At 41.9% G+C, this 115343-nt stretch carries 101 protein-coding genes, 1 tRNA gene, 3 pseudogenes and 1 CRISPR repeat array (1 of these 106 running past the window's edge); of the genes and pseudogenes, 52 read left to right on the top strand and 53 right to left on the bottom strand.

From position 1 onward, the window contains the following. Nucleotides 1-832, top strand: the 3' end of a protein-coding gene (locus NLP_RS08395) for a response regulator (RefSeq protein ID WP_104906001.1). The gene continues 2810 nt to the left of window position 1, outside the view; 832 of the gene's 3642 nt are visible here — the last part of the coding sequence; its start codon lies beyond the left edge, outside the window; it ends in the stop codon at nucleotides 830-832. 276 nt (nucleotides 833-1108) lie between these two features. Here NLP_RS08395 and NLP_RS08390 read toward each other — a convergent pair whose 3' ends face one another. Further along, the gene (locus tag NLP_RS08390) at nucleotides 1109-1804 is read right to left on the bottom strand and encodes a Uma2 family endonuclease (RefSeq protein ID WP_104906000.1); all 696 of its coding nucleotides are present in this window, start codon (nucleotides 1802-1804) and stop codon (nucleotides 1109-1111) included. A gap of 227 nt (nucleotides 1805-2031) precedes the next feature. Beyond that, a complete protein-coding gene (locus NLP_RS08385) occupies nucleotides 2032-3048 on the bottom strand; it encodes a ribose-phosphate pyrophosphokinase (RefSeq protein WP_104905999.1) in 1017 nt (338 codons plus the stop codon). A 995-nt stretch (nucleotides 3049-4043) separates the two neighbouring features. Here NLP_RS08385 and NLP_RS08380 point away from each other — a divergent pair. Together NLP_RS08380 and bioD are read left to right on the top strand one after the other, a co-directional pair. Beyond that, complete coding sequence (locus NLP_RS08380) at nucleotides 4044-5792, top strand: serine/threonine-protein kinase (RefSeq protein WP_104905998.1); 1749 nt, start codon at nucleotides 4044-4046, stop codon at nucleotides 5790-5792. Further along, entirely contained in the window at nucleotides 5792-6487 is a 696-nt protein-coding gene (gene bioD / locus NLP_RS08375) for a dethiobiotin synthase (protein WP_104905997.1), read from the top strand. Before NLP_RS08380 ends, bioD begins: the two co-directional genes overlap by 1 nt. 223 nt (nucleotides 6488-6710) lie before the next feature. Here bioD and NLP_RS08370 read toward each other — a convergent pair whose 3' ends face one another. Then, nucleotides 6711-7607 (bottom strand): ATP adenylyltransferase family protein, encoded by an 897-nt coding sequence (locus tag NLP_RS08370; protein ID WP_104905996.1) that lies wholly within the window; start codon nucleotides 7605-7607, stop codon nucleotides 6711-6713. A gap of 178 nt (nucleotides 7608-7785) precedes the next feature. Here NLP_RS08370 and NLP_RS08365 point away from each other — a divergent pair, with 178 nt between their 5' ends. Both NLP_RS08365 and NLP_RS08360 read left to right on the top strand, forming a co-directional pair. Then, nucleotides 7786-9042, top strand: coding sequence for an HhoA/HhoB/HtrA family serine endopeptidase (locus tag NLP_RS08365; protein ID WP_104905995.1), 1257 nt, complete (start codon nucleotides 7786-7788; stop codon nucleotides 9040-9042). 355 nt (nucleotides 9043-9397) lie between these two features. Next, nucleotides 9398-9649, top strand: coding sequence for a hypothetical protein (locus NLP_RS08360; protein WP_104905994.1), 252 nt, complete (start codon nucleotides 9398-9400; stop codon nucleotides 9647-9649). 351 nt (nucleotides 9650-10000) lie between these two features. Here NLP_RS08360 and aroF read toward each other — a convergent pair whose 3' ends face one another. The 7 genes from aroF to ldpA all read right to left on the bottom strand — a co-directional run bounded on the left by aroF (nucleotide 10001) and on the right by ldpA (nucleotide 18776). Then, nucleotides 10001-11059 (bottom strand): 3-deoxy-7-phosphoheptulonate synthase, encoded by a 1059-nt coding sequence (gene aroF / locus NLP_RS08355; RefSeq protein WP_104905993.1) that lies wholly within the window; start codon nucleotides 11057-11059, stop codon nucleotides 10001-10003. A 286-nt stretch (nucleotides 11060-11345) separates the two neighbouring features. Beyond that, the gene (locus NLP_RS08350) at nucleotides 11346-11816 is read right to left on the bottom strand and encodes a PAM68 family protein (protein ID WP_104905992.1); all 471 of its coding nucleotides are present in this window, start codon (nucleotides 11814-11816) and stop codon (nucleotides 11346-11348) included. A gap of 11 nt (nucleotides 11817-11827) precedes the next feature. Continuing rightward, a complete protein-coding gene (gene rpsO, locus NLP_RS08345; RefSeq protein WP_041565894.1) occupies nucleotides 11828-12097 on the bottom strand; it encodes a 30S ribosomal protein S15 in 270 nt (89 codons plus the stop codon). Between the two features lie 268 nt (nucleotides 12098-12365). Then, nucleotides 12366-14268: direct repeats of the CRISPR family, unit length 37 nt; unit sequence GTTTCAATCCCTAATAGGGATTTTAGTTGATTGCAAT. A gap of 348 nt (nucleotides 14269-14616) precedes the next feature. Further along, the gene (locus NLP_RS08340; RefSeq protein WP_104905991.1) at nucleotides 14617-14940 is read right to left on the bottom strand and encodes a hypothetical protein; all 324 of its coding nucleotides are present in this window, start codon (nucleotides 14938-14940) and stop codon (nucleotides 14617-14619) included. Nucleotides 14941-15119: 179 nt separating this feature from the next. Next, the gene (locus tag NLP_RS08335) at nucleotides 15120-15299 is read right to left on the bottom strand and encodes a chlorophyll a/b-binding protein (protein WP_104905990.1); all 180 of its coding nucleotides are present in this window, start codon (nucleotides 15297-15299) and stop codon (nucleotides 15120-15122) included. A gap of 508 nt (nucleotides 15300-15807) precedes the next feature. Further along, the gene (locus tag NLP_RS08330) at nucleotides 15808-17541 is read right to left on the bottom strand and encodes a R3H domain-containing nucleic acid-binding protein (RefSeq protein ID WP_104905989.1); all 1734 of its coding nucleotides are present in this window, start codon (nucleotides 17539-17541) and stop codon (nucleotides 15808-15810) included. A 74-nt stretch (nucleotides 17542-17615) separates the two neighbouring features. Continuing rightward, a complete protein-coding gene (ldpA, locus tag NLP_RS08325; RefSeq protein WP_104905988.1) occupies nucleotides 17616-18776 on the bottom strand; it encodes a circadian clock protein LdpA in 1161 nt (386 codons plus the stop codon). 237 nt (nucleotides 18777-19013) lie between these two features. On the opposite strand from ldpA, the gene NLP_RS08320 reads away from it, so the two are divergent. Continuing rightward, on the top strand, nucleotides 19014-19835 hold the full coding sequence (locus NLP_RS08320; protein WP_104905987.1) for a response regulator: 822 nt from the start codon (nucleotides 19014-19016) through the stop codon (nucleotides 19833-19835). Nucleotides 19836-19933: 98 nt separating this feature from the next. After that, on the top strand, nucleotides 19934-20293 hold the full coding sequence (locus tag NLP_RS08315) for a VOC family protein (RefSeq protein WP_104905986.1): 360 nt from the start codon (nucleotides 19934-19936) through the stop codon (nucleotides 20291-20293). A gap of 133 nt (nucleotides 20294-20426) precedes the next feature. On the opposite strand, the gene NLP_RS08310 is transcribed toward NLP_RS08315, so the two are convergent. Both NLP_RS08310 and NLP_RS08305 read right to left on the bottom strand, forming a co-directional pair. Next, the gene (locus NLP_RS08310) at nucleotides 20427-21620 is read right to left on the bottom strand and encodes a Coenzyme F420 hydrogenase/dehydrogenase, beta subunit C-terminal domain (RefSeq protein WP_104905985.1); all 1194 of its coding nucleotides are present in this window, start codon (nucleotides 21618-21620) and stop codon (nucleotides 20427-20429) included. Between the two features lie 209 nt (nucleotides 21621-21829). Then, nucleotides 21830-22804, bottom strand: a complete 975-nt coding sequence (locus tag NLP_RS08305; RefSeq protein WP_104905984.1) for a DNA polymerase III subunit delta' — start codon at nucleotides 22802-22804, stop codon at nucleotides 21830-21832. Nucleotides 22805-22887: 83 nt separating this feature from the next. On the opposite strand from NLP_RS08305, the gene NLP_RS32945 reads away from it, so the two are divergent. Further along, nucleotides 22888-23046: a hypothetical protein gene (locus NLP_RS32945; protein WP_158680320.1), complete on the top strand. Its 159-nt coding sequence runs from the start codon at nucleotides 22888-22890 to the stop codon at nucleotides 23044-23046. Here the strand turns inward: NLP_RS32945 and NLP_RS08300 are convergent. Further along, nucleotides 23036-23449, bottom strand: coding sequence for a hypothetical protein (locus tag NLP_RS08300; RefSeq protein WP_199784782.1), 414 nt, complete (start codon nucleotides 23447-23449; stop codon nucleotides 23036-23038). The two genes, NLP_RS32945 and NLP_RS08300, sit on opposite strands and share 11 nt — an antisense overlap. 458 nt (nucleotides 23450-23907) lie before the next feature. Between NLP_RS08300 and NLP_RS08295 the strand changes: the two genes are divergently transcribed. The 8 genes from NLP_RS08295 (at nucleotide 23908) to NLP_RS08260 (ending at nucleotide 29949) form a co-directional block, all read left to right on the top strand. Next, nucleotides 23908-24507, top strand: coding sequence for a PadR family transcriptional regulator (locus NLP_RS08295; RefSeq protein WP_104905982.1), 600 nt, complete (start codon nucleotides 23908-23910; stop codon nucleotides 24505-24507). A 12-nt stretch (nucleotides 24508-24519) separates the two neighbouring features. Further along, the gene (locus tag NLP_RS08290) at nucleotides 24520-25377 is read left to right on the top strand and encodes a sugar kinase (protein ID WP_104905981.1); all 858 of its coding nucleotides are present in this window, start codon (nucleotides 24520-24522) and stop codon (nucleotides 25375-25377) included. 110 nt (nucleotides 25378-25487) lie between these two features. Beyond that, entirely contained in the window at nucleotides 25488-26348 is an 861-nt protein-coding gene (locus tag NLP_RS08285; RefSeq protein WP_104905980.1) for a 3'(2'),5'-bisphosphate nucleotidase CysQ family protein, read from the top strand. A 395-nt stretch (nucleotides 26349-26743) separates the two neighbouring features. Then, nucleotides 26744-27058 (top strand): RNA recognition motif domain-containing protein, encoded by a 315-nt coding sequence (locus NLP_RS08280; RefSeq protein ID WP_104905979.1) that lies wholly within the window; start codon nucleotides 26744-26746, stop codon nucleotides 27056-27058. 123 nt (nucleotides 27059-27181) lie between these two features. After that, nucleotides 27182-27376: a 30S ribosomal protein S21 gene (rpsU, locus tag NLP_RS08275; protein ID WP_069073011.1), complete on the top strand. Its 195-nt coding sequence runs from the start codon at nucleotides 27182-27184 to the stop codon at nucleotides 27374-27376. A gap of 576 nt (nucleotides 27377-27952) precedes the next feature. Continuing rightward, nucleotides 27953-28237 (top strand): hypothetical protein, encoded by a 285-nt coding sequence (locus NLP_RS08270; RefSeq protein WP_104905978.1) that lies wholly within the window; start codon nucleotides 27953-27955, stop codon nucleotides 28235-28237. Continuing rightward, on the top strand, nucleotides 28224-28478 hold the full coding sequence (locus NLP_RS08265) for a hypothetical protein (RefSeq protein WP_104905977.1): 255 nt from the start codon (nucleotides 28224-28226) through the stop codon (nucleotides 28476-28478). Before NLP_RS08270 ends, NLP_RS08265 begins: the two co-directional genes overlap by 14 nt. 748 nt (nucleotides 28479-29226) lie before the next feature. Then, nucleotides 29227-29949, top strand: a complete 723-nt coding sequence (locus NLP_RS08260; protein WP_104905976.1) for a hypothetical protein — start codon at nucleotides 29227-29229, stop codon at nucleotides 29947-29949. Nucleotides 29950-30039: 90 nt separating this feature from the next. Here the strand turns inward: NLP_RS08260 and NLP_RS08255 are convergent, their stop codons facing one another. From NLP_RS08255 to NLP_RS08230, 6 genes are all read right to left on the bottom strand, one after another. Continuing rightward, on the bottom strand, nucleotides 30040-30927 hold the full coding sequence (locus NLP_RS08255) for a hypothetical protein (RefSeq protein ID WP_104905975.1): 888 nt from the start codon (nucleotides 30925-30927) through the stop codon (nucleotides 30040-30042). A gap of 48 nt (nucleotides 30928-30975) precedes the next feature. Beyond that, nucleotides 30976-31485, bottom strand: a complete 510-nt coding sequence (locus NLP_RS08250) for a hypothetical protein (protein ID WP_104905974.1) — start codon at nucleotides 31483-31485, stop codon at nucleotides 30976-30978. A gap of 236 nt (nucleotides 31486-31721) precedes the next feature. After that, a complete protein-coding gene (gene psbA, locus NLP_RS08245; protein ID WP_104905973.1) occupies nucleotides 31722-32804 on the bottom strand; it encodes a photosystem II q(b) protein in 1083 nt (360 codons plus the stop codon). A 223-nt stretch (nucleotides 32805-33027) separates the two neighbouring features. Continuing rightward, complete coding sequence (locus tag NLP_RS08240; RefSeq protein ID WP_104905972.1) at nucleotides 33028-33702, bottom strand: DUF2834 domain-containing protein; 675 nt, start codon at nucleotides 33700-33702, stop codon at nucleotides 33028-33030. A gap of 130 nt (nucleotides 33703-33832) precedes the next feature. Continuing rightward, nucleotides 33833-34984, bottom strand: a complete 1152-nt coding sequence (locus tag NLP_RS08235; RefSeq protein WP_104905971.1) for an HrcA family transcriptional regulator — start codon at nucleotides 34982-34984, stop codon at nucleotides 33833-33835. Nucleotides 34985-35464: 480 nt separating this feature from the next. Next, entirely contained in the window at nucleotides 35465-35797 is a 333-nt protein-coding gene (locus tag NLP_RS08230; RefSeq protein ID WP_104905970.1) for a rhodanese-like domain-containing protein, read from the bottom strand. Between the two features lie 159 nt (nucleotides 35798-35956). On the opposite strand from NLP_RS08230, the gene NLP_RS08225 reads away from it, so the two are divergent. From NLP_RS08225 to cysE, 3 genes are all read left to right on the top strand, one after another. Beyond that, nucleotides 35957-37618 (top strand): DUF3352 domain-containing protein, encoded by a 1662-nt coding sequence (locus NLP_RS08225; RefSeq protein ID WP_104905969.1) that lies wholly within the window; start codon nucleotides 35957-35959, stop codon nucleotides 37616-37618. Nucleotides 37619-37946: 328 nt separating this feature from the next. Then, nucleotides 37947-38438: a hypothetical protein gene (locus NLP_RS08220; protein ID WP_104905968.1), complete on the top strand. Its 492-nt coding sequence runs from the start codon at nucleotides 37947-37949 to the stop codon at nucleotides 38436-38438. 259 nt (nucleotides 38439-38697) lie between these two features. Further along, nucleotides 38698-39462, top strand: coding sequence for a serine O-acetyltransferase (gene cysE, locus NLP_RS08215; protein ID WP_104905967.1), 765 nt, complete (start codon nucleotides 38698-38700; stop codon nucleotides 39460-39462). Nucleotides 39463-39506: 44 nt separating this feature from the next. Here the strand turns inward: cysE and NLP_RS08210 are convergent, their stop codons facing one another. After that, a complete protein-coding gene (locus tag NLP_RS08210; RefSeq protein ID WP_104905966.1) occupies nucleotides 39507-40091 on the bottom strand; it encodes an Npun_F5749 family FMN-dependent PPOX-type flavoprotein in 585 nt (194 codons plus the stop codon). A gap of 245 nt (nucleotides 40092-40336) precedes the next feature. Here NLP_RS08210 and NLP_RS08205 point away from each other — a divergent pair, with 245 nt between their 5' ends. The 3 genes from NLP_RS08205 to NLP_RS32940 all read left to right on the top strand — a co-directional run bounded on the left by NLP_RS08205 (nucleotide 40337) and on the right by NLP_RS32940 (nucleotide 42823). Continuing rightward, nucleotides 40337-42034, top strand: coding sequence for a tetratricopeptide repeat protein (locus NLP_RS08205; RefSeq protein WP_234017250.1), 1698 nt, complete (start codon nucleotides 40337-40339; stop codon nucleotides 42032-42034). 24 nt (nucleotides 42035-42058) lie between these two features. Beyond that, entirely contained in the window at nucleotides 42059-42331 is a 273-nt protein-coding gene (locus NLP_RS34780; RefSeq protein ID WP_104905965.1) for a tetratricopeptide repeat protein, read from the top strand. 225 nt (nucleotides 42332-42556) lie between these two features. After that, entirely contained in the window at nucleotides 42557-42823 is a 267-nt protein-coding gene (locus tag NLP_RS32940) for a hypothetical protein (RefSeq protein WP_158680319.1), read from the top strand. 65 nt (nucleotides 42824-42888) lie between these two features. Here NLP_RS32940 and NLP_RS08195 read toward each other — a convergent pair whose 3' ends face one another. The 6 genes from NLP_RS08195 to NLP_RS08170 form a co-directional block, all read right to left on the bottom strand. Continuing rightward, on the bottom strand, nucleotides 42889-43629 hold the full coding sequence (locus NLP_RS08195) for a Uma2 family endonuclease (RefSeq protein WP_104905964.1): 741 nt from the start codon (nucleotides 43627-43629) through the stop codon (nucleotides 42889-42891). Between the two features lie 151 nt (nucleotides 43630-43780). Then, nucleotides 43781-44089 carry a KGK domain-containing protein gene (locus tag NLP_RS08190; protein ID WP_104905963.1) on the bottom strand — a complete coding sequence of 103 codons (309 nt, stop codon included), beginning with the start codon at nucleotides 44087-44089 and terminating at the stop codon, nucleotides 43781-43783. A gap of 222 nt (nucleotides 44090-44311) precedes the next feature. After that, nucleotides 44312-45373, bottom strand: coding sequence for a c-type cytochrome biogenesis protein CcsB (gene ccsB / locus NLP_RS08185; RefSeq protein WP_104905962.1), 1062 nt, complete (start codon nucleotides 45371-45373; stop codon nucleotides 44312-44314). 197 nt (nucleotides 45374-45570) lie between these two features. After that, nucleotides 45571-47340, bottom strand: a complete 1770-nt coding sequence (locus NLP_RS08180) for a DUF3352 domain-containing protein (RefSeq protein WP_104905961.1) — start codon at nucleotides 47338-47340, stop codon at nucleotides 45571-45573. Between the two features lie 591 nt (nucleotides 47341-47931). Then, complete coding sequence (locus NLP_RS08175) at nucleotides 47932-48561, bottom strand: chorismate lyase (protein ID WP_104905960.1); 630 nt, start codon at nucleotides 48559-48561, stop codon at nucleotides 47932-47934. A gap of 182 nt (nucleotides 48562-48743) precedes the next feature. Then, nucleotides 48744-48824, bottom strand: a tRNA-Leu gene (locus NLP_RS08170). A 475-nt stretch (nucleotides 48825-49299) separates the two neighbouring features. On the opposite strand from NLP_RS08170, the gene accC reads away from it, so the two are divergent. Next, on the top strand, nucleotides 49300-50643 hold the full coding sequence (accC, locus tag NLP_RS08165) for an acetyl-CoA carboxylase biotin carboxylase subunit (RefSeq protein ID WP_104905959.1): 1344 nt from the start codon (nucleotides 49300-49302) through the stop codon (nucleotides 50641-50643). 63 nt (nucleotides 50644-50706) lie between these two features. Here accC and NLP_RS08160 read toward each other — a convergent pair whose 3' ends face one another. Next, a complete protein-coding gene (locus NLP_RS08160; RefSeq protein WP_104905958.1) occupies nucleotides 50707-51000 on the bottom strand; it encodes a YggT family protein in 294 nt (97 codons plus the stop codon). Between the two features lie 305 nt (nucleotides 51001-51305). Between NLP_RS08160 and psbX the strand changes: the two genes are divergently transcribed. From psbX to NLP_RS08140, 4 genes are all read left to right on the top strand, one after another. Further along, a complete protein-coding gene (psbX, locus tag NLP_RS08155) occupies nucleotides 51306-51425 on the top strand; it encodes a photosystem II reaction center X protein (RefSeq protein WP_099100805.1) in 120 nt (39 codons plus the stop codon). 247 nt (nucleotides 51426-51672) lie between these two features. Beyond that, complete coding sequence (locus NLP_RS08150) at nucleotides 51673-52596, top strand: Ycf66 family protein (protein WP_104905957.1); 924 nt, start codon at nucleotides 51673-51675, stop codon at nucleotides 52594-52596. Between the two features lie 47 nt (nucleotides 52597-52643). Continuing rightward, nucleotides 52644-53204 (top strand): TolB family protein, encoded by a 561-nt coding sequence (locus tag NLP_RS08145; protein WP_104905956.1) that lies wholly within the window; start codon nucleotides 52644-52646, stop codon nucleotides 53202-53204. Nucleotides 53205-53278: 74 nt separating this feature from the next. Further along, on the top strand, nucleotides 53279-53803 hold the full coding sequence (locus NLP_RS08140; RefSeq protein WP_104905955.1) for a TolB family protein: 525 nt from the start codon (nucleotides 53279-53281) through the stop codon (nucleotides 53801-53803). Between the two features lie 126 nt (nucleotides 53804-53929). Here the strand turns inward: NLP_RS08140 and NLP_RS08135 are convergent, their stop codons facing one another. Both NLP_RS08135 and NLP_RS32935 read right to left on the bottom strand, forming a co-directional pair. After that, the gene (locus NLP_RS08135) at nucleotides 53930-54937 is read right to left on the bottom strand and encodes a succinate dehydrogenase/fumarate reductase iron-sulfur subunit (protein ID WP_199784849.1); all 1008 of its coding nucleotides are present in this window, start codon (nucleotides 54935-54937) and stop codon (nucleotides 53930-53932) included. A gap of 1161 nt (nucleotides 54938-56098) precedes the next feature. Then, nucleotides 56099-56260: a hypothetical protein gene (locus NLP_RS32935; protein WP_158680318.1), complete on the bottom strand. Its 162-nt coding sequence runs from the start codon at nucleotides 56258-56260 to the stop codon at nucleotides 56099-56101. A 148-nt stretch (nucleotides 56261-56408) separates the two neighbouring features. Between NLP_RS32935 and NLP_RS08130 the strand changes: the two genes are divergently transcribed. Both NLP_RS08130 and NLP_RS08125 read left to right on the top strand, forming a co-directional pair. Continuing rightward, the gene (locus NLP_RS08130) at nucleotides 56409-56846 is read left to right on the top strand and encodes an AbrB family transcriptional regulator (RefSeq protein WP_094350106.1); all 438 of its coding nucleotides are present in this window, start codon (nucleotides 56409-56411) and stop codon (nucleotides 56844-56846) included. 164 nt (nucleotides 56847-57010) lie between these two features. After that, nucleotides 57011-57871 carry a CPBP family intramembrane glutamic endopeptidase gene (locus NLP_RS08125; protein WP_104905953.1) on the top strand — a complete coding sequence of 287 codons (861 nt, stop codon included), beginning with the start codon at nucleotides 57011-57013 and terminating at the stop codon, nucleotides 57869-57871. A gap of 235 nt (nucleotides 57872-58106) precedes the next feature. Here the strand turns inward: NLP_RS08125 and NLP_RS08120 are convergent, their stop codons facing one another. Beyond that, nucleotides 58107-59069, bottom strand: a complete 963-nt coding sequence (locus tag NLP_RS08120) for a M48 family metallopeptidase (protein WP_104905952.1) — start codon at nucleotides 59067-59069, stop codon at nucleotides 58107-58109. A 153-nt stretch (nucleotides 59070-59222) separates the two neighbouring features. Between NLP_RS08120 and NLP_RS08115 the strand changes: the two genes are divergently transcribed. The 3 genes from NLP_RS08115 (at nucleotide 59223) to NLP_RS08105 (ending at nucleotide 62691) form a co-directional block, all read left to right on the top strand. Then, complete coding sequence (locus tag NLP_RS08115) at nucleotides 59223-60782, top strand: helicase C-terminal domain-containing protein (protein WP_104905951.1); 1560 nt, start codon at nucleotides 59223-59225, stop codon at nucleotides 60780-60782. Nucleotides 60783-61002: 220 nt separating this feature from the next. Beyond that, complete coding sequence (locus NLP_RS08110; RefSeq protein ID WP_099101660.1) at nucleotides 61003-61218, top strand: DUF2839 domain-containing protein; 216 nt, start codon at nucleotides 61003-61005, stop codon at nucleotides 61216-61218. A 1128-nt stretch (nucleotides 61219-62346) separates the two neighbouring features. Continuing rightward, nucleotides 62347-62691, top strand: coding sequence for a DUF1815 family protein (locus NLP_RS08105; protein ID WP_104905950.1), 345 nt, complete (start codon nucleotides 62347-62349; stop codon nucleotides 62689-62691). Between the two features lie 468 nt (nucleotides 62692-63159). Here the strand turns inward: NLP_RS08105 and NLP_RS34775 are convergent. Continuing rightward, nucleotides 63160-63498, bottom strand: a pseudogene (locus NLP_RS34775) (CHAT domain-containing protein); the annotation flags it as partial. A 9-nt stretch (nucleotides 63499-63507) separates the two neighbouring features. Beyond that, nucleotides 63508-63825, bottom strand: a pseudogene (locus NLP_RS34770) (tetratricopeptide repeat protein); the annotation flags it as partial. A gap of 185 nt (nucleotides 63826-64010) precedes the next feature. Here NLP_RS34770 and NLP_RS08095 point away from each other — a divergent pair. Then, nucleotides 64011-64511 (top strand): acyl-CoA thioesterase, encoded by a 501-nt coding sequence (locus NLP_RS08095; protein WP_104905948.1) that lies wholly within the window; start codon nucleotides 64011-64013, stop codon nucleotides 64509-64511. Between the two features lie 120 nt (nucleotides 64512-64631). On the opposite strand, the gene NLP_RS34765 is transcribed toward NLP_RS08095, so the two are convergent. Both NLP_RS34765 and dxr read right to left on the bottom strand, forming a co-directional pair. Beyond that, nucleotides 64632-64829, bottom strand: a complete 198-nt coding sequence (locus NLP_RS34765) for a hypothetical protein (RefSeq protein WP_104905947.1) — start codon at nucleotides 64827-64829, stop codon at nucleotides 64632-64634. Between the two features lie 452 nt (nucleotides 64830-65281). Further along, entirely contained in the window at nucleotides 65282-66478 is a 1197-nt protein-coding gene (gene dxr / locus NLP_RS08085) for a 1-deoxy-D-xylulose-5-phosphate reductoisomerase (protein ID WP_104905946.1), read from the bottom strand. Nucleotides 66479-67149: 671 nt separating this feature from the next. Between dxr and NLP_RS08080 the strand changes: the two genes are divergently transcribed. After that, nucleotides 67150-68457 (top strand): mannosyltransferase family protein, encoded by a 1308-nt coding sequence (locus NLP_RS08080; protein ID WP_104905945.1) that lies wholly within the window; start codon nucleotides 67150-67152, stop codon nucleotides 68455-68457. Between the two features lie 45 nt (nucleotides 68458-68502). Then, on the top strand, nucleotides 68503-70449 hold the full coding sequence (locus NLP_RS34760; protein WP_234017249.1) for an EamA family transporter: 1947 nt from the start codon (nucleotides 68503-68505) through the stop codon (nucleotides 70447-70449). Between the two features lie 42 nt (nucleotides 70450-70491). On the opposite strand, the gene NLP_RS08065 is transcribed toward NLP_RS34760, so the two are convergent. Further along, on the bottom strand, nucleotides 70492-72033 hold the full coding sequence (locus tag NLP_RS08065) for an ArnT family glycosyltransferase (RefSeq protein WP_104909808.1): 1542 nt from the start codon (nucleotides 72031-72033) through the stop codon (nucleotides 70492-70494). Between the two features lie 179 nt (nucleotides 72034-72212). Between NLP_RS08065 and NLP_RS08060 the strand changes: the two genes are divergently transcribed. Both NLP_RS08060 and NLP_RS08055 read left to right on the top strand, forming a co-directional pair. After that, nucleotides 72213-73412, top strand: a complete 1200-nt coding sequence (locus NLP_RS08060; protein WP_104905944.1) for a hypothetical protein — start codon at nucleotides 72213-72215, stop codon at nucleotides 73410-73412. A gap of 50 nt (nucleotides 73413-73462) precedes the next feature. Continuing rightward, on the top strand, nucleotides 73463-74845 hold the full coding sequence (locus NLP_RS08055) for a DUF2079 domain-containing protein (RefSeq protein ID WP_104905943.1): 1383 nt from the start codon (nucleotides 73463-73465) through the stop codon (nucleotides 74843-74845). Here the strand turns inward: NLP_RS08055 and NLP_RS08050 are convergent. From NLP_RS08050 to NLP_RS08025, 5 genes and pseudogenes are all read right to left on the bottom strand, one after another. Continuing rightward, complete coding sequence (locus NLP_RS08050; RefSeq protein WP_104905942.1) at nucleotides 74842-75495, bottom strand: Uma2 family endonuclease; 654 nt, start codon at nucleotides 75493-75495, stop codon at nucleotides 74842-74844. The two genes, NLP_RS08055 and NLP_RS08050, sit on opposite strands and share 4 nt — an antisense overlap. A 165-nt stretch (nucleotides 75496-75660) precedes the next feature. After that, nucleotides 75661-76047: an endonuclease domain-containing protein gene (locus tag NLP_RS08045; protein WP_104905941.1), complete on the bottom strand. Its 387-nt coding sequence runs from the start codon at nucleotides 76045-76047 to the stop codon at nucleotides 75661-75663. Between the two features lie 333 nt (nucleotides 76048-76380). Next, nucleotides 76381-76855 (bottom strand): annotated as a pseudogene (locus tag NLP_RS08035) (hypothetical protein). An 81-nt stretch (nucleotides 76856-76936) separates the two neighbouring features. Beyond that, on the bottom strand, nucleotides 76937-78523 hold the full coding sequence (locus tag NLP_RS08030; protein ID WP_234017248.1) for a hypothetical protein: 1587 nt from the start codon (nucleotides 78521-78523) through the stop codon (nucleotides 76937-76939). A gap of 290 nt (nucleotides 78524-78813) precedes the next feature. Beyond that, a complete protein-coding gene (locus tag NLP_RS08025) occupies nucleotides 78814-80205 on the bottom strand; it encodes a malic enzyme-like NAD(P)-binding protein (protein WP_104905939.1) in 1392 nt (463 codons plus the stop codon). Nucleotides 80206-80553: 348 nt separating this feature from the next. Here NLP_RS08025 and NLP_RS08020 point away from each other — a divergent pair, with 348 nt between their 5' ends. Then, complete coding sequence (locus NLP_RS08020) at nucleotides 80554-82146, top strand: gamma-glutamyltransferase family protein (protein WP_104909807.1); 1593 nt, start codon at nucleotides 80554-80556, stop codon at nucleotides 82144-82146. Between the two features lie 27 nt (nucleotides 82147-82173). Here the strand turns inward: NLP_RS08020 and NLP_RS08015 are convergent, their stop codons facing one another. After that, the gene (locus NLP_RS08015; protein ID WP_104905938.1) at nucleotides 82174-83115 is read right to left on the bottom strand and encodes an ADP-ribosylglycohydrolase family protein; all 942 of its coding nucleotides are present in this window, start codon (nucleotides 83113-83115) and stop codon (nucleotides 82174-82176) included. 393 nt (nucleotides 83116-83508) lie between these two features. Here NLP_RS08015 and NLP_RS08010 point away from each other — a divergent pair, with 393 nt between their 5' ends. The 7 genes from NLP_RS08010 to NLP_RS07985 all read left to right on the top strand — a co-directional run bounded on the left by NLP_RS08010 (nucleotide 83509) and on the right by NLP_RS07985 (nucleotide 89977). Further along, nucleotides 83509-84048 carry a porin family protein gene (locus NLP_RS08010; RefSeq protein WP_104905937.1) on the top strand — a complete coding sequence of 180 codons (540 nt, stop codon included), beginning with the start codon at nucleotides 83509-83511 and terminating at the stop codon, nucleotides 84046-84048. 240 nt (nucleotides 84049-84288) lie between these two features. Beyond that, nucleotides 84289-86205, top strand: a complete 1917-nt coding sequence (gene sir / locus NLP_RS08005; protein WP_104905936.1) for a sulfite reductase, ferredoxin dependent — start codon at nucleotides 84289-84291, stop codon at nucleotides 86203-86205. A gap of 201 nt (nucleotides 86206-86406) precedes the next feature. Beyond that, nucleotides 86407-86742, top strand: a complete 336-nt coding sequence (locus tag NLP_RS08000; protein ID WP_442946646.1) for a hypothetical protein — start codon at nucleotides 86407-86409, stop codon at nucleotides 86740-86742. 41 nt (nucleotides 86743-86783) lie between these two features. Next, nucleotides 86784-87557, top strand: a complete 774-nt coding sequence (locus NLP_RS07995) for a 16S rRNA (uracil(1498)-N(3))-methyltransferase (RefSeq protein ID WP_104905935.1) — start codon at nucleotides 86784-86786, stop codon at nucleotides 87555-87557. Nucleotides 87558-87625: 68 nt separating this feature from the next. Continuing rightward, complete coding sequence (locus NLP_RS07990; protein ID WP_104905934.1) at nucleotides 87626-88690, top strand: tetratricopeptide repeat protein; 1065 nt, start codon at nucleotides 87626-87628, stop codon at nucleotides 88688-88690. Between the two features lie 89 nt (nucleotides 88691-88779). Then, a complete protein-coding gene (locus NLP_RS34755; protein WP_234017247.1) occupies nucleotides 88780-89058 on the top strand; it encodes a VIT domain-containing protein in 279 nt (92 codons plus the stop codon). Between the two features lie 118 nt (nucleotides 89059-89176). Then, a complete protein-coding gene (locus NLP_RS07985) occupies nucleotides 89177-89977 on the top strand; it encodes an after-VIT domain-containing protein (protein WP_234017246.1) in 801 nt (266 codons plus the stop codon). 118 nt (nucleotides 89978-90095) lie between these two features. Here NLP_RS07985 and NLP_RS07980 read toward each other — a convergent pair whose 3' ends face one another. Continuing rightward, complete coding sequence (locus NLP_RS07980) at nucleotides 90096-90659, bottom strand: hypothetical protein (protein WP_104905933.1); 564 nt, start codon at nucleotides 90657-90659, stop codon at nucleotides 90096-90098. Between the two features lie 517 nt (nucleotides 90660-91176). Here NLP_RS07980 and NLP_RS07975 point away from each other — a divergent pair. Continuing rightward, nucleotides 91177-91812, top strand: a complete 636-nt coding sequence (locus NLP_RS07975) for an esterase/lipase family protein (RefSeq protein WP_104905932.1) — start codon at nucleotides 91177-91179, stop codon at nucleotides 91810-91812. A 47-nt stretch (nucleotides 91813-91859) separates the two neighbouring features. Here NLP_RS07975 and NLP_RS07970 read toward each other — a convergent pair whose 3' ends face one another. Continuing rightward, the gene (locus NLP_RS07970) at nucleotides 91860-92291 is read right to left on the bottom strand and encodes a VOC family protein (RefSeq protein ID WP_104905931.1); all 432 of its coding nucleotides are present in this window, start codon (nucleotides 92289-92291) and stop codon (nucleotides 91860-91862) included. Between the two features lie 418 nt (nucleotides 92292-92709). Between NLP_RS07970 and NLP_RS07965 the strand changes: the two genes are divergently transcribed. The 4 genes from NLP_RS07965 to NLP_RS07950 all read left to right on the top strand — a co-directional run bounded on the left by NLP_RS07965 (nucleotide 92710) and on the right by NLP_RS07950 (nucleotide 99399). Then, complete coding sequence (locus NLP_RS07965) at nucleotides 92710-93531, top strand: DUF92 domain-containing protein (protein ID WP_104905930.1); 822 nt, start codon at nucleotides 92710-92712, stop codon at nucleotides 93529-93531. Nucleotides 93532-93892: 361 nt separating this feature from the next. After that, a complete protein-coding gene (locus NLP_RS07960; RefSeq protein WP_104905929.1) occupies nucleotides 93893-94675 on the top strand; it encodes a peptidylprolyl isomerase in 783 nt (260 codons plus the stop codon). Continuing rightward, on the top strand, nucleotides 94624-97326 hold the full coding sequence (locus NLP_RS07955) for a type I secretion system permease/ATPase (RefSeq protein ID WP_104905928.1): 2703 nt from the start codon (nucleotides 94624-94626) through the stop codon (nucleotides 97324-97326). The genes NLP_RS07960 and NLP_RS07955 overlap by 52 nt, the downstream gene beginning before the upstream one ends. Nucleotides 97327-97788: 462 nt before the next feature. Beyond that, nucleotides 97789-99399 carry a S8 family peptidase gene (locus NLP_RS07950; RefSeq protein WP_104905927.1) on the top strand — a complete coding sequence of 537 codons (1611 nt, stop codon included), beginning with the start codon at nucleotides 97789-97791 and terminating at the stop codon, nucleotides 99397-99399. A 763-nt stretch (nucleotides 99400-100162) separates the two neighbouring features. On the opposite strand, the gene NLP_RS07940 is transcribed toward NLP_RS07950, so the two are convergent. From NLP_RS07940 to NLP_RS07915, 6 genes are all read right to left on the bottom strand, one after another. Then, nucleotides 100163-101671 carry an HlyD family efflux transporter periplasmic adaptor subunit gene (locus tag NLP_RS07940; RefSeq protein WP_104905925.1) on the bottom strand — a complete coding sequence of 503 codons (1509 nt, stop codon included), beginning with the start codon at nucleotides 101669-101671 and terminating at the stop codon, nucleotides 100163-100165. A 63-nt stretch (nucleotides 101672-101734) separates the two neighbouring features. Further along, nucleotides 101735-102610 carry an SDR family oxidoreductase gene (locus NLP_RS07935; protein WP_104905924.1) on the bottom strand — a complete coding sequence of 292 codons (876 nt, stop codon included), beginning with the start codon at nucleotides 102608-102610 and terminating at the stop codon, nucleotides 101735-101737. Between the two features lie 256 nt (nucleotides 102611-102866). Next, on the bottom strand, nucleotides 102867-103205 hold the full coding sequence (locus tag NLP_RS07930; RefSeq protein ID WP_325034727.1) for a hypothetical protein: 339 nt from the start codon (nucleotides 103203-103205) through the stop codon (nucleotides 102867-102869). 212 nt (nucleotides 103206-103417) lie between these two features. Next, a complete protein-coding gene (locus NLP_RS07925) occupies nucleotides 103418-104533 on the bottom strand; it encodes a fatty acid desaturase family protein (protein ID WP_104905923.1) in 1116 nt (371 codons plus the stop codon). Between the two features lie 778 nt (nucleotides 104534-105311). After that, on the bottom strand, nucleotides 105312-106214 hold the full coding sequence (locus NLP_RS07920; RefSeq protein WP_104905922.1) for a S1 RNA-binding domain-containing protein: 903 nt from the start codon (nucleotides 106212-106214) through the stop codon (nucleotides 105312-105314). Nucleotides 106215-106342: 128 nt separating this feature from the next. Further along, nucleotides 106343-107083, bottom strand: coding sequence for a dienelactone hydrolase family protein (locus NLP_RS07915; RefSeq protein WP_104905921.1), 741 nt, complete (start codon nucleotides 107081-107083; stop codon nucleotides 106343-106345). A gap of 277 nt (nucleotides 107084-107360) precedes the next feature. Here NLP_RS07915 and NLP_RS07910 point away from each other — a divergent pair, with 277 nt between their 5' ends. Then, nucleotides 107361-108344, top strand: coding sequence for a GntR family transcriptional regulator (locus NLP_RS07910; protein WP_104905920.1), 984 nt, complete (start codon nucleotides 107361-107363; stop codon nucleotides 108342-108344). Between the two features lie 54 nt (nucleotides 108345-108398). Further along, complete coding sequence (locus tag NLP_RS07905; RefSeq protein WP_104905919.1) at nucleotides 108399-109598, top strand: FAD-dependent monooxygenase; 1200 nt, start codon at nucleotides 108399-108401, stop codon at nucleotides 109596-109598. Nucleotides 109599-109612: 14 nt separating this feature from the next. Here NLP_RS07905 and NLP_RS07900 read toward each other — a convergent pair whose 3' ends face one another. The 4 genes from NLP_RS07900 to tig all read right to left on the bottom strand — a co-directional run bounded on the left by NLP_RS07900 (nucleotide 109613) and on the right by tig (nucleotide 114445). Further along, a complete protein-coding gene (locus NLP_RS07900) occupies nucleotides 109613-110533 on the bottom strand; it encodes an alpha/beta fold hydrolase (RefSeq protein WP_104905918.1) in 921 nt (306 codons plus the stop codon). 97 nt (nucleotides 110534-110630) lie between these two features. Then, nucleotides 110631-111971, bottom strand: coding sequence for an ATP-dependent protease ATP-binding subunit ClpX (gene clpX, locus NLP_RS07895; protein WP_104905917.1), 1341 nt, complete (start codon nucleotides 111969-111971; stop codon nucleotides 110631-110633). Nucleotides 111972-111980: 9 nt separating this feature from the next. Next, nucleotides 111981-112679 (bottom strand): ATP-dependent Clp endopeptidase proteolytic subunit ClpP, encoded by a 699-nt coding sequence (gene clpP / locus NLP_RS07890; protein ID WP_104905916.1) that lies wholly within the window; start codon nucleotides 112677-112679, stop codon nucleotides 111981-111983. A 326-nt stretch (nucleotides 112680-113005) separates the two neighbouring features. Then, nucleotides 113006-114445 (bottom strand): trigger factor, encoded by a 1440-nt coding sequence (gene tig, locus NLP_RS07885; RefSeq protein WP_104905915.1) that lies wholly within the window; start codon nucleotides 114443-114445, stop codon nucleotides 113006-113008. Nucleotides 114446-115343: the final 898 nt, after the last annotated feature.

Below are 115343 nucleotides of genomic sequence, written 5' to 3'. Positions count from 1 at the left end.
GATTAAAGGTTTTATTGAGCGTCAAGTAAAAAATCTCCTAATTGTAGAAGATGACCCCGTACAAGCCCAAAGTATTATCGAACTGATTGGTAACGGCGATGTCCAGAGTACAGCAGTAGGTACGGGGGCAGAAGCCCTCTCGATTTTGCGATCGCATTACTTTGATTGTATGGTACTGGATCTCGGTCTGCCTGATATGAGCGGGTTTACCCTAATTGAGCAGATAAAACTTGAACCCAAGCTTTTGAAACTGCCGATAATTGTTTACACCGGTAAAGAACTCAGCCGACAGGAAGAAACCCAGCTGCGGGGACTTGCAGAGACGATTATTATTAAAAATGTGCGATCGCCAGAGCGGTTGTTAGATGAAACTGCCCTATTTTTGCATCGGGTGCAAGCAAATTTGCCCACACCAAAGCGTCAAATGCTAGAGCAACTACATCAAACTGACCCGGTGCTGGCTAATCGGAAAATTTTGATTGTAGATGATGACCTCAGAAATATTTTTGCCCTAACCAGCTTTTTAGAAAGTTATCAAATGCAAGTACTATTTGCCGAAAACGGCAAAGATGGCATAGAGAGGCTGCAAACTAATCCTGAAATTAATATAGTTTTGATGGATATCATGATGCCGGAAATGGATGGTTACGAAACCACCCGCGCCATCCGCCAGCAACAACAGTTTCGCTCACTACCAATCATTGCTTTAACTGCCAAAGCCATGCCAGGTGATAAGGAAAAGTGCATTGAAGCTGGAGCTTCTGACTACATCACCAAACCTGTAGATACTGAGCAACTGCTTTCACTACTCCGGGTTTGGCTGTATCGGTAAGGAGTCAACCCCTTCTCTGCGAGACGCTACGCGAACGGGGAATTCAAAATTCAAAATTCAAAATTCAAAATTATTATCCCCATAAATAAATTTAGGGGATTGAAATAAGGATAAATTATTTCTAGTGTTTCGTATCTCGAAATAAATCTTTTTTCTTATCCATAAATTAATTTAGGGGCTTGTATCCTTTTCTGTTTTAGTCATCTTTTTTATTAGCCTTTTCCTAGAGAGCTTTTCCATACTTATTACATTCTTTAAAAAAAACTCAGTATATATCTATTCCCCATTTTCGATAGTCTCATTCAACTTTTGCATGAATTCTTGATGTTCAGTGGCGGCTAAACCTGCTTGTAACACAGATAATACCGTTGCCATTTCTCCTGACAGTAAGGCAGGCACCACCAACCACAACCCCGGAAACACCTGACTGCGAATAATTCCCTGGTCATCAATTGGTAGCGAAACATACTCGTCCGCTTGCAGCCTAAACCAATCCAACTGATTATCTAATGTTCGCCAGACAATATACTCCTGTACTCCATTCCGTCGATAGGTGCGTTTTTTGTCATGTAAATCGATAGCTGCACTGCTTGCTGCCACTTCTATTACCAGTTCGGGTGCGCCTTGGATATAATCATCCTCATTAATCAATGCCTGTCTGCCCGGAATGAATAGTACCGCGTCAGGCTGTGGTTCATTATCTGGATCTAAACGCACTGTGGGTTCAATTCCCAAAACAACGCCAGGGGTTGCAGTTTTATAGTTCCATAACCACCCGATCAGGTCTCCATGTGGTTCTCCATGACTTTTAATTCTCAGTGGCGATGCCATGATATACACAACTCCCTCAACCAGTTCAGCTTTTCTTAGATGCGGCATTGCCTGATAACGACGCTCAAATTCGCAGCGAGATAAGCGATCGCCATTTTCCAAAGGTAAAACTGAAATCACTTTTTTAGGAGTTGCAACCATCCCTTTGTCCTCTTTACCCAAATTGTCCAAACTGAATCAAAGTATTCTAATTTGGCAGTGTTGCATCCATTTTACTACCGCAGATGAAAAAGCTCTTGTGCAGCGATTAGGGCTGCTTTTGCCCACAAGGGACCGTTAGTGTTGGCGTAATAACTAAAAGCAAAAGCCCACACTGCACCCGATCAAGGGGTCAATGTGGGTAATTTATCCCTGTAACGGGAATGTATTTAGCGGAACATACTACTGACTGAAGTATCTTCATGAATTCGCCAGATAGTTTCTCCCAAAAGATTTGCTACTGACAGCACCACTAGTTGTGAAAAACGATTGTTTTCTGGTATGGGAATGGTATTGGTGACAATGACTTCCTCAAACAAGCCACTGGACAACCGCTCCATCGCCGGTGGAGAGAACACCGCATGAGTTGCACAGGCATATACTTGACGTGCTCCTTCTTCACGCAGTAATCGCGCCCCTTCCGCGATCGTTCCTCCAGTGTCGATCATGTCATCCACCAACACTGCCGTTTTGCCTTTAACATCGCCGATGACATTTAATACTTCTGCAACATTATGTGCCTGACGACGTTTGTCAATAATCGCTAGTGGAGCATCATTCAGTTTTTTCGCAAATGCCCTAGCTCGCGCTACACCACCAACATCAGGAGAAACAACTACCACGTCTGGCAGTTGTTTGCTGGCTAGATAATCTAGCAATACTGGTGAACCGTAAACATGGTCAAAGGGTATATCGAAATAGCCTTGAATCTGAGCCGAGTGTAAATCCATTGCGAGAACGCGATTGGCACCTGCTTCGGTGATCAAGTTAGCAACTAGCTTGGCGGTTATTGACTCTCGTCCTGCCGTTTTGCGATCAGCACGAGCATAGCCATAGTAGGGAATTACTGCCGTCACCTGTCGCGCAGAAGCTCGACGACAAGCATCAACCATAATCAATAATTCCATTAAATTATCGTTTACAGGTTGACAACATGGCTGGATTAAATAGACATCACAACCCCGAATCGATTCTTGGATTTGAACGTAAAGTTCTCCATCCGCAAATCTTTTGCGAATCATTGGCCCCAAGTCCATGCCCAGATAACGAGCAACTTCTTGAGACAGTTGTAAATTGGCAGAGCCAGAAAACAGCCGCAGGCGATGATTATCGTTCAGTCCTGTTGCAGATGGTTGCACTTTGAAAGTTGCAGAACTGAGCACAGCAGATCCTCTATGTGCATTCATAGCAATATTATCATTAGAGATTTAATAGATTTAACCAAGAAATAGCCTAAAAAAACATCTGTAAGCTTTGTTGAAGCTTCCATACAAAATTTAAACATTTTTGCATAAATTTATTATTCGCTGATTATCTAGTCTTCTTTGCAAAGAAGCTATTGATAGCTTAACTGACATCAAGTCCATCCACTAGGTCTATAGTTCAATTTTTTGGTTGAGGTAAATAACCCTAATCGCTTAAACATTATTTGGTCTGGTAGGTTCTTCTAATTACCTCATTGATAGCTGAAAGTAAAGGATTGACAACTTTAGTGATATTAAAGAGTTTGTCCTCACACAGTATAGCACCTCTTCCTAAGTAGACTAATGGTATTTTATTACTCTATCGTCCACGCATTGACAAAAACGACAATTATAGAGCCTAGAAGACGCTAGCTGTAGACAAAATTTATTTACGCACTAGCAAGTTTTTAGATAAAGTTTGAATAAAGATTAAATAAAGATTAAATAAAGAGATTTTTTTTGATCTTAAAACATTACTTAACATAAAGAATTCTACTTAAGTAAACAGTTGTAAATATTTTTACTGAAAAGTTTTTAGTTAAATATAGAAAAATTGTTCAATATCAATAAATATCCTAGATATTGAATCTGTCCACGAACATCCTGTCAACTGTCAGCTACCAATCACCGCTGAATTAGTTAGTACCCGTATTATTTAGGGTATAAAATTAATACTGTTGGGTATGCTCTGATTTTTGGGTGGTTGCGATCGCTCGACTTGGGTGCAGGGATAACCGCATCCGTCCTGCGACTCAAACGGATGATAATTTTGGATGTTGGGGCGATCGCCACTCGAATAAATTTGGGAAATAGCCCAATGGCAGAATTTTTGGAATTTTACAGTAGAATATTGCCGCAGGTAACTGTACGTCGCCTCTTGGACTTAATCTTTGTGGGTGACTTCCTCCTCAGTTGCTACTACACTCAATCAATCGATCATGCAACCACCGATTACAGTTGGCACTGTCTTGCAAAACCGTTACCGCATAATTCAAATTCTCGGACAAGGAGGATTTGGTAGAACCTATCTGGCAGAAGACCAGAGGCGCTTTAACGAACTTTGCGCGATCAAGGAATTGAATTCAACAGCAAGGTCGGCTTTAGATTGGGAGAGGGCACAAGAGCTTTTTCACCGAGAAGCTGCCATTTTATATCAAATCGAACACCCACAAGTGCCGAAATTCCGGGAAAGATTTGAGCAAGACCAACGCTTATTTTTAGTGGAGGACTACGTTGCAGGTCAGACGTACCGAACTCTACTGGCTGAACGTCAAGCTGTGGGTAAAACTTTCACAGAGGCTGAAGTATTGCAGCTGATACAAATGTTGTTGCCTGTTTTAGAGCATATTCACAGTCGAGGAATTATTCACCGAGATATCTCGCCAGAAAATATTATTTTGCGAGATAGTGATGCTAAACCTGTGTTAATTGACTTTGGAGTGGTAAAGGAACTGGCAACACGTTTACGATCGCCAGATAATCCGCTACCAGAAACCACCGTGGGAAAATTAGGCTACTCTCCTAGCGAACAAATGCAAACAGGGGGAGCTTATCCTAGTAGTGATTTGTATGCATTAGCGGTAAGCGCGATTGTTTTGTTAACTGGTAAAGAACCAAAGGATCTATTTGATCAAAACCAACTAACTTGGAATTGGCAGCGGTGGGTAAAAGTGAACCCACGATTTGCCCAGGTTTTGAATCGAATGTTGAATCATATACCGAGCGATCGCTATCAAAGTGCTGCTAGTGTATCTCAAGCACTACAACCTTTACAAGAAGTTAGTCTTCCTAATGTAAATGTGTCTAACTTGCAGACAATGGCAGTTAGTCGCCGTCCCGACTTAGTAGCACCAGCAGCTTCACCCAAAAAACCCGCTCCTGTGATTCCATCAAGTCCCAGTAGCTCAATTTTGGATAATCCGTTAGCGATCGCCGCAATTGGCATTGCTGTCGTGATCGTAGCAGGATTTGGTTCTTGGGCACTAGTCAGTTCCATCCGCAGTCAGTCGAAAACACCAGATGAGACGCTTCCACAAAATTTCCCTTCACCAGTAATTTCTGGTGGTACTACATTCACACCAACACCGACGCCTACATTCACACCAACACCGACGCCCACACCCACACCTACTAACGATCGACCTGTTGTATCTACTAAGCGCCTCAAGCTTACAGCGTCTAAGCCAACCACGGTTGAAGGTACTCTCAAAGCAAATCAAATCATCCAGTACAGCTTTTTTGGGCGAGAAGGTGCTAAATTAAACACCTTTATTGACCCAGGAAGCAGCATTCTGCTAACAGTCTTAAGTCCCAATGGACAACCAATCGAGAATACTGCCCAACAAGTCACATTTTATCAAGGCACATTGTTGGTTACTGGTAGATATACTATTGAGTTAACTCTGCTTTCAGGAGTTGCTGAAAGCAATTACAACCTCAATGTTGGATTAGAAAAACCAGTCAAACCAACATCGACAGAAGCACCCTTGCCAATTCCGACAGAAACACCTTTGCCAATTCCCACAGAGACACCTTTGCCAATTCCCACAGAGACACCTTTGCCAATTCCGACAGAAACACCTTTGCCAATTCCCACAGAAACACCCTTGCCAATTCCGACCATTACTGAAGCGCCGACTTTGCCGCCGACTGATGGAACACAACCATTTTCTGGCCAAAGAAATTAATGTTAAATACACTACTGATTACTGGAACTGATACGGAAGCTGGTAAAACTGTTTTAACAACAGCGTTAGCAGCCTATTGGCAAAAATATTACCCGCAGCGTCGCTGGGGAATCATGAAACCGATTCAATCGGGGACTGGCGATCGCGAGTGGTATCAAAAGCTATTTGTGCTAGAACAATCTGCTGAAGAAATTACACCTTTATACTTTCAAGCACCTCTTGCTCCTCCGATAGCAGCAGCACGGGAAAATCGCCGAGTAGATTTAGCACTTGTGTGGCAAGCTTTGTCTAAGTTGCGATCGCAGCGTGATTTTGTACTTGTAGAAGCCTTGGGAGGGTTAGGTTCACCAATAACTGAGGAATTAACGGTAGCTGATTTGGCGGGGGAATGGCGTTTACCAACAGTATTGGTAGTACCAGTGAGATTGGGTGCGATCGCTCAAGCAGTGGCGAATGTAGCATTAGCTAGACAATCGCGCATCAATCTTAAAGGCATTGTTTTGAACTGCGTACAACCCCGAACGGATGCAGAAATAGCCGACTGGACACCATTTCAATTGATTCAATCACTCACTAACACGCCAGTTTTAGGCTGCTTACCTTATCTAGATAACCTGACTGATTTAGATAAACTTGCTCAAATAGCATCAGATTTAGATTGGGAAACACTAACACTGGAGAATGATTTAAATTGACATTATCGAAGGAAGGCAGTAAAACTTTTTATGTCTGATATTTAAGTCTTGCATTTTGTACCTCACCTGCTTGAAAACTGCTGTATATCCCAATACAGTTCAGTTAAGCATTTCTTCCTTCTCTTTGCGTCCTTTGCGTCCTTGGCGGTTCGATAAAAAATTGACTTTGGCAAAGGATTTTAGCCTTAACTGAACCGTATTGCTGTATATCCCACCAACTCAATTAGGATACAGCAACATTTTTGAGGATAGTCATCGGCCCTTGGGTTTTGAGAATCTCCATTTCTGCCGCGTTTCGCACCAGCAGCGCACCAGCGAATCCTAATGAATTCACAGAGATAGATTGGAAATGCTCGTGCGATCGCGGTACGATTAACATCCATTCTCGTGTCGCTAGCAGATTGTAAGCACCAGACTGCTTTGCATCTAAACCCACAGCATGACGCAAAGTGTGATAAATTTCCAGTGTTGCTTGGGCCCCTGCGAATGGCGATCGCACCCAATTAGAATTTAGTGATGCGAAAGCGTGTACAAAAGGAAGCTTTGCTAAAGTTGCGTTCGAGTTCTGAAATTGTGCTGATGTTAGTAAAGGTTCAATCGGTATTTGCAACCCTGAAGGGGCAAGTGGTAGGGGTACTAATTGTAAGTGCTTGTGTCGCTGACTAGCACCTGCGGTTTTGCTACTGTTGTAAAATGCTAAACCATCGAAATCAGCCAAACACGCCCACATAGCCGTAAAATCTTCCAGCGTGAGTAAGCTTTCTTGTTCCTCGAAACCACGGGTGATGATTAGCAGATGATAATCTACAACATTGAATTTATTTAAAATACATACATGGGTATCGGAGATATCCGCCACAAATAAATCCTCTTCGTAGGGCAAAAAAGGATTAAACTCTTCACCAGAAGTAGCAGATTGTTTTTCCTGTTTCTTCTTAGCTGCTTTTTTGCGATTCAGGTTAGATAAAATCCGCACTAAAAAGCGCACACCATCCTGTTCGACAAATTCAAATTCTGTCGGAATCGAGAGTAGTGCCCCACATTGCAAGGCATATTCAGTCCGTTCTTTAACACTTGTCCATAAAGTGCCAGGTTTAAGTAAGATTTTCCCCTGTGCCATTTTTATTCCTTCAGGCATGGTAAAGAGTACGCAGCGATGTACGTCTCTACGAATGACTATATTCCAATACGGTTTAATAAAATACCAAAGCTTTCACAACAATGCAATACCTCCGCAACAAAACTGTCACAAATCATATCTACATTAGTAATACATCTAAATATCCTTCCAGACAGCAATGCAAAACGAATCTCGCGACAGAGAACACCCATCAAATAGCATTCCACATAACACTGCTGATGCCAAATATCGTAAACCCTGGAGAAAAGCTGCCGCCTCTCTATCGCTGGTGTTGCTGGGATCGGGTATGACATTGGCAGGCGGCTATATGGCTGGACACTCTCAGCAGGTATCTGAAAATGCATCTAATTTGGCAGTAAGTCGAGTAAATGCTGCTCCTCCATTACCAGCAGGCACAGATCCTAACTTTGTTATCCAGGTGGTGCAAAAGGTCGGGCCAGCTGTGGTGCGAATTGACTCTTCCCGAACCGTAAAAACCCAAATACCAGATGAATTTAACGATCCACTTTTCCAACGCTTTTTCGGCTCTCAAATGCCAGAACAACAGGATCGTGTAGAAAGGGGTACTGGTTCAGGTTTTATTATTAGTGCTGATGGTCGTATTCTTACCAACGCCCACGTAGTTGATGGTGCTGATACCGTAACAGTAACACTCAAGGATGGGCGGAGCTTTAAAGGTAAAGTATTAGGAAAAGACGAGTTGACCGATGTTGCTGTTGTGAAGATTCAAGCAGACAATCTCCCATTAGTAGCCTTGGGTAACTCAGATAAACTACAACCCGGAGAATGGGCGATCGCGATCGGCAACCCCCTTGGATTAGATAATACAGTAACTACCGGAATCATCAGTGCCACTGGACGCAGTAGCAATTTAATCGGCGCTCCTGATAAGCGAGTAGAGTATATTCAAACAGACGCCGCAATTAATCCCGGTAACTCTGGCGGCCCCCTGCTAAATTCTCGTGGCGAGGTAATTGCCATGAATACAGCTATTATTCAAGGGGCACAAGGATTAGGCTTTGCTATTCCTATCAACACAGCACAACACATTTCCAGTCAACTAATAGCTACAGGTAAAGTAGAACATCCTTACCTAGGAATTCAGATGGTGGGGTTAACACCTCAGCTAAAACAAAATATCAACTCAGATCCCAATAGTGGTTTGAGTGTGAATGAAGATAAAGGTGTATTAGTTGTAAAAGTTATACCAAATTCACCAGCTGCTAAAGCAGGGATACGTGCTGGTGATGTTATCCAAAAGCTTGGCAATCAAGCAGTCACAGATGCCAGTAGTGTCCAAAAGGCAGTAGAAAATAGTCAAGTCGGAAGCGACTTACGTATGGAATTACGTCGCAATGGGCAGAATCTTAACATAGCTGTGCAACCTGGTGCTTTCCCCACACAGGTGCAATAAAAATTTTACTATCAATTGAATAAAAGTGAATTTTCTGGGATGGGTATTTTGCCCGTCCCTTTTTTTCAGGTGGCAAAATTGAGTTGCAGTAAGCGTATTGCCGTCAGGTAGGCACTGCCACAAACATCAAAATCGAAGTTTTCAGTATTAATAGTGCCACCCTCTAAAAATAGTTTTATTCAATAGCAGAGTCATGTTTACATTTTTTATCCATGACATTAGTCACGGTTCAAATAATGACTTTTATCACTACTGTATAGCTCTTTTCAGCCCTAGTATTTATTTGTCAAAGGAATTAATATTTTATGAAAAATTAATTTTTTTGATGTCAATATCATAAAAGGAAAGTTTGCGAATGAGTATTAAAAGAATGCTTGCTAGTGCAGCGCTGATTTTACCAATTGCTGTTACCTTTATTCCTTTTCAAGCCGATGCTCAGATCAGACGACCAGTTAGGCGATCGGTTCCAGCTAGAATAATCAGAAGACCAGTGCGATTTAGAGTTCATACCCCTGTGCAAGCGAGAAGGAGAATATTTCTTCCTGGACGTTGGGTGCAAACAAATCGTGGTCGCCACTGGATACCTGCTCGCTATGTATATCGATAAAAAGTCTTACAATTGCAAAAAAATATTGTCCTTCAATATTAATTGCAGATTTCTTTTTTCATAGCTTTAGTTAGTGTTTAAAAATCCCCTTTATAAAATTTCTAAAGGGGCATTCTTTCATATTTACAATAAATAGGTAGGCATAATTAAACATACAAAAAAATCCTAGTTTGTAGTAAGCAATTTATCGCTTCTTCAGATTTATCAAGACTAAAGTCTTGACCCAACGGGAAAGTTAGTTGCTCACGGGGGAAACCCCCTTGGCGCTAGCCTCTCCCTTTGGGAGAAGACCGCGCTAACTCACTACAAACTTTGATTTATTTATGCCTAGCAATAAGTTGTAACTGAATTTTAAGCTAGAGCCACTGCTGGTTGCTGCCAGCGTCCCACTGCCTTGCCAATTACTGCCAATTCTTGCATCAAGTTATCGAAACGGTCTGGTGTCAAAGATTGGGGCCCGTCGGATAAAGCTTTGGCAGGATTAGGGTGAACCTCTATCATCAGGGAATCTGTGCCAGCTGCGATCGCAGCCATTGCCATTGAAGGCACAAACTCAGACCAACCTACGCCGTGGCTGGGGTCAATCATGATTGGCAGGTGAGTCAGCTTTCGCAACACGGGCACTACTGATAAATCCAGTGTATTTCGCGTATACTGACGGTCAAAGGTGCGTATTCCCCTTTCACACAAAATTACATTGGGATTGCCGGATGCCAGAATATACTCGGCTGCCATCAACCAATCTTCAATAGTAGCTGCCATTCCCCGCTTCAACAGAACTGGTTTCGGCTGCGCTCCCACTTTTTTGAGCAAGGAGAAATTTTGCATATTTCTTGCGCCCACCTGAATCACGTCAGCAACTTCGGCAATTTTATCCAGGTCTACGGCATCCATCACTTCTGTAATAATACCTAGTCCGCTAACTTCCCGCGCCCTTGCCAACAAATCCAAAGCACTCTCGCCGTGTCCTTGGAAGGCATAAGGTGAAGTCCGGGGTTTGTATGCGCCTCCGCGCAAAAATGTGGCTCCAGCCGCCTTGACGCGCCGCGCCGTCTCTACAATCATTTCTTCATTTTCTACGGAGCAGGGGCCAGCAACGACTACCAAAGGCTGATGTTCGCCAAATACTACTGCTCCATCAGGAGTATTAACCACCACTTCCGAAGCTTCGCCGTGGCGGTACTGACGGCTAGCTCGTTTGTAAGGCTGTTCTACCCGTAACACCTGCTCAATCCAGGGGCTAAGTTCCTGAATTTGTAGCGGGTCTAAGCTGGCAGTTTCACCTACTAGACCAATAACTACTTTGTGTTGACCAACAATTTTTTCTGGAGTTAGCCCCCAGCTAGTTAGTTCCTCATCAATGCGGTTTATTTCCGCCTCTGGAGAACCACTTTTCATTACTATAATCATTTGAAAGTTCCTGATTAATTAATTGAGTATAATTTTCTGTAAATAGGCTAACTTTATTGTTGCCTATTGGCCTAATTACAAATAGTTAAAAATAAAATTTGTTTACAAAATAAATAGACAAAATGTAGCGCTCAGTCAGTAGTTTTACTACTAAATAACTAGATAGGGGGTATAAAAAGGATTATATAATTTTAATTAGCAATGTTGAAGTGATAAAATTTCAACTTCAACATTCACTTTTTCATTTACCCAATATCACAGTTACTTAATACCTGAGCGCCGTTCATTATAAGTTTTTTTGCCGAGTTTCGCGCCAAGCTGCCACCATTCGTCCCCAATTGGTGTTGAACTCACCCAAACCCAGCAAACTTCCGACTTTTTCTTCATCCCAAGAGGCAGAGAGAACGCCATAAGTTATCCCTAAAACCCCCAAACCAAATAATCCCATGTTCACCAATAACACGGCGATGGGAGGTAGTCGGATGTCGGAGTAGATAGCAAGCAGATAGCTCACAACCAAGGCGCTAATGCCCAAAACTGTTGGTACACCACAGAACCCAGCTACCCGTCGGATCATCCGTTGGCTGACTACTTGGGGAATTGCCATCTCTTGTTTGGTGTAAACCACTTTTTTATCAGCCTGTTTGACGGATTCTTGGGGCTGTGATGCTGGTTTACTTGGAGTTTTTGCGGGTTTTTGGCGCTTTTTGTTCGGTTCAAAGGGCAAACGACTGCGTTCAGATTCTTCAGCAGACATAAGCGGTAGTCCTATCCACGAATACCGAGACGAGCAATCAAAGCTTGATATTTTTCCCGGCTTTCTTGCGATATATAAGCTAGAAGACGCTTGCGCTGGCCAATTAGCTTCAACAGTCCCCGCCGGGAAGAATGGTCTTTTTTATTTGCCTGGAGATGTTCGCTGAGGCGGTTAATGCGCTCAGTTAGCATAGCAACTTGGACATCGGCCGAGCCAGTGTCAGTTTCGTGAACTTGGTAGTTGGAAATTATTTCTTGTTTCCGCAGTTGCGTCAGGGCCATGGTCGATTCAGTTTCTAGTTTTTCTAAATGTATGCAGCAGTCTCCTATAATATCACAGCCCTCAAGCTAGGACGTGGAATGATCCGTTGAGTAATGTTTGTATGTATTTATACTAAAATATTAGAGGACAACTCCCAGTATAATTATTTTTAATCCTTAATAGGCGACTTCCAGAAAATAAATTCTGCCATTAAAATAATGATAATCATTTTAATGAGGGGTGTGAAGGGGCTGCCGACGGCAGCCCCTTCACACCCTAGCATTTTACGTTTCAATCCCTAATAGGGATTTTAGTTGATTGCAATTTAGAGGCTTTCATTCCATTCTTAGGCGTATTGAAGGGTTTCAATCCCTAATAGGGATTTTAGTTGATTGCAATTAATCGCCGTCAGCCATTAACCTATACTGATAAGCTGTTTCAATCCCTAATAGGGATTTTAGTTGATTGCAATGTTACTTTTTTAGCGATCGCAGTAGTCATAAGGGTTTCAATCCCTAATAGGGATTTTAGTTGATTGCAATTGTATGACAAATCTAAAACCGCATTCTTACGCGTTTCAATCCCTAATAGGGATTTTAGTTGATTGCAATCAAATCTTCTACAATAAAAGCCCCCTCTAGTAAGCGTTTCAATCCCTAATAGGGATTTTAGTTGATTGCAATATTCTTAGGCGTATTGAAGGAACCCACAGAAAAAGTTTCAATCCCTAATAGGGATTTTAGTTGATTGCAATGCATTTAAGCAATCAATTTCGTCTGATAGCTGACTGTTTCAATCCCTAATAGGGATTTTAGTTGATTGCAATATTAGAAAACAAGATTGCTGAGGATGTAGATCCTGTTTCAATCCCTAATAGGGATTTTAGTTGATTGCAATACGTGCATTCCAGTGGTTTTAGCATAGTCGGAGAGGTTTCAATCCCTAATAGGGATTTTAGTTGATTGCAATCCCAATAATTGCAGATTGCACCCCGCCAAAGACAAGTTTCAATCCCTAATAGGGATTTTAGTTGATTGCAATTTAGAAAAATTATACCTTTAATAAACTTGTTACCGTTTCAATCCCTAATAGGGATTTTAGTTGATTGCAATTTGTTACCATGTTTATTAAAGTTGGTACCAGGTATTGTTTCAATCCCTAATAGGGATTTTAGTTGATTGCAATTGCACAGTATCACGCCAACTGCAAGAATCTATTAGTTTCAATCCCTAATAGGGATTTTAGTTGATTGCAATGCGAGACACAATGCTTCTAAGTACAGGTTCATGTTTCAATCCCTAATAGGGATTTTAGTTGATTGCAATTAATTTTTCTCAAAATATAATTCCTAGCATAAAAGTTTCAATCCCTAATAGGGATTTTAGTTGATTGCAATACAGTTATCTGATGTTTGCCAGTAACTATTAGTGTTTCAATCCCTAATAGGGATTTTAGTTGATTGCAATTCTTAACTGGTGCTAAAGTAAGCATAAGAAATTGGGTTTCAATCCCTAATAGGGATTTTAGTTGATTGCAATAGGGAGGTTTATCAATGCTTCGGTGGCCCCCTATCGTTTCAATCCCTAATAGGGATTTTAGTTGATTGCAATTCACCTGTTACAAGCGTCCCGGCTGCGGTGTTTTTTGCGTTTCAATCCCTAATAGGGATTTTAGTTGATTGCAATGTAATTCGCGGTAATTGGCGGCCAGTTTTTCAGCCAGTGTTTCAATCCCTAATAGGGATTTTAGTTGATTGCAATTTCTTTAATCGCTCCTCCAACATTAGCTTTTATTTTTAGTTTCAATCCCTAATAGGGATTTTAGTTGATTGCAATAGTACGCGGCGTGTGGAGTCCCCAATTCAAGCTCAAAGTTTCAATCCCTAATAGGGATTTTAGTTGATTGCAATCTTTGCCCCCTGCTTCCACCAAACCCAAGCTTCCAGTTTCAATCCCTAATAGGGATTTTAGTTGATTGCAATTTAAAAATCCGAAGGCGCAATTCTAATTCACCGTTTCAATCCCTAATAGGGATTTTAGTTGATTGCAATGCTCCTTGAGAGTGAACTAAGTATCAAATCTGTTTCAATCCCTAATAGGGATTTTAGTTGATTGCAATATCTTGTAGTATTCCTGCCTTCTAATCTCCGAAAGTGTTTCAATCCCTAATAGGGATTTTAGTTGATTGCAATGGCAAGCATCTGAAAGCCTTGTGTTATTTGGTTTTCAAGGTTCAATAGTGCGAATGCAAAAATCATAACATAAGGAATGGCAATTGTGCTAGATGTAAATAGCTGAAAGTCAGTCTACATAAGGTGCGCGGATGGTTTAAAGATGCTACAGCCCTCAAATCCTTGCATATACAGCAATTCAGCCATTTTTGTATTCCCCCCTTCCTGAACACCTACCCATCCGCGCATTTAGCGAAAAAACTAATCGGCTCGGAAAGCTGTTTACTTATAGATATTCTACTCAATTAGGTCAGCTGACTTTAGAGTGATGCCTACGCCTACGCAATTCCAGCATCTCCATGACTAACCTTATTTGGCAACGTCTTCAAAGTCTGTTATCGCACAAGCAAATTCTCTAAAAGCTGTTTTAATCAGAACCTCTTTCGTTCCTCTTTCCAGAGAAGAGTTGCGTATGAGGTCTGTTAATTCTATGAATAACAGAGAAAACATAAAACGATCTTGGCGGTCAACTTGTTTCAAGCAAGACAATATAAACTGATAAAGCTCTGTTTTTCTGGGTTTGGTTTGTTCATCCCATATTTGCAACCCAAGCCGAAAAGTTCTTAAGCGGATTTCATTGGTGTTGTATGACGCGTCTTTGTAGCGCACTGATACGCGTTGGGGTAGTTCCATGAGTTTTAACTATACATATTCAATGTAAAGTCATTATTCACTTATATTTTGGCTCAACCGGAAAAATCTGATATTTTGCACCAATCGTAACAGCCGCCATCGGTTAGAAACGAATGACTGGCGTGGAATATAGAGAATTTTGTAGGGTAGTACAGCAGTTCTACCCTACAATTGTTAATTTAGAGGATACCCCAGAAATGGAGTACCCCTTGACCAGAAAAAGCTTCAATCAAAATCGCAGATACAAAACCAATCATTGCAAGACGACCGTTCCAATTTTCACTCTGAGGAGTGAAGCCAAAACGTACAGCATTAGGATCTTCTGAAACAATAGGCGCAGTATTCTTAAAATCTGACATGAGCATAACTCCAAAGTTCAAGTGTTGTAGCAGTTGTAACTATCTGTAAAGTAATGTAACAGATGTTTAAAAAAATGCAAGATTGAGTGAATTAGGACTTACGCACTCTACTACGAATTATTCTCTACCAGACACTGCGTGATGCTAATGATGACAGCGAATTGGTGCGAGAAGATTAAATTATTAGCTTGAGTATAGATAATAATTTTGACGATTTTTGATGGTTAAAGCGCTTTTCAAATGCATAGACCTTTCTCCTAAAAGGCTACGGTGTACACATAAGTTATCCGATTACCCAAAAGTCCTCCAAAAACTCACCCTGTCCTGTCGGACATCTCTCTCTTTAGTAAGGAGAGGGACAGGTTTTGTATAGCAAAACCTTTCTTGAGGTATCTCAGGGGCTATGAGACTAACCGTAAATTGCCTTGACAAAGACTTGTGTGTACACCGTAGTTAAGCTGTTAGGGGAGACAAAGCTACGCTTTGGCTCTTTAGTGGGTTCTTAAAGTTACGCTGGATAAATCCGTAATCTTCTATTTGGTTCTTCGCCAAAACTATGCGACTTGAGGCGATAATGTTCTACCAACTCATGTTGCATTTTGCGGACTTGGGGAGAACGCGGCAATAACTCGACTGGCTGTCCTTTAGGAATCACAATTTGCTCAACAGCAAGTCTAGCTTCTTCTAAGGCATCCATTTCATCATCGCTACCATTGTGCAAAAACAATTGTAGTTCTCTATCATCGGCCATCTCTGGGTCGTCAATATTCAGCAACCGCCGCAAACCACGGGTAATTTGGGGAATGGTGCTGGACTTAATCACGTGGATGGGTACATGACGAGCTTTGGCCATTTGGCGTAATTTGGCGTGGTTTTTGACGTGCGATCGCAGTGCTAAAATTGCATCAGCACTATCTATATCCTTTGTCAATACCACGGGCAAAGTTAGCACGCTAATCACCTGTTCTAGTTGGTGGCGGCTAACCCCATAAGGGTAAACGTGCAATGGCAAATCTTCACCATTCGGCCCTGGCACTCTTGTAGCAGCATCAAAATCAATGCTCTCAGAATAATTGAAAGATTCATCTAGTAAACGGTCAAACTCACTGCGCCCAGTTACCCGCTCTACAGGCAATTGGGGTAGTGCGACCATTTGTCCAGATGAACGCCAGCCATTAGACGGTCGCGCCGATGGGAAAGAATCCTCCACTGTTCCTAGCTGTCCACCACGACCGTTGACAACAGCTAACTGACGTGTAACCGCAATTTTGCCGTGGTCATCAACGGTTCTCGTTTGTGGAGTAGGCTGACGCCCCCGCAGCAAATTATCTACGGTGTCAGCAACACTTTCGTGTACTGTCCAGCGTTGGCGTTCCAACATTTCCACCGCAATTTCAAAGGTAGGTGGGGCTTTCCGCTCTAAAACAGTCTTTTGAGAGCCTCGCCGTCTGGCTTCATCGTCTCCCAGGGTCACAGCTTGGATACCCCCAACTAAATCAGCTAGGGTGGGGTTTTTTATCAGATTTTCGATCTGATTACCGTGGGCAGTACCTACCAACTGTACACCCCGTTCCGCAATGGTACGAGCCGCTAAAGCTTCCAGTTCCGTGCCAATTTCATCAATGACAATGACTTCTGGCATGTGGTTTTCCACTGCCTCAATCATCACCTGATGCTGTTCATTTGGATGAGCCACTTGCATCCGCCGAGCGCGACCAATGGCGGGGTGGGCAACATCACCATCCCCAGCGATTTCGTTGGAGGTGTCAATAATCACCACTCGCTTATGCAGATCGTCAGCTAAAACACGGGCTATTTCCCGTAAGGCGGTAGTTTTACCCACGCCTGGACGCCCCAGCATGAGAATCGATTTACCAGTTTCTACCAAATCGCGGATCATGCCAATGGTTCCGAATACGGCTCGACCAACACGACAGGTCAAGCCAATAATCTTACCAGTGCGGTTGCGAATGGCGCTGATCCGATGCAAAGTTTGCTCAATTCCTGCCCGATTATCTCCGCCAAAGATTCCGACTCGTTGAATGCAATCATCTATTTGTTCTTGAGTAACCGGTACTTCGCTCAAATACTCAGCTTGATTAGGAAAGCGAGCCTCTGGGCGACGACCCAAATCCAAGACTACTTCTACTAAACTATCTCGTTTGGGATGACTCTCTAGTACTTGTTGCAGGTCTTGGGGCAAAATGTCTAATAACTTTTGGAGATCGTCTGTAATCGTCATGCTTTCTATGGTGACGTTTTTAGAGATAGCGAGGACATTTGCGTGCAGGAGAACCCGTCCTGGGTATTAAGCAATTAACGCTCCTGCTGTGACTTGATCTGGGAAACGAGAGAATGGGCAAATTTTACAGCTTGCCAAAGTAATATGTCATCTTCTTCTAGGCGAACAGTTGCCTTTACATTGGTGTTACTTACCTCCTTATTCTCTAATTGTTCAAGAATTGGTGACAGCAGTACACGGGCGTAGCTACCGTAGGCGACACCAGAAATTTTGGATTTTGGATTTTGGATTTTAGATTGTGGATTGGCTTCTTCTAATCTAAAATCTAAAATCGGCAATCTAAAATCGTTGAGTAGTCCCATTGCCTTTAATTTAGCAACGGTATAGCTATTAGTGCCGCCTGCTAACTGCACATATCCCGGTAAATTAGCTGCCAAAACTTTTTGCCCTAATTTCACCGCGGCTATTGTGGTGCCATCGCCAATATCACCACTCATCGGGCGACCGTCGGTTTGCCAAATTAAAGCACCCTTGAGTGGGGCAATCAGGTCATACAGCGCTCTCAAGTAGTCAATCATTCCTTCGCCATCAGGACAGCTGATAGCTAGTAACTTTAATCGATCGGCCCACGGTGAAATTGCTTGCCATAATCGCTCAAATTCTGCCAACCGCCCAACTCTTGTATGGATTTCTACGGCATCTACTCCCGTTGACATTATCAAGGGCGCGATCGCTCCTGGCGTTGTCACGTATGAAGCTGTATAAATTATACTATAAGGGCAAATTGGGATGCAACGACCGCAGCCATAACACTTTTCGGATACTACTCCTGAAAAGTCTTCTTTGATACTGTCAAACACGATCGCTTGTGCCGGACAAATCCGTTCGCAGGGTCTAGGGCAGTCTGTAGGACACTCATGAGGATTGAATTCTGCTTTGCGAAAATGGGGGTCTTCTCCATCGTTTAGGCTGACCATCAAAAAGGGTAAATTGCCTTTGTAGTCAAATCCTCGCTTTTGGGCATCCTTAGCCAGAGATTTGGCTGCTTGTAGCCCTGATTGCGCTGCTGCGATTACTGCTGGATCAGCTGCAACATCTATGCAGTCAGCGCCCGCCAAAGTATAGGCTAACGTTAAACTTCTGACTGCCGGCAAATGCTGGAAGCTGGCTCCGCAGATCAGCTTGAACCAGTCACCTTGTTTGAGAGATTGTAAAGGGGCGAACAGATCAGTCACTATTCTATTATGCGTTTATACGACTAAAAATAGTAGTCCGCGATCGAGAAAAAGTCCGAATTTGCTGATTTAGGGTTTATTGAATTGGGCATTGGGCATGGGGCACAAAAAACAGAGGTGCAGAGGGGATAAAATTCTTACTACAACTTCTCTTCTCCCCTGCTCCCCTGCTCCCCTGCTCCTCTGCTCCCCCACTCCCCACTCCCGCAGCTGTCTTAGGAGGCCACAATATACAACATGACAACTGTATTTTTTGTAGAAGACTCTGCTGAAGATAGAGCTTTGTATCGGCGCTTTTTAGAGCGGGACGATCGCTACACTTATGATATTTACGAATTTGGGTCTGGAAATAAGGCGCTACAAGCTTGTCAAGAGAAAATACCAGATGTGATTTTGTTGGACTTTCAATTACCAGATTTAGGCGGGCTGGAATTTCTCACTCAGCTACAGAGGCAAACTTCCAACAGCCAAGTATCAGTAATTATGCTGACTAGACAGGGAGACGAAACGATCGCAGTCCAAGCGATCAAAAGTGGGGCGGATGATTATCTAGTCAAGGGAAAACTGACTCGTGAAAATTTCTGCCGCACGATTCATGGGGCGATCAAGCATAAGCAGTTGATGCAGCAGCTAGAACAGCAGGAACAACAACGCTTAGTCGGAGCGATCGCTCTTGACATTCGCCAATCCTTGAAGCTTCAAGATATCCTCGCCACGAGTGTCAAAAAAGTCTGCCAGTTATTCAAGGCTGATCGCGTATTGGTGTATCAATTTACCCATAAAGTGCATGGTAGTGTTGTGGCGGAGTCGATACTACCCCAATGGACACCAATTTTTGGACTGGAGATTGAAGCTACCTGTTTTCAGGAAAATCATGGGGAAAAATACCGCCAAGGAAAAATCTGGGCGGCGACGAACATCTACGAAGCGGGTTTAAGTGATAGCCATATTCAACTTTTGGAACAGTTTCAGGTGAAGGCGAATTTAGTTGTCCCCATTTTGTTAGAAAATAAGGGGACTCAAGCACTTGAATGGGGGCTATTTATCGTACATCAATAGGCGTTGGTTATTAATTCTTCTCCTCCTGCCTCCCTCACTCACCGAAAGAGTTCAAACTACGTCAAAATCTAAATAAACGCGATCGCATCTTACCGACAATGCAGATTACCCAAAGTCTCCATACAGCGATTCTTGTGACTGACTTAGAACGCTCTGAACATTTTTATGAGAAAGTATTAGGATTATCCAAAATAGATCGTTCCCTAAACTATCCTGGTGCATGGTATCAAGTCGGCGACTATCAAATTCACCTGATAGTTGCTACCACTGTCCCCACGGAAAACCCAAACGAAAAATGGGGACGTAATCCCCACGTCGCCTTCACAGTAGCTGACTTAGACGCCGCCAAACAAGAATTCCTCAATCATAATTATCCTATTCAAGCTAGCGCCTCCGGTCGCGCTGCCCTGTTTACTCAAGACCCGGATGGGAATATTATCGAGTTGAGTCAGCAGTGAGCTGGAGTGAGGAGCAGGGCAGATAAGGAAACAAGGTGACAAAAGTTAGAACTTGTAACAAGTCTTTCCCCTTGTCCCCAATTCTCCTTGTCCCCTTGTCCTGTTCACCATGCCCAATGCCCCAGTCCCTCTTCTATTCTGGTAATTTATATTGCCCAACAATACGCTTGGCAAACTCTGGAACATGCGCCTCTAATTTCTCTGGATGATTGCGCTTCACATACAAATAATTGCGAGTAAAGTGAGAATCAATCGAAAATCGCGCATATTCTAGACCCTTGGGGCCGATTTTTTCGATTACCACACCCATCAGTTTTGCTGCCCACATCGGGAGGGTAACGCCTTTATCGTAAGCGGGAATACTTTGCTGTACGGCTTCTTTGCGGTTGCCTTTAGACGTTACTGGTTGGGTGTCTAACTGGTCTTTCATTAAATCCAGCATTTCTTTACCAGTGTCATTTCTAACTACAATCCATTGCCAACCGAAGGGTGCGCCCATGTAGCCAACAACTAAATCCGCTAGGGAGTTGACGTAATCAAAGCAACTCATACAGGATGGGGCAAAGACATCTTTGAGTTGGTTGGTCTTCAAGCCAAAGAAAGGTACTGTTTCTGATGAGCCATCTTCATGTTTGAAATGAACCCGGAAGTCTTGCATAAATTCGTAATGCACAACTGTGTCAGGCGAACGGCTGGTGGTTTCTAAGAATTTTTGCAGTCCGGCGCGGTTAACATTATCTACGCAGGGCGTACCCAAAACATACAGCTTTTCTAAACCAAGTTGTTTTTCTACGGCTCGTAATGCCTGGATTTGGCAACCAACACCAATTACCAACAGACGCTTCATCCCCGATTTTTCCACCTGTTCTAATACGGAAAGGTTCGGAGAAAGTGTTGGTTTATTTACTCGTGCTGCTAGTATTTCTTCTGGAGTCCGGGCGATGACGGGCATGGGTTGAAAGCGGTCTTCTTTGGTGTTTTGCACGCAGACTACACCTTCAACTAAGCCGCGATTAAGCATTTCAATGGCAATGCTGCTAACAATACCCGTCCATTGTGCGCCTTCGATGGGTTCTTGTTTCCGCGCCGCTATCATGTCTTGATGAACTCCAAAGTAGAGTTCATCGGGGTTTTCGAGATGGCGCGATCGCGTGTGCGTTTCTTGTTCAAGTTCGCCTATTTGCTGATTAATAAAAGCGCAGGCTTCCTTGACATAGTGAATATAATATGTATCACATAGTCCGCACTCGCTACAGAGTTCTTTCGCAGGGCGGCGGCTGGCAGGTTTTAAGGCTCTGGCTTTTTTGTGAGGAGAAACTGAGGTCATATAAACTTTTTGTTTTATCCAGGAATCGCTTTTATTACAATACCTTCACTGGCTATGAACTTGACGATAGAGATTGAACAAGAAATTATAATGTTTTTAAACGCTGAGGGACGCAAAGTAACGTAGAGTTTTGCCTAATTTATTTTGCTACGAATTAATCAAATATTGTACTGAGGCTTTGATGAGGAACTATAGAAATGTAATCGCACTCAGCGATGAGTTGGGGAAATGGAATTTGATTTTTGATACACAGATAAAAGCAGACATTCCCAAACTAGTCGTGGTTGAGCGTAAGAAAGCAAATGTTTTCGAGATTCTTCTAGCTGGTTAATAATACTAGGTTGATGCCACTGCTGCCAGTAGAATTGCTGAAGATAATCAACTAACCACAGTTGTGCTTCTGTATCTAAATCCTTATCAATTGTCTTGGCTAACTCTAAGGCGTTACGGTAAGATTTAGGGGCTTTTTTCAAGTCTTCGAGTAATTTATCGGCAATAGCTTGTAATTGCTCATAAGATGCGATCGCACTTCCAGCACTACCAGCTGCTATGCTCAATACTGCCTGATTTGACAAAATTTCCTGATGACCTGTTTGTGTGAGTACAACAGCTAAAGACTGTGCATCTAAGCGATAAAAAGGAATGCGTTGACAGCGTGATACCAAAGTCGGCAATATAGATTCAGGTGTAGGTGCAATTAAAATTAATGTCGCCTGTCCCGGTTCTTCCAAAGTTTTAAGTAAAGCATTCGCTGCGGCTTCTGCCATTGTTTGGGCTTCTTCCAGCACTACCACATTTCTTGGCGCTTCCAAGGGCGGACGACTCAGAAACTCGGTAATTTCCCGAATTTGCTCTAGTCTAATTACCGGAGGTGCTTTACGCTTGAGTCCTTTTTCGGCTGCTTCTGTTGCTGTTAATCGTTGTCCCTGGTATTGGTATGTTGGTTGCACCCACAACAAAGCTGGGTGGTTCCCCTGACGCAAACGGTTTTGTAAAGACGCAGTAACTCCCATCCCACCAGAAAATAGCAATTCCACAAAGCATCTGGCTGCTAAACTCCTGCCTACACCATCTGGCCCCACAAATAAGTAGGCTGGAGGAACCCGGTTTTGTCTGACAGCTTGAGTAAGTAATTCTATAGCTTGTTGTTGTCCAATAACTGGTGCAAATGGGTCATTTGTCATTAATTAGATGTTGTAGAACTGCTGACAGGTCAATCGGTATGGCATAAAGCTGAAAGACCTCAGCCTTTGGTAGCAGTTAATTGATGAGTGCTGAGTACGATTCTTACTTTTTTAGTCAGCACTGTTTGGGTAAATTAGCGATCGCTTATAAAAATCTTACCTTTAGGGACTTCCGGTTAAAAAACATCCCATCCCTGCGGGACGGGGCACGGTATGCCGTGCCCCTACTACTTAAACCTTAGACGTGAGAAATCTGGATATCTCTGCATGTGCCAACACAGCACCAGGTTCGCGCTGGAGAGCGTTGTAATACTTTCTCTCGAAGGTATTGCCCGTCTCTAACGGTACAATGAGTGTACGGACATCAGCAATCAATTTTTGGAAATCCTCCAGCAATATCGGTTCATCTGCTTGGAGCATTTCATCAACTTGCACAACCATCTCAGAAATGCGATGTAGCCAAGCAAATTGTTCGTGAGCGATGACTAGCTGAAGAAGTTCTCCACTTGATACTCGTCCACTAATCTGTTCGTAGGCAATGCGTTCTGTCTCCAGCAACATCTTGTGAAGGTAGAGTAATTTGTTTCGTAAATCACGCAGATATTGATGCTGACGTATTCTTTGTGTAAGTGTGTTAGAAGTCAATGTTACTTATCCTCTCGTTACAATAGTCTTCAATGGCTTAAATAATTTCTAAGCATTGAGAATTGGGCATTGGGGAGCCAGTGCGTTGGGCAGGCAATGCCCGACTTGTTCGCGTAGCGTCTCCCCTTGGCAGAAGCAACTGGCGTCATTGGGCGAGAATTGACGAAAGACAGGGAATAATCTGTACCCTGTAACCTATTCCCTTCTTCTTCCCTACTCAGCACTGGCTCAACCCTAGCTATCCGCTAACAGCACTCCTGAAGGGAGTTGGTAACTCTTGCCCATGCCCTTGTGAATGGAGTCTTTTATGTATTTGGTTTCCTTGCTAAGAAGCATTATAATGAACATATCTTTTTATAACCGTTATATCTTATATTTGATTAATCATATAATAGCATAAAATTATAAGAAGTACATAGTACTGTGCGAGAAATATCAATTATGGGAAAACCATCTTCATGTCGCTAGCAAATGTAATTTTAGGTCTTCTTCAGCAGCAAGAAATGACCGGCTACGACCTCAAAACGAGCTGCTTCGATCGATGCATTGCCCATTTATGGCCAGCAGATCAGGCACAAATTTACAGAACTCTCGATAAGCTAGTTGAGCAAGGCTGGATTACCTGTAACATTGAGATTCAACACGATCGCCCCAACCGCAAAGTCTACAGTGTGACGGAGCTAGGGAAAGCCGAATTTAGCCAATGGCTAGGGATTCATCAGCCCTTACCGACTATCAGAGAACCTTTACTCGTCCAGTTGCATTTTGCAGATCAGTTGTCGAATGAAACCATCATTCACCTACTGGAGCAACAATTGGCGGCTCGAAGCAAAAAACTGACTGAATGTGAAACCATCGATTTGCCATCACTTGGTGATGAATCTGCCAACCGTAAGCAGGTGATGCAAAGGCTGGTGCTGGAGTTGGTAATCCGCAGAGAAGAGACTTATATTGATTGGTTGAAGACAGCAATCAATGTTGTCAGTCGCCAAGAGCCATACCCATTTACCAAGAAAGAATTCAGGAGTCAGGAGCCAGAATTCAGAATTGAATTTTGAACGAAAGAGCAGATGAATCGTGGATTATTTGTAGGTTTAGTAACTTTAGATTTGATTTACCTTGCTAACTCTGCCCCTAAGAATAATCAGAAGATTGTCGCTACTGACTATACTGTAGCGGCAGGGGGCCCAGCAACAAACGCGGCTGTAACTTTCAATTATTTAGGAAATCAGGCTACAGTCTTAGGTGTAGTGGGTTCTCACCCAATGACGCAGCTAATTCGAGGTGACTTGGCAAATTACAAAGTTGCGATCGCAGACCTTGAGCCTAACACTGATTTAGTACCGCCTGTATCTTCGATCGTTGTCACTCAAGCAACAGGTGAACGCGCTGTGGTTTCGATCAATGCTGTCAAAACTCAAGCTAACAGCGCATCTATCCCGCCAGATATTTTGCAAAAAGTCAATATCGTACTGATTGATGGACATCAGATGGGGGTTAGTGATTCCATAGTTCAAATGGCTAAAGCCAATAATATCCCAGTAGCGATCGATGGTGGTAGTTGGAAGCCTGGATTTGAACAAATTCTGCCATTTGTAGATTACGCTATCTGTTCAGCTAATTTTTATCCCCCCAACTGCCAGACTGGAGAAGACGTTTTTAGCTATCTCAGTGGATTTGACATTCCTCACATTGCCATTACCCACGGGCAAGAACCAATTGAATACTTGAGTGGCACTAAAACTGGTATCGTAGATGTGCCGCAGATTCAAGCGGTTGATACGTTAGGGGCTGGAGATATCTTTCACGGTGCTTTCTGTCATTACATTTTAAGGGAAAGCTTTACTGATGCAATGTCACTGGCAGCTAATATTGCTGCTGATTCCTGTAAATTTTTTGGTACTCGGCGCTGGATGGATTTAAGATAATTCGTAATTCATAATTCAAAGTCTTAAATTACGAATTAGTAATTAGTTAAACTAAGTATCGCTGTGCGCCTCTAATCACGTTATATGTATTTTTAGATCAGGCCAAATTAATGAAAGATTTACAAGAAATATTAGCGATCGCTCGTGAGGTAGGTTGGGGCGCAGCAGATATACTGCGATCGTATTACCACGGTACTGCAAAAGACCGTAACTTAGAAGTCCAATATAAGCAAAATGAGCCTGTCACTGTTGCCGATGTAGCAGTGAGTCAATACATTTTGCAGAGGCTACAAGCAACTTTGGGTAACGAAGATTTTGCTTACATCAGCGAAGAAACTTATCAATCGTCAAGTAGTGGTAGACAACCTTCCGCCCCTTGGGTATGGATAATTGACCCTTTGGATGGCACACGAGACTTTATCAAAAAAACTGGCGACTATGCAGTTCACATTGCTTTAGTCAAGGAAACACGCCCAGTATTGGCAGTGGTGGCAGTACCAGAAACTCAAAAGTTATATTACGCTACCAAAGGCGGGGGTACATTTGTAGAAACCCGTGACGGATCTGTTCCTTTACAAGTGTCGTCAGGTAAACGAGTTGAGGATTTAACCTTAGTCGTTAGTCGCTCTCATCGCAACCAACGGTTAGATCATCTGCTACAAAACTTACCCTGTCAAAATCAGAAATCTGTGGGTAGTGTAGGCTGCAAAATCGCCACCATTGTCGAGCAACAGGCAGATATCTACATTTCCCTTTCCGGCAAGTCTGCGCCCAAAGACTGGGATATAGCCGCTCCAGAATTGATTTTAACAGAAGCTGGTGGTAAATTTACCCACTTCGACGGCACTCCCTTGCAGTATAACACTGGTGATATCAATCAATGGGGAGGTTTGCTAGCTACTAATGGTGAATATCACGAAGTACTATGTAAGAAAGCAGAAGCTATCTTAGCGCAGTTTGACCATAGCTAACGGGGTACTTGAGGATGAATATTTTTTAATTTGCTTTTAAGACAGTTGATCGTGGTATGATTAATCCCACTACCGATAATAATCTTTGCCTTTTAGTCCACAGCTTAATTTTAAAAACACTAAATATCTAGGCGATCGCGAGTTAATTACGATTTCCGATTAAAAGTGTAACTTTATATAGTACAAGCAAAAAAAGCCAGTCTTTAGAAAGTCTGCAAACCGTCCTTAAAGGTTCGATTTGTGAATAAAATTCACTATCAGCCAATATTCAAAGGCTGAATGCTGTGCTACACTCATGGACATAAAGATTATTTTCGGTTGAGTAACTCGTTTTGATTTCTAAAAACCGTCTCTCCGAATTTAACTCTCTACACTCCCTGAATTCGGAGATTTCTATGTCAATTTACGTCGGAAACCTGTCCTATCAGGTTACAGAAGAGGACCTAAAGCAGGCTTTTGCAGAATACGGAACAGTAAATCGTGTTCAACTACCCACAGATCGGGAAACAGGCCGGCCGCGTGGGTTCGCTTTTGTGGAAATGGAATCAGACACACAAGAACAAGCTGCCATAGATGCACTTGATGGTGCTGAATGGATGGGACGTGATTTGAAAGTGAACAAAGCTAAACCTCGTGAGGAAAGAAGCAACTCCTCTGGCGGTAGCTGGGGTGGCGGTAATAATGCCCGCCGCAACAATAATCGCTACTAAGTCGATTCCTGAAAATTTCACATTTAGAGTCTCCAGCAGATAAAGCCAAAGGCTCCATTCTGCTGGAATATTTTATTTGGTATCTAGTCTTGAACTATTCATCCAAATTAAGGAGGAATGAGAATGACACAAGTAGTTTTAGGGGAGAATGAAGGTATTGAATCAGCCTTAAGAAGATTTAAACGGGAAGTTTCTAAAGCAGGAATTTTCCAAGATATGAGAAAAAAGCGTCACTTTGAAACACCCATAGAAAAAGAGAAGCGTAAAGCAATTGCTAGGCACAAGCAACGTCGTCAACAACGTTCTCGCTTCAATTAAAAAGTCCAAGCAAATTTGCCCTTCGATTTAATATCCAGCCAGCATCTCTTTATTATTGCCATATCTCCAGGCAAGCCACAAGTAATTAGGCATACATCAAAAAATAACACTGTTCGTAGTAGCACTGTATTGACTTTCAGCGCTATTAGCCGTATAGATTTTCAATTGCGTAAGCATTATTATGTTAAACAGCAGCCAAAACAGAGCAAATACCACCTTGCTTCAATGTAAACGCTTTGCTTAACTTTTTTGTATTCAAAATCACATCTGCATTTAGCAGTAGTTTATTCCACTACAAGAACTTAGGTACTACTAACCAATGCTAGAGGCAGGATTGTTTCTAGCTTTTTAAGATTAATACTGATGAGCTACTTTAAAAGGTTAAGTAAGTCTCTTCAATGCCATCCAGAAGTAAGCTGACTGCGATCTGAGCCACTTATAACAGGCTAATAATCCAGTGCTTAAGATGATGTCGTTAGCGATGTCTACGACGGGCTACGCCTACGCGTCAAATTGGATGGAAAAACCAGTCAGATTTAGGTTGAACTTCTGCTGTGATGCTTTTTGGAGGAGTTTGTGAATCAGAAAATATCTAGAAGAGAGTTTGCCACCTTGGCAGGATCGGGGGTGGTAGCGATCGCCTTAGGCAGCCCACTTCTGGCATCAGCAGAGGCTGTATCCACACCTGATGCCCAGATGAAAGCCGTGTTAGATGAACTTACCTCTTTTAACGCACCGCCCACTGAGAAATTGTCGCCGATGAATGCTCGCAACAACCCAACTGTGGCAGATGCAGTTATGGGCGTGCTTGCCAAACGTCGCAAACCTGCGGTGGAAATGGTCGGGGATGTCAACCATTAACTTCATCAACGAGGCATTCAAGCACTGTAAAGCGATCGCCGCTACGAGCGAAGGCGTTGAACTACTATCGATGGCTAATCTTGAAGGCGTGAAGCTGTCGCAAGATGGCGTGCGCTCTGAAATGGGTGTGGTGACTTCTGCCCAAGCCTCTGACTTGAAATCGATAGCTAATGATTTTATCAGTGCGATCGCTCAACATCGCTATTGGATGAGATTTCAAAAGGAGATGGTGCCTGCATAGCCACTTGCTTGACTTTGTGAACAGCAACTAATCCTAAATGGGACAGAAGCAGGGTAAACCTAACTTCTGTCCTTTCCATTTTTACAGACGATAATATATATTCTTATTCAATACCTTCGCCAATTTACGAGGCTGAGTTGATGTATTAACGTCCTGTTCTCAAAGGTTTGGCAAAAACAATAAGCCCTAAAAATTCCTTCAAGGTTTCCCGCAAGCATTTTTAACGTATTGCCCGCAGTATCAAGGGTTTGAGCTTTCAAGCTACAAAGCCAAGCTAAACGCTTATGTATGAGTCATTTTGCCATTTTTGTCAAAACTTTTGTAGGCTCGCATTTTAGCAAAGGTATTGCTTATTTAGAGAAGTTTATTGAGATCAAGTTAAATCGCTGTGTGTTTAATGCACCGCTGTGCGCCCGTACCTTCTACCTGATTTGATAAAGAAGCGCTATATTTGTTGAGTTCCATTTGCAAAACTCAACTCGCAGGAATATAAATGTATTCTTCCTCTATACCCATAAAGTATTGTAGATATCATTATCATAATTCATAATGACTAATTCGTAATTCGTAATTATTACACCATAGCTAAAACTAGGGGCTTTAAATGAGGAATATAAATTGTTTTTCTCCATCAATTAATTGCAGGGCATGAGACCTGAATTAATTACAAATTACGTTAGCAAGCCCCCGATCGTCGATACGAATTATTTGCTCAGTCTGCAATCCTTGGCTCTAGATTTTTAAGCAAATGTTACGACTTTATCATTTATTACTAGGTTCTATTTTGCTGGTATTAATACCGCTGGCAGCAAAATTTGTTCTTCCCCAATTTTCTCCACCCAAAGAGGTAAAATCCCCTACCGTTGCAAAACTTCCCAACCCTAATGAGGAAAATATCTGGCAGAAAATCCTGGGAAATGCTACTACTCCAACTAACTGGCAAATTGCTGCTTGTAAGGGAAATGCGCCTTTATTGTGTGTCTCCTCCAAAGGGGAACTTTTGGGTACAGTTGAGATTAACGTTTACCCATTAGCAAACAACGAGGATTTTCAAAAGAAACTTGTAGCAGCCGGGATTCCACCTGGTTCCCAAGTAGACTACCAAAGTTCCAAATACCAAACCCAGGTATTATCAGCACTCAAGGCTTGGGTTGAAGATAACTACGCTGCTTTTGCGAAAGACCGTCAGGGTAAATATGGAAAACAGATTACTTTCTCAGCCTACCCATTGCAACCAGTACCCATTGGTAAGCTTCAGGGAATCCGCTATGGGTTCGTCGGACTCAAGCAAAAAGGTGGAGTACAAGAGCAACATATAGATCATGTTGCCTTTGATGGCAATAAACTTTACGTAATTACTACTGCTTTTGACCCAGGTTCGCAAACAGGTAAGTTTGAGAACCTGGAAAACTTGGCTATTTTTCAACCTTACTTATATGCGATCGCCGCAGATTTGCATTTACCCCAATAGGAATTGGGTTAGGACAAAGTTTACAGGTTAAAGGTAATAGGGAATAATCTGTCTCCTGTAACCTGTAACCTTCTTCAATCAACCACCAACCTAAATCTCAGCCACCGCCCGTTCAATCAAGCGATGTGCCAAAGTTTGCGTACCTGTATGTTCATAATAATTTGTTGCTACATCCAGGAATGCCGCCAGGTAATCTAACTTGTCATCAGCAATATCGGTAAAACTTTGCAAGTTGTGGACGACCTTTTGTGGCGTTAAATTATTGGCGCTAACTAGCCCACTCATCCAACCTTTAACCGAGTCAAAGCTTTCGCCGATAAAGTTGAGTTTTCCAGCAGAATTGTTACCTGGAATCACATCTTTGATGTTTTGGAAAGTCGAGTTTTGTTCTAACTCCTGTGGATTTGTTTGATTCAGACCAGATATCGCTTTGCTGATAAAATCTGGGCCCAAAGGTATCAAACCATCAACACAAACTAACGCCACCATCCGGATCAATGACTCACCACTATACTCACCTAAAGAAGCGACAAAATCCCCAATACTGTCTCCAGGAATGCCGTTAATTTGACAGAAGGCTACTAACTCAGCCACTAATTTTAATGTTAGATCGATAGTTTGGGCTTTATCAGGTTTGGGAGTGACAGAGTTTAAAAAACCCAACAAAGGAATTTTTTCACCGACTTTGTTAGCTAAAGCTGCTGCACCAAGTGCTTTATCTGTACCATCAACAGTTTGATATAACCATAGGGCTGTTTGGTATCCTTGGGATTTATCGTTGAATAGATAAATCGCTCTTTCGCCAATTTGCTGAATTAAATCTTCGTCGTCTTCGCCCGTGACTTTCTTAATAGTGTTGACAAAGCCGACGGTATTTTGCCACTCACCAGGAGCGACAAAATCGAGGGACTTTAACAGAGAAACAGTCAAGCCGCCAGTTGGTAATCGATCGACCAACTCAAAAATTGATTTGCTCACAAAAATCTCCTGATTTAGGTTTTGTTATCTAAATGTTCGTAGTACAAATCATTTCAGATTAGCTAGACGATTAAGATTAAACTTCTCTAACCAATCTGCGCGATCGCTAGCTGTAAATGACGGATCGCGAGAAAGTGCTTTTACTTGGTACTTACCCACCAAAATTGCAGTTTGCGTCTTACCAACTTCTATTGCGGGATAACCACCAATTTTTTTAGTGCTTTTCGAGAACTTTGCAGCAGCACTGGGTATGCTGCTGGTATCTGAAATAGACAGCAATGCTATATCTTTACCGCCTTTTTTCAACTTCGCTTCCGCAAAGCCTTTTTTCTCTTGGGTATAGACGCGCTGGTAGCCATCACCTGCATCAGGGAAAAGCTTATTAAATTCGCTACCCTGAGTTGCGGTCTTAGTTACCGCTTGACCCCTTTTTTGTTGAGTACTTTCTTTTTGTGCCTGGTCAAAACGTCCAGGTGTTTTTGCACTACAGGCTGTAGTCAGTAGTACCACTGACAGCAACAAAGCAGCTACTACCCTACGCCCACGGTATAAAATCATTGTTGGCTTCTCCTTAGACTTGAGCTTTGAGGCAATTATCTGCGCTGCTAGCAATTATTACCCGTAAAATTTACTTTTTGATAATTATTTCTTAAGTTCTCAACTATAAAGATCATTTTTGCACCTTAAAAAAGTGTCCAGTGCCATGCTTAACGTAGCAATTAACCCAATGCAAAAACGCTCCCCTTTCCAGGAGAGCGTTTTTTGTTTACAGATAAGCGTATCTTAGATTATGATTAACCGTTGATAGCAGGAGCGGTAAGAGCTACAGGAGCAAAATCACCAGCAGCCAAATCTAGAGGGAAGTTGTGAGCGTTACGCTCGTGCATTACTTCCATACCCAGGTTAGCGCGGTTGATTACATCTGCCCAAGTTGCAATCACACGACCTTCAGAATCAATGATTGATTGGTTGAAGTTGAAACCGTTCAAGTTGAACGCCATTGTGCTGACACCCAAGGCGGTAAACCAGATGCCGATTACAGGCCATGCTGCGAGGAAGAAGTGCAGTGAACGGCTGTTGTTGAAAGAAGCGTATTGGAAGATTAGACGACCGAAGTAGCCGTGGGCTGCAACGATGTTGTAGGTTTCTTCTTCTTGACCGAATTTGTAACCGTAGTTAAGGGATTCAGTTTCGGTGGTTTCACGAACCAAAGAAGAAGTTACAAGAGAACCGTGCATTGCACTGAACAAGCTTCCGCCGAATACACCAGCTACACCTAATTGGTGGAAGGGGTGCATCAAGATGTTGTGTTCTGCTTGGAACACGATCATGAAGTTGAATGTTCCGCTTATACCCAAAGGCATACCATCAGAGAATGAACCTTGTCCGATGGGGTATACCAAGAATACTGCACTTGCTGCTGCTACTGGTGCTGAGTATGCTATAGCAATCCAAGGACGCATACCTAAGCGGTAGGATAGTTCCCATTCACGACCCATGTAGCAGAATATGCCAATCAGGAAGTGGAAGATTACCAACTGGTAAGGACCGCCATTGTACAACCACTCATCAAGAGAAGCTGCTTCCCAAATTGGGTAGAAGTGCAAACCTATAGCGTTGGAGGAAGGTACTACTGCACCAGAGATGATGTTGTTTCCGTAAATCAAGGAACCTGCAACAGGTTCGCGGATACCATCGATATCTACTGGAGGAGCAGCGATGAAAGCGATTACGAAGCAAGCGGTAGCCGCTAGCAAGGTAGGGATCATGACTACACCGAACCAACCGATGTAGATCCGGTTGTTGGTGCTGGTGATCCATTCGCAGAATCTATCCCATACGTTGGCGCTTTCGCGACGTTGTAAGGTTGTTGTCATTGTTTTATAAATGCGATTATTTGCAGATGAATTTTAGGTAGGTTTTACTACCTGTTACACATCTTAAACAATTTATTGCATTTTGTAAAGTACTTTCAGAAAAAACTTTCTCTTGGGATTTACGCACCCACAGAAAATCCCCAAACCTTTGGAAAAGGGGGGACTTTGGGTAATACCACTTGGGATTGAACGATTTTGGATTGTGAAAAATGCACTTTATTCTTTAATTCGTTGCTGGCTGCTTGGATACGGACTCTGTACCCACTTCTTGTAAAGGTGGACGCACAGATAAATAAACCAATGGGCCGAATAGCGGTATCAAGGTTATTAACCAGAAAAACTGCGGATTTTTCCAACCGCGACGTGCCATATCATCCCCCAGTAATGTCGGAAATAATAGGCAGAGTAAGCAAAAATCTAAACTCATCACATTGATGAAACGGTTAGTTTGCCACTCTTGCACAAAACTGCCCCAATCTCCTGCTCTTAAACCGTAGGCAACTAGAATAACCGTGGCTACCGTTAACACAAAACCAGTCACACGAGAATCTAGCAGCTTGAGCAAGGTATTCTTTTGACCGAGAAACTGATTATTTGGTTCTCTAAGAGCTAAATACGGCAACAAGGCAAAAGCACCAACTGCGAAAGAAGCAGTAGAAAACAGCCAAGCAGGTATTTTTTGTCCTCTACCATCAATAAAGACTACTGCGCTGTAAATAAGAGGCCAGATGCCCATGAGGTTGAATAGTGCTATGACTAACGGGTTAACACCTTGCCACTGGCCGATAGAAAGGTTTTTAATTAACTCGAATGTACCGGGTTGATCGGGAGGCGCGAGGAAAAAAGCATAGACAACAAATCCCAGCCACAGTAAACCAAAGGCAATTTTTCTAAGCATGAAAGATTTAAGTAGTATTAATTATTGATTTTGCCGTTAAAAATCCGGCTATCTGCTTGCTATGGTATTTTCACTCACCTAGAGGCATAGTGGCTTGTTCCTAAATATAACCTGATACGATTAATCCCTATTAAGGATTAAAATAATTGAAAGCTTCTGAGAGGTAATCAGCAGCAGATGCTACTACTGCGATCGCACTTTCATAATCTAGACGCGTTGGCCCCAAAACTCCCACACTTCCTACAGGTACCGAACCTCGGCGATAGTTAGAAGAAATCAAAGTGCAGGTACGTATCGGTTCTAATGGATTTTCTGCACCAATGCGAACCGTTACTTTTGGTTTACCACCATCCTCTGGTTCTGGTTCCTCGAATATTAATCGCCACAGTTGGTCTTGTTCTTCTTCCAACAGATGGATAATCGTTTGTACTTGCTGTAACTGGGAAAATTCTGGCTGGCGCAAAACTTCTGACACACCCCTAACCATAATTTGGGTTGCAGTCGGTGCAAGAGTACGACGAGTCAATTCGGCAACTGAGTTTTTCAAAAATTCTCCGTAACGTTGGAACTCTTGATCTAGTTCGCTCCAGTTGAGGTAGGCTAATTCCAACAGACTTCGCCCCCGTAGGTGACTATTCAAAAAGTTAGAAACAATCTGCAACTCGCGATCGATTACCTCTGAATCCCGTTGTGTTTCTTCTGGTGTTGGCGACAAATCCATCAATTTAGAATGTGTCTCGTAACCATCAGTTACCACAATCAGCATGATTCGCCCGGCTTCAATTTGCACTAATTGCAGATGTCGCAATAGCGCTGTGGTCGTTTGCGGCATAGTGATCAAGCTAATACAACCACTCAAGGTTGCTAAAATTTGTGCGGCTCCTTGCAGTAGGGTTTCTAAACTCCGATCTTGCCACTGTAGCTGCTTTTGCAGTGCCACCTCTAGTTCTCGACCTAGAGTTTCCGTACCACTTAGCGGAAGCAAGCTCCGCGTAGCATCTGTCTGCGATACGCTGCGCGAACGCAGAGAAGGTGTAATTAGCTGGTCAACATAAATGCGATAGCCTGAATCTGAAGGTACACGTCCAGCAGAAGCGTGTGGTTGATAGAGCAATCCAGACTTTTCTAAAACGCCCATAACATTGCGAATTGTCGCCGAGCTTACACCCAGGTCGTACTCCTCGACTAAAGCCTTTGAACCAACAGGCTCTGCCGTAGCAATGTAGTGACGTACCGTTGCCCAAAGTATATGCTGTTGTCGATTTGTTAACTTAACTTCCATTATGGTATGTTTTGCTGAAGGCAAATTTTAATCAAACTCTGAAAAAAAAATTTTATTTGTGGATTTAATCGAAAACAGAGAATATTAATAATTTATTAAAGTAGCAAATTATATAACTCTATTATGATAATTATTTTTAAAGTTTATATATACAACATTTTTAAGAGTAGGGTTGGCATAGTAGCTCAACTTTTTTTGCAAAAGCTGCTGGTTATAATCTACCCTTAGGATGCTTCTTTCTAACCGTACTTTTGCACAAATTTGCGCCTACAACAGTATTATTAGATACGTATTTGTTTCCAAGGGCTACTGCCAAACTGTAATTTAGAGCAATCCAACATTTTTGTGCAGATGTACTTGATGCCCAAATTCCAAACTTTCCGGCAAGTCTCTAACATTGATTGATGTACTTCTATCTTTAGCATAGCAAAAGTCAGATGGAAGAATATGTTCCATCTGAATGATGTATTCGAGCAAAAGCTAATACTGGGGAATTGAAGGGTCTACTAGTTGGGAATAAGCATCAATACCACCCGAAATATTTTGCACATTTGTAAAACCTTGAGCAATCAACCACTGGCACATTTGGGCAGAGCGGATGCCGTGATGGCATAACACCAAGGTTTCGGCTTGGGGATTGAAGAGGGTAGGTACTCGATCTCCCCATTCAGCAAATTGACTTAAAGGTAGGTTGACAAAGCCCTCAATGCTAGCGATCGCCAATTCTTGTGGTTCACGCACATCTACTAGCTGAATACTTGTATCACTAGAAGAAAGACGTTGCGCCAGTTCTTCTACACTAATTTGATTCATGAGTTCCCTGTCATGAGGTTTTCGTAAATAGTCCTAATACTATTTATGGTGACAGAAAATTTCTGCCTTGACATCAGCATCCATTCTCAAGAGGGTTGATTAATTCTGCTAGGCTTTCTGCTTAAATGGCTGTAAACCGTCTTTTTTAATAGGTTTAATGTGAATAGGCAACGTTCATTTATCGGTTTTTTCGTCGCTGGGGCGATCGCCCTGCTAGTAATTGCGATCGCAGGCTTTTACTGGTTTTTCGCTAAAAGTCCGGCTAACCTCATTGCTTCTAGCTCTGGGCCTGGTGCAGCCATATTCGTGTCAAAACTTTCCCCTGCAATGGTTTCATTATTGACAAATCCTGACCGTTTGCAGGCGTTGGAGCGGGAAGAGGAACTATCTAAACTCAAAACCAGTTTATTCGCTAAGAGTGGCATAGATTACAAACAAGACATTCAACCCTGGTTAGGGAATGAAATTACATTAGCGATCGCTACCTTAGATATTGATCGCGATCCAGAAAACGGACAGCAGCCAGGGTATTTGTTGGCATTAGCAACCAAACAACCGCAGAAAAGCCGCGAGTTTGTGGAATTGTTGTTTTCTAAACGAGCGTTAGCTGGGGCAAACTTAGCTGTTGAACAATATAAAGGTGTAAAACTGATTTCTGACAATTCTCAACCAGAACAAGACTTGCTTGCTGGTGCTGTTGTCGGTGAAAGCTTCGTCTTATTTGCCAACGATCCGAAAGTACTAAAAGATGCTATCAATAATGTCCAAGCGCCCGATCTGAATTTGACTAGCTCACCCGAATACCAAAAAGTTACCAAAGAACGGCTTAAAGGGGGATTAGCTGTAGCTTTCTTGAATCTTCCCATCGTAGCAAAATGGCAAGGGTTAGAGTTACCAGAACAACTTTATAACAGTCAAATCATATCCTTAGTGTTGAATCCCCAAGGATTGCTGGCAGAAACCACCATTTTAACTTCATCGGAAATTGTCCCTGCATCTGCACCGCTATCTAAACCTGTGGGAGCATTGCAGTATGTTCCAGCATCCGCAGGTTTAGCAATTTCCGGCTCGAATTTGAGTAATTTGGGTGACAGCGATTTAGCCAAGCTCTGGAGACAAGCAACAGCAACTATATATGGTTCTGGGGAAGATGTGGTTTCTCGGTTAGCAAAACCTTTGGCGGATGTTCAAAAACGCTGGGGTATAAATTTACCAAAGGATATTTTCAGTTGGGTACAAGGAGAATATGCCATAGCATTGTTACCTGATAAAGAGCAAACAACCCCACATTGGATTTTTGTGGTGGAAAAATCCGAAGGTGTAGAACAAGGCGTTGCTCGATTAGATGCGATCGCCTCATCCAACGGACTCAGCATTAATACCCTGAATATAGACAAGCAAAAAATCTCCGCTTGGACAGAGTTAACCACAGCTACAAAAAAAAGTGATGTCAAAGAAGGAGCATCTTTCAGTATTGAAACAAAAGTGCAGGGATTGCATACAACTTTAGGAAATTACGAAATTTTCGCGTCTGACTTGGAGACGATAAATGAAATTCTCACAACCAAGGATAATTCCATAATTGACAATCCCAATTTCAAAGATAGTATCGCTGCAATTCCCCTACCAAACCAAGGCTATATATATCTTGACTGGACAAAGAGCCAGAATTTGTTAGAGCGTCAAGTACCGATTCTCAAACTAGTGGAAGTCTTAGGTAACCCATTTTTTAACAACCTGCGATCGCTCACAGTTAGTAGTTATGGAACTGACACGCGATCGCTCAAAGGTGGCGTTTTCTTCAAACTCCATAATTCGTGAGATTTTCATAAAAGCTCAAGTATAGAAGGTAAAGGTAAAAAATTCTTTTACCTTTACCTTTTATACTTTCTTGTCAAATTATATTTACGTAGATTTGATGTAGCATTTGCTAATTAATGGCTTGATTGCCAAAATGCTTGACTATCAACGGGCGTGATTTAACGCTGCTGTCTAGATCGAGAAACAATCTAGTAATTCGCTGTCCACTTTCCAAAATATTAACTGTGGCACATTTGAATGTGGCACACCCAACTGAAATTTCACTAGATTTTTTTAACTAGAATATGTATATATCATTACTAATTTTAAAGCCTGTTGGAGGGCTACTATGAAATACTGTTGCCCCCGACTTCAGTTTGGCGGCGGTTGGCTGTTGGCTATACTTACCGCCATCACAGCTACCCCTGCAATAGCACAAACAGCAAACTTTGGCACTTTGAATTTATCAACAAACTTTGATTCAGCACAAGGAACAGTGCAGGGGTTTACAGGTGGTTCTTACTCATTATCTGCCATAAGTAACCGCGATCGCGATCAAAAAGCCTGCATTGGCTTTGCCGATCCCAAACCAGATCACATTATGGTTTTGGAAAAGGACTTTCCTCAGCTAACAATCCAAGTTGATAGCAACAACAACGACACCACTTTAATCATTCAAGGCCCAGATCAAACAACAATTCGTTGCGGCGATGACACTGGTAAAAGTAAAGATGCTAGCGTTAGCGATCGCAACTGGAAAAGGGGCACTTATCGGATTTGGGTAGGTACATTTAATCCTGGAGTCAAGCGGGATTATACTCTGAAAGTGGAGCAGCAGTGAAGTGGCAAGTAGGAGAAGCGGGGGAGCAGGGAAGAAGTTGCAGTAAGTTTTCCCCTCTGCCCCTTTGCACCTCTCTCTGCCTCTTATGCCCAATGCCCTTTAGGAGTGCTGAGTGCTGAGTGGGGAATCTCACTTCTTTACTCTAAGCCGAGAAACTCGAAACTCGGAACTGTTTTGCCCCATTCCCAATTTTTAGGTGTAACACCTGAGAGGATAATATGGGAGAGTAGCTTGTTGTGCTTTCCGAGGGTGCTATCTCGTGCTATCTATACTACGTGCTGACTTTCGTATCATATTTGAACGTGACCCAGCTGCCCGTAACTGGTTGGAAGTTTTATTTTGTTACCCTGGTTTGCAAGCCCTGTTATTCCACAGGCTGGCTCACTGGTTGTATAGTGTTGGTCTTCCCTTTATTCCGCGCCTGGTTTCTCACTTGGCTCGGTTTTTGACTGGAATTGAAATCCACCCTGGTGCAACAATTGGGCAAAGTGTGTTTATTGACCACGGGATGGGTGTAGTAATTGGTGAAACTGCGATCGTGGGAGACTATACCCTAATTTATCAAGGTGTCACTCTTGGGGGTACTGGTAAAGAATGTGGCAAGCGCCATCCCACTGTGGGCGAAAACGTCGTAGTTGGAGCTGGAGCAAAGGTACTGGGCAATATCCAAATTGGCAATAATGTCCGTATTGGTGCTGGTTCTGTTGTTTTAAGAGATGTGCCTTCAGACTGTACTGTGGTAGGTGTGCCTGGGCGCATTATGTATCGTTCTGGAGTTCGGGTTTCACCTCTTGAACACAGTAACTTACCAGATTCAGAAGCTCAAGTAATTCGTGCTTTAGTAGACCGGATTGAGGCTTTGGAAGAACAAATACAAACTCTTCAGCGCACCAATTCTTCAGAAAAAACTCCTGTTTTAGTGGGTTGTTTAGCAGCGAAAGGGGATGAGCTAACCCGTGATACTCGCTGGTGCAACCTCAAGGATAAGACTATCCAGGAATTTCTAGATGGTGCTGGCATTTAGTTTAACTTAAGGGTTAAGGGTCAATCTTTTGACTCTTGACTAAATCACGGATTAATCGCTTCGCTAGTCCACTGTTGCTGGTCATTACGGCAGTAAAGGGATCGATTTTGTGGTTCGCCGCGTAATTCTAAATGGTCTACTTGTACCGGATCGAGTAGCAATAGACAAAAATTAGCCACTGGCTCAACAGGATCGGGTGCTGGTGGCTCAAAGGCTCCTGCTTCTTGGATTCTGGGTTTACCAGGATGGGGCCAAGCAAACTGTAAACGCGCCGCATCACTCAATTCTTGCCACATTGCGATCCGGGCTGGCTGTAAATCTTGGTCATAATCATCACCGCTTACTAAGGTTAAACAGCCAGTGATGCGGAATTGTTCTCGTGTATTGGGGAAGTACCAGCAAATTTCTGCCCAAGGTTGTTGCTGTATCTGGTCGGTTTTGGCGCTACGGTTATCGGTGATAAATTTTAGCTGGTTTGTATCTTCTAGAAAGCCGCGAAAGACTAGGGTACGATTAGCGGGGCGACCATTCGCTTGCACCGTTGCTAGTTGCAGGTAACGGGCATAAACAAGGCTGCGATTGCTATCAAGCGCATGAGCGATCGCACTTCGCCAAGGAGCAAGAGACATACTAATTCGTAATTCGTAATTCGTAATTCGTAATTTTTGAAAGTCAGATTTAATCTGGGTTTCCAGGTTTGAGTCTGTTGTCTTATTTTAGACAATTGGTACAACTGTAAGTAAATAATTTTGCAATCCTCTCTGTGTCTGTGCGTGAACCTTATCCCCAATTCAACGGATAATGTACAGAATCTTGTATAAATTCGGAGGTGATTTAATGGCAGAAATTCAAGTCGGTATTGAGGGTGAAGGCGATGCAAAATTCCCAACTTCCCCACAAGGTAATTATTACCTGTCGCTACAATTTCACATTGTCGGAACTGAATCATCGTCTGTACCGCGAACCTCTGGGTGCTCTGGGTGGGGCAGATTTAATTAAAAAGTATAATCGTCTGGATTCCTTTAATGGCAGTTGGCAATTTCAGCCAGATTTGCCCGAACGTGCCAAAAAAGCAGCAGATGGAAATCCTCGGCTGTTGGAATGGTTAGATAAGATTTTGCAAAATTCCCTGAAGTCGCCGGAAGCGGAGAGGGGAGTTGAGATGATTCTGCAAAAGATGGCAGATAAAGAAAAGGAATTTCGTGAGGATATTTTGGCACAGGTATTGCTGAAGCAGCAAACTCCAGCTTTGCGTCAAATGCTGGGGAAGTTGTTGGTGTATGAGTTACCTGTTCCTCTAGCTGCTATTTCTCCGATTTGTGAGGATATCTCAAGTTGGGATCATATTCAACGCGCTGAAATTTTGGGTTTGTTGGAAGTTACGCTGACCAACAACAGAGAGAGGTTGTATCGTGTTCCCCGGATTTTGTCACCGTTGCTAGACTTTCCAGAAAACCCCAAGGGTGAAGAGTTGTATAAACAAGCTGCACAAATTTTGTATCGTCTGTGGTGGGAAGAGGCAGAAAATTCTACGGAATCACAAAAGTTAGAAATTCATCGCTTGGGGTTGCTGGGGAAGGATGAAAGAATCGCAGCGAAAATAGTTAGTTCATTGGCAGATAACTGGAAAAATCAAAGCCGTTTTTGGGAAGCAATACATCTGTGCAAATCAACCTTAGAAATTACTAAAAACCATAGTGTTCTAAGAGAAATTGCTTATTGTAAACACCAAATGGGTGAGGTTGATCAAGCATTAAACTATTACGAACAAGCTTTAAATCTTTGTCCCGCAGAAGACGAAGGAGAATTAGCAGCAATTTATAATCATTTAGGAACACTAAAAGCTGACAAAGGGGAAGTGGATGAAGCGATCGCACTCTACAATCAGTCTTTGGAAATAAATGAACGCATTAGTAATGTGCAAGGCAAAGCAGCGACGTTGCACTGTCTGGCAATTATCTACGCCAACAAAGGGGATGTGGATGAAGCGATCGCACTCTACAAGGAGTCTTTGGAAATAAAAGAACGCATTGGTGATGTCCAAGGCAAAGCGGCGACGTTGCACTGTCTGGCAGGTATCTACGCCAACAGAGGGGAAGTGGATGAAGCGATCGCACTCTACAAGGAGTCTTTGGAAATAAATGAACGCATTGGTAATGTCCAAGGCAAAGCAGCGACGTTGCACTGTCTGGCAGGTATCTACGCCAACAGAGGGGAAGTGGATGAAGCGATCGCACTCTACAAGGAGTCTTTGGAAATAGAAGAAGGCATTGTAAATGTCCAAGGCAAAGCGGCGACGTTGCACTGCCTGGGAATGCTCCACGCAAAAAAAGGGGAAGTGGATAAAGCGATCGCACTTTACAATCAGTCTTTGGAAATAAAAGAACGCATTGGTGATGTCCAAGGCAAAGCAATGACTCTGTGGTGCTTAGGATATTTGGCAGAACAACAGGGTAAATACACTAAAGCGATATCCCATTTCCAACCAGCTTTAGAGATTTTGCAGCGATTGAAGTCACCGGATGCTGAAGGTGTACGTGCAAGTCTTGATAGGGTAATGCGTAATTCGTAAAATGTCCAAGGGAAAGCGGCGACGTTGCACCAACTGGCAATTCTCTACGGCAACAAAGGGGATGTGGATGAAGCGATCATACTCTACAATCAGTCTTTGGAAATCAATGAACGCATTGGTAATATCCAAGGCAAAGCAATAACTCTGTGTTGGTTAGGACATTTGGCAGAACAGCAGGGTGAATACACTAAAGCGATATCCTATTTGCAACCAGCTTTAGAGATTTTGCAGCGATTGAAGTCACTGGATGCTGAAAGTGTAAGTGCAAGTCTTGATAGGGTAATGGGTAATTCGTAATTCGTAATTACAGGAGCGAAGGTTTTTTGTCTCACGCAGAAGCGCAGAGAAGAAGGCATGAGTGTGATTTAGGTAAATGAAAACTGCTGTAATGAGTCTTGGATACTCATGAATGAGTCTTTGATATTCGCGTGAGAATCTTTGATATTCGTCGGCGAGTCTTTGATATTCACGCGAGAGTCTTTGATACTCGCGGACGAGTCTTTGATATTGGTGGACGAGTCTTTGAACTCCATTAATGAACCTTTGAGCTTCGTTCGTGAACCTCAGAGCTTCGTTGATGAACCTCGGAGCTTCGTTGATGAACCTCGGAGCTTCGTTGATGAACCTCGCTGTTCGGTTAAGGCAAGAGACGCGATAAATCGCCGTCTCTACAATAATCATTCCTTTGTAGAGACGGCGATTTATCGCGTCTTCGTGATTAGGGAATTTATCTCCTTACTCCTTTTTTCAAATGAGAGAGAATCAGGATCTACACCGAGCGATGTCTAACGACAAGCCGCTCCGCGTCTACGCAATTGTTATGCTTTATTTGATTAATGAATTTTGATAGCAATTTAAATGAGAGAATCAGTATCTATGCCGAGCGATCGCAAGCGTTCTCGTAATAATTGGGTTTCTTGCTGTGCTTGTTGAGCTTTTTGTTCCGCTTGTTGAGCTTTTTGTTCCGCTTGTTGAGCTTTTTGTTCAGCAACTTTTTCCTTTTCTTCTGGTGTTAAAAACCGTTGTCCTTGTTGGTTATACCAATACATCCATTCCCGTGGTATGCCTAGATAAGTTCCTCGTTCGATGCCAAATCCTAAACCTATTTCTGGCAACCAAACTGGATTACCATCATGTAATTCATAAACATTGTTAACTAATTTGTAAACTTCTAAACGTGGCTTGCGGCGGCGAAATGGGTTGTAAACTACATAATACAAAATTCCCAATCTTGCATACTCTGCTTTTTTGGTCGAGTACTCACCACGGTATGTTTTAGATACTACCTCCAACACTAATATCGGTAATTTCTCCTCTTCCCAAAGCACATAACTAGGACGGAGGTTTTCATCATAAAATCGCTCAACGCCCAGACTCAAAAACCCATCTTGGACTATCGGTGGTAAATCTGGGTCATAATAAATACCCATATCAACGCCAAAATACCAATCCATGCGTTCTGGCCAAGCTATTGCCAGAAGCGCTTTAAGTAAACCAGGAATCAAATCTTGTAATTCATTATCCACAGGGGTATCGTCAGAGTCAGGTAGCTCCTCAGATGAGGGCAAACAAGCTAATGGATCGTAATTTAGCATGATCTATTTCCCATTTCTCAGTTATTAGTACATCTTTCTTTTATAAATGAATTTTGATAGCAATTCAGCACATCCTATTTTATTTGCAAACATTGAGAAACTGAAATCCCCGACTTCTTTAATAAATCGGGGATCTTTTGCTCATTTGGTATTAATTTTCCACTTGTTTGAGTTTTTGAAAAATTTCATCAAGTGGTGACTCAGATTCATCAGGACAAAATTCTAAAGCAAGTCTAACTTTTCCTTTTTTCCATCCCAAAGTACTAAATTGCAAAACTTCGCAATTTAATCCTTGGGTATACAAATTTACTTCCTCTGTATCTTCTGCTCCAATATATTCCTTGATTGCTGTAATCAAATCACGGACTTTAAAAGTTTTAGCAATATTTAACTTATTAAAAGCGTCTGGTTCTATAGACACAACTTCATCATGGTTTAGTATCTCAAATCCATCTTCCATAAAAATCTCCTGTCAATAAATCTATATTTTCCAGAGATATAACAGTTCATCCGAAATAAAATAATGATTTTATAGATTTAGTGCTGGTCAAATAAAAATTTAGTAATAATTTGATGTCCGGTAAATTAGTCTATAATTCTCGCGTTACCCCTCCCCAACCCTCCCCTTACCAAGAGGAGGGTGCGCGGTAGCACGGGTGGGGTAGTTTTATTTAAACGGTTCTTAGAAAAACCAACCGTAAGAATGCAAACCTTTACCCAAAAGATTCACACCGAGATAGCAAACCCAAACGACAATCAAGCCGGTGGAGGCTAAAATTGCAGGACGACGCCCTTGCCAACCGCGAGTAATTCTGGCGTGAAGGTAGGCGGCGAACACTAACCAGGTAATTAATGCCCAAGTTTCTTTCGGGTCCCAACTCCAGTAGGAACCCCAGGCTTCGTTAGCCCAAACGCCACCGGCAATAATGCCAATTGTCAGCAGGGGAAATCCTAGTCCAATGATGCGATAGCTGATGTTGTCGAGGGTTTCGGCAAGGCTAAGGCGCTGGGGTGAAAGAGGTTCAGCAGATGCAACCGCTTGAGATTCAGGGGTAGTTACTAAATTTAAAACAGCCGTATTACCGTTACCATTGCCGTTGCTACTAGTTTCAAAACGGGCAAAGCCGTTATTTTCAACAGCAGGGGTTGGTGGTTGAGAAATTAGTTCAGATGCTTTGTGCAAGCGGTAGCCGTTGCTGCGATAACCACCAGTACCAACAGAACTGCCTTGTAGTTGGATGTTTTGACCGCGAGTGACAATTAAGAAAGCGATCGCTAATAATGAACCCACCATCAAAGCAGAATAACTCAACATCATGACGCTGACATGCATCATCAGCCAATTTGACTTCAAGGCAGGTACTAGGGGTTCTGACGCTTGCATCTGGGATGGTAGTGTCATGGTAGCAAAAGCTGCGATCGCCATTGCCACTGGAGCTGTCGCAACTCCTACTAAACGGCTACGGCTACTATTTTCAGCAATCAGATGGACGGCGGTAATTCCCCAAGTTAAGAAAAACAGAGATTCATAGAGATTACTTAAGGGAAAGTAACCAGCTTCGATCCATCGTGCCCCTAGTAGAGTAGCAATGCACAAATTTGCGATCGCCATCCCAGCTGTCCCCAAAGCGGCGAGATAAGGCAGATTCGGAAAAGCCGCTCCTCCCCAATACACCAGCATTGTTAGGAATAATATGGCAAAGGACGCATTGTCCAGCCAGTTCTGGAGTACAACCAAATTCATAAAGTGTTCTCTCCGTGGATAATTTAAAATATCGATTCTGACTGTTTTGATCCTATATGTTTAGGGGGGAATCGGGAATGGGGCATTGGGGATTGGGCAATTCAATTTTGGATTTTAGATTGGCGATTTCGGATTAAATTTTAATCTAAAATCCAAAATCTAAAATCTAAAATTCTTACTCCGCATTCCCCACTCCCCTATCTAACAGAGTTACTCTTACTCCCTTCTGGACTAGGCAATGTAGTCGCGTTAGTAACTTTTTTAAGTTCGATAAAAATATCGTAACGGTTACTACGATTGTCGCTGACGGCAGATGTCATCCCAATTGATCGCGTTGCATCTAGCAAAGTTTCTTGATTGGGAATTATAGTTGGTAAAGGGAAATTTTTCACAGTTCGTTCCACATCCAGGAAAAATTGACCATTCGTCGGATTGGGTTCTGTAGGAACTGTTTGTTGGAAGGGAAGAGTGCCAGCTAGTGTGTAATTAGGTTTGGGAACAATTTTATCCGCGATCGGAGCGCCCACTATCAGAAAAGCGACATCTCCATCTAACCAACCGTGGGTTGCAGTTAACGTACCATAAGGTGATACCCAGTTAACAACGGGTTGACCTGCGACTTTCCCCGGTTGCACTTGGAACTGGTATTGATTTTTCATCACTTCATCCAGTTGACTGATGGATGCTTCGGCTGATTTGCGTAGGCTTTGCCCGCCTTCGGCATCGCTTGTCTGTACCATGAACAGCAAACCCGCACGAAAATCATTTGGCGAACCTTCTTTTGGAGTAGCAGGAATCACTGATAACGAAAACTCCCCTTTCATCCAACTGAGCAAATCCTTCTCTAAATCGAGGTCGGTAAGAGATTTTATACCACCTCTAATCTGTTCTGGTGCGATCGGTGATAAAGGATTTCCCTGAGATGTTAAAACATAGTCTCTCCACAACCTCTGTAAGTTACCACCAGTAAGCATCATTAAGGTTTCCGCGGGTATGCGGCTTTGCATTTTCCCAGCTTTGTTTTCCACCACGAGCACACGTTGACTATTAGGATTTAACCAAGAAACGCCCTTGAAGCGGATTCCTTCGGACTCTAAGGTTATTGTCCCTGCTAAACCTTGGTTATTTTGCAGTTGAGCCAAAACTTGAGCAGGTAAAGGGCGGTTTGGAGAAGCTGCGGCTATTTTCGCAGCTGTTGGCACATTCACATAAAACTGGGCAAAGGGTTGGTAGTTGGCAATTTTCGGGAAATTCTCAGTAAAGCCGCCTGTTGTGGCTAGGGATGTTTTATTTTTGTAGGCGTCGATGGCTCGTTCTGTGGCTTTAGGACTATCAGTTATGACTAAAAAACGCCCATCTAGTAATGCAGCCGAGAAGTTTTGCCCTGCTTGTCCCTGACTTTGTTTAATGGCGATCCCTTGATAAGTACGATCGCTCCATTTGCCTTGTTTAAGGGTTTTGGGTTGTGCCAAAATACTTTTAGCGATTTCTGGGTTTTTCACTGGCAATACCATTACCATCGACTGCTGATCGCTGGCAGCATTTTCATTGGTGGTAACTGGTTTGGGTGCAGGTTTATTCCCTGTTGCTGGAGCAAGAATTGCGATCGTCACGTCATCGCCTACCCAAGGAGCGATATCTTTCTGGAAGTCGTAACCATTATTAGTCAGAAAGCGATCGCGTAACTGGACTAAATTTTTGTCCAGTTCTATTTGGGTTTCTTTTGTCCCAAACTGCCGCAATTTCTGCCACTGCTGGGGATCTGTTGTTAAGGAAACCGCAAACAGGGCATCACCAGGAATAATATTTGCACCTACTAGCAAATCGCTAGAAGATATTTGTCTCTGGGCTAACAACCAGTAGGCTACACTCCCCGCACCAATCAATAACCCAGCAGCCGAGATCGTCAGCACCAGAGACGGTTTCTTATTTTTCTTCATCGGAACAGACACAAGAGGCAGTGCCATTGAAACCTATACCTCATATTTGCAAACTCATTACTTGCTGAATTGGTTAAGTCAACCAAAAAGTTTCTTACGATCTAAGGCAGTTAACTTGATAAATTTTTCCACCATAGACATTGATGATATTTCCGTAATCAACCTTCTCTACTGTTTCAAAGCGGTGTTTTAGTGGTTAGTTACCTTTTTTAACACGCTTTGTTGAATTTCGCAGGACACTCCTTTAAACGGCTGTCTGTTTCGGAAAGTCTCCGAAAGTTAACATCCTGCATTTCAAGCACTTTGAGGATATAACTAACTTGAAAAAGCTGCAAGTAATCTGTAACTTACACTACCTTCTATTTAGATAGCTTCCATCTTTGGTATTCACTCAATCTAAGCAAGATCAAATGTCCAGTATTTTACATAGATTCAAAGTCATTAGTGCAAAATTTCCATACTCTGAGGCGCACTGCAAAAGATGAAAAACTTTTAAATAATAAGTTAAGTTGCCACAATAAAACCAAACTACGTGAATAAAGATAAACTAGACTACAACCCTTTTCCTTTCTGCCTGCTGCCTTATCCCAACGATAAATTTTGACGCCGACCTACTTACTATGCTTCAGCATTAACAGCATTCAACTGCATTGACCCTAGATATTTGGTCAAATAAGGTGAAAAAACTTCATAAATTAATGTCAATGGCTGCCCATGATGCCAAAACAAGTAGTGGCGACCCCAAAAAGGCCCAGTTACACCAAAACCAGACTCTAGTGCCAATGAGTCACCGTAGTAAATTCCTCGAACATCCCGATACAATTCTGTGCGAAGGCGAGCTAAACTTGCCCAAATTGGTAATGAACGGTTTTGTAAATATTCATCGACATGACTGGCTTCCCACCACGAAGTAGCATAGGCTAATCGCTGACCAGAAGCGGTACGCAGCCATACTTGTCGCCGTAATCGCGGTTCTGGGACAGCTTGAATTAACTCAGGAGCAGCATCCAAGTCGATGCCAATCAATGACATATCAATAACATCTACTTCTACAGCCTCACCTGTGAGCAATTCTAAGTGACGTGTCGGGGAGCCGTCACCCAAAAGCATTAGCTGCCATGCAGGTGCCAGCTGAGTGTGAGGTAAACTTTGTTGAATTATTTCCTCCCCTCCTTGCCAAATCGGAGTGAGGCGATGCCAATCTGGTGGCGATGTTAGATTGTTTGTTGGCGTAAAAGTAATAGTCAATGCTTTTTACAAAACTTCACCTATTTCTATAAAAGCATAAAGAACTAGTACTTTGATAAGGCAACTTTGCTTAATATCTAGTAAGCACTGAAGTGCTTCCCAAGAAAACTTATATTTAAGGGTCAATAGTCTAAGGTTTTTTGACCTAATAACTATTGACCCTATGCTTAAACAAGCAAAAATGCGGATGGCGAGACTCGAACTCGCAAGGCAAAGCCACACGCACCTCAAGCGTGCGCGTATACCAATTCCGCCACATCCGCATGGTTTGTCTAAACATAGACTATAACATAAGAAAATAATTATAGTAAGGTGATATCTAAATTCAGTTGCTCAAAAATATAAATTTTCTCAAGGCGGTATCAGACTGACAGAAATTTAGCAGCTCTACAAGTGATATTGAAAAGGGTATAGCTACTGTGTTCGGCGGGGTCGATGGCGTAACCCCGGCTATGGCGATGTCTACGATGGTTGCTGAGCTTGCCGTTCGCGCAGCGTCTCGTAGAGAAGTGCGGGCTACGCTTACGCAAAAGCCCAGCTTGGTAGTCTAGCCAAGACTTACAGCAGCAATGTTGTTAGTGTAGTAAGACCCATAGAGGCAGCAAGCCTGCAATATGCAAGTTTGCTTAGAATCAGGGTGGCGAATCTCCTGTGATAATTTGAAATAATGCGGAAGCGTTGTTTCAATTTGGATCGGAGAAAATGTCAATCTACTGGTAATGATATCGAAACTAAAAAATGAAGTTTGACAAAATATTAATTGCCAATCGGGGAGAAATCGCCCTTCGCATTCTCCGCGCCTGTGAAGAAATGGGAATTGCCACAGTTGCGGTTCACTCCACCGTTGACCGTAATGCTCTGCACGTCCAACTTGCTGATGAAACGGTTTGCATTGGCGAACCTGCTAGCGGTAAAAGTTATTTGAATATTCCCAATATTATTGCTGCTGCACTGACACGAAATGCTACTGCCATTCATCCAGGCTATGGTTTTTTGGCAGAAAATGCCCGGTTTGCGGAAATTTGTGCCGACCATCATATTGCTTTTATCGGCCCAACTCCAGAAGCTATCAGGCTGATGGGGGATAAATCCACTGCTAAAGAAACCATGCAAAAAGCTGGAGTACCGACCATACCAGGTAGTGAGGGATTGGTAGAATCCGAGCAAGAAGGATTAGGATTCGCCAAGGATATCGGCTATCCAGTGATGATCAAAGCTACGGCGGGTGGCGGTGGACGGGGTATGCGCCTAGTTCGTTCGGAAGACGAATTTGTCAAACTTTTCCTCGCAGCTCAAGGCGAAGCAGGAGCAGCTTTTGGAAATTCTGGCGTTTACATAGAAAAATTTATTGAACGTCCCCGCCACATCGAATTTCAAATTTTGGCGGATAACTACGGTAATGTCATCCACTTGGGCGAACGGGATTGCTCAATTCAGCGCCGGAATCAAAAGCTGTTAGAAGAAGCTCCTAGTCCGGCTCTTGACCAAGACCTACGTGAAAAAATGGGACAAGCTGCTGTCAAGGCTGCCCAATTCATTAACTACAGTGGGGCGGGTACTATTGAGTTTCTCTTGGACAGATCCGGTAAATTCTACTTTATGGAAATGAACACCCGGATTCAAGTAGAACATCCTGTAACAGAAATGATTACTGGGATAGACTTAGTTGCCGAACAAATCCGCATTGCTCAAGGTGAAAGACTCAAGCTTACGCAAGAGCAAGTAGTATTACGAGGTCATGCGATCGAATGCCGAATCAATGCTGAAGATCCCGATCATGACTTTCGCCCTTCTCCTGGACGGATCAGTAGCTATCTGCCCCCCGGAGGACCTGGTGTGCGGATTGATTCCCACGTTTACACAGATTACCAAATCCCACCCTACTACGATTCCTTGATCGGCAAGTTAATCGTTTGGGCGCCAGATCGACCCACTGCTATTAACCGGATGAAACGCGCACTGCGGGAATGTGCCATTACTGGACTACCTACCACCATCGGATTTCATCAAAAAATTATGGAAACTCCACAGTTTTTACAGGGTAATGTCTATACAAATTTTGTGCAGGAAATGAAGGGGTAGGGAGTAGGGCAGGAAAAAGGTTACAGGTTACAGGGGACAGGGTTATAACCTGTAACCTGTACTCTAATTCACACGAGATAGCATAGTCAGCAATCCTTGTTGACCTAGCAGAATTTCTCGTAGCAGACTGAAGATACCAACCAAAATAATAGGTGTAATGTCTACCCCACCTATAGGTTGCACCAGCTTTCGCAAAGGTATTAAAAATGGCTCAGTAGGCCAAGCTATTAAATTAAAGGGCAACCGATTCAAATCCACTTGCGGATACCAAGTGAGAATGATACGAAATATAAATAAGAATGTCATTACCCCTAACACAGGGCCAAGAATCCAAGCAGTCAGGTTAACACCAGTCATCGGTTTCAGGTACTATCTATCTGTAAAGAAAGAAAAAACTTAGGCGTCGGCAAGCTTCGCCTTGCGTAGGCGTAGTCCGTCGTAGACATCGCCAGGAAATTTTAAGCTTTGTAAAGCACTCTTATGATCATTTTAACCAAATGCTGTCATTTCCTTCTGAAATAGAAAAGCGAACTTGCTGACGCGGTTAACTCAACGAATGGCGAAAGCAGTTACCAAGTTTAGCAGTTCAGAGTTAGAGGCTTCTCAAGAAAGTAATACACTATTAAAATTAGGATGAAGTGTGTAAAAAAAGGTTGAGAAGTATGACGCCTTCTTTAGCAAATTTTCTTTGGAGTCTGCTATGGGGTACAGCAATTGTTGTGATACCCGTTACAGTTGGTCTAGTTTTCATTAGCCAAAAAGATAAAATACAGCGTTCATAATGCTTATGAGAGTTAATTTAACTCTCATAATCGATAGTCTGTCAGCTATCTACATTTATTTCGCCAAAAGCAGCATAAACTGTGGCTGGTGGCAGTTGTAGATGATAGACATAGACGTTTTTACTTTTCGGTGAATAGCTTCAGAGCTTCTTTGCCAGAGGCTTTGAAGCTTCAATATATGTGACTAATTAGAGTAGTGATTTTAATTGTGACTCGCTAACATAGATTTGATATTGGGAAAACAGCAATGATAAATTTTGGGCTGAACTCAGCCAGTTTTCTGGCTCAGGTAAATTTTGGGGCAAACTCAGCCAGTATTCTAGGAATTTTCCTGGCTGTGGCTGGGGCAGCACTGTATTTTCTCCGCACTGTGCGCCCAGAATTGTCACGGGATCAAGATATCTTTTTTGCAGCAGTCGGCTTGCTTTGCGGCTTCATTCTTGTCTTTCAAGGATGGCGGCTAGACCCTATTTTACAATTTGGTCAACTACTTTTAGTTGGCACAACTGTATTTTTTGCAGTTGAAAGTATTCGTCTGCGGAGTATAGCTACCCAGCAAGCAAAGCGCAACACTCCGATTGTGGACGAAGATCGACCGGTTAGCGATCGCTATTCGTACAATAATCGCAGCAAATATCAGGCTGAGATGGAGGCAGACTTAGATCCATTGCCTTATGAAGACGAGGAAGAACGCCCAGTGCGTGCCCGGATTCGCGGTAGCAGGGATGAGATTTCAACTCGTGATGACTACTATCAGGAACAACCCCCCCGTCGTACAGAACGCCGCAACAGCAGCAGTAGTGAAAAACAGGCTCCGGCTCCATCTGATAGAACGCGTCGGCGGACTTCTGGGCGTCCTGTAAATCGCCCTTCAGAAAGCTTTGAAGAAGAGAACTGGGATTCTTCATCTAGGCAAGTTGATGATTGGGAAAATTCGGGTGGGGAAGTTAGAAAACCTTCTCGCCGTAGTAATAATGGGTCACAGCGTCCCGAAAGTCGTGAAGATGATGTTTCTCCAAGACCGAGAAGGCGTCGTCCGCCCACTGACTCAACTTCTCGAAGACCGCGCGAAGATGATGATGCGATCCCAACTGATTATGTGCCATACAACCCAATTGAAAAACCAAATGAGGGACCAGATAATTTGAGCGATTTTGATGACGATGTTTAAAACAGTTGGTGTGCAATTAGGTTTAGAGGCGACGGAAAACAGTTGAGGTGAAAAAATTTACGCCTACATTTTGGCTCCAAAGACCAATTCATTGGAGCCTAGTTTTTGGTTTAACAAGTTTGGTTGTATCTTGTGGTTCTAACGATATACCCATAGGGCCTACTTCTCTTAACAGTCGCTACACCGAGGAGCAACCTGCTTTGAGTGGAAATGGGCGCTTTTTAGCGTTTGTATCAAATCGTAATGGTAATCAGCAGCTACTAGTGTACGATTTGGAGAGGCAAGTGTTTATTGGCACACCAGGCATAAACAGACAAGAGACAATTGCCGAAAGTCCTAGTTTGAGCTACACCGGGCGTTATATTTCTTATCTTACTAGCGATCAAGGTAGACCAGTGGTGGCGCTTTATGATCGCGCTACGCAACAGTCACAAATCGTCACACCAACCTATCGCGGCTGGATCAGAAAACCAAATATCAGCCCAGATGGACGTTATGTTGTCTTTGAAACCGCCACTCGTGGTCAGTGGGATATTGAAGTTCTAGACCGAGGGCCAAATATTGAGTTAGATATTCCCAATGGTGCAACAGTGGGTTCACCTCCGTAGGGGAGAAGGTGAGGAGTTAGGAGTTAGGAGTTAGAAGTTAGCAGTTGTGAGACTATTGACTAATGACTAATTATATGAACCGTGTTTTTTTTATACCTGTATTTTTCTGTTTAAATTTATTGACTGGGTGTTTTGGCTACCCTCGCATTTTGAGTTATCCCTTTGATCCGGGGGGTCGGAGTCTCAATAGTTTAGCGTCGGAATTAAACCCCAAAATTTCTGGGAGATACATTGTTTTTATTACTGACCGACGCGGTAGCCAAGATGTTTATATGTTTGATACGGTAACTCGTGATTTGGTTGATTTGCCAGGTTTAAACTCCTTTGATGCGATCGCAAATCATCCTAGCGTTTCACAAGATGGTCGTTATATTGTATTTGCTGCTAGCCGTCAGGGGCGATCGGCTATTTTTCTCTACGACCGAGAAACACGCCAATCGCGGAATTTGACCAACAACCTGCAAGCGGAAGTCCGTAACCCTACAATTAGCGCTGATGGTAGCAGGATTGCTTTTGAGTCTAGTAACAATGGTCAGTGGGATGTTTTAGTATATGACCGTTATGGACAGCCGTTAAATATACCTCAAGAACCGCGTTGAAGAATGGGGATTGGGGATTGGGGACAAAGCAAGGGAGGAGGGAGCAAGGGAGAAGAGTTTTCCCCTCTGCCTCTTTTCAATGCCCTATGCCCTATGCCCTATTCCCTATTCTCTATTCCCTATTCCCTATTCCCTATTCCCTTCTACTTTTTGTACAGATTCAATAAGCGATCGCACTTGTTCTGTCCCCTCGGAAGGTTCAAATGATAGGGGAAACTTACCCCGAAGGATCATCCGCAAACCGAGGGGTGCAAGACTGAGTAATCCTTTTAAATCCTGAAAGTAGTTACCAACTACTTGTAAACCAAATTGGCGTTCATCAATCCAACCACCTTCTTTAACTAAATCTATCAATACTTTCCGGTGACGAATTGAACGAGTATCACTGGCTTGTTTCTGGGTGAGAATTTCTTGTTTAACTTTGGTGATTTGTTCTAATGGTGCAACTTCCATTGGACAAACAGAATCGCAGTACAAACAACGGGTGCAACCCCATACGCCTTTAGTACCTTCGTTATAGCTTGCTAAACGATTTTCAGTATCGCTATCACGGGAGTCTGCTACCATTCGGTAAGCTTTGGCAAGGGCATGGGGGCCAACAAAGTCTGGATTAACTTCACGAGCGTTGCATTCAGAGTAACAAGCTCCGCACATAATACAGTTACCAGTTTGATCGAGGCGCGATCGCTCTTGTGGTGTTTGCAAAAACTCTCTTTCTGGTACTTGTCGTGCTGCCGTACTCACATAAGGGGCAACTGCCTCTAAATTATTCCAGAAACTGCTCATATCTACAACCAAATCTTTAATCACGGGCATATTGCCGAGAGGTGCGATCGTGATTTCACCAATAGCATTTACTTTACTTTGGGATGATGGTATTTGTTGTAATCTGGCAAGTTCGCTCCCAACATTTTCTTTACAAGCTAAAGCCGAACGCCCATTAATTCGCATAGCACAACTACCACAAATAGTATTGCGGCAATTTTTGCGAAACGCCAAAGTTCCATCTTGCTCCCACTTAATATGATTGAGGCAATCCAAGATTGTATTACCTGGTTCGGCCTCCACAAGGTAGGTTTGCACAACAGGGGAGGAATTTTGTTGCTGTCGAATGACCTTAAAAATAACTTCCATAACTTCTAACCAAAATTTTAAAATTACTTCACCAGCTTCAACAATCATCAGTCAAAGCAGGTCGTTGCGAAAAGTGAGTTATACTTTTTCGCCCCTAATTCAAACCCTGGTGTTAATAGGCTGACGATTAAAAGGCGACTGATTCTAGTTTAAGGATAACCATTAAAATTTTACTTGTAGTAGCGCTGTAGGCAAGATTTTTGTCAAATTTTGAGTTAAAACGCCAAAAATGTAATCGCAGCTTTGGATTGAATTTACCTGTTTGGGAATTTAAAGGAAAGAGGGTTTGCTTAAAAAGTAACTTAAGTCGATCTTTGAGCTAGCGATCATATACAAATGAAATGCATGTGAGATTAGCAACACGTCTTGATGTCAACTTGAGTCAAGCAGTCCTGACAGTAAAATTCCGCCTTCGCTACCACTTGACGGAATTTTTTGATTATATAGAAGTGTGAAAGCCCATGTTTAATATATAGTAGTGGCAATCAAGCACTAGACAGATGTTAAGAGATTTGTTCTTCCCATAGACAGACGTGCAAAATCTTCTGACCGCTTTTGATCTGAAGATAATAAACCAAGGAAAAATCCTCACCACTTTCAAAGAAAAGTTAGAGCACCGCGAAACCCGGAGGTGCGAGACTTTTCGCTTTTGGGCTTGCTCTCAATCAAGTAAATATTGGATTGAACTCATTGGTCAAAACTGCTCGTCTCAATTATATAAATTTTTATAAAAGCCAGATAGCAATACTCACGCTTGCAATAAAGGGTTAGGAAAATCGTCACTACTTTTTTCTTCTTTAAGTCCAGGAATTTAAATAAAAATTTACTAGCAACTTTAATTCAAAATTAAACAACTATTTTGCTATTATTAGTCCATGCTAGTATTTGATATAAAATTACGAAGTAACAAAACCAGAATCAATAGCCGTATCAGCGCGGTTAATACTGCTTTGTTGATTCGTAATGTAGAGACAAGAAAATTCGCGTCTCTACTGGTAGGACAAAAGGGTGTATGCCCGTAGGACTCTATTGAAATACTATGCTGTCCTAAGCTTGAGAGGACGAGTGGAGAAAACTCTACTTGCTCATTGGCAAGAAAGGCAAGCACTGAAAGTGAAAAACCTGCAATTCTTTGGGTCTACAACTTATTTGCAGTAGAACCTAACCCCATTTGTAAAGGTGGCTGAAAGTTACACCGCTACAGTAGCGCCAAAAGAGAAAATAGTTTTCTTTCTGATGGCGAATAATGGTTAAAAGTGCCGTAACATCGCCAAAATTAATGTCTGTGGCAACTATGGCCTCTAGTTGGTTGTGGACAACCATATAGAGAAGTGCTTTTGGCTCCTATCGGCAGCAATTCACCCGTTACACTAGGGTCTTCAGTAGCTCTATGCAAATGCTAAAAAATTAAATGCTGGCATGAGACTACATCGTTTATCAGTTTGGAGAGAGTAAGGAAAATTTGAGCATAATGACTGAAACTGCAACCGCGCCATTAACTGGAAAAGCACTACTTGCTAAAGTAAAAGAACTTTCCACATTACCACGCCGAGAAAGAGCTAAACAGTGCGGCTATTACACTGTTACAAAGAATAATCAAGTTCGTGTCAATCTCACCGATTTTTATGACGCTTTGCTTTCTGCTAGGGGAATTCCTCTAAGTCCAGAAGCACCTAAAGATGGTCGTGGTCGTGAACCGACATATCGGGTTAGTGTCCATCAAAATGGTCAGATTGTAATTGGTGCTACATACACCAAAGCAATGGGCTTGAAGGCTGGAGATGAGTTTGAAATTAGACTGGGATACAAACATATTCACCTGATTCAACTAGGTGAAAGCGATAAAAAACTAACCTCACAAGATATAGATTCTGACGAATCAGACGAAGATTTGGAAGACGAAGAGTAAATTTGCTAATGGTAGGGATAAGTTTCAGGTGATGATAACTTGTCCTTACCCCGACAGCAAATTAGTAGCCAGGTAAAAAATACGATTAGACCCCTTGCAGAAGTCACCAAATTTAGTAGAGTCTTGATTAATCAGCAAGAAATCTATAATGCAAGAAGTCTATCGTGTTTTTTTTGTTTATTTTGATAACTTTCTTTGAGTCTTCGGTCAAGGTCTTACTGGCATTTATAGAAAATGCACCGGCACTAGTTATAGTGATGGCCTTTTTTGTTTGCTGGATAGTTTGCTGGTTGCCAGTAGCAACAGTATCAGCAATATTGCTTAATTGGCAACCCTCTAAACCTTTACAGCCAGAGCAAAAAATGCCGTTATTGGTGTCACTTTACCTATTAGCTCCCCTGATTCTCTGGGGAGTTGTTTGGTTGACCAATAAATCTTTTTCAGATTACGGCTTTATTGCCAATCTTTCAACTCTTAGTTCTTTAGCACTAGGTTTTAGTTTGGGAGTGCTGAGTCTAGCCATTGTATTTAGTGGGCAATTCGGATTGGGTTGGTGTTCTTTTGAGAAGTCGAATTTCAAGTTTCTATTACCCATATTGCTACCGATTTTCTTGATAGCTTTGTTAGTCAGTGGGATAGAAGAGTTAGTTTTTCGCGGTTTCCTGTTCACAGAATTAGCGCAGGATTACCCAGTTTGGGTAGCAGCAGCAATTTCTAGCTTGATTTTTGCCTTGTTACACTTGGTTTGGGAGCAACGCGAAACTGCACCCCAACTTCCTGGATTATGGCTGATGGGAATGGTGCTGGTGTTAGCACGCTTTACCTCTAGCGGTAATTTAGGTTTAGCTTGGGGATTGCATGCGGGATGGGTATGGGCGATCGCTACCATAGATACAGCAGAACTAATTACTTACACAGGTAAAGTCTCTGACTGGTTCACAGGTAAGAACAAAAAACCCCTAGCTGGTTTGGCGGGAATTATTTGTGTATTGGGAACTGGAGTAATTATCTGGTTCAACTCTTAAGTATTTTTATTTCCCATAGAAGAAGATGTATATTAACGCAGATCCCCGGCTTCTCCAAGAAGTCGGGGATCTAAATCCAACAATTTAGTAGGCACTATTCCACCCTATAGCGCTTCTCGTTTGCGTGAGTACACCCGTAGGGGCACGGCACTGCCGTGCCCCTACACCCCGCGATATAATGTTGTACCGCATCTGAATGGGAACCGCTATACTAATCTTTATTTAGTAGTAAAAACTACTCAGACCTTCTGATTCTGTCGATTTCTCGTTGTAATTCTTCAATTTGACGGCGTAAAACTTCTGTTTCATTTGCGGAAGATTCTGCTGAAACATTTACCGATCCGCAAGCAGGCGATCGCTGATAATTTCCTCGGCGAATTTGCTGATATTCTTCAGATACTGCCCACGACCGTAAGTAATGTAAGCGTTCAACAGGGAAAGGATGACTCAACATCATACCCTGAGCGCCATTGTAGATCAAGAATTTATATATCTGATTCAGTCCATCCTCATCCAATGCCTGATAATTTTCTGACTGCTTGATAAACTCTTGTAAACTACACTCATTGGCATATTTGTTACTACCGCCAGAAAGTTTCATCATCGTTGACATGACTGGATTTAAATCATCCATCACTAGTAGTGCAGCGCGATCTGACGATAACTCAGCTTTGCGCCGCCACTCAAAAAAGGCGTAAATCAAGCCTTGTGTGACAATATTACCGATGCCAAAGGTCAATTCTCCCAAGGCAGAAGCAGCACTCATCGCCCACATCGCCATTTGAATTAAAATAGTATGACCACATTTAATATGCCCCAATTCATGGGCTAGCACCGCCCGAATCTCGGTTTCGTCTAGTAGGTCTAGTATCCCTGTATTTATGACTATGTAAGGATTCTCTTGCCCCAGCGCATAGCTATTTGCTTGGGGATTTTGCGAGACAAACAGTGTTGGTTCTGGGTAAATGTCCAAATCTCGGACGCATTCCCGAAACATCTGGTAAATAGTGGAATATTGACGCGGCCCGACTTGGATAGTGTTACCCATTAGATAGACTAATTGAGGGCGTTCGTAGATAAATTCCACAAATTTACGAGCAATTAAATCAAATCCTGGTAAATTTCGTAAAGCTTGCTCGGCTTGACGATCTAGTGGATGCCTAAAGGCTTCGCTGGAAATTCCTGTGTAAGTTGGCATAATTTAGGGTATTGGGTGATTGGTCATTGGTCATTAGTCATTGGTCATTAGTTTTGGATCGATGGCAAAGGACAAATGACAAAGGACAAATGACAAGATAATAGAAATGGGGCAATTGGAAGTAAAAATCACTTTGTATGGAATTGAAAGCGTGTGATTGAGGCAGAAGTTCATTTGTCACTACATAACTTTTTGCGATCGCAAGCGGGGTTCCCTTCCTGGCCCCATCATTTGACGATGGCACGGTTGGTAGCACGCGCCTTGCGCCTGGGACGTAGCGCCCTAATTCAAGTCGGGGCAGTTTGTGGCTATCAAGGGCGGTATCGTACTAGTTTTATCGCATCAGCCCTGATGTGGCATGGGCCTGTAATTATTGTTGCTCAAGAAGCAGTTCAGCAACTTCTGCTGCGGGTGGAAATTCCCCGCCTACAGCAGTGGCTACCAGCCAATAAATCGATTAGAACAGGTGACGCTTGGCCTGATGCTGAGTTCCAAGGGCTACTGTTGACCTCCCCAGAAGCTTGGTTAAGAGGACAATTGGCTGGTGGCTCACGCTTTCCCCAAGGTATTCCTACAATTATTGATGGGATAGACGATCTTGAAGATTGGGTGCGTCATCAACTTACTCAAGATATTCAACCCGATGATTGGGATCAACTGATGCTGGCTTGTCCAAACCAAGCTGAGGCAATTCGCGAAGCACGGATACAACTAACACACGAACTTTTTCAGCATCCTGCTAATCCATATCAGTGCTATCTAATTTCCCAGCCAGAAATAGAAATTTTAAGTCGTCTGTATTTGGCTTTAGAGTCAGTACAAGCACTGCCAGAACCTTGGAAACAATTCTGGCAACAATTTCAAACCCTTGATGAAAATCTTTTTGCCCCTGCTTCCCCTGTTCTCTTCTGGGCGACTATTGCCCATCGACAAGGTTTATTTTCTTTGCACTACGCCCCAATGGAATTAGGGGAAATACTCTCGCCTATTTGGCAGCGACAACCAGTAGTTTTAATTGGTAGCGCTATCGAACCAGAAACTGAGGCTCCTCTTTTTCGCCAGCGCCTGGGTTTGGACGATTTAACTTGCCTGAAGTTCTCCTCGGAGAGTCAAGCAGAAGCAATTCAACTGTATGTACCCTATAAGTTACCCCTACCCAACACGCCAGAATTTCAAGCGGCATTTATTCACAAAGTCCGCACACTGGTTTGTCTAAGTGCGACAGCGCCAGGGTTAACAGTTGTCTTGGTGGGGGATGTACCACTCAAGTCTCAAGTGGCGACAATTCTGGCTTCAGAGTTTGGTTCGCGGGTGCAAGTAGAAAAAACTTGTTTAGATGAAAATGGTATTTTGATTAGCGGTTGGGAATTTTGGCGAGAACATCAACGAGTCTTGCCAGCACCCCATCTGTTAATCATTGCTACTTTGCCCCTACCATCTTTGGAAAATCCCTTGGTAGCTGGTAGGGTAGCTCTTTATAAGCGATCGCATCAAGATTGGTTCCGTTTATACTTGTTGCCAGCAGCTTTAAATGAATTACAACGGGCGATCGCTCCAGTACGAGAAAGTCAAGGGATTGTGGCTTTACTTGATAGTCGTGTCGTTAACCGCAGCTACGGCGCTCAAATTCTCGCAGCTTTAAGTCCTCTAGCACGCATTAACTATCTCGATCCCAGCCTGTTTTCCAATACCGATGAGGAAAATTCTGCTTAAAATTCAGTTACCAGTGACGCCACTTGCTCCACTTGGGGTCTCCCCAAGTGGAGCAAGTGGCTCCCCAATGCCCAATTTAAATTTTGTCAACCAAAGTGCGATCGCAAAGAAGCAAGCACTATTATCAGCTTATAGAAGCTGATGCGATTCATCGCCTCTGTGTAGGCATGATTACTGGCAAAATAAATTTAGAACCTAAGTAGAATTTGAGTTGCTGATTATGGGTGAAGCAAAACGTCGTAAAACCACACTAGGGGAAACATACGGTCAAGAGACTCGGATCTTGTCTTGGGTTCCGATCACAAAAACTCAAGGCGAACAATTTGTCACTTGGACTACTCGTGGTGCTTGGATAGGCATTGGTCTTATGGTTGTAGGATGGGCAACAATCCGTTTTATCGGCCCAGCTTTCGGTTGGTGGCAAGTAGTTTATTAATTCCTAATTCATAATTGAATTAGTTGGATATCTAGACTCCAACTAATTCAAGACTACTAAAAAAGACAATGACGCGCGAGTGTTTAGCTAAATAATTACGAATTACATTAGCGCAACGGTGGCGGATTTGCGTACCTCTATGAAAAAGCAAGCTAGGCCCAGCTTGTCATAGAGAGCGTTATGACGAATTACGACAGGACTTACGCAAAATCAGGAAAAAACGAACCGCAAAGGACGCAAAGGACACAAAGGAATAAGGTTTCAGAGAATTATTGCGTAAGTCCTATACGAATTAGTTAACTCAGTTATTAATAAAAAATAATTACTAACTTTGAATAGATAATCGAAATATATTATATATGCATTAAATTTGGCAAAACCAAACTAAGATAAGAATCCTTCTGAATACCGTGCTTTGGTTCGTACAACTTTTTGAAAATAATCCCAAAATATCTGGAAATATTGCCTAAATGGCAACATTGTTCTGCTGAGTTTCGGTATTGTCAGTGTTAAGTTTTCCCATTGTGGATTCTACACTCACACTTGTCTACTAACTACGTCTACTTTGTATAAAGTATTGCTTTTTTATCTGGCAACTACTTAATATCTAATTTGCACTGTCATCAGCTTAACTTTATATATATGGGAGGAACGAATTTGGTATAACTAATCATTTATTTATACCAAAATCTACGTTAGAAAGAAAACAGATTAAACATCTAAGTAAAAGACACCATAACGATGCAAAACTGCGTTATGGACTCTACTAACAGTGTATTTGGCTGCACATAGCCAATAAAAACCAAATATGTAGCTTTTCTGGAGTTGACTAGTGCTAGATTTAAGTTACTCTTAAAGCGGATCGCTTCCTGTAAGAATCTACCCTGACAGAAGTGTATAAAGATATAGTTAAATTTAGCAATTTTGTCCGAAATTTTGAATTTGCAAACTGAATAGTTTGATACGGCCCTCAAAACCCCGATCCACTACCCTAAACAAGGTAGTCAATTAACGACTCAATATCATCTGTCTGGTAATTGTAATGAATAGTCTACAATACCAATGGGTGAGAAAATCTAAAGAAAATATAAAAGAAACTCAAATTACTGTGGTGTCTGGAGGACAAAAGTGTTTCTGAGACTAGCACATCAACATCGACAATTCGTCCAAGACTTGGTAATGAACCTGCAAGCCTTGGCGATTGTATTAGAGCGACGTGGGTATCCTGCATCCTGCTATACCTGTGGCGACCAAATGAATAGTGCATCGTTTATGGTTAGCTTAGGTGATAACCATCTGATTCGGTTTTTAGTGTCCGATTACGGCATTACTTGGACGGAAATGCGGGATGACCGCGAATTAATGAAACTAGAAGGTGCAGAGGCAATTAGCCAATTAGACGAACTGGCTAATCTTGTCAAGCAATCTATGCAAAGCGATACAGGCTCTAAAACTCTTGCCAAGAAGTGTTAAGCTTTCAGGGGTGAATCGGAAATTAGAAATTGATTATCGGTAACTGGTAATCGGTAATAGTGGCTTAGTTAGCGATCGCTCTTAGCTATTTCTCCATTACCATTAAGTGATTGGCTATGGTTGGCCCATCGCATATTTTTTTGTATCTACCAAAACCTCATGAGCCGGATTTTCAGTCTTTAGCTGGAAGGTGTTAATACACACTAAAGTCAGAGGTTGGGTAGTTGAGCGCTCCTCTTTTCCCACAATTTCATCAAAACGCGAAAACTTCTCTACGAGATGCTGCGCGTAGCTTGCTTCCCCGTAGGGGTACGTTAAGCTCCGCTAACGCAGTTTTCATTAGGCTATGTAAAACGATTTAGTAAGGGAATACCGCAGGATCAAAATCAACATTGTTGGGCGTTACTCAGGTCAGATGGTAAATCTGGGCAGTAGCAGCAATTATCATGTCAAAAGCAATTGATACACCTAAAGACCATTGCCAATTAAAATAAAGGGTGCCCAATAGTACGGATGACTAAAGTCATTAACTGCTGCCACGGGTATATTGTGATTTAGGGACTTCCAATCTCCAGTAATTAATGAGACTTGAGCTTGGCGTAAAGCTTCAGTTTTAGTCAACTTTTCGGTAGAGAGGATACCATAAAAAGCACTCATAAGTGCTTGTGTACCACCATCATCTACAGACCACAAAGAGGCGATCGCGGCTCTAGCGCCAGTTTGTTGCATCTGATAGCCGAAGCCCAAAATTTCCTCACCGTTACCTAACTTGCCTCCCAAGCCGGTTTCACCAAGTCGAACCAGATCCCCAAGTTCTTTGTTAATTAATAAGGCTTGCTGATAGGATTGAAGTGCTTCAGAATACTTTTTTTGACTTTGGTAGATTCTGCCAATATTGTTCAATGTTACCGCTTCCCAAGAGCGCTCTCCAAGGTCTCTGCTGATGGCTAATGCTTGCTGTAATTTCTGCAACCCTTCTTTCGATTGACCTTGCCGAGATTCTTCGATAGCTTCTTTGTTAAGCCTTGCAATTTCTGAGAGTTGATTATTCTTGAGTAAAGCTTGAGCTTTTTTTCCAGAGTCGTAGCTCAACCTTGCATTTGTGTTTACCTGGTTCTTGTCTGGATACACCATCCCAAAACCTAGTAAGCTAAGTAGAGATAAAGTAACAACACTCACATGCCGAAGATTAGGCTGCATAAAAAAACACTCCCTATGCTCGTCGGAAGGTAAATATTAAATCAATAAGTCCGGCAACGCAATTAATTTTTATGCTATTCAATAATTGGGAAAATTTATAGGTACTAAGAAATTTGAAGATGTCAGAAAAAAAACCCAGTCAACCAAAACTACCACCAACCAGCGCTCTTGACAATCCATCCAGTCACGAATTTGGGAATTGGTTTGAATATCCTATCAGAGTACAACCCCACCACACTGACTATGCCGGTCTTGTCTGGCACGGTTCCTATCTAGCTTGGATGGAAGAAGCGCGGATTGAATGCTTGCGATCTATAGGGGTTGAATTTGCTGATTTAGTCGCTATAGGCTGCGATTTACCAGTTGTAGAACTGTCGGTGCGTTATCACCGGTCAATTCAATTGGGTATGGCAGTGGTGGTAAAAACGCGCATGGCTGAAGTAACTGGTGTCCGCATCAATTGGGATTATGTCATTGTCTCAACTGATGGACAACAATTGTACGTCACTGCCAAGGTGACTTTAGTCGCTTTGGATCGCGAAAGAGGGAAGATTATGCGTCAGTTGCCGCCGAGTGTTAAGGATGCATTAGCTAAAATTTCAGTATTAAATAATAATTGAACATCAAAGGTTGTAAACACCACATAAACTTTGACACCAGTTATGTCATAGTTAAAAGTTTTATCATTTCATTTTGTTATACTTCACTTTTAATAATTAGTAACAATAAAGTATATATTGTTACTTACTAATTTGGATCTGCGACAGATTTTGAGCAAACTGCGTTACGTAATGCCAAATATCTTGGGGAGTAATGCCAAAACTAATATTTAATAAAATAAGGATTGCCGCAAGAGTTAATGCAGTGCTCACAGTTGCTTTCAGCAATTTCCATAATATTATGAAGACTATCCAAGCTACAATCAACGTAATAATCATATATATTAATTCCTTAATAATTGCCCTTGTCTGAAAGTGGGTTGACTCAGAAAGGGTAAGTTTTTTTGGTAATAATCACTGGTATAAAAGATGCTAAACCCAGTTTTTAATATCTACTAAAATGGGGTTTTTTGTGATAATTAGCCTGGAGATATTTTACCTAAAGACGAGAGAATTATTTATGTGATATACTGGCTTTCTTTGCAAAGTTTTTGTAAAGCTTTTTATTTTTTTGTAGATAAATTATAGATATACATAAAACTAAAGACTAATCCGGAAGTCAAAAGTTATCTTCAATAAAGTTTTATTTGTTAAGTTTTTTGTAGTTTAGTGAGTACATCTTTGCCATCAAGTGAAATGATTTCCATATTAACTAAATTAGAGGCTGGGGATTAGAGATTGGGGACTAAACATCAATTTCTAATCCTCAGTCCGAACTGAACTGAAGGTTTTTATCGCAGAGAAATTATCTGCGAGTGAGTTTCGAAATTTTCAGTCGCTGTTAACACTTCTTGTCTTGCCCATTTATCTGCTGTCAGAATGTCATCTAAAGAGGGATTAGCACGGTTATGATTTTGATGGCGATCGCACACCCATTCAATACATCGGGGAATATCTAAAAACTGAATTTTTTCATCTAAAAATAAAGCTACAGCTTGCTCATTTGCAGCATTCAACACTGCTGGCATTGAACCACCAGCTTTACCCACAGCATAAGCCAACTGCATACAAGGATACTTCTGGTGATCTGGTTCGCAGAAGGTGAAATTTCCAGCTTTGACTAAATCTAGTCGTTCCCAGTTGGTGTAGATGCGATCAGGCCAAGATAGGGCATACAGTAAAGGTAAGCGCATATCTGGCCAACCGAGTTGGGCTAAAACTGAAGTATCTTGCAGTTCAATCAGCGAGTGAATAATGCTCTGAGGATGAATGACAATTTCGATATCGTCATAATCCAAGCCAAACAGAAAGTGAGCCTCAATTACTTCCAGTCCTTTATTCATCAAAGTAGCAGAGTCTACTGTGATTTTCCGCCCCATTGACCAATTGGGATGCTTCAAGGCGTCAGCAACGGTTACATCTGCTAACTTTTCTACATCCCAATCGCGGAAAGCCCCACCCGATGCAGTGAGTAAAATTTTCCGTAAGCCTCCCTTTGGCACACCTTGGAGGCATTGAAAGATTGCGGAATGTTCGGAATCAGCTGGGAGTAATTTTACACCATGTTTTTCAACTAGGGGTAGAACCACAGGGGCCCCAGCAATTAGAGTTTCTTTGTTCGCTAAGGCAATATCTTTACCAGCTTCAATCGCTGCGATCGTGGGTAGCAAACCAGCACAACCAACGATACCAGTAACAACGGTTTGGGCATCGCCATAGCGAGCGACTTCTATCACTCCGGCATCACCTGCCAGTAGAATCGGTTGAGGATCGACGTCAATGATAGCTTCTTTGAGCGCTGGTAATTTATCTTTTGAGCAAATAGCTGCTATTTCTGGTCGAAACTGCCGAATTTGGGCAGCTAACATTTCGACATTGTTACCAGCTGCCAATCCCACAATCCGAAACCGATCTGGATACTGAGTGACAATATCTAAAGTCTGAGTACCAATAGAACCAGTGGAACCAACGAGAGTAATCGCTTTCACAATTGCTTAAGGATTTACAGACAACTCTCACTATAAATTGCTTGGGACTCTTTAATCACAGCAATCACTATAATCGATACACTGATGCAAAGAAGCAAGTACACGGAGAAGTTTCCCGGTGTCCTTGTCCCTGCAACAGTTCCAATCCGTTAATTTCAACTCGATAGACTGTTAGCTACAAGTACATAGACGTAATTAATTTTAAGATAAAACTTTTGTTCGTAGTGAGCGATTTATCGCTCTATGCAAGATTCTCAAGGACTAAAGCCGCTTACTCCAAGCTTTAATTTAATCAAGCCCTTCTACTTAAAGTACTAAAGTTGCTCATTATTCATATATAGCGATTCTCATTTGAATGAGGTACACGGATAGGGGCCTACAGCTAGCTGTGCGCTCCTACGTGGATAATTTTTTCTTTCTGTACCTTATCCATCTGGTTACTGCTGTAACTAGACAAAAATTGTATTTATAAATACTATATTTTAAAAGATAAATTCCGAAAAAATTGGCAAAAGTAACCAAATAGGAAATAATTTCAATTAATCGCTAATCTGTCCAGTTTGTTAATTATGTTGGTGGAGGATTTAATATGCAAAATATTACTCATAAATTGCTGTGTTACAGCCATAGGTAAAAAGATGCACAAAGGAGTTTGTTGAAGCACTCAACCTATGGTCAAAGTTCAGATAGTTATAAAAAAAGTTTTATGGAAAAATGATTTCCTGTTTCCAGCAGCAATATGGCTTGCCAGTCGAATATTCATCTGGACAGCTATGTTGCTGGTTGCACCAAAGCTACCGTTACCAGCAGAGGACTTTTTGCCGCGTTTTGGCTGGGGGGTTTTTGATGCCTGGGATAGTATCCATTATCGAGCGATCGCAACTTCTGGTTATGAATTTGTGAATGACGGCAAGCAACATAATCTGGCCTTTTTTCCTCTGTTTCCCTTAAGCATCTGGGTTTTGATGAAGTTGGGCTTACCGTTTGAATTAGCAGGCACGTTAGTCAACAACTTGGCATTTTTTGCAGCACTTTACTATTTGTACTTTTGGGTTAAGGATCATTATGGCATCAATGCAGCGCACTGGGTAACTGCTGTGCTTTCTTTGTATCCATCTGCGATGTTTACGGGGGTGATTTACACAGAGGGACTGTATTTGTTTTTGAGTACGGCGACTTTGGGGGCGTTCGATCGAAAGCAGTATGGCTGGACTGCCTTTTGGGGCGCGATGGCGACAGCAACACGTCCTACAGGTATGGCACTAATTCCAGCATTAGCGATCGCAGCCTGGAAAGAACGCCGACCACCAGTTGCCTATATAGCTAGTTTCACTACTGCTATTGGCATACTTCTATTCAGTTTGTATTGTGCGATTTATTTTGGCGACCCTTTAGCTTTTATCGAAGCACAGCGGGGATGGCGACCAACTCTGGGGTTTGATTGGCAGGGTTGGTTAAATATGTTCATGCAAATTGCCGTTGGCAGTAAAAATTGGCAATTTGGCTGGGTTCAAAACTCCTCTGGTGCGATTCAAGACCCCTGGTATCTGTTGTTATTTGGCGCGATCGTTGTCAGTGGCTATCTTTTATGGCATTTCCGTCAACGTTTTAGTTCTGTAAAATTATTTTATGGCTTTTATGGTTTAGTCTTATTTTTGTTGATTCTGGCAAGCGAACAGTGGATCGATAACTTCCTCAACTTATTCATGGTCTTAGGTGGTAGCTATGTGTTGTGGCGCTTACACACGCAACTGACCCCAGTTACAGTTATTTATGGCTTTTGTGGTATTGGTTTGCTGCTAGCTTCTGGAGGCACTATCTCCTTAAGCCGTCTTGCCTACGGTATTGTGCCTTTAAACATAGCAATTGGTGTGCTGCTATCTCGCCATCCTCGTCAGGGATATTTAATATTGGGCGCTTTTGTGACACTACTAGCCAAAATAGCTGTAGGATTTGCCCAAGAGCATTGGGTTGGTTAGAGAGTTAGATCCATTATTGCTAAGAAATTGAATTTAAATTTCCTAATGAATGTATCCAATCAAACGAAGATAGCGATCGCTTCATTATTTCTAGGTGTAGGTGCCATATCTTTTGGCTCTATTTTTATGAAATTGAGCGAAATTGAACTCAGCCCCAGCGCCACTGTCTTTAATCGCTTTTGGCTTGCTAGTGTGGTCTTCTTGCTCTGGCATGGATACAAGGCAATATGGCAGCGATTTTCCTTAGATAAACCTATAGAACAGCAACCCTACACCAGCCAGGATCTTTTGCTATTGCTAGGTGCTGGTATTCTTTGGGCTGCCACTTTAGTTTTGTTGGCTTGGTCGCTGACTCAAACTAGCGTTGCGATTTCTAGTGTGTTGCATAATCTCGCTCCCATATTTACTAGCTTAGGGGTGTGGTTGTTATTTCGTCAGGGTTTTGAGAACCAATTCCTGATTGGGATGGTTATTGCCCTTGGGGGAGCGATCGCTATTGAATTTGAGGAGTTGCAAATTGCCACAGATGAGGTTCAAGGAAGCTTGGCTGCGATCGTTTCGGCGATTTTCTTGAGTGCATACCTGCTGATCATTGAAGGAGGCAGGAGGCAGGAGGCAGATAGCACAACGTTAGCGAGTTCACGTACTCTTACAGAGAAGCAAGCTATGCGCAGCGTCTCGCAGAGAGCGTCGGATAATATTACTCCTGCCTTGCTTGATAACCAATCCATAGAACAGAAGCCTTTTACAAGTCAAGAAGTGTGGACACAGCTAACGAGACTGATACAATTTATGACGAAAGCTTCCGAAAAAACATTATTAAGATTAGTGAAATCTCCGTTTAATAGGTTCTTAAACTCTCTGCCATTCCCGGTTCCTGGATACTTGCCTATTGGGATTATATTAGCAGTGGTGATTCGATTGGTTTGTGTTCCAAATAAATCGGTGGATTACAAGTTTTTTTTGGCGCGTTGGTATGATTTCATTGCATCTCATGGTGGGTTGAACGCTCTTAAATATAGTTTTGCTGATTATACGCCGCCCTACCTATATTGGATTGTAATTGCTGCCACCCTGCTTTCTGGATTGCCGAAAATTTTCGCAATTAAGCTTTTTGCGATGACTGTTGATTTTCTTTGTGGTTTTTTAACTTATAAAATTGTTCGACTAAAATACCCAGAGGGTAATAAACCAATCTTTGCTTTTTTGGCAGTTATTTTAAGTCCGACTGTTATATATAATAGTGCCCTCTGGGGTCAATGTGACAGCATCTATACAACAGGAATGATTGCTTGTATTTACTTTTTGTGTATTCAAAAAGAAATTCCTGCCTTGCTCAGTTTTGGTGTCGGACTTTCTTTTAAGTTACAAGCGATGTTTTTAGCACCTCTATTATTAGCTCTTTTATTGAAAAAAAGAATTCATTGGTATTATTTACCATTAATTCCAGCGGTATATATAATTTTAGTTTTGCCATCGTGGTTGATGGGAAGACCGATACAAGAATTGCTGTTAGTATACTTTAACCAAGCTAATAAATATAAAGAATTGGCTAAAGGTGCGCCGAATATTTATCAATGGATTCCTAACAATTTTTATAATATTGTTGTCCCTATCGGTTTAACATTAACTGTATCTGCAATATTTTTATTAGCATACATTGTTTATAAAAGTAAACTAAAAATTACTCATAACAGACTGATACACCTAGCCACCATCTCAGTTTTGTTTATGCCATATATCTTGCCCAAAATGCACGAAAGATATTTTTATCCTGCCGATATTCTTTCGATTATCTTTGCTTTTTACTTCCCTCGATATTTTTGGGTAGCTATAGTTGTGCAAATGGCATCATTTTTCAGCTATTTGGGAACTCCCATATTTATCCAGTTATTTTCAGTACCTTTAGGTTTTGCTCTCTGGTTTGTTGTGCGAAAGTGCGATCTGATTTATCCAAAGCTAAATTTTAGAGAGTATGTATCTAAAGGATAAATTAATTAAGATAAAAAAAGTAAGATATCTTAGATATTTAACTTATAGGGAAACAAGCGTGAATTCTTTAGTCGCTCCAATAATTTTACTACCAGTTATATTAATTTGCTGTAAAGCACCATTGTCTAACAGCAAATAAGATTTATTAGATAACATTTTTTTTAAAATTGGCACAGTTGCAGGAGTTATCTTACAATCGCAGTAAAAGTCTAAACTGGGACGCCCATAAGCAAAAGAAGTATAAATTTGTGTTCCTGGTGAAACATTTGCCCGAATTAATTCTGCTACTGGTTTAACTGGAAAAGCTTCCTTTAATTCCCAAATCCATGATTGCGAACTCATCAACAGTGCTAAAACTAAGTACATCCCAGAAAATAGCACTGGAATAAAGTTGCGATCGCGTTGGCTAATTAACCAGACTACTGCACTCATACTTATTGCCAAAACAATGCTCATGACTATTAAAATAGGCTCTTTTTTTGCAAGAATAAAGTAAACACAACCTCCTAAGCCAGCAATCGCAATAATAGCCATAAATATTATCCAAGTTCGCACCTTAAAATGACCATACTGCCAAATTTCGCTAAGTCTAGCACCAATTGCTAAAGCTAAAAATGGATATACAGGCATAACATACCACGGGAGTTTAGTTCTCATTAAAGAGATACTTCCTAAATAAACAATTGTGCTGATTATAATTAGATGACCCCAGGAAGTATGACGTTTTTTCCAAGCTAGATAAAAACCTGACGGTAAAAATAATAGCCACGGAAAACTATACTTAATTAACTCAATTAAATAGTACCAGGGTGGCCCACTATGACCTTCAACAGATTGTGTCAGGCGATCAAAGGTTTGTGTTTGAAAGTTCACTTGGAAGAAAGTTTCGCCATAATGTTGCCATTGAGCAGCAAACCAAGCGATCGCTGGTGCATTTCCTAAAAATATTCCCACTAATAAATAGGGGCTTGTTAACAAAGCAAACTGCCGATCTGCAATCAGGAACAAACAAGCGATCGCTCCTAGCGGCAAAACTATCATCCCTTTGGTGAGAGCGATCAACCCTAAACAAAATCCTATACCTAGAGCATATTGACGATTTTGACGTGCTTTTAACAAACAAAACAACAGCAGTAAGAAAAAGGTAATAGTTGTACCATCTAGCATTGCTAGCCGTCCGTGACGCACCACAGGCAACATCGTCAGGTAAACTAAAGCGCTAAACAGAGCTGGTAAACTTTGGTTAAAAAGCAAACATCCCACCAAGTAAAGCAAAGGCACTCCCAAAGCAGTTAACACTGCACCCGGTAGACGCGTTGTCCACTCATTCACGCCGCCGATCGAATAAGTCCAAGCAATTAACAAGTGCATCAGGGGTGGCTTATTATGATAAGGTTCTCCTCCCAAAGTGGGGTAAAGCCAATGCATTGAACCAAGTGGGGCACGCCAAATTTCACGAGCAACCTGTGCCACAGTACCTTCATCCCAATCTCGTAAAGGGGAGTTTCCCAAAAATATCAGCCATAGAAATAGAGATATTACCAGTAGGCTAAATAACCATTCTTTTTCTCGGAATAGACGCATATCTAAAATCGGGATAATCATCTCAAACCTCCAGGATATTCCCACGAAAGCTTGCTTTATATGGCATCATAGCAGCTTCGTAAACCAGTCTTATGCTACAGCAAAGTGTTGAGCAGCCTTTGCTGAAACAATAGATACTTTGACATGATTTCATTATTTTTGAATAACAGATACAATTTATGACGAAAACTTCAGACAAGACATTATTAAAATTAGTGAAATCTCCGTTTAATCGGTTCTTAAATTTTTTCCCATCTCCAGTTTCTGGATACTTAACTATTGGAATTATCTTAGCAGTGCTGATCCGATTGGTTTGTGTTCCTAATCAATCATCTGATTATAAATCTTTCTTAGCGCCTTGGTATGATTTCATCGCATCTCATGGTGGGTTGAACGCTCTTAAATATAGTTTTGCTGACTATACGCCGCCCTACCTATATTGGATTTTAATTGCTGCCACCCTGCTTTCTGGATTGCCAAAAATTTTCGCAATCAAGCTTTTTGCGATGACTGTTGATTTTCTTTGTGGCTTTTTAACTTACAAAATTGTCCGACTAAAATACCCAACTGGTAATAAACCAATCTTTGCTTTTTTGGCAGTTATCTTGAGTCCAACTGTCATATATAATAGTGCCATCTGGGGTCAATGTGACAGCATATATACAACAGGGATGATTGCTTGCATTTACTTTTTATGTATTCAAAAAGAAATTCCTGCTTTGCTCAGTTTTGGTGTAGGACTTTCTTTTAAGTTACAAGCGATGTTTTTAGCACCTTTATTATTAATTTTTTTAGTTAAAAAGAAAATTCATTGGTATTATTTACCATTAATTCCGGCGGTATATATGATTGCAGTTTTACCGCCTTGGTTGATGGGAAGACCGATACAAGAATTGCTATTAATCTACATTAGTCAAGCTAATAAATACAAAGAATTGGCGAAAGGTGTGCCGAATCTTTATCAATGGATTCCTAACAATTTTTATAATATTGTTGTGCCTATCGGTTTAACATTAACTGTATCTGCAATATTTTTATTGGCATACATTGTTGATAAAAGTAAGCTAAAAATTACTCAAGAAAGACTAATACATTTAGCCACCATCTCAGTTTTGTTTATGCCATATATCCTGCCCAAAATGCACCAAAGATATTTTTATCCTGCCGATATTGTTTCGATTATCTTTGCCTTTTACTTTCCGCGATATTTTTGGGTAGCTATAGTTGTGCAAATGGCATCATTATTTAGTTACTTGGGAACTCCCATATTTATCCAGTTATTTTCAATACCTTTAGGTTTTGTTCTCTGGTTTGTTGTACGAAAGTGCGATCTGATTTATCCAAAATTACAAACTGGATTTTATTCTAATCTTAAATAAAAAAATTAGTAAGGGCAAGTAGGATTTAAATAACAGAAACCCTGTCAAAAATGAGTCATATTAAAGTAATTATCGGCATTAGTAGCTTAATTTTATTTATCTCCAGTAGCTTACGACACGAATTATTTAATTCATCTGGGGATTTAGCATTTTTTGACCAATGTATTTACTTAATTAGTCAAGGAAAACCGCCAGTTTCTTCTGTACTTGGTTTTCATCTGTTAGCCGATCATGCTGCTTGGATTTTATATCCTTTGGCTTTACTGTACAAAATTTACCCTAGCGTTTATTGGCTGTTTGCAGTACAGTCTGTTGCTTTAGCGTTAGGTGCTTTACCTACATATTTTCTGGCGCTGCAAGCAGGTTTAAAAGAAAATTTAGCAGTCGCAATAGTGGCTGTATATCTAATGTATCCGGTGGTGTACAATAGCAATCTCTGTGATTTTCACCCTGATACGATCGCAGTCCCTGCCCTTTTGTTCGCAGTTTTGACCGCTAGATCGAGAAAAATAGCTTGGTTTTGCGTCAGTATTCTTGTGGTATTGGGTTGTAAAGCTGTATTATCACTGACTGTAGTTGCAATGGGGATTTGGTTACTCTTGTTTGAAAAGCGACGTTTATATGGTGCGATCGCAATTATTAGTGGAACAATATGGTTTTTGATTGCTAACTGGATGATCATCCCTTATTTTGGTAGCGAAGCAACCTTATTGAACCGTCATCTTTATCGCTATAGCTATTTGGGAAACTCATTTTCCGAAATGCTACAAATATTACTGTTTCAACCCAAAATCATTTTTAACAACCTTTTTTCAACTATAAACTTAGAATATTTATGTTTTTTATTTTTACCTGTTATTTGGGGTTTCAGACCACAATACCTCACACCATTGATAAGTATAATTCCTTGTATAGCACTAAATTTACTTGCCGATCATCCTTCACAAAAAAATCTGGTTTTACATTATTCTTTACCAGCAATTCCATTTCTTATTTTAGTTTTAATTGCCAGCCTAGCAGCAGGTAAAGCATGGCTAAAACAAAGACGAGCAATTATTTTGTGGTCATTACTTTGCTTTTTCGCTTTCGGAAAATATGGTTTCTTTAGCTCAAAATACCTCCACAATATAGATAATTGGGCAGCCACAAAAGAGGCGATCGCTCTAGTGAAGACTAAAGATAGCGTTTTAACTACAGATATAATTACTCCACATTTAACCCACAGACAGTTAATTAGTTTTAAATATAATCCTTCCCAAAATATTGCTGAATTGAATAAGTTTTATTATGTCTTGCTAAATGTTCGCCATTCAGGTTGGGCTGCAAGTTCCGAATCTCTTTCTAACTTAGTAAATATATTGAAAAACCAGTCAAATTTTCACTTTGAATATCAACAAGATGATGTATATCTTTTTGAAAAAACTATTAGTTAACAATACTCCTTTTGCTGAAACTGGCTCAATAACCAAGCCCCAACTTCAGATTGATTCATCTCACGGCTACGGCGTAAAGCTTCCTCTAAAGTAAACATCGCCAATCCCGGCAATACTTGTGATTCTTGAATACGTTTACTACCCTGCTCTGCCATAGCATAAGCAATGATTTGGGCATTTTGAACATCTACTACCCAATATTCAGCAACGCTTAACTCTTCATAGAGCGATCGCTTTGTACCTAAGTCATCCAGCAGAGATGTTTTCGCAATCTCAATCACTAAATCTGGTACAGGATACCGATCAAGGTTGACGATTCCTGTACCTGCTGGGATAGTTTGGGCACGTTCTCTAAGGTAATACGCTACATCGGGCTGACAGTCCTGAACTCCAGTTTTACGAAAAGTGGTTGTGTCTAAACCTGTCGCCAGTATTCCTTTAAGTGCCGCAAATAGAGTCACTGCAAAAATAATTACAACATGGTCTTTACCATGATCAAAACTAACTCGTGCGATCTCCAGCCTCATGTGCCCCTTATAGTAGTAACTCTTTGCCTTCTCGTTGAGCAAGTTAGCGATCGCTTGCTCATACTCTTGCCAAGAAGCACAAATCCATATATCTGTCGGTAACTGGGTCTGAGTTTCACTCATTGTCTAACCCTTATGCCAGTAAGCTATATCTCTTGTAACTCAAATTCTAAACTTCTAGCTCAACTTTTTAACCTCTGAAGTGCAACCTTCGATATCTGAGGTTGGATAAGCGCGGTTGGAAGGCGATCGCTGCTTGAAAAAACTAAACTACAATTTCCCCCCTTTTTAAGGGGGGTTAGGGGGGATCAAACCCTGTATCATCTCACACACACTATCAAACTGATTTAAAACTTGGCTATTTGTAAACCTGAGAACCTTTAAACCATAGCCCTCCAGAATATGAGTTCTCTCCATGTCATAATCTTGACCTCGATCTGTAAAATGACTATCCCCATCAATTTCTATCACTACTTTTAAAATCGGACAGTAGAAATCAACGATGAAATGATTAATTGTCCGTTGTCTTAAAACGCGAAATTGAAAGGTTCTCAGATATCCATACCAAAGCTTCTTTTCTGCTGAAGTCATGTTTTTGCGAAGTTCTTTTGCTCTTTCCACAAGCTTTGGATTGTAGGGTAGATGGAAATCGCTATTATTGAGGTTTTCTGTTATAGTTTCTAGTTTTGATCCCCCCTGCCCCCCTTAAAAAAGGGGGTAATATATACTTTTTACTCGAACGTTGAGCCTCTGAACTCGGAAGTTGCACCTTTTTGCTCGAACGTTGAGCCTCTGAACTCGAAAGTTGCATATTTTTGCTCGAACGTTGAGCCTCTGAACTCGGAAGTTGCACCTTTTTGGTGGAACGTTGAGCCTCTGAACTCGGAAGTTGCACCTTTTTGCTCGAACGTTGAGCTTCTGAACTCGAAATGTCGTGCTTTTAACTCCAACATTCAAGTTCTGAAGCTCTAACGTTTTACTTTTGACGTGCAACTACCAACTTATTTTCTACAACATTGGTTCTTTAGGCTCCAACTTTACAGGTTTACGAGTAAATCGTTTTCCCATTTCCGCAACCACTGTATCTAAACCCGCCCCTTGTCCACTGGCTTTGGCATAGCTATACACTTGCAACGCCGCTGCATAAGCTTCACTGCCTACTGCCAAAGAAGTATCATCCACGAGTTCTTGCAATTGTGTCAAGGATAACAACACCGGATACAACGCTTCAAATAATTGCACGTCCTTTCGCATTTCATCCAAATCGAACGATCGCGGTAAAAACTCTGGGTTCTGCGCCGCCACCTCTAATGCTTTGCTTACAAACGCCCGACTCTTATCGCCCATCTTGGGTAAAGTCTTGCGATCGTCGAAACCTCAAATCAACTAAAAATGGTAACTTTTCTTTAATCGTGCTAATCGCTTGCAACACAGCATCTCTCTCTGTTTGTGCCAGTGTTGCACTAATTGGGGTCGTAGACATAGAAATCACTCTCCAGTATGTTTCTTAAATCTAGAGTGCCCACATATACAACTAAAATTTCCATTCACACAGCAAAGCTGGTTATCGTAATAAAGACTGATTGGGCGTTAACTGGCTCTCAAAACGGCTGTAAACAATTTGGGTTGGATACCAAGAAGAAAACCAGTACAAATCTTGCATAACTTTGCAAGAACTACTCTCATCTGCTAACTGAAAGTGAACCACAGCTAAATTATTCAATCCAACGACTTCTCGTCCTTCCTGAAACCAACGAGATTTCCAAAAAATCAGTGGTTGTAACCATTTCCATTTAGCATTTTCGGTTCGTTTCCAGGGAGCTATCAACGATAATATATCTGCTGTGTAGGTAGAAATCTGAACACTGTTTCGAGGTATCCACTCCAGTACACAATGCCATTCAGAGTTAGTCAGCAGCTGGCGATTATGGTGTAATTGTTTCTCAGAAATTTCTACCATATTGGGTGGATTGCTCCAGCCTATCCAATGTCGCGCCTTTTCTGGGAGCAGCCAATCTTTCAATCGTGTATGAATCAGCCGCGTCAAAATCTCTTCATTCTTCAACGCACTAGCGGTTAACTGTACCAAGACAGATTGTAATTTGGAATGGGTGCGTGCATAAGATAAGTGAGCAACAGAACTGTAATGGATATCTCCAGAAAGAATAACGACTTGTTGGCGTTCCTCAAACAAGGTGGTTAGAAATTTTGCCAGGGCTTCAACATTAATGTTCCAGGCATCTCCAACATCGGTTGAAAAAACTTTTTCCTGTTGTAAGTGCCAATGATGAATCCAATCAATCACTTGTAATCCAAATACATTCGTGGGCGCAATCACAAATGTAGTTTGAATCTGAGTTTGTTCAGTTACTTGTTGTAAAGGTAAAAGTAGTTGTTGCTCAAAGGCTTTTGGACACAACAGCATTGGTGGGGCAATTGGTTTTTGCTCGGCTGGATAACCCCGCCAAGTCCGCGTATCCAGCACAATTACTTCATGGCAATCGCTGCGGACTATGTAGTTCCAAGTCAATGCTTCAGGATCTCGATCCAAAATGAATACTGAACCATCTCGGACTAAAATAGGTAAGTCTGTGTGCGGATCGTTGGCTGGCATCCCTACATAACGAGCGATGCCTACGGCGGGCTTCGCCAACGCTTCATCAGCCTTTGCATCCGTTCCTTGGGAAGCTGACCAAACTTGTGTAGCCGTCAACAACTTTTCACCTGGTTTTCCTGCTGCAAATTGCCCTGGTGTATTGCCCCAACCCTGAAATACCGTATAAGCTAACAATGCATTTTGGACTATTCTTCGCCCTAAGGGATGCCCCAGTACTCGCAAACACCAAGCTTGGTTCAAATTCCAGTCATCACTAATATCATGGTCATCAAAGATGCTGTACATGGGGATATTGGCAAGGGCGCGGCGCACTTTCCAAAGGGTGTAGATGAATTGGCGCAAATGCTGGACTTCTCGGTTCCACTTTTTGATAGCATGGCGATCGCGCGTTACTTGATGTCCTTGGGGAAATGCTGTTGGCCAGCACACTGGCGACCAAGCTAGTAAATAAGTAGCGTAATATTCGCCTAAACTGAAAAGATGACTATTGACTTTCTCAGCTTTATTTGACAAGACTGTTTCAGTGCTACCCATACTGTCACAGACTCCGGCTCAGTATGTTTGAGGATTGGCCCCCCTAAAATCAGTGGTAGTTCTTGTAAAAACTCGTCCCCAACTTGATACTTCATTGCAAACAGTTGACAAAATGACAGTGTTTTAGATGTGTTACTTTGCTCCTAATTGATAGCTCCAACTCATCTAATCACCAATCATGCATAAATTCTCATCTGTTTAATATCAGTTCATAGCGCAAATTGATTGCAGCCTAAAAGCTTAGGGACAGGCGAGATGCCCATCCCATAAGAGTGATTCTTATTAGTTAATTAATTCTGAGCGATGCCTTCTTCACGCGCGGCACGTTGCACAGCCGCAGCAACAGCAGTGACGACGCGCTCATCAAACACTGAAGGAATAATATGTTCCCGATCCAAGTCTGAAGGCTTAACTAAAGAGGCGATCGCACTTGCGGCTTCTAGGTACATTTTGATGGTAATTGTCTGTGCCCGACAATCTAAAGCACCACGAAATACCCCAGGAAAAGCGAGGACGTTATTGATTTGATTTGGGTAATCACTGCGACCGGTCGCGATCACAGCCACATCTTTACTAATTAATTCTGGCTGAATCTCTGGAATGGGATTTGCCATTGCAAACACAATTGCGTCTTTCGCCATTGAATGCACCATTTCTGGTGTCAAAACTCCCGGTGCGCTGACACCAATAAACACATCTGCCCCTTGCATTGCACCCGCTAACGTACCCTGAGCTTTCACGGCAAATTCGAGTTTTTCTTCTGTCAAATCGGTGCGACTGATAGAGATAATCCCTTTAGAGTCGCACATCCAGATTTTTTCTGCCCCAGCTTTACGGAGTAACCGAGCGATCGCCACTCCCGCCGCCCCAGCACCGTTAATCACAATGCGGATTTCCGCCATTGATTTATGTACCAGTTTCAAAGAATTAAATAATGCTGCCAAGGTGACAATTGCTGTACCGTGCTGGTCGTCATGAAAAACGGGGATATCTAATTCTTGGCGTAATCTCTTTTCAATTTCAAAGCAGCGAGGTGCAGCAATATCCTCTAAATTCACGCCCCCAAACACCGGAGCGATATTCTTAACTGCTTGGATAATTTCTTCTGTATCTTGGGTGGCCAGACAAATGGGAAAAGCATCCAGCCCCGCAAATTCCTTGAATAGCATTGCTTTGCCTTCCATGACTGGTAGGGCTGCTGCTGGTCCGAGATTTCCCAAACCCAAAACGGCACTACCATCGGTAACAATGGCAACAGTGTTTTGTTTAATGGTTAAGTTGTAAACTTCCTCTGGGTCTTGAGCGATCGCTGTACAAATTCGACCGACTCCAGGCGTGTAAGCCATTGCTAAATCGGAAACACTCTTCAGGGGAATTCTACTGCTAATGCTGATTTTGCCACCGCGATGCAAATTAAAGGTGCGATCGTAAACACTGAGTAACTTGATATCTGGCAATGCTTTGACTGCTTGGACAATGGTTTCAGCGTGCTCAGTACTAGCAGCATCCACAGTCAGATCGCGGGTAGATTCTTTGCGGGTTTGCTCGATTAAATCAATTTGACCGAGATTACCGCCAGTGGTTGCGATCGCCTGTGTTACCGACGCCAACATCCCTACACGATTGGGAATCTGCAAGCGCAGTGTCAAACTAAAACTAGAATTGGGAGTTAGGTCTGCCATGTTGATTTTGGATTTTAAGTTTTAGATTTTATATTGAATTGAGACAAAAACTAAAATCTGAGATTTGTAGTCTGTAGAAACACAATGTATGTATTTTGGGATAATCATCAGTAGTTAGTTTATCCACTGCTCCCAGTTTTGATGATTATTTTTATTTATACCAATGCATTTACTAATATAAGTGAGTAACAATTTAGTAATTGTACCCAAATACACCAGATATTTTTTTAAGATTTTATCTGTGTAAATATTTGTATAACTTTAGGGATGGCCGCCGAGATACCGGCGGCCACCCGTGTAGGCCTGCAAGAATCAGCTGGCAAAAAAATATTACTACAGAGCCATTTTATGGAGTTCAATCTCAATCATTATCCTTACCATTCCCACCGTCGAGTTATTTTAGGCAAAAAATATGCTGTTGCTACTAGTCAACATTTAGCAACCCTAGCAGGAATAGAAATGTTTTTAGCAGGAGGAAATGCAGTTGATGCTGCCGTTGCGACTGCGATTGCTTTAACCGTTGTTGAACCGACATCAAATGGAATTGGTTCAGATGCGTTTGCGATTGTTTGGGATGGGAAATTACATGGTCTTAATGCTTCTGGAAGAAGTCCTCAACAGCTGAATTTAAAATCATACTTAGGTATGGAAAAAATTCCTCAATTAGGATGGTTATCTGTAACTGTTCCTGGAGCAGTTTCTGCTTGGTATCAATTATGGAATCGCTGGGGAAAATTACCGTTTGAACAACTATTTACTCCAGCAATCCGTTATGCAGAACAAGGGTTTTCTTTGTCTCCCATAACTGCACAATATTGGCAACGTCAAGAAAATATTTATCTGTCTTTAAAATCTCCAGAATTTCAGCCGTTCAAGCAAGTATTTTTTCCTAACGATCGCGCTCCTCAAACAGGAGAAGTATGGGGAAGTTTATGGTTTGCAGAAACATTAAAAGAAATTGCTAATAGCGGCACAGAAAGCTTTTATCGAGGAAAATTAGCGGCGGCGATCGCTAATTTTTCTGCTGATACAGGAGGATGTTTAACAAAAACTGATTTAGCCAATCATCAACCCATTTGGTGCGATCCAATCTCAACTCAATACAAGCAATTACAAGTATGGGAAATCCCTCCCAATGGACAAGGAATTGCTGCGTTGATGGCACTGAATATTTTAGAAGGCTTGAAAATCGAAAAATATGCTCGTGATTCAACCGAAAGTTTCCACTATCAAATTGAAGCGATGAAACTTGCTTTCGCTGATGTTTATTCTCATGTTTGCGATCCAGATTTGATGAAGGTTTCTGTTAATCAGCTACTAGATAAAAATTATGCTCTACAGCGTCAATCCTTAATCGAAGATACAGCAATTACTCTAGCTAATACAGGATTAACTCAAGGAGGAACTGTTTATCTATGTACTGCCGATCCAGATTTAATGGTATCCTTCATTCAATCTAACTATGAAGGATTTGGTAGCGGTATTTTAATACCTGAAACTGGAATTTCTTTACAATGTCGGGCAGCAGGATTTACTTTACAAGAGGGACATCCTAATCAAGTTGCACCACAAAAACTTCCATTTCATACTATTATCCCCGGTTTTCTCACTAAAGACAATCAACCTTTAGGGCCTTTTGGGGTTATGGGTGCACCAATGCAACCACAAGGACACTTACAAATGGTAGTTAATTTATCTGACTATCAAATGAATCCTCAAGCTGCTTTAGATGCACCTAGATGGCGATTTTTAGAAGGCAATAAGATCCTTTTAGAAAAGGGTGTAAGTTCTGAAATTATTGCAGGCTTAAAAAAGCGAGGTCATAATCAGGAAATTGCTTCTGAAATAATGTTTGGTAAAGGTCAAATGATTCTGAGACATAATGGAGTGTTAGTTGCTGCTTCTGAATCTCGTTCTGATGGTTTAGCATTAGCATATTAAGCACTTGGATTTTTGATAAGATCGGGGCTAGCTGTAAACAGCCCTAGCAAAGCGCTCTGCCAAGTAAATAATGTCTTGTCTACGAGCAATTTGGTTCATCCATTGTTTGGGAATATTTTCCACCCCGTAGTAAATTCCCGCTAACCCACCAGTGACAGCGGCAGTAGTATCGGTATCTCCGCCTAAGTTAACAGCTTTTAGTACCGCCTCAGAATAAGACGAACTATTTAATAAACACCACAGGGATGACTCCAAGGTATCAATCACATAACCACCAGAATTAATCTCTTCTACTGGTACTTTGGCAATCTCACCACTGAAAACTCTGCCAAAATGCGGCTTCTCTAACAAAAATTCTCGCACAGAATAAATTGTTTGGATGTCTTGTAATGCTTGTAGATAAGCTGTTTGAAGGTCAGCCCCTTCCAAGAGCGCCACTGCAATACTAATATAAATGCCGCAGGCCATTTGCGATCGCGCATGAGCATGAGTAATCGCCGAAACATCATGCACCCGCGCCAGCAATTCACTTAAAGTCAAGCTTCTGTGACAATAAGCTATTGGCAAGATTCTCATCAACGAACCATTGCCATTACTATTTTCAACCTTACCGCCCGCCTGATGGGGAACAACTCCCTGTTTCAGGCGCATAATTGCTGTGTGGGTTGTTTGACCAATATCAAAAACATCGCCACGGGGAGTCCAGTAAGCCTCCTTGTACCAGCGCCAGAAGGAATTGGCTATAGCATCCAACGAATACCCCCTACAAAGGCATTCTGCCAAGCAAAAGCTTAACGAACTGTCATCTGACCAAGTTCCTGGTGGTTGATTCCATGTGCCATAACCCAACATCGTTGTCACTGGAGATTTTACTCGTTCAGCACGGCTAGTAAACTCCACTGGCACACCCAACGCATCACCGACACATAAACCCATCAAACCAGATAACGTTTTTGCAGCGGTTAGCATTATTCAATCTCCACAATAATTGCTCAAAATTAACTTTATAGATTCCTTCTATAGCTTGTTGCAACAGATGCTACAGCCTACTTTTTCATCATCTGTGAAAAGCTCGGCAAAAATTATTAATAGAGTATTTTATTTACCATATCCTGACTTAGTTTTAGTTCCAAATATTGTGCCACTTTTCAAAGCGTCTATTTTTGGAACAAATAACCCGGATAAAAAGACATTGAAAGTAATTATAACAGCTTAATTATTCTTTTCAGGGATAGTTTATTTTTAAAGCTTATGCATCAATAGCAACATTACTTTAATAATATTTGGGAAACATTTGGAACATTATCACTTTATTTTCGACCTGGAATATACAAGTAAAAAATACAAAATTTAGTAAAAATTATGAAACGCTTACTCAAGTCTTTCGTGACAATTTCTGCATTGTCTTCCTTAATAGTTGCTCCTTTTGTTCTATCAGCTGGTCAAGCTTCTGCTGAAACCAAAAAGGGTACTGATGCTAGTTATGTTGGTGCTGGTGTTGCAGCTGGCGTTACCAGTGGCGGACAAGGTATCAATGATGATGCCACATTTGGCGGTAATGTCACAGGTCGCGCAAAATTAGGAAATACACCATTTTCTGCACGCGGTAATGTCCTTTGGAGTGATAAAACAAGTGCCATAATTCCAGAACTTTCTGTGGATGTACCTATCGCTAATAGAACTAACGCCTATTTAACTGGTGGTTATTCTTTTGTAGAGAAAGATGGCTCACCAACTCCTATAGGTAACAGAGATTCTGTAGTGGTAGGTGCTGGTGTTGAATCGGAAGTTGCTAACAATTTCCTTGTCTACACTAATGCTAAAGTCGGACTTGGTGCCTACCAAAATAGCGATGCTTCTGCTGTTAGCATCAATGGTGGTATTGGTTATCGCTTCAAATAAAAGATTATTGAGTCCTCATTCGCTCTATACTTTACTTAAGTACTCAGGACTCAGCACTCAAAACTTACTACTTTAAAAAGCTGGTTTTGTTAAGTATTACATCACTGACAAAGCCGGCTTTTGCCGTGGTAAAATTAAAATATTCCTCATTATTCCGGCCGGATTACCGGGGATCAAGTAGCCAAAGGGTGCTGATTCGGTGTCTACGTAATGCTTTATTGAGAATACTATACAAGTCTAATGGTAAAATCTGCTCCTTCCCCCATCGCTAGCCGTAAGCCTTCTAAACTAGAAGGAATCAAGGAAAATAGTAATTTTTTGCGTGAACCTGTAGCCACTGAGATCCTTCAAGATACTACCCATTTTACCGAAAATGCGGTGCAGCTTTTGAAGTATCACGGTTCTTACCAGCAGGATAACCGTGACAACCGCACCAAGGGACAGGAAAAAGATTACCAGTTTATGCTGCGGACAAAAAATCCCGGTGGTTTAGTACCACAGCAGCTATATCTGGCTTTAGATAAACTAGCTGATGAGTATGGCAACCACACCTTACGAGTAACTACCCGTCAAGGTTTCCAAATGCACGGAATTTTAAAGAAGAATCTCAAGACATCAATTGCCACAATTGTCAATAATCTGGGTACGACTTTGGGAGCTTGCGGTGACATCAACCGCAACGTGATGGCACCACCAGCCCCCTTTAAGAATCGTCCAGAGTATCAATATGCTTGGGAGTATGCCCAGAATATTGCTGACTTGCTCTCAGCGCAAACAGGTGCTTATTACGAAATTTGGTTAGATGGGGAAAAGGCAATTAGTGCTGAAGAAGACCCAGAGGTGAAGGCGGCGCGACAACGCAATGGGAATGGCACAATTATTCATAACAACGAAGAACCGATTTATGGCACTCACTATATGCCCCGCAAGTTTAAAATTTGCGTGACGGTGCCAGGAGATAATTCGGTTGATTTGTATTCCCAAGACCTGACGTTGGTAGTGATTACCAATAAGAAGAAGCAATTAGAAGGATTTAATATTTTTGCTGGTGGTGGCTTAGGTAGAACACACGGAAAAGAAGAAACTTTCGCTAGGTTAGCAGACCCCATTGGCTATGTGGCAAAGGATGACGTTTACGACATAGTGAAAGCGATTGTTGCTACCCAGAGAGATTATGGCGATCGCACCGATCGTCGTCATGCCAGATTAAAATATCTAATCAACGATTGGGGTGTAGATAAATTCCGCACCCAAGTTGAAGAATATTTTGGCAAACCAGTCGAAGCCTTCAAACCACTGCCAGAGTTTAAATATCACGACTTCCTTGGCTGGAATGAACAAGGTGATGGCAAGCTATTCTTAGGAATTTCCATTGACAATGGTCGAATCAAGGATGAAGGTTCGTTTCAACTGAAAACTGCTTTGCGGGAAATTGTTGAGCAGTTTAACTTGTCCATCCGGCTGACAGCCAACCACAACCTGATTTTTTACGATATTGAACCAGATAGCAAGGAAGCTATTCAAGACATTCTCAGCCGTCACGGTGTCGGAGATGACCCTAGTAAAATCGAACCTTTAGTGCGGTATGCAATGGCTTGTCCGGCTTTGCCCACTTGCGGCTTGGCAATCACGGAATCAGAACGGGCAATACCAGGCATTTTAGAGCAGATTCGCGCTCTATTAGATAAAGTTGGTTTACAAAATGAGCATTTTGTGATCAGGATGACCGGATGCCCCAACGGTTGCGCTCGTCCCTACTTGGCAGAATTGGGCTTTGTTGGTAGCGCCCCAGAATCTTACCAATTATGGTTAGGGGGTTCGCCAAATCAGACTCGACTGGCGCAACCGTACACAGAAAAGTTGCACCATAATGATTTAGATACCTTTCTAGAGCCGATTTTTGTTTACTTTAAGAAATCTCGGAAATCGAAAGAAAGTTTTGGTGATTTTTGCGATCGCGTTGGTTTTGATGCTATCCGCGAATTTGCCAGCACCTACGAACCCCAAACAGCTAATAGTGCAAATAAATCACGTCATCGGGTGAACTTGAAAGAAGAGGTTTATAGCAAGTTGAAGGGAGTAGCAGAAAGCCAAGGTAAGCCGATGACTCAGTTAGTGACTGAAGCGCTAGAGGCTTACTTCCAAAATCTTTCGTAAGCCAAAAAATTGAAGATAATTAAACTACAGATAGACACAGATGGATTTATCTGTGTCTATAGCAGTCCTAAATCATTTGTGAAAATTATATATCTCTTTTTTCTTTCTTCCCTTTGCGCCCTTAGCGTACTTTGCGGTTCGTTTTCAAATTTTATATTTTTCACGAATCAAATAGGACTGCTATATCTTGTGTAAATCCTAATGCAGTTAGGTAACACATCCACAGGAAAAATGAACTATGGTAACGACAGCAAAATTTGCAGAAACCAGGGATGTGCTGCAAAACATCAGCTGGCAGATATGGGATGTGAGCGGAATAAAAGGCTAGTTTATGACAACGGAATAGTAGAAATTATCACCCCGTTGATGCCACACGAAAATTCAAACCGTCTCATTGAAGGTTTGTGGACAATACTTGCAAAGCGATCGCAGTCCAACTTTTGTGCCTCTGCTGGTGACGGAGATGACGCGATTTATCCAAGAAAGCAAGAAAATTGGACAAATAGCAGCAACTCGCGCTTTCCGTACCTGGGTTAGACAGCAGATATCTACAGCAGGGCAATAATTTATTAAGAAAAATGTCTCAACTGCAAAGAATTGCGATCGCACCCTCCCAATTTCAAGAAGGGCAAATTTTACTCACTAAAGAACAACAACATTATTTGGGGCGCGTGTTGCGCTTGCATGAAGGCGATCGCTTTATTGCAATGGATGGTAAGGGAAAATGGTGGTTAGCGCAGCTAACTGGGGAACAAGCCCAGGTTTTAGAATCGCTTGTAGTAGAAACAGAATTACCTGTATCGATTACGCTGATGGTGGCGTTGCCTAAAGGTAATGGATTTGATGAAGTGGTGCGATGTTGTACAGAGTTGGGAGTAACTTGTATTGCACCAGTATTGAGCGATCGCACTTTGCTTGATCCTAGTCCTCAAAAGCTCGAACGCTGGCGGCGCATCGCAACAGAAGCCGCCGAGCAATCAGAGCGCTCATTCGTACCGACAATTTTACAGCCTGTTGCTTTTAATACGGGTTTGTCATTAGTCATTGGTCATACCCTGCGGGAAGGCGAAGCGCCTATGTCATTTACAACCAGTCAGCAATATATCTGTGTAGCACGTGGTGAGTTTCCCCATTTAAAAGACTGCTTACAGCACAAAGGACAAATGACAAATGACATAGGACAAGAAACAATTGTCATTGCTACTGGCCCAGAGGGAGGATGGACAACACAAGAAATCGAGAATGCGATCACATTTGGATTTCAGCCTGTTTCCCTTGGTCGCCGCATCCTAAGAGCAGTTACAGCCCCAGTAGTAGCATTATCCTTGATTACCGCAGCTTGTGAAGTATAAATGATTTATAGCTCACGCAAAAGAGATTTTGCGCGAGACATCACTCCAGCGTGTATTTAAAGTAAGTGATGATTGAGCAAGTTGCGATCGCCTTTGAGCATAAAGACTATCAAACAGCAGCTAAATTACTTAAACAGCTGCAAAAAGAATCACCCGAAAATCCTTGGGTACAATATTATCTCGGTCGGCTACGTGAAGTAACTGAAAAGCACCAAGATGCAGAAAAAATTTATCGGCAACTGCTGCGAGATACAAGGAATGCCAAAATAGTAACGCTCGCACGTCAAGGTTTGCGACGGTTACAAGAAATGGAGCTAGAAGAAAGACAAAGAGCTATTTCCCAAGCAAAATCTGAACCAAATAACACCGAACTTGGCGTACTAGTCTTAGAGCCACTCAGTAACGAACTGAAAACAGAAGCGTCTCGAAAATTCGCCCAGATTATGCAGCTAGACCCTTACACTGCACGATTAATACTGCCAAGTCGTGGCTGGAGGTTGTATCGCACTGGCCAAGTAGGAGAACTAAAATTTTATGGCAAACAGCTACAGCAGGCTGGTATTCCATGCTTTTGGGCAACAATAGTTCAAATTCAGCAAATTCAAGTTTATCAAGTCAAACATTTCCAAGCATCTACCCCACAAGCTACTGTTGTTTGTCGTAACGAGGTAAATCAACTCGGTTCTCTCACCTTTGACTGGTCAGAAGTCACAGCAAGAGTAGTAGGACTTTTGCCAATTTTTGAACAAGTTGTAGATGTTGATGCCCGCCGTAAACTGGAATGGAAAACTCAAACACAAGACTATGCCCAGTTTTGTGATTTACACATACCTGGTAGACGCTGCATTCTCCGATTTTATGATAACGGCTATAAATTTCAGCAGGGTTTAGAAATTATTCCCCAAGCTAGCCAAAATACAATCAGAATTAATTGGAATAGTTTATCAAGTTGGATTGACCAGCAACTTCCTCAAGTCAAAATTTGGTCAGATTTCACATCTTTTGCAGATACAACATTAGATCAAACAGAAATGCTGAGTCATATAAAGTCTCAGATCGATCTGTTTCGTAGAGAACAGACTAATTGGGATTCAGCTTTTCATTTATATAGTGGGCTGGTGTTTGTTAAATAATTTGTAATTCATAATTCGTAATTCGTAATTCGTATTACCTACCTAAAGAACTAAGTTCACAAATCAAATCGGAGTGTTATATCAAATCTATGAATACAGTCAGTAATAAAAACCAACAGCTAGGGGGTTTGTACGTTCAATTCCCTCAAGGAGAGCAACTATTTTTTCCGCTCAAGCATACGGAAGTTCTAGCAAAAATTGCAGGTAACTTGTCACGAGTTGAGGTGATTCAAAGCTTTGAAAATCCCTTCACACAGCCTTTAGAAGCAGTGTATATCTTTCCGTTACCCGATGAGGCGGCGGTGGATGACATGGAAATCAAAATAGGTAGCCGCATTATCAAAGGTAATATTAAAAAACGTGAATAAGCGCAACAAATCTACGAAAAGGCTAAACAAGAAGGACGCACCGCCGGACTTCTAGAACAGCAACGAGCCTGTACTCACGAATATTCAAATCTCTTGGCAAGGTGACACAGAATCGCCTGTGATTTACCCAAAGGTAGAGCCTGATTTATTCAGCGAACAACCATTAGTTTTGTTTGGTCGCAAACAGGATAGAGCTAGTGGTAATCTTCAAATATCCGGCATTGCTGCGGACGGTAAGCACTATGAAAAAATATTTAACCTCATATTTGAGGAAACAGGAAATCTTGCTGTAGCGCAGTTGTGGGGACGCGCTCGGATTAAAGATTTGATGAATCAAATGGTGAGTTTTGAAACGAAAGCTGGTGTAGAAGCAGTTACAGAAACAGCCTTAACTTATCAACTGCTTTCTCAATACACCGCTTTTGTGGCTGTCAGTGATGACGTGCGGGTTGAACCAGGAAGCGAATACGTGTCTATGCAGGTGCCAGTGGAAATGCCGGAAGCAGTTAGTTACCAAGCAGTGTTTGGCAATGCTTTGGCTGGTGGTTTTGCACCTCAAATGAAATTCTCAAAGTTATCAGCGCCAGCTTCAGCAGAAGCTCCAGATTTTCTCCGGCAAAGGCGATCGCCACAATCTCCAGCAGCCAAAGAAGTTGAGATATCTTTGAGCTTTGATTTCGAGGAGATGGAACAAGATGAAATATTAGACATAGCCATCAACCATCAGTTACAGGTCATCGGCGTTACTGGCTTGAATGACACAGAAATTGCTGACTTAACCCAACACCTTCAACAACTAAACTTTCCTTTTGGCTTTAGTGGTGAAATAGTTTTTGAGTTCACCGTCAACAAAGGTCGGGTAGAACGGGTAGTTTTGGATGAGGAAACCTCGAACCTAAAAGATGCGATTGTAGTATAGAAAATTAAGCGATCGCTCTTACTTTGGAGAGTTCCCCCATCTAAAACTGGCAAAGTTATCTTAACCTTGCATCTTCACGTTTTATCTATAGAGACCGTAAATTTACGGTCTCTATGAATTATTTAGGTGTTTTAATCTGACGTGCCATGTCTAGATAAGCACTCATATTCGCTCCTGGACGACGACGACCATTAGAGCTAGTAGCCGAAGGGGCAAGATATTTTGGTGCAAAGGTTGTTTCAGTTGGCTGCTCTTTGAGTACTTTGGCTGCTGCGGCTTTTGCTTTGTTGCCAGGTTGAACTTTAAGACCTTCAGCAGTCTGGACTAGTTCAACGTCGGCTGGTTTGGGATTTTTAGCTGATTTTTCCTTAGCCTTAGCCTTAGCAGGCGCGGTTTTTGTTCCGTTCAACGAATCTGGCTTAGATGGAGTTGGTGCTTCTGATGTAATCGTCTCTGCTACTTTCTTAGCATTTGATGCAACTGTCGATGTAACTGTCTCTGCTACTTTCTTGGCGTTCGATGCTACCTCTTTAGCAGCATCTCTGGCAGCATCTTTTGCTTCGTCCAATTCTAAGAAGTAGCCGTTGCTTTTCTTCTTCCCTGGTAACAGTCCAGTAATGAAACCCAGAATACCGCCAAGGAAACCCTGAACACCCGAAATTAACTTTTTGATAAAATCCATTACAATTACCCCTGCCTTTTACCTTTTATATTTTGAACTCGACCGTAATTGTTAAAAATTACGACAAAATGTTACATTATCTACTTAGCGTCACCCCGCTCTGGTGACAACCCTTATAGCCTTGTGCTTAATTAACATTGTAGTAAAATCACAGGGCAAATGTTCTATTGCAAGCATTTGCAACCTGCACATACCGAGAACTAATTATTAAATTTTACTGTAGCTAAGAGCAAGATTCTGAAAGCAAGCTTTACAATAATTAACATTTCTTTGTTTGTAAATACCCAATTGAAGTTAAACAAGCAGTTGACTCTCAACCAGTGGGAAGAGTGTCATAGCCGAATCGCAGATGGCTAGATTAATTTGTAAAACTTTATACAAATTATCTTTGAAAGCATTTCAGTTTTGTTTGCAACACATATCTTTTAAAGAATGTGAAAATCAATAGCTTTAGTTTATAGAGCAGTATGTACCTACAAAAGTTAAATACACCCCTTAATTAAGTTAGATTTTATAAATGAACATTGAAAATCAACAACGCAATCCCGTTTTGTTAATACACGGCATTGACGACACAGAAGCAGTTTTTCATAAAATGGCGGCTCAATTAAGACTACAGGGTTGGTCTGTATATTCCCTGGATCTCATACCTAATAATGGTGATGTGGGTCTCGATCAATTGGCAAAACAAGTAGCCGATTATGTTACAGCGACCTTTGCACCAGAACAACGCCTAGATTTAATCGGCTTCAGCATGGGAGGAATTGTTAGCCGTTACTATGTTCAGCGATTGGGAGGAATTAACCGCGTGCAGCGGTTTATTACAATCTCTTCGCCCCATCGTGGAACTGTTGTGGCTTATGGTTCCCGCCGTCCTGGTTGCTTACAAATGCGCCCTGACAGCATTTTTCTCAAGGATTTAAATTCTGATGCTGTAATATTGGGGCAGCTAGATTTTACGTCTATCTGGACACCTTATGATTTAATGATTGTCCCAGCAAATAGTTCACAAATGCCCGTAGGAAGCCAAGTAATAGTACCAGTTACTCTACACCCTTGGATGCTGACAGACTCCAGGAGCTTAAGAGTAGTCACAGCAACTTTAGCAAAGGGTATTAAGCTACCTTTGCTGAATAAAAAATCCAATCAATAGCCAGGATGCTTGTATTTTTTAATTTTTAATTTTTAATTTTTAATTTTTTAAGTCCTATCCCCAATTTGCGTATGTTCGTAACTTCCAAAAACCGCCTCTGTGTGACGATAATACTTGAACTCCATGAGGTTATAAAAAGGATCTTCTAAAAAGAAAGTGCGATGCTCAAGAGGAGAACCAACAAAGCGATTTTTGGTTTCTTCACGAAAAAGTAGCTGTTGTTGTTGTGCCCTTTTTAGTAAGTCTTGCCAGTCACGTTCTTGGGTAAAAATTAGTCCAAAGTGTCTGGGATAGATGGTTTGTTGCGGTGTCAAAGGTTCTTTTGTGAAATGAGCCACTAATTGATGACCGTAGAGATTGAGAATCAGGGCATGGTGGTTTTCACGACCAGGAATGCAACCTAAACCATCTACATAATATACTTTTGTTTGGGCAATGTCATTTACAGGGAAAGCTAAATGGAATAAAGTTTGGCTCATAGCTTGTGTGAAAAAGACTAGTAGTTGATGCTATCTACAATTTATGCTATTAAGTTTGATTGTGGTTAACTTGAACACAGTTTTTATTGACATTAAATTATATTCTTTATCCTTATAACTAAGATTGGGGACTAAGTAATACTTCAGCCACTGTACTCTGCGGTTACGGAGAAGAGTTTACCTAACTCAAAAGAAGTTTTGCATTTTGTTTAATGCACGTTCTTTAGTCAATATTGCAGTGTATGTCTAAGACATCATTGATGGTTTGACACTCAGCTTGGAGAGATCTGCCTACGCAATTTAGTTAACAATACAAACATACTACTTTACCTAGCGAGGTCTCAAAAATAAAGCACTAAGCATCACAAATTGGTTATTCTGTTGATATTCAGACAAAATTACTCATGATTAATTGCTGATGTCATTCTCAATTGATTCTGTAAATCCCTGGTTAGTAGCAGTAGTATTAAACACGATTTTATTGGGTTTAGCTTGGATTGCTCCGAAAAAGCTACTTACCCCTACTGGATTATTCCACGCCTGGTTCTTGGCCATCTTAATTTGGGTAACATTAGGCTGGCAAGGATATGCAGTAGTAATGTTCTATTTTTTGGTTGGTTCTGGCGTTACCCGCATCGGTATGGCGCAGAAGGAGGCAGAAGGAATTGCCGAAAAGCGTTCTGGGGCAAGAGGCCCAGAAAATGTCTGGGGTTCGGCTTTGACTGGGGCCCTGTGTGCCTTGGGAGTAGGAATAATAAATTCGGGATTCCTCGTACCTACTTCCCAGTCTCTAATCCCCAATACTTCGGCTGCGCTCAGTACAAGTCCCCAGTCCCTATTATTGTTAGCCTATGTAGCAAGTTTCAGTACAAAGCTAGCTGACACCACTGCTAGTGAAGTTGGTAAAGCTTATGGTAAAAGCACCTTTTTGATTACCACATTCCAACCAGTACCTCGCGGTACAGAAGGGGCGGTAAGCTTGGAGGGAACTTTAGCTGGGATTGTGGCTTCTGTAGCGATCGCATTTGTGGGTTGGGGAGTTGGTTTAATCGATCTATTGGGCGTAGCTTGGTGTGTGCTGGCAGCATTTATTGCCACCAACCTAGAAAGTGTGATTGGCGCAACACTGCAATCCAAGTATACGTGGCTGACCAATGAAGTAGTAAATATTTTTAATACATTAATTGGTGCGATCGCATCTGTGCTATTTGCCTGGACATGGATAACTTTCATTAACTAGACTGATGAGAATAAACAATTACTCGTTTAAGTGGGGTATTGAGCAAAACAATTCCGCTAACAGCACAGGCTAAATGCCCCGCTACCACTAACAGCACTCTTGAAGGGCATTGGTAGAAAATAACTAATTTGCCTTACTACTGCGCCACCACTGATATTTTCAATCCTGATTTTGTCCCGGCTAGAGTGTAAAAGTGATCGTGGCAAATTATTTTATTTATTAGCTATATAATCTTTTGACCATTTAGATGTAATTATTTCATGGAATCTTTATCATATGTATCCATCAACAATCAGATGATTTCTATATGATTTAAGAAAAAAGTCCTATAAGTGTTTAACCATTTTCACATAATTAGTTCATGGAATCTTTATCATTTTTGACCATTAATGACCAAATAATTTCTATTGAGCAAGCAGTAAAGTACCTGCAAGCCTCTGGAAAATTGGGACAGTTTATTGGGGATATTCTCCGGCAGTACGTGATTGAGGAAGAAATCAGAACACGAGATGATATTGAAATTGGCACCGCAATAACTGAACAGTCAATTATTGACTTTAGGCTTAAAAATCAACTCATTGACCCCCAAAGTTTTCAAGAATGGTTAAAGACAAATAATACAGATTACAGTACCTTTCACACATCGGTCACTTTTGGTTACAAGTTAGAAAAACTAAAAGCTGTAGTGACGGAAACAAAACTCTCAGAATATTTTATTGAACGCAAAATTTTCTTGGATCGGGTAGTACTTTCCCGGATTGTTGTTGATAACCGAGAATTGGCAGACGAACTCCAAACCCAAATAGAAGAAGGAGGTAGTTTTGAGCAACTAGCTAAAGAGTATTCCCTTTCAGATGACCGAATTGTGAATGGCATGATGGGAATTGTCAGCCGAGGTAGTATGCCGGATATATTACGGGCAGCTATTGATGTGGCTAGTCCTGGACAATTGATAGGACCAATAGAAATCGTTGGCAAAGACTCTCCCCAAGGAGAAGGGCCTTATGGTTTGTTTCGAGTAGAACAATTTCTACCAGCGTCTTTAGAAGATACTCAACTACAGCAAGCACTACAAAACGAGTTGTTTGAAAAATGGCTAGCAGAGAAAATTCAAAAACTGACAGTCAAGTTACAAGTGAGTTAAAAATTCTGGATAATGAATCTTTACGATTAAAAGTGCTAGCTTCTTTGCCTTGGAATCAGCCACCGCTATGCTGGTTGACTCCCGAACAACAATCCCGATTGGAAAATGAGTGCCAAACCCGCCAGTATCGTCTTGGAGAAAAAATCTGGTCAAACGATGTCGGTGGCTATCAATTCTTAATTGTGGCTGGGAAAGTCCGCTTGCGAGAAGAAGGCGTTGGCAAACCTTTAGCAGCCCTAGATGCAGGGGATTGGTTTGGTGACTTCCAAAAGCTGTCTGCGGATTTTAAAGCTGTAGCTGCTAGCAAAGAAGTGGTAGTAGTTTGTTGGGATACTGCGCTGTGGGCAGAATTTTCTCACCCACAAATTCAAGAATTTTGGCAAGTGTTACCAGTAGATATGGAGGGACAAAGGGAGACATTTTCCTTCTCTGCCATTCCTTCAGTAACATCACCCTCAGACGGGACTTCCAGCCCCCATAGCCTCCAACCCCAAAGAGGACTCCCAGCCGCCAATCTAATCGCTTCAATTTATCCGTTTGTTGCCAGTTGGAATACCGCTGCTGCCTGTTTAACAATGGTGGCGCAACAACTAGAAAATTCTGTGCAACTGGAATGGGTGCAGCGCCAACTCAGAGGACAACGCCCAAAACAGGTTGTGGAAGCAGCAGAAAAGTTAGGGTTAGTATTGCGGCGGTTACAAGTGAGTTGGAGTGAGTTGCGACAGTTGTCATTTCCAGCTTTATTGCTGTGGAATTCTGACTCACCCCAGAGTCCATCCTGGGTGGTGGCTTATGGAGTTAAGGGCGATCGCTTAATTATCGCTAACCCTCTAAATCCCGAACGGACTTGTGAAAGCTTGCCGCAGTCGATAGTTGAGGCATCTTGGGATGGACGATTGTGGCAAGTAGAACTCATATCCCAGCAAGAAAAATTTAACCTCAGTTGGTTTACCCCAGCAGTTTGGAAGTATAAGGGATTGCTCACAGAAGTATTGTTAGCATCTTTTACCTTGCAGCTATTGGGGTTAACAACACCGCTAATTACGCAAGTCGTGATTGATAAAGTGATGGTGCAGGGGAGTTTACCAACTCTGGATGTGATGGCGCTGGCACTTTTATGCGTAGCCATATTTGAGTCCATACTAGGTATTCTGCGCCTATTCATCTTTACGCATACAGCTCGTCGTCTAGATTTGAGTTTATCAGCACAGCTATTTCGCCATCTGATGCGACTGCCATTAGCTTATTTTGAGTCGCGGCGCGTCGGAGACACAATAGCACGAGTCCAGGAACTCGAACAAATTCGTCAGTTTCTCACAGGTACAGCATTAACTGTAATTCTAGATAGCATCTTTGCTGTGGTGTACCTGGCATTGATGTTTTACTATAACGTGCCACTCACCTTTGTCGCCTTAGCAGTACTGCCGCTATTTGCCACATTAACGATAGTTGCAACACCAATTCTGCGTAACTGGCTCAACGAAACTTTTAACCGCAGTGCCGATAGTCAATCGTTTCTAGTAGAGACAATCACAGGAATTCACTCCGTTAAAGCCCATGCAGCCGAACCAGTAGCCCGCGATCGCTGGGAAGGCTTATTTGCCCGCTTCATTCGCACAGGTTTTAAAGCTTCTACCACCTCCAATATCAGTAGTAACATTGGTGACTTTCTCACTAATTTATCCACGATGCTGATTCTCTGGTTTGGTGCCAAGTTAGTCATCGAACAAAAGCTCACAATCGGACAGCTAGTTGCATTTCAAATGCTGTCTGGTAGAGTCACAGGCCCGCTTTTGCGTTTAGTACAGTTGTGGCAAAACCTTCAACAAGTGCTACTTTCTGTAGATCGCATTGGTGATATTCTCAACGTCTCCCCAGAAGCTGAACTGGGAACTGGCCTAGTTTTACCACCCCTGAAAGGACAAGTCACCTTCGAGCAAGTATTTTTCCGCTACCGACCAAACTTTGAAGCAATTCTGCGCGGAATCTCTTTCAGTGCCGAACCAGGGCAGTTTGTTGGCATTGTCGGACGTAGCGGTTCTGGGAAAAGTACCCTGTCTAAATTATTGCAACGCCTCTATCAAATTGAATCAGGACGCATCCTGATTGATGGTTTTGATATAAAAAGTGCCGATTTAGCCTCACTGCGGCAACAAGTTAGTGTAGTTCTCCAAGAAGACTTTTTATTTAACGGTTCTATTTTGGAAAATATCACTCTCGGTAGTCCCGACATTACCGCAGAGCAAGTAGTAGAAGCGGCAAGATTAGCCGTGGCCCACGACTTCATCAGTCAATTACCCTACGGTTACGAAACCAATGTTGGCGAACGTGGTACAGCTTTATCTGGTGGACAGAGACAACGTATTGCCCTAGCAAGGCTATTTCTTTCCCAAGCGCCGATTTTAGTTTTGGATGAAGCTACCAGCGCTTTGGATAGTGAAACTGAACAACAAGTACTGCAAAACCTGCAAAAAATTTCCGCCAACCGTACCGTGTTCCTGATTGCTCACCGCTTTGCTCCCCTCAAACGTGCAGACTTGATTTTGGTATTGGAGCAAGGCGTGATTGCCGAACGTGGTACTCACTCACAATTGTTGCAACAAAAGGGTTTGTATTGGTCGCTATATCAACGGCAGCAAGCAAACATTTAATAGATTTAACTAACTCAAAGCTTGTGGCTAGATAAAAGATTAACGTTTGCAAAGCGCTTAAATATAGCCTTTGGCGAATGGAGCATAACTCCATTCGCCATTTTGATTTTGCTGATTTCAATAATTCCCCTTGCTATAGTCTGGGTGGTATAAATACTTTTATAGCTAGCGATCGCAGCAGTTTTAAAAGTAACAAAAATAGTTATAACGTTTTATTATTATTTTTGGATTAGTCTCCATTAATACACCTCCAAAATTTAAGATTTAGTCGATAAATTTACTCTTAATGAAAACTGTACTTGTCAGAGTGTTTTTTGGTAATAAAATTAGCATTTTGTTATGAAGTTTCATAGTAATTATTGACAATGAGGCTTGTTCACACATTGATTGAAATCTTCTTATTGTCAAGGTTTCAAGGCTTCAAACTGTCAGAAAACGGTTGCTATCTTTGAGAAAAAACTTATGCATATTGATGATGTTAATAACAATATATTGTCAAGTAAACGGCTCAATGTCACTTCAATCTCCTCATTAGATAGCTTTAATACGAAAGATGACTACGGACTTAACTTCAGCAGACGTAGTAGCTATCATTCAGCCGATGCTGATGTGCAGTTACTAAACAAAGATGAATCTGAAAATAGCAGTAACGCTACTAATACTTTTAGCACTCAAAATTATAACCCCACTAATGGCTATGGCTTGATTAATGGAGCAGCAGCAGTGGCTAGAGCTATTAATCAGAAAACCTTTGCTGATGTTCCCGATCTTGGTGGCAATAATTGGGGAGCAGACCTGGTTAAAGCACCGGAAGTTTGGGCACATGGATACACAGGTAAAGGCGTCGTTGTGGCTGTTGTAGATACTGGAGTTGACTACAACCACGAAGATTTAAAAAATAATATCTGGACGAATAGCAAGGAAATTGCGGGTAACGGTATAGATGATGATGGCAATGGCTATGTTGATGATGATTACGGTTGGAACTTTGCCGATCAAAATAATAACACCCTAGATGACAACGGTCATGGTACTCATGTTTCCGGCACGATCGCAGGAGAAAATAATAACTACGGTGTCACTGGTATTGCCTACGATGCCAAGATTATGCCTGTCAAAGTTTTAGATAGTTCTGGCTCTGGTTCCTATAGTTCCATATCTAAAGGTATTCGCTACGCTGTAGATAATGGAGCTAATGTGATTAACCTGAGTTTAGGAGGCGGATCTTCCAATCGCACTCTAGAGTCAGCCATTGACTATGCCAGCAGCAAAGGAGTGATTGTCGTCATGGCAGCAGGTAATGATGGTGACTCATCACCAGATTATCCCGCCCGCTATGCATCCAAGTCGGGAATTGCCGTTGGGGCAGTAGATAAGAATAATAATTTGGCCGACTTCTCTAACCGCTCTGGAACAAATCAAATCGCTTACGTCACCGCTCCAGGAGTCAAGATTTATTCATCAGTTCCGAATAATCAGTATGACACTTATAGCGGCACATCTATGGCTGCTCCCCACGTTGCTGGTATCGTTGCTCTGATGCTTAGTGCTAACCCCAACCTGACTGATGCTCAAGTGCGTCAGATTGTCACAGAAACCGCAGGAAATAGTACGCAAACTACAAGCTCTAGTTTTAATCTTTCTCATGTCAGTTCTCTTGCAAGTCAGGTAATTGCAGACACAGCAGTAAATAAGACACAAACTACAAGCTCTAGTTTTAATAGTTCCAATTTTGGTTCTCGAATCGGTCAGGCAATTACAGAAACAGGAAAATCTCTAACACCAGAAACTACCACTAGTTGGAATAATTCTGATTTTAGCCCTGCGATCGGTCAGGCAATGTCTAAGACAGGCTACACCTACGCAGAAACTACAAAATATCTGACATCAGCCGCAGATAATAATGGATTAGCCAATCCAGAATTATGGTCGCAATTCCAAAACTATGAGGATATTCTGGGCAACATCAATGTGAATAGCAATGAGGATGAGAATAATCTCGATTTTGGCAAACAACTAGAGGAAATGCAAAAACAAATAGATCAGTATAGAAAATTCTTGGGTATGACTTGAAAATTATAGCGATTTGCAGTCGAGTTCAATACTCCTCGGTTAAGAAAGTCAACCAACTTCCTCATCAGTCGTGAATGAATGTAGGGGTTTAGCAAGCTAAATCCTTACGTTTTTAGGCGTGACTTGTGCGATACATAAGTTGGAATGAAGTTTTTGTAACAGAGCGGCGCTGCAAGCATTGCAACGAGTTTTTAATCAATTGCACATCAGTGCTGACAAAATCTAAAGACAATGTTAAACTTTACAGAACTTCATTAAATCTTAACTCAGCAGTTTACAGCTAGTTAATGCTAATCGTCAAGCAAGACTTTCCTCTTAATTGGAAACGTAATTAGTATGCCGAAGGACTACAACAATTGGCACCTTGAGACAGATAGAGGCTACCAACAGCAAAAAGCGCTTAAACGATACAGATACCTCAAAACTTTGAAAAAGTCTGAACTGACTTTAGATGACGAAATGTTAATTGAAAATTTTAATACTGCATTCCAATTGTGGTTTTTCCCCGGAACATTGCGAACACTGGAGTGACTTGCTACCATTAATGACTTGGCAACTTTGGCTAGCGCCTGATATTGTAACTGACAACCCTCTCTCCTGGCAAAAGTCAGAGGTTAAAATGACCCTAAGACGGGTTTCCCAGGCAATGGGTATGTAGATATGTCAACTCAGTGCTGCTGGGTCATTTGATCATGGGTTAGTCTAAACTCCAGTTGTGAAGATGAGTGAGATAACGAAGCGATCGCCGATCTCACAGACTTTCCTACCTAACGGAAAATGCCTCATTGAACCGCCGTGTCACAGGCTCAGTGATGAATGTCAAAATTGACTTTTTACGAGTGACAATTTCACCTGTAGCAGCCATCCCTGGTGTAAATTCTACTTCTTGACCTCGAACATTCACTGCGTGTTTATTTAGCTTAATTCTCGTCGGAAAAACTAAACCCAATTCTTTATCAGCAATTGCATTTGGACTGACTTGCATAACTTCGCCATCCACAATCCCAAATTCTTGGAAGGGAAAAGTCGCCATTTTCACTTTTGCCTTCATTCCTTGACGAATAAACCCAATATCGCGGTTGAGAACTTTTACCTCTAGAAGCATTTCTTCGCCTTCCGGCAAAATTGACAGCAATTCTTCACCCGATTGTACTGGCCCCTTGGTGGCTTTGACTTTATAAATTGTACCGGCTACGGGAGCCTCAATCGTTTCTAAAGCTTGTTGCTTCCTCGCCTGCTCTAATTGACCTTGAACAGTTGTCAGTTCTTCTTTACGCTTATTAAACTGCGTCAAAATTTCGCTTTGGCGTTCTGATGCTACACGCTGGGCCTGACTGCGTGCAGCGTTGTAAGCTTGTTCTGCTTGGCGAATTTCCTGGACTTGGGCAGCAATATCTTTTTCTAATGATGTGGCTTTATCTTGAGCCTCTGTGATTCTATTCTGGGCGTTGGTAACTTCATCTTGCGCTTTGGTGATTTCTGTCTTTGCACGAGTTAATCTTTCTTGGGCATCCAGGTAATCGACACGAGGTACAGCGCCAGAAGTAATTAGAGTGCGTAAGCTTTTTTCCCTTTCTTGAGCAAGGGCTAAATTACTTTCAATTTTAATTCTGATGCTATCTGCATTGACAAGGTTGGTTTGAGCATTCGCAAAACTGCTTTTGGCATTAACTAAGTTGTCTTGCAATCGAGTCAAGCGGACTTTGGCTTGATCGATAAGTGCTATTTGGCGATTTGCTTCTGCTTCCGCCGCTGCTTGACGCGCTTGGAAGTCTTGCAGGCGGGAGTTTAAAAGTTCATCTTGCAGTTTCGTCCCAGTAGTTTTAACTCCGGTGCGTTCTGCATCCAAACGTTGCAAATCGTCTTGAATCAATCTGGTAGATTTAGCTAGGCGGGAAACATCGGTTATTTGCAAGTCTGGATCTTTTTGAATCAGAATTTGACCTTTAGTAACGCGATCGCCTTCTTGGACTTTGACAGCGACAATTGACCCTCCACCCAAAGATGTCACCGGTCTTACCTGTGTAGAAGCAATTAATTCCCCTGGTGCTGTTGCTACTTCATCTATTTGCGAGAAGTACGCCCAAGCGATCGCCCCAAATACGATGGCGCTCATCGTTCCCGCTAATAATCTAGTGTACAGGGGTGGCAATTCCTGTACCGCTTTCCCTAACTCATAAGTGAGTTGTTCCTCCGGTTGGGCGAATCGTTCTTTTGTTTGACGTGCTTGAGCAGCATTTACCATATATTTTTGTCCTTTGTCATTTGTCATTTGTCATTTGTCATTTGTCATTTGTCCTTGATTATTCACGAATGACCAATGACTAATGACTATTCAAACTGCTAAATAGCGCCGCAAAAAACTTTCTAATGTCTCCAATTGGAAGTTAAAAATCGCCTCTAAACTGGCAATTTCATCTTTTGTGCAGAAAAATTCATTTGCTAGCAATGTACGATAAGTTCCCAAAGCTTTTTGGGTTTGGGGATTAAATAAACCCAATGCACTCTGTAACCCATCAATGAGAAATAGAGGTGAGTTAATTATTACTGGTTCTTTGGCGAAAATCCGACCAAAAATCCGGGGAATATCTTCTCGTAATAAAATCTCCGGCCCTCCAACGGGTAAAATCTGGTTACGAGCGCCTTCAACTGTCACAGAATCCACAACTATCCTTGCCAAATCATCGGTACTGACAATTGAGGTACGGTTTTTGCGATCGCCAACCAGCAAATACAATCCCGTTTCCCGAAATCGTTCTACCAGTGGTAGCAAGTTAGATGCTAATCCAGCTGGGCGCAAAATAGTGTAATTTAAGCCACTAGCTGCTAAATATCGCTCTACTGCTCGTTTGGCTTTGAAAACGGGAGCATCTTCATAACCGCGATCGGCTCCCAGTACGGAAATGAAGACAAAATGCTCTACACCATTGGCTTTTGCCTGGTCGATGAGTTCAATATTGGCGCGGTAATCTAAAGATAGGGCATCGCTATCAGAACCGTGGGCGCTGATAATATACTGGACACCCCGACTAGCTTTCTGGATATCTTTTTCCTCTAGCAAGTCACCGATGAAGATTTCTGCACCCCGGTGTTCTAACTCGCTGTAGCGCGAATTAAGGCGGACAAATGCCCGCACAGACTGTTCTCGTTGTCGTAGGAGTCGCACAACTCTGCGACCAATTCCTCCCGTTGCTCCAGTTACTAGAAACATATAAATACCTAAATTGAATAGTTACAGCGTTTATAGTTGTCAAAATGCTCGATATATGCTCAAAATCCATTGAGCAATACTTAAATAGAGATATGAGCATATTTTTATACTTTTTTACCATGCTCAAGATATTCTCATGCCAATAAGTCACACCTTATTCATTTTAATACTCAAAAAATGATCCCCCACATCCTTGTAGATGCAGGGGATAGAATAATGGGATTAGTTTTACTGGCTCAACAAGTCAATAGCTTGTTCAAGCGACATCTAAATTTAGCAGGTTTTCCTGGTCATATCGGTCAGGATAGCTCATTTTCCTGCCCTCTAAAGTTATCCGAATTAGTGCTGCTTGCTCATCTGTAGGTGAATTCATCTCATCTATAGCAGAACTGATGACCTGGATAGCGTTAAAGTTAGGGAATTTTAAGCCTTTACCTTGCTTCATTTGTTGCAGCGCTAAAAGTGGAAATGCCATCAGAGTTACGATGTACGAGGTTTTGTATCCTGCATTCCCAGTTGGTTTAATGCCGTATCTACGACACAAATCGCGTAATTCTTTAATAGTCTTGATTTCAAGTTCGGAACGCGTGAACATAAAATAGTAGTGTCCATTTTTTAAATTGGATATTCGTGGTTGTACTTCCGGCAAGTTCTAGCAACCACAAATAAGCAAGCTATTGTTTTGGCACCAAGTAAATCAAGCCTTGTTTATATTTATCAATAATGCCTAATCCTAAAGGGAACACACAAAATTTACAACCAATTAAATCAAATAGAGAAGAATTATTAACACATAAGAGTTATGAATTAAAAATGTTTTTGCAAGAAACCTTTTTCTTTGTCGCTTTTAGGGCAGGTAACAGACTTTTCTCCTGACCAATCTGTAAGAGTATTTTCATCTTTATAATGCCGGGGAGTTTTCAGCAGCAAATACCAAGCTTCCCCAGCATCCAATAAATTAAATGTTTCAGAATAGTGAGTTTCTAGCAAGTCCCTAACCATCACATAAAAGTCAGAGTTCATTCCTGGAAAAATATGATGTTCAGTGTGGTGAGAAAAATTTAAATGCAACAGGTCAAATATTTTATAAACCCTTAGTGACATACTATTTATCAGTGGATCATTAACGCTGGTCATCCGACAAAGTAAATGATTTGTATAAATATAAAAAATCACTCCAGCATAACCAATTGCAATCGGTAAAAAGTAACCAAGTATAAGTTTTATGGGTTCAAATTGGAGATAGATTAGGATACTCAGATGAATCATTATCATCATCAATAATTCCCCTGCGATCGCTCGACGATCTTTAGCACTAACTTTAAATGCAGCAGGAACATAATCGACGGATTCATGATTGAAAAACAGCACAGATGTCAGATTACGAAAAGTATGTACTCCCCAGGCAGAAGTCAATCCCACTATGAACCATATAGGATTGACTTCAGTAGAAGGCACAAATAAGTCCTGAATCCATTTTCCCCAGGTTGAAGATTGTTCATATAAGTAATTGCGATCTGGGTCGCCTAAATCATTAGTCTGATTATGATGTACTCGGTTATGAACTGCTTTCCATAACGTTGGTGGCATCCACAACATTGTTAACCCTAAAAAGCTAATGATATAGATTAATCGGGGGTTTTTAATTACGCTACCATGCATCAAATCGTGGGTGCTAAATAGTAAGACAACCACGCTATTGCCCATAATGATGCTTAAAGGTAGATAAAGCCATAAAAGATATGGCGACCAAGAATCTAACCGCGCCGCTATCATCCAGCCTAAAATCAAAATTGCTAGATTAATGAACAAGATAATTAACTTACTTGAATCGGCGATAAATGCTTCAGGTGGCATCAGGGAACGTAATTCTTTCGCATATATTTTCTGGTGAATAAGTGTCTCTTCGGTACTAACATTCATAAATAATTTTCAGGTAGATAATTTAACTGAATAGAGTTTTGCGGTAAATCGTAGCGTTTTTAAACTTGAATAATTCAATTCACAAGTAGGTAAGCATCTAAATCGTAACACAAAATATTTTTGTGATAGACCTATTGCATAATTTGGGCATTACCTACACGTCTTCCTCAGAATAAATTCTGTGGCTCAAAGTGAAAGTTATCTGAAGCTAAATAAAATTATTTTTTACCCACATTTATAGCTAAATACTATTAGTATCTAAACTTAAGATTAGTAGGTAAGAGGTTTTTTATTAAGGACTTTAGTGTTTATTTTCTAATCACTAAAGTGAGGTACACCCGTAGGGGCACGGCATTGCCGTGCCCCTACACCCTGCGATATATATAATGTTGTACCGCATCTGAATGGGAACCGCTATATTAAAAACCCTGGAGACTAATACCATTTCTTTGTGAGGCTGCGCCAAATTTTCTTTCTTCCTTTGTGTCCTTTGCGCCTTTGCGGTTCGTTCCTTATATAATTTGGCGCATCATTATACAGAATTGGTATAACTTAACCAAGTACTATAAAATAGTCTGTTAAATAAAAGTTTTCCCAATTTTCAATCTCCCCACATCTTTATAGATGCAGGGGGAGTAATAAAATAACCCACAATTTAGATTTTTGATCAATTTTTGGGCACTATTCACCGATTAATCCGACATAACGCAGGTGCGATGTCTACGGCGGGCTACGCCTACGCACTATTTATACTTTGTGCAAGCAGCCCGCCTCAAAACTATTCAGACGCTTTGTTATTAGCTCTATTAGCACGCGCCTCAGCCGAAGCCATGACCTCATCGAAATTTTCTAGCACTTCGCCAGGGAAGTTTTCCAAAACTCTGGTAGAAAGAGCAACCCGCCCTTTACCCTCATCCAAGTCAATAATTACAGCTTTAATTGGCTGACCAACTTGAAATACCTTTTCTAAAGAATCAATGAATTTTTGGCTTACCTGCTTGATATGAAGCAAAGCCCCCATACCATTTAAATCGACAAACACACCAAAAGGTTTAATGCCAGTAACTTTACCTTCCACCAGTTGACCTAGTTCTAATAAGCTGAAGTTGCTAGAACGAGTTGCTAATCGCTGAGAAAGGATGAGTTTGTTGGTGTTTTTATTAATTTCCAAAAAGCCCACAGTCAGATTTTGACCTTTGAGTGCTTCTAAATTATCACGCTCGGCCAGGTGCGATCGCGGGATAAATCCCCGTAAAGAAAGAATATCGACAGTTACACCACCTTTATTCACACCCATAACCCGTACTTGCACAGTCTGAGTATTTTCCTGCATTTCGGTCAGTCGTTCCCAGATGTGCTGAATTTCCAACTGCTTTCGAGAAAGGGTAACTTGACCTTCTGCATCCTGATCTCGGATAATCAAAAATTGCATTTCCTCTTGCAATGGCAGCACCTCCGACAAATCGGTAACTGCTCTCAAAGAAGCCTCATCGCGCGGCAGAAAAGCTGACGACTTGCCACCAATATCAACATAGGCTCCATCATGGTCAAGTTGGAAAACTTTGCCATGTACAATCTGTCCTTTTTGAAATTGGTAGTCGTGTTTTTCTAGTGCTTTGGCAAAATCGTCCATTGTAAAGGGCGAATTGGCTGTTTGAGAAAGTTTCGATTCGGAATTCATGACTTTTGAAGATTAATTGTTATTTGATATGGTGCAACTGAAGTTTAGATTGTCATTTGTCATTTGTCATTTGTCCTTTGTTATTCACCAATGACCAATGACCAATGACGAACTTGGCTGTGTATGCTTCAGTTTAGTTGACCAAAGAGTTGTTTTACTTGCTCCCAAGCATCAGCCGCAGCTTTAGGATTATAACTGGCGCGATGGTCACAAAAAAATCCGTGATCAGCTCCATCGTAGCGAAACACACGATGAGGAATTTTATATTTTTCTAACTCTGCTTCAATTTCGGTTACTTGTTCGGCTGGGATGCTAGTATCTTCCTTGCCAAAGAAGGCATAGAGAGTACCTGATATTTCTCTGGTGCGGGTGACAGTAGGAGCGCCACCTCCGGGCGTGCGGGTGCTAACTCCAGCACCATAGAAGGAAGCCGTAGCTTTAATATCTGGCAGGGTGGCTGCAAGATATGCGACATGACCGCCAAAGCAGAAGCCAATACAGCCAAAACCATCTTTTTTCACTTGAGGCAGATTTTTGAGGTAGTCAATAGCTAGTTGAATATCGCTCAATAACTCTGAGGCTTGAGTTTGCATGGCGTAACTTCTGCCCGTTTCAATATCTTCGGGTGTGTATCCGGTTTCAAAGCCAGGAGCAATCCGTTGAAAAAGTGCAGGTGCGATCGCTACATACCCAAGTTTGGCAATCCGTTCTGTAACTTCCCGAATGTGAGCGTTGATACCAAAAATTTCCTGTAATACCACGACTCCTGGGTAAGATCCAGGTTCTTTTGGTTCTGCCAGATAAGCAGACACTTGAATATTATCTTGCAAAAGATTAATCGTTGTGGTAGTTGTTGCTTGCTCTGTCATAATAATTTTTACCAGTGCTATGTGATTAGCCGTGTGTTTATTTGATATAACTATGCCAGTATCCCCAGCTTTTTTCTAATTAAATTATCAATTACCAATAGTGAGCGCATTAGAAATTTGTATCAGAAAAACTTTATATGTAAATAAACATATTTGAGATGTAGCAAATGTAGCTGGTTACAAAAGGAAGGCTGAGTTAAAAGTGTTGAGTATAAAAGCAACACTTAATAATCAAAACTCAGCACTCATTAGCACTTAGTATTCAGGAGGTTTGGTGATGATTCAATTCCGTATTCAGCCAGACAGCGAAATTCCCGCATCAACCCAGCTGTTTAATCAAATCCGATTTGCGATCGCTTCTCGGCAATATCCCCCAGCTTACAAATTACCAAGCACACGGGCGCTGGCAATGCAAACGGGGTTACACCGTAATACCATTAGTAAAGTTTACCGTCAACTGGAGGAAGACGGATTTGTTGAAAGTATGGCTGGTTCGGGTATTTATGTTCGTGCCCAAGGTCATGAGGGCGGTAGTAGGCTGCAATCACCAATTCTCAAGCAAAATCCTGATGCCTATCAAGTTGTCCAGCAAGCACTTGACGAGTTGCTCTCGCAAGGATGTTCGCTAAATCAAGCTAGAGAGCTATTTTTAGCGGAAATTGACTGGCGCTTGCGTTGTAGTGCGCGGGTACTGGTTGCAGTTCCATCTTATGACATGGGTGCTGGTGAGTTGATGGTGTATGAATTAGAACGCTCGCTAAAAATCCCAGTCCAGTTGGTAGCAATGGAAGAATTAACAGCTGTGTTAGATAAAACTACTTCTGCGACAGTAGTCACAAGTCGATATTTTATCAGTAATGTAGAAGCGATCGCAGCTCCAAAAGCTGCACGGGTGATTCCTCTGGATATCTACGACTACAGCAAAGAACTCAGCCTATTGAAAACCTTACCAAAAGAAAACTGTGTAGGCATAGTTAGCCTTAGTTCCGGGATTGCACGAGCCGCAGAAGTCATCCTCCACGGTTTGCGAGGTGATGAACTACTGGTGATGACTTCGCAACCAAAAGATGCCTATAAACTTCAGGCTATGGTTAAGCGGGCTGAGGTAATCATTAGCGACCAAGCCAGTTTTGCAGCAGTGCAAGCAGCCGTGCAAGCATCTGATGAAGATATTATTCGTCCACCAAAGCTGATTAAGGTTGAAAATTATATCGGCGCTAACTCGATTAACTTGCTAAAACGAGAACTGGGTTTAAGTTAATCTCAAGATAATTCTACCAACATCTTTGAGAGCAACTGATACAGGAGGGATGGGATAGTGCAGATTGTGATTGTGGGTGCAGGCCCAACAGGTGTAACCCTTGCCCTGCTCCTTGTAAAACGTGGTATTGCTGTAACTTTAATTGAAGCAGCAAAAGACTTTCATCGTGTATTTCGCGGTGAAGGATTAATGCCCAGTGGCTTAGATGCTTTAGAGCAAATGGGTCTATCGGCCTTGTTAGAGCATATTCCCCATCGACAACTTGACGCGTGGGAATTCATTATCGGGGACAAGCAGTTGTTTCGAGTTGATGAACCAATGGGGGCAACTCGACCCTGTACACTGGTTTCACAACCACCACTGCTCAAAGCACTGATTTCGGAAGCTCAAACCAATGATGGGTTTGAATTTATCCAGGGTGTTCCTGTCAAGGATTTGCTGTGGAGTAATCAACGTGTCGCAGGTGTAGTACTGAGCGATGGGAGAGAATTTGCTGCTGAGTTAGTGATTGGGGCAGATGGTCGAAATTCCCTTGTGCGACAACGTGTAGGATTGGAATTGCTACGCCAGCCTAAAAATATTGATATTCTTTGGTTTAAACTTGCCGCCAGCCCTGAGTTTACAAAAAATAATGTGTTTCGTATTATTTTAAATGGCGATCGCGCATTTAGCATCTTTCACGGAGCAGAGTCAGGAAAATTGCATCTGGCTTGGATAATGTCGGCAACCGAAAACAGTGACTGGAAACAAACCAACTGGGCAGAGATTTTTGCCTCACTATCACCTTCATGGCTAGCAGAGCATTTCCGTAATCATGCAGATACCATCGAATCCCCGATTCGGCTTTCTGTTGTGGTTGGTTATTGTCCCCAATGGCACGCACCAGGGGTACTGCTTCTAGGTGACGCTGCACACCCAATGTCTCCTGTTCGCGCTCAAGGAATTAATCTCGCATTACGTGATGTGATTGTCGCCGCTAATCATCTTGTGCCGTTGTTGCACAAAGAAACTGGACACCAGGATATTGACATGGCATTATCGCATATCCAAGCAGAACGTGAGCCAGAAATTATCCGCGCCCAGCAACTCCAGCTAGAGGAAGCTAAACAAGGCGAACTACTGCGAAAAAATGCACTGCTGCGTTCGCTGTTGATTCAACTTGCTCCCTTGCTCCGTAAAATAATTCAAAAGTCTTGGTTAAAGCGACAATATGAAATGCGTCAAGGTATCACACAGGTACACTTAACTGTTTAAAAAACCGCTATCAGTTATCCGACTTGTGGTTTTGGCGTCTTAATTTGCAAAAACTCTTGTACCCGTTGCAGATAAGTTGGTACATCTTCCAACATTGGGAAATGCGCTGTATTGGGAATCATCACAAATTCCACTTTGTCACTTAGTGCAGCTGCTTGACGCCCCATCTCGGCTGGAATAATCTTGTCATACTCCCCCGCCACCAGTAGAGTTGGTACTGTCAGCTTGGCAAACTCAAGGGGCATCACTTCAGCTTGAGCCTTACTGACTGAAGTAAAAATTGTCCCTATCGCTGCATCGTAATCTGCTTCGAGAAAATCTTCTAAAAAAGCTTGCCGCTCAGAATGTGGTATGGAACTATGCAAAAATCTTGCCATAAACATCCGGTCAACAAATGGAATTTTGCTTAACCATTTGGGACGGAATTTAACTACATAGCCACCAAATTTATGAAAGGCACTAAAGGATTTTTCATCGTACTCAAAAATACCGCTACAAGTTAAAATTCCTCGTTCTACTCGTTCGGGATAGCGGTTAAAAAATAAAGTGGCAACAGACGCACCCATTGAATGAGCATTGATATAAACACGCTGAATATGTAACCCATCTAGCAAAGCTGCCAAATCATCAGCGTATTCCTCTAATTCATAGGTTAGCTCTCTCATTGCCTCTGATTCTTCCTTTGGGGACTCAGATTCAGCAACAGCTTCACTTGCTTGGGCGATGGTTGGCTTCCCACGAGAACGGCCAAATCCTCGCAAATCGTAGAGTAAACAATCAAATTGCTCCGATAAAGCATCAGCAGTATTTTGCCAATACCTAGCTGAACCAGCCCAACCGTGTAGGAAAACCATTACTGGTTTTACCAAAGAACTGGATGGTTTTTTCACCCATTCGTAGTAATGCTCAACGCCACGAACATTAATATAAGGCATTAGTCATTTGTCCTTTATCAGTTGTCATTAGTCCCTAGTACATGGTTATTATTCCTTATTTTTTGACCAATGACTAATGACCAATGACTAATGACTATTAAGCTGATTCTGGCTTCGGTAGTGAAGATGGATGTACTATCAGTTCAGCAGTCGATCGCTTCTCGACCATCTCCCGTGTTACTGTACAGCGTGTCACATCCTTACGGGATGGTAACTCATACATTACATCCAACATCAATTCTTCGACAATACCCCGTAATGCTCTGGCACCAGTTTTACGGCGGTAAGCTTCTTGAGCGATCGCTCGTAAAGCATCTGCTTTAAAATCTAATTGGACATTATCCATCTTCAGCAGCTTTTGATACTGCTTGACTAAGGCGCTGCGTGGTTGGGTGAGAATCGCCATCAGCGCTTCTTCATCTAGCGGATCTACTACTGCTACCATTGGCATCCGCCCAATAAATTCTGGAATCAGGCCAAATTTTACTAAATCATCCGGTTCTAGATGGCGAAGAGTGTCTGCTGCTCGTTTCTCCTTCGATTGCCCTTCTCCCGGTTGCACAAAGCCGATTGCTTTTTTGCCAACTCTCTGATCTACAATCTTTTCTAAGCCTACGAAGGCACCACCACAGACGAACAAAATATTACTTGTATCAATTTGGATACAGTCTTGATAAGGATGCTTGCGCCCTCCTTGGGGTGGTACATTGGCGATCGTTCCCTCTAACATTTTCAGCAAGGCTTGCTGCACGCCTTCGCCAGAAACATCACGGGTAATTGACGTGTTCTCGCTCTTACGAGCAATTTTGTCAATTTCGTCAATGTAAATAATTCCCCGTTGCGCTTCCTCTATATCCAAATCTGCCACCTGCAACAGTCGCAGCAAGATATTTTCCACATCTTCGCCCACATACCCTGCTTCTGTCAGCGTCGTCGCATCGGCTACGGCAAAAGGTACATCCAAGATTTTCGCTAGGGTTTGCGCTAAGAGAGTTTTGCCACAACCAGTCGGGCCAATTAACAAGATATTGGATTTTTGCAGTTCTATTGCATCATCCGACCCAGGTTTGCCACTGGCTTTAGACTGAATAACTGCCAGCCGCTTGTAGTGATTGTAAACAGCTACTGACAGAACTTTCTTTGCTTCGTCCTGGCCAATGACGTGTTCGTCTAGATACTTTTTAATCTCTCTTGGCTTGGGTATTTGATTAAACGAAATACTAGCAGAGTGGGTACGCCGTTTTTCAGGTGGCTCTGCTCTTGGTGCTGGTTGTGCTGCCGCACCATTAGTATCGAGTAACTCCTCGTCTAGTATTTCATTACACAAGTCAACGCATTCATCGCAGATGTAGACTCCCGGCCCTGCGATTAATTTACGCACCTGCTCTTGGGACTTGCCACAAAATGAACATTTTAAATGGGAGTCGTACTTAGACATACCAGCCTCTTATTTCAGAATGGTGACGTTTTCCCCTGCTACGGGAAGATTTTGCCTGGAAATGACTTGATCAATCAAACCGTAGTTTTTTGCCTCTTCTGCCGACATAAAAAAGTCGCGCTCAGTATCTGCTTCAATTCTTTCTAAGGGTTGACCAGTATGGTGAGCCATTAACTGATTCAACTTAGCCTTAACGTAAAGAATTTCTCTGGCTTGAATTTCTATGTCAATGGCTTGACCTTGAGCGCCACCAAGTGGTTGGTGAATCATAATCCGGGAGTCGGGCAGAGACATTCGCTTACCGGCAGCTCCTGCTGTCAACAAAAATGCCCCCATGCTCGCGGCTAATCCAAAACAGATTGTAACAACATCAGGGCGAATTTGCTGTATTGTATCATAGATTGCCATCCCTGCGTAGACGGAGCCGCCAGGAGAATTAACATACAGTTGGATGTCTTTTTCTGAGTCTTCAGCGTCTAGGAATAACAACTGAGCCACAATTGAGTTGGCTACGGCATCGTCTATTGGCGTTCCTAAAAAGATAATCCGCTCTCGCAGCAAGCGGGAGTAGATGTCGAAAGCTCTTTCTCCCATGCCAGATTGCTCTATTACCATCGGTACGATGTTGCTAGGGCTGCTTAACTGGGAGTTAATGTTTATTCGACTTAAGTTGCTGATTGGGGAATTTCCCGACTGCGATTCAAGCATACAAGCTTTCTTTGACGATAATTTAGGACAAATGTTTCAGCAGCGGATGCTGCCTTTTCAACGAATGGAATTTTTGTAAGCTACGTGTTAACCATTATGCCTCATATCATTTCCTCTCGTGTAACACAGTATCAAGCTCAAGTGATAAGAGGTGTCACTATTTGCCGAAAATTCATTAATTCTTTAATTCTTTTTGACTTCATCCCTGAGTTATGGGGCATGGGGCATTGGTTATTTCTCCCTCTAATTTCTCATCTCCCTTAGCTTACCCATTTCACCAGAACTTTAACTCAGAACTGGTGAACTCATGGCTGTGGGATTTTTTATTATCCTTCTGTAACTTCTGTAGAAGTTTCGCTGTTTCCTTCCTCAGTCTGAGGTGCATCACCATCAGCATCTGATTCTGCGTCTTCTGTTTCCTCCGCAGGACTCAAAGAACCTTCGGGTACAAGTTCAACCGATGAGTGTTCTAAGAGCCAATCGATGATTTTTTCGGTTAACAGTTCGTTTTCCACGATTGAGCGTAGTTTATCTTCATCAACGTCCTGTTCCTCTGAGTATTGCTCCAAAAGTTCTGTGACTCTGGCTGCGATTTCTTCTGGTGTTACCTCGATAGATTCGCGTTTCCCGATTTCCCGCAAGGATAAGGAGCGTTTGATGCGTTCAATTGCTTCAGTACGCGATCGCTCCCGCAATTGCCCAATAATATCTTGAGTAAACAACTTTTTCACATCCAATCCCTGCTGAGACAGCCGGATTGCTGTTTGCGTTAGCATTGCGTCCACTTCTTGCTCAATTAAAGTTGCCGGTAAGTCAACTTCTACGTGCTTGAGCAGTTCCGTTAACAAGGCTTCCTGCTTATTTGTTTTTGTTTTGTCGTCTGCCTCTTTTTGATATCGCTCTACCAAAGAAGCGCGTAACTCCTCTAAGGTTTCAAAATCGCTGATTTCTTGGGCGAAATCGTCATTTACTTCTGGTAGCTCCTTTTCTTTGATTTCTTTGAGCGTTACGGTGAAAGTTGCCGCTTTTCCAGCTAAATCTTCATTAGCATACGGATCTGGGAACTGCGCCGCAATTTCTTTAGTTTCTTCAGGATTCATCCCCACTATTCCCGAAATAAAGCCTGGAATAAACTTATCTTCCTGCAACTCAACTTGAAAATCAGTTGCTTCGGCTCCGGGAATCGGTTCTAGTTCAGCTATTTCGTCCTCGCCCTCAACTCTGGCGAATGAACCTTTAAAATCGACTACCGCAATATCGCCGATTTGGGCTGCACGTCCTTCTACAGGAATCAATGTCGCCAATTCTTGACGTTCCTTATCGAGCGTATTCTCCACTCGCTCTGGATCTAACTTGACTTCTTCAGCCTTGGCTTGGAAATCAGTGTACTGCACTAGATTCACTTCTGGTTCTACATCCACAGCAGCCGAAATCGTCAGAGGTTTTCCAGGTTCATAATTATTAATCAGATCCTCAAAAGAGGAGCGCAATTGCGGCTGACCGATTGCTGGGATGGCTTCTTGTTTGACTGCTTGCTCAATGCCATCTTGAATTAGTTCTTCCAGCGCCGCTGCTTTGATTCGAGTTGTACCCAGCCGTTGTAGCAATATCGGCCGAGGCACTTTGCCTTTACGAAACCCAGGAATATTGGCAGTACTCGCTAAGTTTTTAATGACCTGTTCGTAAGTTTGCTTGGTAATTTCCGGCGTAATCTCTATTTCCAGGCCAATTTGGCTGGCGGGAAGTTTTTCCTGGGTGACTTTCATGCTTCGTCTCTAGTTTTCTGGTATTTTATACTCCGAGTACACACAAAACGCAATAAAATAATTGTTTGCGTTTATGGTTTGATGTCTCTTAGGGGTAATGGGAGTTTGCCAAAAGGTCTTGTAACATCCAAGAATGGATATTTGTCCTGGGGCAAAGATCCAGTTTACTGCCAATTATCAAGGACTTGACATTTTACCTTCATAACAATTTGGTTAATGGGGCATTGGGATTAGGGGAGAGGTTACAGGTGATAGGGAATAAATCTGTAACCTGTACCTTGTCACCTCTAGCCTGTAACCTGTACCCTATTACTTTCTTCACTACCGACTCACTCTAAAACTTGGGAATTAATTATTCAGTGGGCTAACACCGTGATATCCTGGTTCTCAAAGAGTGGTTAGTACCCCCAGGTTAAAGTTATAGTATTCAGTCTAGCTATTATCTAGATATTATTAAGTTGTGTGTAGTTGTGTGTGGTACGAAAGCGCATGGCTCAATTTTAAGTTGGGCTGACTTTATGCATTTATATCCTAGTATATTCATCATCTTGGTTACTAAGTTTGCAATCAATACATTTGTTTCTTTACAGGTAGGATGCTTAGTGAAACGCCTAAGTGCAGATATATCTCCGTTCTTCTGCTCAATGGCGGTTTGTTGTATAATATAGAGTTATAGTTAAAATCGATGAAAAAGATAAATCACCGTTATTTTAAAATGCAACATCACTTAACTTATTAAACAAACAAAAAAAACAAAAAAATGTATTAAATATATAAAGATAGACTAAGTTAAAGAAAAATATAAACCTATTAAAAATGTATTTCTAGACCGCGATCGCTATTTAAATATAACTAAATTGTCAATTGTTCCAAAAAATTGCAGATTTAAGTCTCTTAA

It is taken from the genome of Nostoc sp. 'Lobaria pulmonaria (5183) cyanobiont', assembly GCF_002949795.1.
Taxonomy (GTDB): Bacteria; Cyanobacteriota; Cyanobacteriia; order Cyanobacteriales; family Nostocaceae; genus Nostoc.
This window is presented reverse-complemented; position numbering and strand designations above follow the sequence as displayed.

What these genes read in the sequence shown, in the direction of transcription:
- NLP_RS08320 (WP_104905987.1), top strand. Translation starts at nt 19,014, where the DNA reads ATGACAACTGTATTTTTTGTAGAAGACTCTGCTGAAGATAGAGCTTTG.
- NLP_RS08350 (WP_104905992.1), bottom strand. Translation starts at nt 11,816, where the DNA reads ATGTCTGCTGAAGAATCTGAACGCAGTCGTTTGCCCTTTGAACCGAAC.
- NLP_RS08360 (WP_104905994.1), top strand. Translation starts at nt 9,398, where the DNA reads ATGAGTATTAAAAGAATGCTTGCTAGTGCAGCGCTGATTTTACCAATT.
- NLP_RS08015 (WP_104905938.1), bottom strand. Translation starts at nt 83,115, where the DNA reads ATGCTAACCGCTGCAAAAACGTTATCTGGTTTGATGGGTTTATGTGTC.
- rpsO (WP_041565894.1), bottom strand. Translation starts at nt 12,097, where the DNA reads ATGGCCCTGACGCAACTGCGGAAACAAGAAATAATTTCCAACTACCAA.
- NLP_RS08370 (WP_104905996.1), bottom strand. Translation starts at nt 7,607, where the DNA reads ATGGCACAGGGGAAAATCTTACTTAAACCTGGCACTTTATGGACAAGT.
- NLP_RS07970 (WP_104905931.1), bottom strand. Translation starts at nt 92,291, where the DNA reads ATGAGCCAAACTTTATTCCATTTAGCTTTCCCTGTAAATGACATTGCC.
- NLP_RS08055 (WP_104905943.1), top strand. Translation starts at nt 73,463, where the DNA reads ATGAGTCATATTAAAGTAATTATCGGCATTAGTAGCTTAATTTTATTT.
- NLP_RS08120 (WP_104905952.1), bottom strand. Translation starts at nt 59,069, where the DNA reads ATGCCAACTTACACAGGAATTTCCAGCGAAGCCTTTAGGCATCCACTA.
- NLP_RS08290 (WP_104905981.1), top strand. Translation starts at nt 24,520, where the DNA reads ATGAATCGTGGATTATTTGTAGGTTTAGTAACTTTAGATTTGATTTAC.
- NLP_RS08130 (WP_094350106.1), top strand. Translation starts at nt 56,409, where the DNA reads ATGACTGAAACTGCAACCGCGCCATTAACTGGAAAAGCACTACTTGCT.
- NLP_RS08235 (WP_104905971.1), bottom strand. Translation starts at nt 34,984, where the DNA reads ATGGAAGTTAAGTTAACAAATCGACAACAGCATATACTTTGGGCAACG.
- ccsB (WP_104905962.1), bottom strand. Translation starts at nt 45,373, where the DNA reads ATGAATTTGGTTGTACTCCAGAACTGGCTGGACAATGCGTCCTTTGCC.
- NLP_RS07940 (WP_104905925.1), bottom strand. Translation starts at nt 101,671, where the DNA reads ATGACAAATGACAAAGGACAAAAATATATGGTAAATGCTGCTCAAGCA.
- NLP_RS08240 (WP_104905972.1), bottom strand. Translation starts at nt 33,702, where the DNA reads ATGCTTAGAAAAATTGCCTTTGGTTTACTGTGGCTGGGATTTGTTGTC.
- NLP_RS08050 (WP_104905942.1), bottom strand. Translation starts at nt 75,495, where the DNA reads ATGAGTGAAACTCAGACCCAGTTACCGACAGATATATGGATTTGTGCT.
- aroF (WP_104905993.1), bottom strand. Translation starts at nt 11,059, where the DNA reads ATGATTATAGTAATGAAAAGTGGTTCTCCAGAGGCGGAAATAAACCGC.
- NLP_RS08205 (WP_234017250.1), top strand. Translation starts at nt 40,337, where the DNA reads ATGCAAAATTCCCAACTTCCCCACAAGGTAATTATTACCTGTCGCTAC.
- NLP_RS08305 (WP_104905984.1), bottom strand. Translation starts at nt 22,804, where the DNA reads ATGACAAATGACCCATTTGCACCAGTTATTGGACAACAACAAGCTATA.
- NLP_RS08030 (WP_234017248.1), bottom strand. Translation starts at nt 78,523, where the DNA reads ATGGGTAGCACTGAAACAGTCTTGTCAAATAAAGCTGAGAAAGTCAAT.
- NLP_RS34760 (WP_234017249.1), top strand. Translation starts at nt 68,503, where the DNA reads ATGAATGTATCCAATCAAACGAAGATAGCGATCGCTTCATTATTTCTA.
- NLP_RS08380 (WP_104905998.1), top strand. Translation starts at nt 4,044, where the DNA reads ATGCAACCACCGATTACAGTTGGCACTGTCTTGCAAAACCGTTACCGC.
- NLP_RS07925 (WP_104905923.1), bottom strand. Translation starts at nt 104,533, where the DNA reads ATGAATGTTAGTACCGAAGAGACACTTATTCACCAGAAAATATATGCG.
- NLP_RS08190 (WP_104905963.1), bottom strand. Translation starts at nt 44,089, where the DNA reads ATGGAAGATGGATTTGAGATACTAAACCATGATGAAGTTGTGTCTATA.
- NLP_RS08365 (WP_104905995.1), top strand. Translation starts at nt 7,786, where the DNA reads ATGCAAAACGAATCTCGCGACAGAGAACACCCATCAAATAGCATTCCA.
- NLP_RS08195 (WP_104905964.1), bottom strand. Translation starts at nt 43,629, where the DNA reads ATGCTAAATTACGATCCATTAGCTTGTTTGCCCTCATCTGAGGAGCTA.
- NLP_RS07955 (WP_104905928.1), top strand. Translation starts at nt 94,624, where the DNA reads ATGGCTAGCAGAGAAAATTCAAAAACTGACAGTCAAGTTACAAGTGAG.
- NLP_RS08260 (WP_104905976.1), top strand. Translation starts at nt 29,227, where the DNA reads ATGTTACGACTTTATCATTTATTACTAGGTTCTATTTTGCTGGTATTA.
- NLP_RS08390 (WP_104906000.1), bottom strand. Translation starts at nt 1,804, where the DNA reads ATGGTTGCAACTCCTAAAAAAGTGATTTCAGTTTTACCTTTGGAAAAT.
- NLP_RS08385 (WP_104905999.1), bottom strand. Translation starts at nt 3,048, where the DNA reads ATGAATGCACATAGAGGATCTGCTGTGCTCAGTTCTGCAACTTTCAAA.
- NLP_RS34755 (WP_234017247.1), top strand. Translation starts at nt 88,780, where the DNA reads ATGAATACAGTCAGTAATAAAAACCAACAGCTAGGGGGTTTGTACGTT.
- NLP_RS08080 (WP_104905945.1), top strand. Translation starts at nt 67,150, where the DNA reads ATGGTCAAAGTTCAGATAGTTATAAAAAAAGTTTTATGGAAAAATGAT.
- NLP_RS08220 (WP_104905968.1), top strand. Translation starts at nt 37,947, where the DNA reads ATGAAATACTGTTGCCCCCGACTTCAGTTTGGCGGCGGTTGGCTGTTG.
- NLP_RS32945 (WP_158680320.1), top strand. Translation starts at nt 22,888, where the DNA reads ATGAGTGCTGAGTACGATTCTTACTTTTTTAGTCAGCACTGTTTGGGT.
- NLP_RS08285 (WP_104905980.1), top strand. Translation starts at nt 25,488, where the DNA reads ATGAAAGATTTACAAGAAATATTAGCGATCGCTCGTGAGGTAGGTTGG.
- NLP_RS07960 (WP_104905929.1), top strand. Translation starts at nt 93,893, where the DNA reads ATGGAATCTTTATCATTTTTGACCATTAATGACCAAATAATTTCTATT.
- NLP_RS08000 (WP_442946646.1), top strand. Translation starts at nt 86,407, where the DNA reads ATGCAGTTAGGTAACACATCCACAGGAAAAATGAACTATGGTAACGAC.
- NLP_RS08065 (WP_104909808.1), bottom strand. Translation starts at nt 72,033, where the DNA reads ATGCGTCTATTCCGAGAAAAAGAATGGTTATTTAGCCTACTGGTAATA.
- NLP_RS08340 (WP_104905991.1), bottom strand. Translation starts at nt 14,940, where the DNA reads ATGGAACTACCCCAACGCGTATCAGTGCGCTACAAAGACGCGTCATAC.
- NLP_RS07915 (WP_104905921.1), bottom strand. Translation starts at nt 107,083, where the DNA reads ATGACAGAGCAAGCAACAACTACCACAACGATTAATCTTTTGCAAGAT.
- NLP_RS08250 (WP_104905974.1), bottom strand. Translation starts at nt 31,485, where the DNA reads ATGATTTTATACCGTGGGCGTAGGGTAGTAGCTGCTTTGTTGCTGTCA.
- NLP_RS07910 (WP_104905920.1), top strand. Translation starts at nt 107,361, where the DNA reads ATGATTCAATTCCGTATTCAGCCAGACAGCGAAATTCCCGCATCAACC.
- NLP_RS08150 (WP_104905957.1), top strand. Translation starts at nt 51,673, where the DNA reads ATGATAAATTTTGGGCTGAACTCAGCCAGTTTTCTGGCTCAGGTAAAT.
- NLP_RS07995 (WP_104905935.1), top strand. Translation starts at nt 86,784, where the DNA reads ATGTCTCAACTGCAAAGAATTGCGATCGCACCCTCCCAATTTCAAGAA.
- NLP_RS07900 (WP_104905918.1), bottom strand. Translation starts at nt 110,533, where the DNA reads ATGCCTTATATTAATGTTCGTGGCGTTGAGCATTACTACGAATGGGTG.
- NLP_RS34765 (WP_104905947.1), bottom strand. Translation starts at nt 64,829, where the DNA reads ATGATTATTACGTTGATTGTAGCTTGGATAGTCTTCATAATATTATGG.
- psbA (WP_104905973.1), bottom strand. Translation starts at nt 32,804, where the DNA reads ATGACAACAACCTTACAACGTCGCGAAAGCGCCAACGTATGGGATAGA.
- NLP_RS07990 (WP_104905934.1), top strand. Translation starts at nt 87,626, where the DNA reads ATGATTGAGCAAGTTGCGATCGCCTTTGAGCATAAAGACTATCAAACA.
- NLP_RS08025 (WP_104905939.1), bottom strand. Translation starts at nt 80,205, where the DNA reads ATGGCAGACCTAACTCCCAATTCTAGTTTTAGTTTGACACTGCGCTTG.
- NLP_RS08010 (WP_104905937.1), top strand. Translation starts at nt 83,509, where the DNA reads ATGAAACGCTTACTCAAGTCTTTCGTGACAATTTCTGCATTGTCTTCC.
- NLP_RS08060 (WP_104905944.1), top strand. Translation starts at nt 72,213, where the DNA reads ATGACGAAAACTTCAGACAAGACATTATTAAAATTAGTGAAATCTCCG.
- rpsU (WP_069073011.1), top strand. Translation starts at nt 27,182, where the DNA reads ATGACACAAGTAGTTTTAGGGGAGAATGAAGGTATTGAATCAGCCTTA.
- NLP_RS08095 (WP_104905948.1), top strand. Translation starts at nt 64,011, where the DNA reads ATGTCAGAAAAAAAACCCAGTCAACCAAAACTACCACCAACCAGCGCT.
- clpX (WP_104905917.1), bottom strand. Translation starts at nt 111,971, where the DNA reads ATGTCTAAGTACGACTCCCATTTAAAATGTTCATTTTGTGGCAAGTCC.
- NLP_RS07980 (WP_104905933.1), bottom strand. Translation starts at nt 90,659, where the DNA reads ATGGATTTTATCAAAAAGTTAATTTCGGGTGTTCAGGGTTTCCTTGGC.
- NLP_RS07935 (WP_104905924.1), bottom strand. Translation starts at nt 102,610, where the DNA reads ATGTTTCTAGTAACTGGAGCAACGGGAGGAATTGGTCGCAGAGTTGTG.
- NLP_RS08020 (WP_104909807.1), top strand. Translation starts at nt 80,554, where the DNA reads ATGGAGTTCAATCTCAATCATTATCCTTACCATTCCCACCGTCGAGTT.
- NLP_RS07965 (WP_104905930.1), top strand. Translation starts at nt 92,710, where the DNA reads ATGTCATTCTCAATTGATTCTGTAAATCCCTGGTTAGTAGCAGTAGTA.
- NLP_RS08310 (WP_104905985.1), bottom strand. Translation starts at nt 21,620, where the DNA reads ATGACCTCAGTTTCTCCTCACAAAAAAGCCAGAGCCTTAAAACCTGCC.
- NLP_RS08315 (WP_104905986.1), top strand. Translation starts at nt 19,934, where the DNA reads ATGCAGATTACCCAAAGTCTCCATACAGCGATTCTTGTGACTGACTTA.
- NLP_RS08210 (WP_104905966.1), bottom strand. Translation starts at nt 40,091, where the DNA reads ATGTCTCTTGCTCCTTGGCGAAGTGCGATCGCTCATGCGCTTGATAGC.
- sir (WP_104905936.1), top strand. Translation starts at nt 84,289, where the DNA reads ATGGTAAAATCTGCTCCTTCCCCCATCGCTAGCCGTAAGCCTTCTAAA.
- NLP_RS08180 (WP_104905961.1), bottom strand. Translation starts at nt 47,340, where the DNA reads ATGGCACTGCCTCTTGTGTCTGTTCCGATGAAGAAAAATAAGAAACCG.
- NLP_RS08140 (WP_104905955.1), top strand. Translation starts at nt 53,279, where the DNA reads ATGAACCGTGTTTTTTTTATACCTGTATTTTTCTGTTTAAATTTATTG.
- tig (WP_104905915.1), bottom strand. Translation starts at nt 114,445, where the DNA reads ATGAAAGTCACCCAGGAAAAACTTCCCGCCAGCCAAATTGGCCTGGAA.
- NLP_RS08110 (WP_099101660.1), top strand. Translation starts at nt 61,003, where the DNA reads ATGGGTGAAGCAAAACGTCGTAAAACCACACTAGGGGAAACATACGGT.
- NLP_RS08230 (WP_104905970.1), bottom strand. Translation starts at nt 35,797, where the DNA reads ATGAATCAAATTAGTGTAGAAGAACTGGCGCAACGTCTTTCTTCTAGT.
- NLP_RS07930 (WP_325034727.1), bottom strand. Translation starts at nt 103,205, where the DNA reads ATGTTCACGCGTTCCGAACTTGAAATCAAGACTATTAAAGAATTACGC.
- NLP_RS08335 (WP_104905990.1), bottom strand. Translation starts at nt 15,299, where the DNA reads ATGTCAGATTTTAAGAATACTGCGCCTATTGTTTCAGAAGATCCTAAT.
- NLP_RS08160 (WP_104905958.1), bottom strand. Translation starts at nt 51,000, where the DNA reads ATGACTGGTGTTAACCTGACTGCTTGGATTCTTGGCCCTGTGTTAGGG.
- NLP_RS08265 (WP_104905977.1), top strand. Translation starts at nt 28,224, where the DNA reads ATGTCAACCATTAACTTCATCAACGAGGCATTCAAGCACTGTAAAGCG.
- bioD (WP_104905997.1), top strand. Translation starts at nt 5,792, where the DNA reads ATGTTAAATACACTACTGATTACTGGAACTGATACGGAAGCTGGTAAA.
- NLP_RS08295 (WP_104905982.1), top strand. Translation starts at nt 23,908, where the DNA reads ATGTCGCTAGCAAATGTAATTTTAGGTCTTCTTCAGCAGCAAGAAATG.
- NLP_RS08330 (WP_104905989.1), bottom strand. Translation starts at nt 17,541, where the DNA reads ATGACGATTACAGACGATCTCCAAAAGTTATTAGACATTTTGCCCCAA.
- psbX (WP_099100805.1), top strand. Translation starts at nt 51,306, where the DNA reads ATGACGCCTTCTTTAGCAAATTTTCTTTGGAGTCTGCTATGGGGTACA.
- NLP_RS07975 (WP_104905932.1), top strand. Translation starts at nt 91,177, where the DNA reads ATGAACATTGAAAATCAACAACGCAATCCCGTTTTGTTAATACACGGC.
- accC (WP_104905959.1), top strand. Translation starts at nt 49,300, where the DNA reads ATGAAGTTTGACAAAATATTAATTGCCAATCGGGGAGAAATCGCCCTT.
- NLP_RS08135 (WP_199784849.1), bottom strand. Translation starts at nt 54,937, where the DNA reads ATGGAAGTTATTTTTAAGGTCATTCGACAGCAACAAAATTCCTCCCCT.
- clpP (WP_104905916.1), bottom strand. Translation starts at nt 112,679, where the DNA reads ATGCTTGAATCGCAGTCGGGAAATTCCCCAATCAGCAACTTAAGTCGA.
- NLP_RS08280 (WP_104905979.1), top strand. Translation starts at nt 26,744, where the DNA reads ATGTCAATTTACGTCGGAAACCTGTCCTATCAGGTTACAGAAGAGGAC.
- NLP_RS07920 (WP_104905922.1), bottom strand. Translation starts at nt 106,214, where the DNA reads ATGAATTCCGAATCGAAACTTTCTCAAACAGCCAATTCGCCCTTTACA.
- NLP_RS07950 (WP_104905927.1), top strand. Translation starts at nt 97,789, where the DNA reads ATGCATATTGATGATGTTAATAACAATATATTGTCAAGTAAACGGCTC.
- NLP_RS32935 (WP_158680318.1), bottom strand. Translation starts at nt 56,260, where the DNA reads ATGGTTGTCCACAACCAACTAGAGGCCATAGTTGCCACAGACATTAAT.